Below are 110,050 nucleotides of genomic sequence, written 5' to 3'. Positions count from 1 at the left end.
CGCGGCATCACCCAGGGTCAGGCGGATGAATTTGTCGATCTGCTCGAAATACGGCGCGGCACCGGTGGGGCCGGTGAGGATCAGCGGGAAACGCAGATGCGCGTTTTCCTCGCGCAGCAGGATCCCCAGCAGGTACAGGATTTCCTCGGCGGTGCCGACGCCCCCCGGGAACACGATGATGCCGTGGCCCATGCGGACAAACGCCTCCAGGCGCTTTTCGATGTCCGGCATGATCACCAAGTGGTTCACGATCGGGTTGGGCGACTCTGCCGCGATGATCCCCGGCTCGGTGATCCCGATGTAACGGCTGCGCCGCCGCCGCTGCTTGGCGTGGGCAATGGTGGCCCCCTTCATCGGCCCCTTCATGGCGCCCGGGCCGCAGCCGGTGCAGATGTCCAGCCCACGCAGGCCCAGCTCGTAGCCGACCTGCTTGGTGTACTTGTATTCCTCCTGCCCGATCGAATGTCCGCCCCAGCAGACCACCAGGTTGGGGTCGCCCGGGTGCAGCACGCGCGCATTGCGCAGCAGGCGGAACACGGCATCGGTGATGTCGGCGGACGCCTCCAGGTCGCAATTGCCGTTGAGGTCGATGGCGGTGAACGCCAGGTCGCGTACCACGGCGAACAACAGCTCGGCAACGCCCAAGATGATCTGCCCGTCCACGAACGCCATGGCCGGCGCGTTGGTCAGTTCGATGCGCACGCCGCGGTCCTGCTGCCGCACCTGGATGTCGAAATCGGGGTACAGCTCCTGCGCGGCGCGCGGGTCGTCGGACGCGCTGCCCGAGGTCAGCACGGCCAGCGCGCAGCGACGCAACAGATCGTGCAGACCGCCGGAGGACGCATCGCGCAGGCGCGCGACCTCCTCGCGCGAGAGCACGTCCAGTGCGCCGCGCGGATAGATGTGGGTGGAAACGGTGGGAAGCGTGGAAGACGAGGCCGACTGCGGCATGGGATTCGATGTGCTCATAGGCCCTGCACTTTAGCGCAGTCCCATGGCAGTCGCGCACTGCCGCGCTCTGAAAAAAACGGCCGGGTTGCCCCGGCCGTTTTCTGAAACCAACTTCCAATCCAGTGGATCAGAACTTGTACTTGACCGTCAGCAGCGCCTGCCAGCGGGAGATCACGCGGGCCGGGTTGCTGTAGGTGTCGTACACGCCGAAGTTCTGCCAGGCCGGGCTGGTCGGCGTACCGATGTCGTAGACGTACTGGCAGTTGGTCGGGCAGGTGCCCACCACGTCGGACACGTAGGCAAGACGACGGGTGCCGAAGAATCCAAGGCCGTTCTGCTGCCCCCAGTCCTTGTTGAGCAGGTTCAGGAAGTTGTAGATGTCCAGACGGACCACGAACTTGTCGCTCTTGAAGAAGCCGGGCAGTTCCTGCTGGAAGCCGAGGTCAAGCTGGTTGACCCAGGGCTGGTGGGAGGCGTTGCGCTCGGCGATCTGGCCACGACGCGAGCTCAGGTACGGATCGCTGTCGATGAGCGCCTGGAAGGCATCGATCTGCGCCTGGGGGGTGCCGGCCTTGTAGATCACCTTGGAGTCATTGACCAGCGGGATGTAGGCCAGGTCGACATTGCTGATGCTGTCGCCATTCACATCCGTACCGAACACCCAGCTGTACGGCAGGCCGCTATGGCCGTTGTAGTACAGCGAAATCGTGGTCTTGTTGTCACCGAAGAAGGCGTGATCCCAGCTCAGCGAAGCCTTCACCGACAGCGGCACCTCGAAGCGCGAGGTGGACTCCACCGAATCGTTCGGGTTCACCCGCGCCACGTAGTTGTAGTTGGAATACGCCTGCGAGGCGGTGCCCGGGTTGACCTCGGTGCTGCGGGTCTGGGTCACGCTGAAGTTTCCGCGGAACCCGTTGGCCATGACCTTGGAGAAGCTCACCGTCAGCGAGTCGGAATGGCCCTTGTTGGTATTGGTCAGCAGCGTCGAACGGGTGTTGATTTCGGCAAACGCGCCGTTGTTGGTCCCTGTGCCGATGGAGGTGGTGCTGGCGTTCGGATAGGTCTGCCAGTAGGAATCACGCCCATCCGGCAGCACACCCTTGGGCGTGCCCACGTTCGGGATCTTGTAATCGATCGCGTTCTTGGCCTGCAGATGCTGGTATTCCACGCTGGTGGTGATGCCCCACAGCCACGGCAGCTCGGCGTCCCAACCCAGGCTGAACTTCCAGGCGGTGGGCAGCTTGAAGTTGGGATCGACCACGTCGATCTGGCACACCGCATTGGTCGCGCACACGCCGGCCGCCACCGCCGTCGGACCCGGCTGGTTGTAGGGATCCGGGCTGAACGGATCGGCGCTCGGGTTGGTGGAGCTGTACTGCTTGGCGGACACCACCCCGTTGTTGGTGTAGGGGTTGGTCATCCAGACATACGGCGGCACGGTCTGGAACAGGCCGGCACCACCGCGCAGCTGCATCCGGTTTTCGGTCGGGAAGGTGTAGTTGAAGGCGACGCGCGGCTCGATCACCTTGTTCTTGGAGCCCAGCGTGGTGTTGCTCGGATAGCCGAAGCGGCTCTCCCACACCAGCGCACCCGGGGTGGCCCCCGGCGCGGTGTTGGTCGCGCTCTCCAGCGCCACCGGCGGCGCGCGGTCCGCCTTCGGGATGTTGACGCGCACGCCATACACCACCGACAGATTGTCGGTCACCTGCCAGGTGTCCTGCAGGAACGGGCTGATCTGGGTGTACTTCCAGGTCCCCGCGCTGTCCGCCAGGGTCACCCCGGTGGGCAGGTAGTTCTTGGCGAACGAGTAGTAATTGCCGGCCAGGATCTCATCCACCACCGTGCCGTTGTTGTTCTTGTCATAGAAGCTGTAGGAGCCATGCAGCAGCTGGCCGAATACGTTGGCCACCTTGTTGCTGAGGAAGTCCACGCCGCCCTTGATCACGTGGTCGCCGGCATAGTAGGTGCCGGAGAGGGTGCCGCTGATGCGCTTGCTGTCAATCGAGTTCTCGTGGCGGAAACGGTCTTCGCCACCGATCACGCGCGGCGCCGAGCCGCTGTTGGCGCTGGAGTTGGTGGCATTGCCGCACTGGCTGGCGGTTGCCGTGAAGCAGGCATACACCTCGGGCTGATCGATGGCAGCGCCATTGTTGGCCTGGTAGTGCTGGTAGCCCAGCTTGAGTTCGGTGCTGAAATTCTCGGTCCAGTCGCTGAACAGCTGCACCGAGTAGTTGTCTGTCTTGTTGGCCACCGTGTACCAGTTGCTGGGCAGGATGGCGGTGTAATCGCGCACATACGAGCCGTACGGGGTGGGCCGCGTCTCGTCGGTGCGCTGGAAGGTGAAGCTGGCGCGGTGGTTGTCGTTGATGTTCCAGTCCAGCTTGGCCAGGGTGCGCTTGTTGTCCAGCGCTGCTGCAATGGCATCGCCATAGCGGCCGACCTTCAGGCCAATCGCATCGAAGGCCGCGGCGACGTCATCGACCTGCTGCTGGGTGAGCTTGTTGCTGGTCACGGCATCGGTGCCGACGCCGGCCAGGCCACTGATCTTCTGTTCCTCGTACGAGGTAAAGAAGAACAGCCGATCCTTGATGATCGGGCCACCGAAGGTGAAGCCGGTGGTCTCGTTCTTGTCGAAGCCCTTGTAGGCCGGGCCGCCCAGACGGCCGACCATGCTGCTGGCATCGGTCAACGCGTAGTACAGCGAGCCATGGAAATTGTTGGTGCCGGACTTGGTCACCGCATTGATGCTGGCGCCAACCGCGTCGTTGGTCACATCGAAGCCGGTGATCTTGATGTCATAGGCGGCGATGGTGTCCGGCGAGATCGGCGAACCGGTAAAGCCCAGGCCATTGGCATTCAGGCCGAACGGGTCGTTCACCGACAGGCCGTCCACGCTGATGCTGTTGTAGCGGTTGTTCTGGCCGCTGGCGGAGATCGAACCGTCGTTCTGGTCGGCCACCGTCACTCGCGGGTCGAGGCGGGCGATATCGTCCAGCGAGCGGTTACCGCTTACCGCGGTTTCCAGCTGGCGCCCGCTGATCGAGGTACCCATGCCGCGATTGTTGGGGTCAAACAGGTAGCCGCCCGCATCGCCCACCACGACCACCTTGTCAAGATCGGTCGACACCGGCGCCAGCGAGGCGTTGACGGTGGTCACCTGGTTCAATTCCAGATAGACGCCGTCTTCGGTCTTGGTGCCTTCACCCGGCTTGCTGATGACGATCTTGTAAGGGCCACCCACACGCAGGCCGCGCGCGTTGTAGCGACCGCTGGCATCGGTGGTGGCGCGGCTGACCGTGCCGGATTCGACGTGGATGATGGTGACCTCGGCGCCGGCGACAGGCTGGCCGCCGGTCGTGACCACCTGTCCGCCCAGGCCGGCGGAGGTGCTCTGCGCGAAAACAGGAGCCGCGGCCAGCGCGACCATCAGGCCCAGCGACAGCTTCGACAGCCGGGCGCGGTTGGAATGCTTCATGGGTATGACCTCTCGGGATGGAAAACTTGATGACGGGCGATAGCGGCAGCGGCCGACACGCCCGTCTAGCGACGGTTGCCGGCGGTTTCGTGGGGCTCCCTCGCGCGTACCCCTGCGCGCTGGATCACCAGATTTTAACATAGTGCCCGCTCCGGATGACCGGTTCGTGACACCCCCGTGACCGGCCTCAGGCGGCCGCGCGCAGGTAAGAGGCGATGCCGTCCAGGAACATCTGTACCGACAGGGCCACGATCACCATGCCCATCAGGCGCTCCAGGGCGGTCAGGGCCCGGGTGCCCAGCAGTTTCTTCAGCCAGGTGGCACAGAACAGGATGATGGCGGTGGCCCCCCAGGCCAGCGTCAGGGCCAGCATCCAGTCGCCCATGCGGTCCGGCTCCTGGCTGCCCAGCAGCATCACCGCCGCCATGCCGGAGGGGCCGGCGATCATCGGGATGGCCAACGGGACGATGAAGGGCTCCCCGCCCGGCACGTCCCCCATCACCCCGTCGGCGGTCGGGAAGATCATCCGCAGGCCGATCAGGAACAGCACGATGCCGCCGGCGATCGACACCGATTCCTGGCGCAGGTGCATCAGCTCCAGGGCGTACTGGCCACCCCACAGGAACAGCATCAGCACCGCCAGGGCGATCAGCAGCTCGCGCAGCAGCACCTTGCGCTGGCGCTCCGCCGGCACCCCTTTGAACAGACTGAGCAGCACCGGGATGTTGCCCAGCGGGTCTAGGATGAAGAACAGCAGCAGGGCGGCGGCGGCGATGGTCATGCGGGCATTCTCACATGCGCAGGTGGCGGCACGGGGACGGCGGCGGCGTGCCGTCGCCCCATGCCATCAGGTGGCCGGTGACGCCTGGAAGACCTGGCCGCGCCACGGCGCGCCGGCGGGCGAGAGCAGGGTCACGCAGGCGTCCGCATAGTCGGTCGGCGGGCGCGCCACCAGATCAGCATTGGCTTGGTAGGCCCTGGCGCGCAGGCCGGTCCGCATCGGGCCCGGCTGCAGGCCGCTGATGCGCGGCCCGTGTGCGCCGATCTCCGCCTGCAGCATGCGCACCAGGGCGGCCTGCCCGGCCTGGGCGACGCCGTACCCACCCCAGAACGCGCTGCCGGTGCGGACCGGGTCATCCAGCACGAAGACGGCGGCGCCGGAATCGGCCTTCGCCAGCAGCGGCAGGCAGGCCTGGGTCAGCCACCAGCGCGCGGTCAGGTCGACGTGGATGGCGCGGGCGAAGTCGGCGGGATCGGTGTGCTGGAGCGGGGTCAGGCCACGGAACTCGGCGGCGCAGTGCAGCAACCCGTCCAGCCTGCCGAACTCGGGCTCCAGCGCTTGCGCCAGCTGGTCGAAATCATCCGGTGCGGCCCCTTCCAGATCCAGCGGATACAGAACCGGCTCCGGGCCCACCGCCTTGACCGCATCGTAGACGCGGTTGAGCGGCGCAACCTTGCGTCCCAGCAGAACGGTCGTGGCCCCGGCACGGGCACAGGCCACGGCTGCAGCCGCGCCCAGCCCGCCGGCCGCACCCGCGATCAGGACCACGCGGTCCCGCAGGGTACCGTCCGTGCTCATGCCTTGCGGGCGTCCGCAACCAGACGGGCCAGCTCGCCGGATTCGGCCAGCTCCACGGTGATATCGCAACCACCGATCAGCTCGCCATTGATGAACAGCTGCGGGAAGGTCGGCCAGTCCGAAAAGCGCGGCAGGTTGGCGCGGATTTCCGGTTCCTCCAGCACGTTGACCGTGTGCAGGTCGGTCGCGCCCGCCGCTTTCAGCGCCTGCACGGCGCGGCTGGAGAACCCGCACATCGGGAACTGCGGCGTGCCCTTCATGAACAGCACGACGGGATGGCCTTCGATCTCGGCCCGGATACGCTCTTCCACGGACGCCATGACGACACTCCTGCAACAGTATGGCCCGCCCGCTTCACGATGCGGCAACGGGCTTGGCGGATACAATCGCCTAGTGTAAATCGTCCGCGCGGCTTCGGCCGCCCCCACCCATCCACCAGGAGTCCGCCGTGGCTATCGAACTGCCCGCCCTGCCCTACGACCGCACTGCCCTCGAGCCGCACATCTCGGCCGAAACCATCGACTTCCACTACGGCAAGCACCATCAGGCCTATGTGACCAACCTCAATAACCTGATCGCCGGCACCGAATTCGCCGACATGCCGCTGGAGGAGATCATCCGCAAGTCGCAGGGCGGCATGTTCAACAACGCCGCGCAGGTCTGGAACCACACGTTCTACTGGAACTGCCTGAAGCCGGCCGGCGGCGGCGAGCCCACCGGCAAGCTGGCCGAGGCGATCAACGCGGCATTCGGCAGCTTCGAGGCGTTCAAGGAGGCCTTCACCAAGACCGCCATCGGCACCTTCGGCTCCGGCTGGGCCTGGCTGGTGCAGCGCCCGGACGGTGCGCTGGCGCTGGCGAGCACGCCCAACGCGGCCACCCCGCTGACCGGCGAGGACACTCCGCTGCTGACCTGCGACGTGTGGGAGCATGCCTACTACATCGACTACCGCAACGCCCGTCCGAAGTATGTCGAGGCGTTCTGGAACCTGGTCAACTGGGACTTCGTATCCGCCCAGATGAAGTAAGCCCGCGGCCCTGTGGCACGCGACGACGAAACGGCCGGGGCAACCCGGCCGTTTCCATGTCAGACCCCTCAAGGAAGGTCGGAACAACGCCATTCTGGCGCTGTCAGCCCACGCCGGGCCCGGCATATGTCCGGGCTCGGCCCACACGCATCGATGGCTTGCGCGATCGATGGATGGCCGGCCCTCCATCGCCGACGGGAATCTCTGAAGTTGTTCGGAGATTCCCTAAACCCCGACTACCGGGCCGCCGCCGCGGCAGCGCGTCAGTCCCGCGGCGGATTCGCGCCTAACGCACGCATGCGCAACACCAGACCGATGCTGTAGCAGAGGGCGTAGGCCACCAGGGTGGCGGCGACGGCCAGCGTCAGCGCGCTGGGCTGCTGCTGGGCGCCCTGCACGCCCCCGCCCTGCGTGAAGCGCCATGCCAGGCGCCCCACCAGCAGCACTGTCAGGATGCCGCCCACCCACGGATTGGGGACGTAAGTCCGCACGCCCCCGCGCCATTCGGCATGGGTGTGCCGCAGCCCGAACCCGGCCAGCACCAGGCCCACGCCCAGCCCGGCCAGCATCGGCAGCGCGGCCTGGGGAACGAACACCGCCGCCGCCGCAAGCAGCAGCGCCACCAGGGCCAGCAGCACGATGCGCGCCACGGTGCGTTTCGGCTTCCACGCCTGTGGGCCGAAGTTGCGGCGGACACGGCGGTAGACCACCCACGCCAGCAACGCAGGCATGGCGTAGGGCATCACCTGCTGGGGCTGGAGGAGCATCGAACGGTCACCGCATGGGACAGGCCAGATCGCATCGTGCCACGGCCGGCCGGCTGACGCGCGGCCCGTCAGGCCAGCCGCTCGATCACCGGCGCCACCTGCGCCTGCCGGTCCAGCGCCTCGCCAACGCGCCGCAGCGCGGCCGCCAGCTCGGCCGGCGCGTCGGCGCGCAGGGTGGCGTGGCCGACCTTGCGGCCGTCGCGCGGCTGCTTGCCGTAATCGTGCCAATGGCCGCCAGCCTCGCGCAGGACCGGGCCGGCGTCTGGCATGGCGCCGATCCAGTTGAGCATGCAGGCATGGCCCACGCTGCGGGTGTCCCCCAAGGGCATGCCCAGCACCGCCCGCAGATGGTTCTGGAACTGGCTGGTCTCGCTGCCCTCGATGGTCCAGTGCCCGGAGTTGTGGACGCGCGGCGCCATCTCGTTGGCCAGCAGCTCGCCGTCGCGGCAAAACAGCTCCAGCGCGAACACGCCGACGTAGTCCAGGGCCTCGGCCAGCTTGCGCGCATGGGCCAGCGCGGTGTCGCGCAGCGCATCGTCCACCGGCGCGGGCGCCAGGCTGGCCGACAGCACGCCGTCCACATGCCAGTTCTCGGTCAGCGGCCACGCCCGGAATTCGCCGTCGCGGCCACGCACGGCCACCACGGAAAGCTCGCGCTGGAACGCGACGAAGCCTTCCAGGATCAGGCCCACCCGCTCAGCCTGCGACCCCAGCGCATTCCAGGCCGCCTCGATGTCGGCAGGCGTTTTGATGCGGAACTGGCCTTTGCCGTCATAGCCCAGCCGGCGCGTCTTCAGGATGCAGGGGGTGCCGATGGTGGCCACCGCCTCGCGCAGCTGGGCCAGGGTGTCGATGGCGGCAAACGGCGGCACCGGGATGCCGAGGTCGCAGAACAGGGTTTTTTCGGCCAACCGGTCCTGCGCCGTGGCCAGCGCGCGCGGGCCGGGGAACACCGGCAGGCGGCCGCTCAGCCACTCCGCGGACTCGGCGGGCACGTTCTCGAAGTCGAAGGTCGCCACGTCGATCCGCGAGGCGAACTCGGCCAGCGCCGCCGGATCGGTGTAATCGCCCACCACCATCGGTGCGAACTGCCCTGCACAGGCATCGGCCACGGTGTCGAGGACGAGAAAGCGCAGGCCCAGCGGAGCGCCCGCCAGGGCCATCATGCGGGCCAGCTGCCCGCCGCCGAGGATGCCGACAGTGGGCATCGGAGCCGCCGCGCTCACGCGCGCGGGTCGTCGTTGTTCACGACGTCCTCGGTCTGCTTGGCGCGGAACGCGGCCAGCGCCTCGCCGATGGCGGGGTGGTCGGCGGCCAGCATTGCCGCGGCGAACAGCGCGGCATTGGCGGCGCCGGCGTTGCCGATGGCGAACGTGGCCACCGGGATGCCGGCCGGCATCTGCACGATGGACAGCAGCGAATCCAGGCCGTTCAGCGCCCTGCTCTGCACCGGTACGCCCAGCACCGGCACCGCGGTCTTGGCGGCCAGCATGCCCGGCAGGTGGGCGGCACCGCCGGCACCGGCGATGATGGCGCGCAGGCCGCGCCCGGCGGCGGTGTCGGCATACGAGAACAACACGTCGGGCGTGCGGTGCGCGGAGACCACGCGCACCTCGTGGGGCACGCCGAGTGCCTCCAGCCGCGCGGCGGCGTGCTGCATCGTCTCCCAGTCGGAGCGCGAACCCATGACGATGCCGACCAGCGGCGCGACGTTGTTGGCAGCGGACATGCACGATCCCCGATCGCTCAAAGACGTATTCTAACGGCCCCCGCCATACGTTGCCTCTGCCGATGGATCGCAAGCTGCTCGACATCCTGGTCTGCCCTGCCACCCGCCAGCCGCTCATGCTGCTGGAGCCGGCCGGGCTGGACGCCCTCAACCGCGCCATCGCCAGCGGCGGCGTCACCCGCGGCGACGGCAGCCCGCAGGCGGAGCCGCTGCGCGCCGCGCTGGTCACCCGCGACCGCAAGACCGCTTACCGGATCGACGACGGCATCCCGGTGCTGCTGGTCGAGGAGGCGCTGGCCACCGCGCAGGCGCCCGACTTCCCGGCCGCATGAGCGCGCCGCGCTTCGCGCCGCCACCGGCGGAGGTGGTCGCGGCCAACGTCGCCGCCGCGCTGGCCGAGGACATCGGGCCCGGCGATGCCACTGCTGCCCTGCTGGACGACGCGCCCGACAGCGCCTACCTGCTGTGCAAGGAAGACTGCGTGGTGGCCGGCCGGCCGTGGTTCGACGCCTGCCACCGCGCGCTGGATCCCGGCGTGCGCATCGACTGGCGCTGCGAGGAAGGCGACCGCATCGCCAAGGGCACCGTCATCGCCACGCTGGCAGGGCGCAACCGCGCGCTGGTCAGCGCCGAGCGCGCCTCGCTGAATTTCCTGCAGACCCTCAGCGGCACCGCCACCACCACCGCGCGCTATGTGGAGGCCGTGCGCGGCACCGGCGCAGCCATCCTGGACACCCGCAAGACCCTGCCCGGCCTGCGCGTGGCGCAGAAATACGCGGTGCGGGTGGGCGGGGGCATCAACCACCGGCTGGCGCTGTTCGACGCTGTGATGCTGAAAGAGAACCACGTGCGCGCCTTCGGCTCGGTGGCAGCCGCCATCGCGCGCGCACGCGCGCTGCACCCGGAGCTGCCCCTGATCGTGGAGGTCGAGACGCTGGACGAACTGCGCGAGGCGCTGGCCACCGGCTGCACCCGCGTGCTGATCGACGATTTCGACGCCGCCACCCGGCGGGACGCCGTGCGGATCGCCAAGGGCGCGCCCTACTTCGGCCGCATCCCGCTGGAAGTGTCCGGTAGCGTCGACATGACCACCCTGCGCGGCATCGCGGAGGACGGCGTGGACTGCATTTCGATCGGCGCGCTGACCAAGCATGTCCACGCCATCGATTTCTCGCTGAAGCTGGGGCCGCCGCCGGCGGCCTGACCGGTCAGCGCAACAGCCAGGCCGCCAGCCCGGCCAGGGCCATCCCCGCAAGCAGCCACGCCCAGGCACGTCCACGCCCGGAGCCGTTGCTGGAAGCGGGCGCCAGTCGCGGAAGCGCTTCGCCGGGCACCAGCAGCTGGAACCGCTGCGTGTCGAAGCGGAGTTCATCGCCATGCACGGCTTGCGCACGGGTAATCCGACGGCCGTTGATCCAGGTGCCGTTGGCGGAGCCCAGGTCCTCCACCAGCACTTCATCACCCGCCGGCGTCAGCCGCGCATGCTGGCGCGACACGCCGTCCACCGGAATGCGCAGCCCGGCATCGTCGGCGCGGCCCACGCTCAGGCTGGCGTGCAACGGCAGGGTGCGGCCGAACAGATGCCCGGACAGGCCGCGTAGCACGAACTTCGGCAGGACGGGGCGCACCATCGTGGCGCCCAACGCGGACTCATCGCGCGGAGCCGTGCCGGCTGCCCCGCCATCGCCTGCCGACACCGGCAGCAGCCGGATGCGCGTGCCGCCGATGGCGATGGTGTCTTCCGCGCGCAGGGCGATCAGCCCGTCAACCGGGCGCTCGTTCACCGCCACGCGCAGGCCCGGCGGGACGCGCAGCTGCACGCCCTGCGGCCCGACCTGCAACTCGCAATGCAGCGGCGCCACCTCACCGGATGCGGGCAGCACCACGTCCGCTTCACTGGCGGAGCCGATGCGATGCACGCCCTGCCCCAGCAACAGTTGCGGCCGGTCGCCTGCGGGAAACACCAGTTTCATCATCACGATGGAGCATCTCCTGTGCGGACGGCGCTGCGCCTGCTTGCGAACGGGACCGGTCGCCGCCACAGTGCGCGCATGCCTACCCTGCTCATTTTAATGATCGTCGGCGCCGCCGGCTTTTTCTTCTTCACCGCAGCGCGTGCAGCGGCGGAACGTGCCGCGGAGATCGGCCGGGATGCCTGCCACGCCGCGGGTGTGCAGTGGCTGGATCAATCCGTGCACGCCAGTGGCCTGCGCCTGCGCCGCAAGGACAACGGCTGGCTGGGCCTGGAGCGCAGCTTCCGGTTCGAATATTCCGAGGACGGCGTGGACCGCCACGTGGGTCGCATCGTCCTGCTGGACGGCAAGCTGGTCAGCTTCAGCGGCCCCACCCGCGCCGCGCAGGCCGTGGTCCGGAACTTCCCGCAGACCTGATGGACCGCACAACGGGCAACAGGCCGATTGCGGACCTTACTTGACGATGCGCAGGTGCGGGCCGCGCTTGGGCGGATCGGGCACATCATCGGGTGGCGAGGACTCGCCGCCTTCTTGATCCATGGCATCGACCGAAGCCGGCGCATCCTGTGCCCCGGCCTCCGGTGACAGGTCGGGCGGCAGCGCCATGCCCTGCCCCGTTTCACGGGCGTAGACGGCGATGATCGCCGCCATCGGCACCACCACCGCCTGGCTCACGCCACCGAAACGCGCCGAGAACCGCAGCGCATCATCGTCCATCTGCAAGCGCGCCACCGCCCGCTCGGCGATGTTCAGGACGACCTGGCCGTCCTTCACCACGTGTGGCGGAACCCGCACGCCGGGGACGCGCGCGTCCACCAGCACATGCGGGGTCATGCCGTTGTCGACCACCCATTCGTACAGCGCGCGCAGGATGTAGGGGCGCTGGCTGGTCATCGGCGGGAAGGTCGGCGCTCCCATCTCAGAGCACGATCTCGCGCAGGTTTTTTTCCTGGTCGGTCAGGCTGCGCAGGAACCCGGGGTTGCGGAAGATCCGATTGCCGTATTCCTCGATCACCTTGCCGTCCTTGGGCAGCGGTACGTCAAGGGCATCCAGGCGCCAGATGATCGGGGCCATGGCGCAGTCGGCCAGGCTCATCTCGCCATTGAGGAAGAACTTGTAGGCTTTGAACAGCGGCACGGCCTGCGCCAGCAGTTCCTTCAGGCGCTTGCGGCCGGCCTCCGCCTGCTGCTTGTTGCCCAGCTGGATCGCCTGCACCTGCGGCACCCAGTCGTGCTCGATCCGCAGCATGGCCAGGCGCAGGCGTGCGCGGGCCAGCGGCTCCACCGGCATCAGCGGCGGATGCGGGTAGCGCTCGTCCAGGTATTCGCTGACCACGCTGGCGGCATACAGCACCAGGTCGCGCTCGACCAGGGTGGGCACCGAATGGTAGGGGTTCAGGTCGATCAGATCCTCGGGAGGATGCTGGGGATCGACCGGGATCAGATCGTAAGCGATACCTTTCGCGGCCAGCACCAGGCGGACGCGGTGGCAGAGCACATCATCGACAGCGGAAAACAGGGTCAAGGCATTACGCATGCGCGGACTCACAGCCATCATCAGGACCACTCCCGCGCCCGGGTGATACCAGGCGCACCTGCGCCGCCCGCAGGATGCGGGCAGCCGTCAAGCTTCGTTCCCCGTGGCGGGCGTCCCTGCCATCAGCAGCCGCCCTTTCAGTGAACGTCTCTCCAGTATTCGTGCTTCAGCAGCCAGGCGATGAAGGCGAAGAACACCAGGAACAGGATCACCCACACGCCGACGTTCTGCCGCTTCAGCGCGGCGGGCTCACCCGCGTATTCGAGGAACGCGGTGATATCGCGCACCGTGCGGTCGAACTGCTGCGGGGTCTGGCTGCCCGGCTGGCTGATGGTGAAGCCCTCGACCGGCATCTCGCCCGCCGCGGTCTTCTTGCCGTACACCGGCTGCTGCACGCCTTGCAGTTCCCACAGCGGGTTCGGCATGGAGGCGTTGGCGAACAGGGTGTTGTTCCAGCCCACCGGCCGGCTCTCGTCCACGTAGAAGGACTTGAGGTAGGTGTAGATCCAGTCGCTGCCGCGGACGCGGGCGACCAGGCTCAGATCCGGCGGCGCCTTGCCGAACGCGGCCACGCCCATCGCCGGGGTCATCGAGGAGATGATGTGGTCGCCGATCTTGCCGCCGGTGAAGTTGAGGTTCTGCATCACCTGGTCTTCGGTCAGGCCCAGGTCCTCGCCGATGCGTGCGTAACGCACGTACTTGAGCGAGTGGCAACCGCTGCAGTAGTTCATGAACAGGGCCGCGCCGCGCTGCAGCGATGCCTTGTCATTGAGGTCGGTGCCCGACTGCTGCAGGTTGCCGCCCTCGTTCGCCAGGGCCACGGTGCTCAGCAGGAGGCCGGCGGCGAAGAGAGCCGCGCGGGTCAGGAAGTTCTTAGTCATGCATCGTCACCCGTTCCGGCACCGGCTTGGTCTTGTCCAGCTTGGACCAGACCGGCATGGTGATGAAGAAAGCGAAGTAGAGGAAGGTCAGCACGCGGCCGATGATGGCCTCGACCGGATCCGTGCCCGGGCCGGCGCCGATCTTGGCCAGCCACAGGAAGCAGACCGCGAACATCAGCAGCATCGCCCAGCTCAGCCAGCCGCGGTAGCGGTACGACTTGACCGGCGACTTGTCGAGCCACGGCACCAGGAACAGGCACACGATGGCGCCGAACATCACCAGCACGCCCCACAGCTTGATGCCGAAGAACGAAGGCACGACGCGCAGCATCGCGTAGTACGGAGTGAAGTACCACACCGGCTTGATGTGCGACGGCGTCACCAGCGGGTTCGCCTCGGTGAAGTTGTCGTGCTCCAGGAACCAGCCGCCGAAGGTCGGCGCGAAGAAGATGACAAACGCGGCGAGGATCAGGAAGCAGCTGACGTAGAACAGGTCCTTGACCGTGTAGTACGGGTGGAACGGGATGCCGTCCGCCGGCGCCTTCTCGGACCAGCGGTTGCCCTTCGGGCCCTTCTTGATCTCCACGCCGTCCGGGTTGTTCGAGCCCACTTCGTGCAGCGCGAAGATGTGCAGGACGACCAGCAGCAACAGGACCAGCGGCAGGGCGATCACGTGCAGCGCGAAGAAGCGGTTCAGCGTTGCATCGCCCGGGTTGTAGTCACCCATGATCCATTCGGTCAGGCCCCCACCGATGACCGGGATGGCACCGAACAGCGAGATGATCACCTTGGCGCCCCAGTAGGACATCTGGCCCCACGGAAGCACGTAGCCCATGAAGGCCTCCGCCATCAGGACCAGGTAGATCACCATGCCCAGCAGCCAGACCAGCTCGCGTGGCTTGCGGTAGCTGCCGTACATCAGCCCGCGGAACATGTGCAGGTAGATGACGATGAAGAACAGCGAGGCGCCGGTGCTGTGCATGTAGCGGATCAGCCAGCCCCACTCCACGTCGCGCATGATGTACTCGACGGAGCCGAACGCCTCGGCGGCGCTGGGCTTGAACTGCATCGTCAGGAAGATGCCGGTCAGGATCTGGTTGACCAGCACCACGATCGACAGCACCCCGAAGATGTACCAGATGTTGAAGTTCTTGGGCGCGTAGTACTCGCTCATGTGCTTGCGGTACGCGGGCATCATGCCCGGCGCGCGCTCGTTGACCCAGCCCATCACGCCGTTGGCGGCGTCGCTGGCGGCCTGGAGGATCTTGTTCGCCATGGCTTACGCGGCTCCCTTGGGATCGACGCCGATCACGACGGTGGTGTCGTTTTCGAAGTGGTACGGGGGCACCGGCAGGTTGGCCGGCGCCGGCTGCGCCTTGAACACGCGACCGGCGAGGTCGTAGCGCGACTTGTGGCAGGGGCAGAAGTAGCCGCCCTTCCAGTCCGGGTCGAACGGCTGCGGCTTGACCTCGGCATGCAGCTCCGGCGCGCAGCCAAGATGCGTGCAGACGCCAACCAGAACCAGGATTTCCGGCTTGATGGAGCGCCACTCGTTCCTGGCATAGGCAGGCTGCTGGTCCAGGTTGTCCGACTTCGGGTCGGCCACCAGCGCATCCATCTGCGGCAGGACGTCCAGCATCGCCTTGGAGCGCTTGGCGATGTAGATCGGCTGGCCGCGCCAGTTCAGCACCAGTTGCTGACCGTCTTCCAGCGCACTGATGTCCTGGGACACGGGGGCCCCCGCAAAACGCGCCCGCGCGCTGGGGCTCCAGGATTTGATGAACGGCACCGCCGCAAACCCGGCACCCACCGCCCCCACCACCGCGGTCGTCGCGGTGAGGAACCGGCGCCGGCCGGCGTTGACCTCTTCGTTGGCCATCCCGCACTCCAAAAAAAGTTGCACGAAAACACGGCAACGGCTGGTCCGCGACGCGCTGGCGAGCGCTGGCCGGCCGCAAAAGACAGGGAAGTGTAACGGAACGCTTAACGGGCCGACAATCCGCCCCGCAACGATGCCGCCACCGGGTTGAGTGCGCTGCGGTAGCGCTCGACCAGCACGCCCACGCGTTGCACGTAACGCTGGGTCTCGCTGTAGGGCGGCACCCCGCCATACTTATCCACAGCCCCTTCGCCAGCGTTGTAGCCCGCCGCGGCCAGGGTCAGGTTGCCGTTGAAGCGCTTGAGCAGCCACGCAAGATACTGGACGCCGCCCCGGATGTTCTGCGTCGCGTCGAAGGCGTTGGTCACGCCGAAGCGGCTGGCAGTGGCAGGCATGAGCTGCATCAACCCCTGCGCCCCCACGCGCGACAGGGCGTTGGGATTGAACGCGGACTCGGCGTGGATGATGGCCCGGACGATGGCCTCGTCCACCCCGTGCTCGCGGGCGGCGGCACGGATCTCGTCCTGGTAGGCGGCCATGTTCAGCCGCAGCGTGCGGAAATCGAGCCCGGGCAGCGCGCTGCAGGCGTAGCACTTCTCGATGTAGCTGTAGTGGATCGTGCGCACCTGGGCGGCCGGCAACCCGGCGGGGCGGATGCTGGTGTAGTTGCGCACACCATTTTTATCGACATACGCATACACTTGCCCCCGTACCACCCGCGGCGCCGTGCCGGGCGCGGCGGCAGGCGTCAAGGCCGCGGCCCGGACCGCATCCACCGGCGGTGCAGCAACGGGCTTTGCAGCAAGAGGTGGAGGCGGGCTCGGCGACGGTCTGGTGGCCGCAGAGGCCACGGCACGCTGGGCCCGGTACGTCCCGACGCGCTTGCACTGGGCACTGGGCAGACGCTTGCTGGCGTAGATGACCTCTCCCTCCGGGCCCGCGCACTTGTAGACCCCGCCCGCGAACACGGGCGCAGACATCGCGCTCAGCAGCAGCAGGACCCAGGCTCCCCTCATGGCCGGGAAGTCTCCCGCCATCCCGCGGCAATGGCAAGTGGTTGATTTTCCAATGCCCTGCTTGGCTGCGTTAGAATCGCGCGCCCCTTGCACCGGCCCGGCCTACCACCGCGCCCCGGAACCGACCATGACCGACTTGCATCCCCTGCCCACCGCGCCCGCCACTCGCCCCACACGCCCGGGCGCGAAAAAGCTCTTCATCCAGACCCACGGCTGCCAGATGAACGAGTACGACTCGGCCCGCATGGCCGACGTGCTGCACGCCGAGGAAGGCATGGAGCTGACCACGAATGCCGACGAAGCCGACGTGATCCTGATCAATACCTGCTCGATCCGCGAAAAAGCGCAGGAAAAAGTGTTCAGCCAACTGGGCCGCTGGAAGGGCCTGAAGCAGGGCGAGCGGCCGGTCATCATCGGCGTGGGTGGCTGCGTGGCCTCACAGGAAGGCGCCGCGATCCTGGAGCGGGCGCCCTACGTGGACCTGGTGTTCGGCCCGCAGACCCTGCACCGGCTGCCGGAGCTGATCCGCGCCCGCCGCGAGCAGAACGCCCCGCAGGTGGACATCAGCTTCCCGGAAATCGAAAAGTTCGACCGCCTGCCCGAACCGCGCGCCGAAGGCCCCACCGCCTTCGTCTCCATCATGGAAGGCTGCTCCAAGTACTGTTCCTACTGCGTGGTGCCCTACACCCGCGGCGAGGAGATCAGCCGCCCGTTCGAGTCGGTGCTGACCGAAGTGGCCGAGCTGGCCGCCCAGGGCGTGCGCGAGGTCAACCTGCTGGGCCAGAACGTCAATGCCTACCGCGGCCCGCTGGGCGACGACGGCGCCACCGCCGACCTGGCACTGCTGATCCGCGCCATCGCCGAGATCGACGGCATCGGCCGGATCCGCTTCACCACCTCGCACCCGCTGGAGTTCAGCGATTCGCTGGTGGAGGCCTACCGCGACGTACCGAAGCTGGCCAACTACCTGCACCTGCCGGTGCAGGCGGGCAGCGACCGCATCCTGGCGGCGATGAAGCGCGGCTACACAGCGCTGGAGTTCAAGCAGAAGATCCGCAAATTGCGCGCGGTACGGCCGGATATTTCGGTGTCCACCGATTTCATCGTCGGCTTCCCCGGCGAGACCGCGGCAGATTTCGAGAAGACCATGAAGCTGATCGAAGACGTCGGCTTCGACCAGAGCTTCTCGTTCATCTATTCCCGCCGCCCAGGCACCCCGGCTGCCGACCTGGAAGACACCACCTCCAGCGAGGAAAAACACGCCCGCCTGGAGCGTCTGCAGGCCGCGATCAATGCCAATGCCCGGCGCATCAGCGAGGCCATGGTCGGCAGCGTGCAGACCGTGCTGGTGGAAGGGCCGTCGAAGAAAAACCCGGACGAGCTCACCGGCAAGACCGAGAACATGCGCTCGGTGAACTTCCCGGCGCCGAAGCGGCTGATCGGCCAGTTCGTGGATGTCCGCATCACCGCCGCCCTCAGCAACTCCCTGCGCGGCGAAGTGGTGGTGGCGGGCAGCATCGACTGACAGATACGCGATCTTGCAACACCGCGGCCTTCAGGGGCTGCCCGCCCGCTCCACCACCAGGATCCGGGCCTCGCCCAGCGGATGGGCGACGTGTTCGGTGCCGGCCGAGGCGAAGAACACGTCCCCGGCCTCCAGCACCGCGCGGTGTTCGACGCCGGCCTCGCGGTAGCGCATCTCCACCCGGCCATCCAGCACGGCGAACACTTCGTCGCCGTCGTTGACGTGCCAGCGGTAGGGCTGATCCGTCCAGTGCAGGCGCGTGGTGATGCCGCCCATGTCGGCAATGTCCAGCGCGCCCCAAGCACGCTCCGCCGTGAAGTCGCGCGCCCGGAGGATCTTCATGCGCAGGCGCCCTGGGTCATCGTGCCGGCGCCTCAAAGACGGGCTTGCCGTCGACGTAGGTCGCGCGGACGGTGAGCGTGCGCAGGGCCGCCTCCGGCACCGCCAAAGGATCTTCGGCCAGCACCACGAAATCGGCGCGCTTGCCGGGCGCAAGGCTGCCCACCTCATTCTCGGCAAAGCCGGCATAGGCCGCCTCGAGGGTGAAGCCGCGCAGGGCCTCGTACGCGGTCAGTTTCTCGTCCGGATACCAGCCACCGACCGGCAGGCCGCGCGCATCGCTGCGGGTGACCGCCGCATACAGCCCCAGGCGCGGGTCCACCGATTCCACCGGGAAATCCGAGCCCAGCGCCAGGTGGGTGCCGGCATCGCGCAGTTGGCGCCACGCGTAGGCGCCGACGATGCGGCGCGCGCCCACGCGCTGCTCTGCCCACGGCATGTCGCTGGTGGCGTGGGTGGGCTGCATGGACGCGATGACGTGCATCGCGGCAAGCCGCGGCAGGTCCTCGGGCGCGAGGATCTGCGCGTGTTCGATGCGCCAGCGGTGGTCGCCGGCCACGTCGGCGCCCAGCGCCTTGGCGTAGGTGTCCAGCGCGATGCGGTTGCCGCGATCGCCAATGGCGTGGGTGGCCACCTGCACGCCGCAGCGGTGGGCCTTGTCGGCGGCCACCGCCAGTTCCTCCGGCGACATCACCAGCAGGCCGCGGTTGCCGTGGTCGTCGCTGTAGTCCGACAGCAGGGCGGCACCGCGACTGCCAAGCGCGCCGTCGGCGTACAGCTTCACCGCGCGCATCTGCAGGCGACCGGAAGGGTGGCGATACAGGCCGTGGGCGCACAGCGACTCCAGCGCGGCGCTGTTGCCGTCGGCCATCGCGTAGATGCGCAGCGGCACCTGCCCGCGATCGGCCAGGCGCTGGTAGCGCTGCAGCTCTTCCAGCGGAATGCCGGCGTCATGCACGCCCGTCAGGCCGTGCGCGACGGCTTCGCGCATGCCCAGCACCAGCGCCTGTTCGGCCGTCGCCTCGTCCATCGGCGGGCGTGCGGATTCCACCAGCGCCATCGCGTTGTCCACGAAGATGCCGGTGGGCTTGCCGGCGGCGTCGCGCCGGATGCTGCCGCCGTCCGGCTGCCAGCTACCGGACAGGTCGCGCGCCACCGCGCGCATCGCCGCACTGTTGGCCCAGCCGGCGTGGCCATCGATCCGCGAGAGCCAGACCGGGCGATCGGGGAACGCCGCATCCAGGTCCGCGGCGGTCGGGAACGCCTGCTCCGGCCAGTCGTTCTGGTCCCAGCCGCGGCCGATCAGCCACTCGCCCGGCTTCAGGGTGCGGGCTTTGTCGCGCAGGCGGGCAAGGATCTCGGCCTTGCTGGTGGTGCCGACCAGATCCGCGGTGAGCATGCCCCAGCCCAGGCCGGACATGTGGCCGTGCGCGTCGATCAGGCCCGGCACCACGGTGGCGTTGCCCACGTCCAGCCGCGTCGCGCCCGGATGGTTTGCCAGCAGCGTGCGGGCATCGCCCAGCGCCAGCACCTTGCCCTCGGCATCGAACGCCATGGCCTCCACCTGCGGGCGCACCGCATCCATGGTGTGGATGCGGTGCGCGGTGAGCACGGTGACGTCGGCGGCGAAAGCCGGGGCCGCAGCCAGGGCCAGCAGCACGGCAGGAGCAAGGGTGCGCATCATGATGGGAGTCCCCGGGAAACGATCGCGCAACAATGCGGCAAGCCCGCGGCGCGGGGCAAGCCGCGGTGCCGCAACGTGGCGGCCAGGCGCCGGCCGCGCTACCCTGCGCGGCCTATGCCACATCGTGAATTCACCCTCGAGCCGGACGACATCGAACGACTGGCCAACATGACCGGGCCGTTCGATGCCCACCTGCGCCTGGTCGAATTGCGCCTGGGCGTGCAGATCGCCAACCGCGGCGGCATGTTCCGCGTGGACGCCGACGATGCCGACGCCGCCGGGCGCGCGGAGGCGTTCCTGCGTCGCCTGTACGATGATGCCGCAGGCGAAGCGCTGGACGAGCACGCCGTGCACCTGCGCCTGGGCGCGTTCGGGGGCGATGCGCCTGCAAAGGGCGACGCCGCAACCGGGCAGGACGTGGCGGTTCGGGTCAAGCGCGGCACCCTGCGTGGGCGCGGCCCCAACCAGCGCAAGTACCTGCAGGCGATCGCCAGCCACGACATCAACTTCGGGGTTGGCCCGGCCGGCACCGGCAAGACCTACCTTGCCGTGGCCATGGCGGTGGACGCGCTGAACCAGTCGCGCGTGCAGCGCGTGGTGCTGGTGCGCCCGGCGGTGGAGGCCGGCGAGAAGCTGGGCTTTTTGCCCGGCGATTTGACCCAGAAGGTCGACCCCTACCTGCGCCCCCTGTACGACGCGCTCTACGAGATGCTGGGCGTGGAAAAGGTGGCCCGCCTGCTGGAACGCAACGTCATCGAGATCGCGCCGCTGGCCTACATGCGCGGCCGCACGCTGAACGATGCGTTCGTGATCCTGGACGAGGCGCAGAACACCAGTATCGAGCAGATGAAGATGTTCCTGACCCGGCTGGGCTTCGGCAGTACCGCCGTGATCACCGGCGACATGACCCAGATCGACCTGCCGAAACACCAGAAGTCCGGCCTGAAGGACGCGGTGGAAGTGCTGCGCGGGGTCGAGGGCGTGAGCTTCACGTTCTTCGAGTCACGCGACGTGGTCCGGCACCCATTGGTGGCGCGCATCGTGAACGCGTACGAGGCCCGCGATGCGGCCGCCGGACAGGCGTAGGATACGCGCATGACCCGGGGCCCCGTCCGTCTTGATGTCGCCGTCGGCTATGCCCTGCCGCGCGCCGGCGTGCCCGCGGCCGCCAGCTTCCGCAAGTGGGTGGCGGCGGCGCTGGAAGGCCGCATCCGCGAGGCCGATCTTGCCATCCGCCTGGTGGATGAGAAGGAAGGCCGCGCGCTGAACCACCATTACCGCGGCAAGGACTACGCCACCAACGTGCTCAGCTTTCCGGCGGAGCTGCCGGAAGGCCTGCCAGAGGGCGTGAAACTGCCACTGCTGGGCGACCTGGTGCTGTGCGCGCCAGTGATCGCGCGCGAAGCGAAGCAGCAAGGCAAGCCGCTGAACGCGCACTATGCCCACCTGACCGTGCACGGCTGCCTGCATCTGCTGGGCTGGGACCACGAGGACCCGCGCGAGGCGGAGGCGATGGAGCAGTTGGAGCGGGAGATCCTGGCCGGGCTGGGCCTGCCGGACCCCTATCTGGACGCCTGACGCCCGCGCGATCGCACCAATTCGCTAGACTCTGCAGCATTGCCAGCCACGAGGCCCCCACGCCCCATGTCCGAGGACGACAGTCGGCACTCCACCGACACCGATGACAAATCCGCCGAAAAGCCCCACCGATCCTGGCTGGATCGCATCAGCGCGGCGCTTTCAGGCGAACCCACCAGCCGCGAAGACCTGATCGAGCTGCTGCGCGACGTGCAGGCCGACGGCCTGATCGGCCCCGACACCCTGAGGATGATGGAAGGGGCGGTGAACATCGCCGACATGACCGTGGGCGAAGTGATGGTGTCGCGCGCGCAGATGGTGGCGCTGCCCGCCGACGGCAAGTTCCTGGACCTGATGAAGCAGGTGGTGGAGTCCGGCCATTCCCGCTTCCCGGTGCACGGCGAGGACAAGGATGAAATCCTGGGCATCCTGCTGGCCAAGGACCTGCTGCGCGGCGTGGTGGCCGACAATGGCCCCGCCAGCATCCGCGAGCTGCTGCGCCCGGCGGTGCTGATCCCGGAATCGAAGAACCTCAACGTGCTGCTGCGCGAGTTCCGGCAGTCGCGCAACCACATGGCCATCGTCATCGACGAATACGGCGGCGTCGCCGGGCTGATCACCATCGAGGACGTGCTGGAGCAGATCGTCGGCGAGATCGACGACGAACACGACGATGCCGCCGACGAGGGCGTGCTGATCGCGGCACAGGCCGATGGCCAGTTCGTGGTCGATGCGCTCACCCCCATCGCCGACTTCAACGAGCGCTTCGGCGCGGATTTCGACGACGACGAATACGACACCATCGGCGGCCTGGTGACGGCCGCCATCGGCCACCTGCCGGAGGCCGGCGAGGAGCTGACGCTGGGCCGCTTCACCTTCCGCGTGGCCCGCGCCGATGCGCGTCGCCTGCACGCGCTGCACGTGGGCGTGCATGGCGAGGACTGACGCGGTGCGTCTGTTGGTCGCGCTGCTGGCACTGTTGGCCGGTTTCGCCCGCGCGACGCCGACGCCGGCGACCGCAGCCACCGGCGACCCGGCGCCACGCATCGGGGTGGTCACCATGGGTCCCGGCGATATCTTCTGGGAGCGCTTCGGCCACGACGCCATTGTGGTCGAGGATCCGGCCACCGGCACCCGCACCCACTACAACTTCGGCTTCTTCGACCTGGACGAGCCCGGCTTCGTGGGCCGCTTCGTCAAGGGCGAGATGCGCTACCGGCTGGTGGCGCTGCCGATGGAGGAGGACCTGGCCTACTACCGCGAGGTCGGCCGGGGCGCGACGTTGCAATGGCTGGCCCTGGACCCCGCGCAGGCACGCCGGCTGGCCGCGGATCTGGCCGAGAACGCCAAACCGGAAAACGCGCGCTATCGCTACGACTACTACACCGACAACTGCGCCACCCGTGTACGCGACGCGCTGGACCGCGTGCTGGATGGCCGCCTGCGCAAGCAGCTGGAGGGCCGCTCCAGCGGCGACACCTTCCGCAGTGAATCCCTGCGGCTGGCCTCTCCCGCACCGTGGATGTGGCTGGCGTTCGACATCGGGCTGGGCCCCTACGGCGACCGCCCCCTGACGCGCTGGGAGCAGGGGTTCCTGCCGCGCCGCCTGTCCGACGACCTGCGCAAGGTGACGCGCGCGGACGGCCAGCCGCTGGTCGCCGCCGAGCAGGTGCTGCTGCCGCAACGGCAGGCAGCCGAGCCCGTCGAACATGCACAGGCGCTGTGGCCGTGGCTGCTGGCGGGCGTCGTGCTGGCCGGCCTGGTGGCCTTCGCCGCGCCCCGTTACCCGCGCACCCTGGCGGGACTGGCCGGCGGGTTCTGGCTGCTGTGCGGCCTCCTCGGCACCGTGCTGCTGCTGGCCTGGGCCTTTACCGAGCACCGGGCGCTGTGGGCAAACCGCAACCTGCTGCTGTTCAACCCGCTGTGCCTGCTGCTGCTACCCGGTGCCTGGTCGCTGCTGCGCGGACGCGCACCGTCCCCGCGCTTCCGCGCCCTGCTGGCTGTGGTGGCCGTGCTCGCCGCGCTGGCCTGCCTGCCGCTGTGGCTGCAGGCGCTGCCGCAGCGCAACGGCCACTGGATCGCACTGCTGCTGCCGCTGCATTTCGCCCTGTCCCGCTGGTGGCCGCGCCCGTCGCGCGCTTGATGCGCCCGCCAAGGGCGGGCAGGATGCGGCCATGAACGTTCCCGCCGTCCAACCCGCGTGCGTGGTGAATTGCGCGGCCTACGACCAAGCCGGCCACCGCCGCGACATCACCCTCGACGATATCAGCGATGTGCTGGCGGACCCCGCCGGCGGGTTCGTCTGGGTCGGCCTGTACGAGCCGGAGGAGCGCCTGCTCGATACGCTGCAGGACGAGTTCGGCCTGCATGACCTGGCGGTGGAGGACGCCCACCACGCGCACCAGCGGCCGAAGCTGGAGCCTTACGGCAACAGCCTGTTCATCGCCGCGCACACCGCGCAGCAGGTGGATGGACACGTGCGCTTCGGTGAGACGCACGTCTTCATCGGACCGCGCTACCTCATGACCGTGCGCCACGGCGCCTCGCTCAGCTTCGCCTCGGTGCGCCAGCGGCTGGAGCGGGATCCGGAGGCGCTGGCCCGCGGGCCCAGCGTGGCACTGCATGCGGTGCTGGATTTCATCGTGGACAACTACCAGCCGATCGTCTCGGATTTCGAGCGCGAACTGGACGCGCTGGAGCAGGACGTCTTCGCCGAGAGCTACAAGCGCGGCACCATCCAGCGCCTGTATGCGCTGCGCAAGGAACTGACCCAGATGCGGCTGGCGGTGGCGCCGATGCAGGACATCCTGTCGCAGCTGATCCGCAGCCCCACGTTCGCCATCCCGGATGAGGTGAAGCCCTACTTCCGCGACGTGCTGGACCACGCCGCGCGCGTGGGCGACAGCATCGACACCCTGCGCGAGATGGTGGCCGCGGCGATGAACGTCAACCTGTCGCTGGTCACCGTGGCGCAGGGCGAGATCGTCAAGAAACTCGCCGGCTGGGCCGGCCTGCTGGCCGCACCCACCCTGATCGCCAGCTGGTACGGCATGAACTTCGAGCACATGCCCGAACTGCACGGACGTTGGAGCTACCCCATCCTCGTCGGCGTGGTCGCGCTGGTCTGCGTGGGCCTGTACCGCTACCTGCGCCGGATCCGCTGGCTGTAGGCCATCTCCCGCCTGCTCAGGCCCCGGCCAGCGCGCGCAGCATCAATCCGGTGAGATAGGCGCAGTAAGTCCCCAGCGCATAGCCCAGCACGGACAGCAACACACCGACCGGCGCCAGCGCCGGATGGAAGGCGGTAGCGACCACCGGCGCGGACGCGGCTCCGCCGATGTTCGCCTGCGACCCGACGGCCATGAAGAACAGCGGCGCCCGGATCACGCGCGCCACCAACAGCATCACCGCGGCATGCACCGAGATCCAGATCAGCCCGAGCAGCAGCAGCAGCAGCGGCCGGTCGGCCAGCTGGGCCAGATCCATCTGCATGCCGATGGTGGCGATGAGGATGTAGAGCAGGACCGAGCCCACTTTCGACGCCCCCGCACCTTCAAGCCGGCGCGCGCGGGTGAAGCTGAGGGCCACGCCGAAGGTGGTGGCATAGATCACCAGCCAGAAGAAGCGCGAGTCCAGGCTGTAGTCGCGCAGTCGCCACTCCGCCGGCATGGCGCGCACCCACGCCACGGTGGGATCTGCCAGGAAATGGGACAGGCCCACCGCACCGAATGCCAGCGCGAAGATCATCATCAGGTCGGTGGTGGACGCGACGCGGGCATGCTCGGCCTGGTAAGTGGCCATACGCACCTGCAGCTCCTCGATGGCGCGCGTGTCCGCCCGCAGCCAGCGATCGAAGGCCGGCGCGCGCGCCGCCATGAACAGCAGCACCGCCATCCAGACGTAGGCCACGATCACGTCCGCCGCGGCGAACTGGCCAAACAGCGTGGCATCGACGCCGAAGACTTCCTTCATCGCGGCCTGGTTGGCGCCACCGCCGATCCAGCTGCCCGCGATCGTGGTCATCCCGCGCCAGGTCTCCCCCGCTACCGTCTCCGGATGGATGACCCGCATGGCCTCGAACGCCACCAGCGCGCCCAGCATGACGCCGGCAGTGCCGGCCAGGAACATCACCAGCGCCTTCGGGCCCAGTCGCAGCACCGCGCCCACGTCCATCGAGATGCAGAAGAGCACCAGCGATGCCGGCAGCAGGTAGTCGCGCGCCATCGGATACAGGCCCGAGTGCGCGCCGTCGATGAGCCCCACGCTGTTGGCCAGGGCGGGCAGCAGGTAGCACGGCAGGATGGCCGGCACGAGGGCGTAGAGCTTCGCCCACGGCCCCCGTTCCCGCGATGAACTCCAGAAGACGAATCCCAGGATGGCCGCCAGCAGGCCCAGGACGGCGGCATCGCTGCCGATCAGGGCACTGCCCGCACTTGCCTCCACGTCACTGCCCGATGTGCTGCTTCAGCCAGGCGTTCACCGTCTCGTGCCAGAGCACGCTGTTCTGCGGCTTCAGCACCCAGTGGTTCTCGTCCGGGAAGTACAGGAACTTGGACTCCACGCCCTTGCGCTGGTTGGCCGTGAACAGCGCGATGCCCTGCTCCACCGGGATGCGGAAATCCTGCTGGCCGTGGATCACCAGCATCGGCACCTTGAAGTTGGCGACATGGTTGGCCGGGTTGAACTTCTGGTAGCCCGCCGGGTTGTCGTACGGCGTGCCGCCGTTCTCCCACTCGCTGAACCACAGTTCCTCGGTGGCATAACCCATGGCGTTGTTCTCGAACACGCCATCGTGGCTGACCAGGCACTTCCAGGGTTCATTCCAGTTGCCTGCGATCCAGTTGACCATGAAACCGCCATAGCTGGCGCCCAGCGCGCAAGCCTTGTTGCCATCCAGGAACGGATACTTCTGCTGCGCCGCAGCCCAGCCCTTCTGCAGGTCCTCCAGCGGGCGATCGCCCCAGTGGCCACTGATCGAATCGGTGAACTTCTGGCCGTAGCCGGTGCTGCCATGGAAGTCGATCATCACTACCGCGTAACCTTGGCCCGCGTAGGTCTGCGGGTTCCAGCGGTAGCTCCAGCCGTTGCCAAAGCTGCCCTGCGGGCCGCCGTGGATCAGGAAGGCGACCGGGTACTTCTTCCCGGGCTCGAAGTTCCACGGCTTCACCACATAGCCGTGCACGGTCTCGCCGTTCCAGCCGATGAAGTTGAACTGCTCGTACGCGCCCCAGGCCACGTCCGGCAGCATCTCCGCCGCCGACGGCGTGATCGCGCGTACCGGTGCCTTGCCGTCGGCGCTGGTGGTGGCGATGACATCGCCGGTCTTCAGCGTGTTGCGGGCGAACGCCAGGGTCGGGCCGGCCAGGTCGAAGGCCGACACGCTACCGTCCTTCACCACGGTTTCCACCTCGCCATTGGCCAGCGAGACGCGGAACAGCGGATGCTGGCCCAGCTCCTGGGCGGTGGTGTAGATCCACTTGCCATCGGCGGACAAGGCGATGCCGTCGGCGGAGGCGTCCCAGCGCGGCGCGATTTCCTTCGCCTTGCCGGAGGCCACGTCCATCGCCATCAGCGCAAAGCGGTCGGCCTCGAAGCCCGGGCGCGCCATCGCGCGGTAATAGAGGGTCTTGCCGTCGGCGCTGAATACCGGGCCGGCGTCCCAGGCCTTGTTGGCCGCGGTGACATTCCGTGCGCCGCTGCCGTCGGCATTGACCAGCCAGATGTCGAAGTTGGTGCTCCAGGGCTCGCTGCGGTCGGATTGGCGCACGCTCATGGCCACGGTCCTGCCGTCGGGCGACCAGGCGAAATCGGACAGGTCGCCGAACGGCTTGGACGGGATGTCGCCGTGGACGTCACCGCTCAGCAGCGTCGCCGAGGTCAGCATGCCCTCGCCCAGCGGCGCCGCGAACACGCGGTTCAGGCGACCGTCGGCCCAGGTATCCCAGTGGCGGATGAACAGGCGATCGAACAGCACGCCGGTGCTCTTGCGGGCCGTCTCGTCGTCGAGCTTCTTCCTGGTGCAGGCCAGATCGGCCTTGCAGTCCGGAAACACGGCCAGCGCCAGCGCCACCTGCTTGCCGTCGGGCGACAGCTTGTAGCCGTCCACATCGATGGGGAAATCGGTCAGGCGCTTGGCCTCGCCACCCGCGGCCGGCATCGCATAAAGCTGCATGGAGCCCGATTGGGCGCTGAGGAAGTAGAGCGTCTTGCCATCCGGCGAGAACGCCGGCGAGTTCACGCTCCAGCCTTCCGGGGATACCTGCTTCGGCGGCACCATGTCGCGGGTGAAGAGGTTGCGCATCCACAGGGTGGTCTTGGACTTGTTGCTGTCCTTGTCCACCGTGCGCTTGGCGAACACCAGCACGCGCCCGTCCGGCGACAGCGTCGGCGCGGAGTAGCGGTCCATGTAGGCCATGTCCTGCACGGTGAAACCGCGCTGCGCGGCGCTGGCGGCGCTGGCGGCGGCCGGCAGGGACAGGGCGAGGGCAAGCGGGAGGATGGCGTGGCGAAGGGTCATGGCAGTGGCTCCATGGAGCAGGAAGTGAAGACGCCCGCGCAGGCGCAGGCGTCGTGATGACTCAGGCGTTCGGATTGGCCTTGGCGCCGGTGCGGTACAGCAGCCAGCCGACCACCGCCAGCACGGCGAGGCCGACCCACTTGCCCTGCTGCAGGGCTTCCGGCACCGCGATCACGTCGGCGCGGCCCGAGGCCACGATCGGGATCGCGATCAGGATGCCCATCAGCGCCTCGCCGGTGATCAGGCCCGCGGCGAACAGCGTGCCGGGGCGATGCAGGCGGTCGCGCGCCGCCTCGTCGTGGGTGCCCACCATGCCGTGGCGCTTTTCCACCAGGTAGGCCAGCAGGCCACCTAGGAAGATCGGCACCATCAGTTCTAGCGGCAGGTAGATGCCAATGGCCGCCGCCAGCACCGGCACGCGGAAGCTGCTGCCCTTGGCCTTCAGCACTTCGTCGAGGGCGATGATGGCCGCGCCGACCCCGGCGCCGATGCCAATCACCGTCCACGGCAGCTCGCCGCCGAACATGCCCTTGGCAACCGAAGCCATCAGCGTGGCCTGCGGCGCGGACAGTGCGTTCGGATGCTCCGGCGTGGGCGCGCCGATGCCATAGGCCTGCGCCAGCAGGTTCAGCACCGGCGCCATGATCAGCGCACAGGAGAACGCGCCGATGCCCAGCATCAGCTGCTGCTTCCACGGCGTGGCGCCGACGATGTAGCCGGCCTTGAGGTCCTGCAGGTTGTCACCGCCGACCGCCGCGGCGCAGCACACCACCGCGCCGATCATGATCGCGGCCACCGCACCCAGCGGCGCGCCGGACGCGCCCACCGCCATCTTCCCGCCCTCGCCCAGCAGCACCAGCAGCACGGCCGAGGCGAACAGGATGGTGGCAATCGTGATCCCGGACACCGGGTTGTTGGAGGAGCCCACGAGGCCGGCCAGGTAGGCCGACACCGACACGAACAGGAACCCGGCGACGATCATGATGATCGCCATCGGGATGCTGACGTGCCACATGCCGACGATGGCCTGGTACAGCAGCAGCAGCGGCACCACGAACACCACCAGCGCCACCAGCATCCACTTCATGGGCAGGTCGCGCTCGGTCTCCGCGACCGCTTCGCCGCTGCCCTTGCGCGCCGCGGCCACGCCGCTCCGGACGCCGGACAGCAGAGACTTGCGCAGCGAGAACAGCGTCCACACGCCACCGATCAGCATCGCACCGACGCCGAGGTAGCGGATCTTGGCCGACCAGATGGCACCGGCGATCTCTTCGGCACCCGCACCGGCGATGCTGGCGGCCAGCGTCGGGTCGGTATCGAGGAAGAACATGTGGTACAGCGGGATGGCAATGTGCCAGGACAGGATCGAGCCGGACACGACGACAATGCCGATGTTGAGACCGACGATGTAGCCCACACCCAGCAGCGCCGGCGACAGGTTGGTGCCGATGTAGCCCAGGTACTTGCCGAAAAAGCCGGCGCCCGCGGCGGTGTCGGGGATCAGCTTCATGCCGCTGGCCGCGGCCGCCTTGATCAGGCCGCCCAGCGAGGCCGACACCGCCAGAATCTTCAGGCCCGGGCCGGGGTTCTCGCCCGCCTTCAGCACTTCCGCGGCCGCCTTGCCTTCGGGGAACGGCAGCGGCTCCTCGACGATCATCGAGCGGCGTAGCGGCACCGAGAACAGCACGCCCAGCAGGCCGCCCAAGCCGGCGATGGCCAGCACCCACGAATATTTGAAGTCCTGCCAGTAGCCCAGGATGACCAGCGCCGGGATGGTGAAGATCACACCGGCGGCGATCGACGAACCCGCCGAGGCGCCGGTCTGGACGATGTTGTTCTCCAGGATGGTGCCGCCGCCCAGCAGGCGCAGCACGCCCATCGAGACGACGGCGGCCGGGATCGCGGTGGCGATGGTCAACCCGGCGAACAGGCCGAGGTAGGCATTGGCTGCGGAAAGGATCACCGCCAGCAACACCGCCAGCACCACGGCGCGGAACGTGAGCTGCGGCACAGGCTGAACAGGATTCGACATCGGACGCCCTCGGCAAAGAATGCAAGTGCCGAAACGTAGCCGCTGCGGGAGGGCAAGTCCAGTGCAGTGCGGCGCAGCATATCGCCGGGCGAAGCAGGCAAGCAGCAAAGCCGCCGCAGTGAAGCAACCCTGAATCCGTGGCGCAGGGCGCGCGTCATGCGCTGCTACACTCGGGTGCTTTGATGCTGCTGAAGAAGAGTTGCCGCATGCACAAAACGCGCCCGCTTGTTCTCGCCCTGTCCACCGCCCTCCTTGCCGGTCTCGCCTCGCCCGTGAGCCTTGCCGCGAAGAAGCGGGTGGCGCCGAACGCGGCAGCCGTGTCGCCGGCCTGCACGGATCTCTATGCAGAGGCCAACAAAGGCTGGCTGGCGGCGAACCCGATGCCTGCATCCGGCGCGATCTCCGCGCTGGGCCAGCTCAGCGCGCGTGCGCAGCAGCAGCAGCGCGACCTGCTGGATGCCGCGATGCGCGACCCCAGGAACAAAGTGCAGAAACTGCTCGGCGACTTCTGGGCCAGCGGCCTGGACGAGGCCGCGGTGGAGCGGGACGGCGCCGCGCCGGTGGCGCCGCTGCTGAAGCGCATCGACGCCATCCGCAAGCCCAAGGACATCGCCCCGGCGATTGCCGCACTGCATCAGGTGGGCATTCCCGTGGCGTTCCAGTTCGGCGCCGATCTGGACCTGCGCGACCTCGACCGCCACCTCGGCTACTTCAGCCAGGGTGGGCTGGGCCTGCCCGATCCGGCCTACTACACCCGCACCGATGCCGACACCAAGGCGCTGGTCGCACGTTATGCCGACTACATCCGCCGCATTCTCGCCCTGACCGGCGTGCCGAAGCAGGACATCGAGACCCAGACCGCGCAGGTGCTGGATCTGGAAACCCGCATCGCGCGCCTGGCCAGGCCGCTGCCGGAATTGCGCGATCCCCGCAACAATTTCGCCCCGGTGGCCACCGCCGGCCTGGGCAAGCAGTACCGCAACCTGCAGCTGGACGCTTTCCTGAAGGCCCAAGGGGTCGACGACGACACTGTCTCGCTGGCCAATCCGGCGATGTTCGCCCAGTTGGACGCCATGGTTGCCAGCCTCAAGCCCGCGCAATGGCAGTCCTATCTGCGCTGGCGCGTGGGCGATGCGATGGCGCCGTACCTGTCCGCGCCGTGGCGCGAGGCGGCGTTTACGTTCCGCGGCAAGGTACTGCTGGGGCAGGACGCGCCGCCGCCGCGCTGGCAGCAGGTACTGGATGCGATCAACCTGGCTGCCGGCCCGATGCTGGGGCGCGAATACACCGCCGCGCACCTGGCCCCGCCCATTCGCAGCCAGGCCGAGCAGATCGCCGACCAGGTCCGCCTGGCCCTGCGCCAGGCTGTCGAGCGCGGCAACCTGCTGCAGGGCGAGGCCAAGGCGGAAGCGCTGGCGAAACTGGACAGACTGCGGATCGAGGTCGGCGCACCCAAGCGCGACCTCGACGACAGCGTGCAGCCGATGGGCCGCGGCAGCTTCGGCAGCAACATGCTGATCGCCGCCACCTGGCGGCATCGCCAGGAAATGAAGCGGATCGGCAAAGGCAACGCCGATCGCCGCTGGGACCTGCTGCCGCAACAACCGGCGTTGGCCTACGATCTGGCCCACAACCGCCTGATCGTCACCGCGGCGATGCTGCAGGCTCCCGTGCTGGACGCAGCGATGCCCGAGGACGCCCGCTACGGCGCCTTCGGTGCACTGGTCGGCCACGAGCTGAGCCACGCCATCGACGGCCGCGGCCGTTACGTGGACGCCAAGGGCGATGTGCGTGACTGGTGGAGCGGCAGCGAGGTCGCCGCCTGGGACGCCCTGGGCGGAAAGGTGGCCCGCCTGTATGGCGCACTGCCCTATCCCGGCGTGGCCGGCGTCAAGGTGGACGGGGTGCTGACCCGCGACGAGAACCTGGCTGATCTGGCCGGCATGGAACTGGCCCATGCCGCCCTGCGCGCGGCGCATCCGGACGGCGGCGCGCAGGCCGACAAGGCGTTCTTCACCGGCTGGGCGCAGCTGTGGGCGCAGCAGGTGACCACCGAGGAAGCGAAGATCCGCGCGCAGCAGGACGTGCGCGCGCCCGGCCCGTGGCGCGCCAACGTCCCGGCCATGCAAGAGGCAGCGTTTGGCGCGGCCTACGGCTGCAAGATCGGCACGCCCATGCAGCCCAAGGCGGACGCGCGCGTCATCGTGTTCCAGTAAGTCGTCGCGAAGACGACTGTCTTGTCGCTGCCGGGGCTCAGCGGACGATGCGGATGTTCGGCCCGCGCCGCCCGCCGCCGCCCAGCGGCCCCTGGCCGCGCCAGTGACGGATCAGCAACCAGCCGAACAGCATCCCGCCCAAGTGCGCGAAATGCGCCACGCCCGGCTGCAGGCCGGTGATGCCGAGGCCCAGTTCGAACAGGCCGTAGACGATGACCAGCGTGCGTGCCTTCATGGGGATCGGCGGGAACAGCAGCATCACGCGCTGGTTCGGGAACAGCATGCCGTACGCCAGCAGCAGCCCGAACACGCCGCCGGAAGCGCCGATGGTGGGGTATGGATCGGCGCCCTGCGACAGGGCATAGGAGCCGACCAGCAGTTGGCACAGGGCGGCGCCGACCACGCTGACGAGGTAGTAGGTCATGAAGCGGCGCTCGCCCCAGGTGTATTCCAGCGGCGCGCCGAACATCGCCAGCGCCAGCATGTTGAAGGCCAGGTGCAGGAAGCCGCCGTGCAGAAAGCTGTAGGTCACCAGCTGCCACGGCATGAACGCCGGCGCGAGGGCGCCGACCGGATCGTAAGCCACGTCGCCCCAGGGCCACAGCATCAGCGCGACCAGCCGGTCGTCGCCCAGCAACAGCTGCAGCAGGAAACCGATGCCGTTGGCGATCAGCAGGGTCTTGGTGACGCGGGGGAGATTGAACGGCATCCGTGCGACGTCCTGGTTACGTTGCAGCGCATCATAGCGCGACATCCCGGTTCAGCATGGGCCCCACAGCGCGGCATCCAGCGTCCCTTCATCCGCCGGCAGCCGGACCCGGCCGTTGTGCAACACGACGCCTTCGTCCTGCAGCCGGCGTGCCTGCTCGCTGAAACCCTTGGAGCCCGCCGGGAACGCGATGCGGCCGTCCGAGCGCAGGATGCGGTGCCAAGGTAGCGCAGGGTCATCGTTCCTGCCCAGAACGCGGGCCACCAGCCGCGCCCGCCCCGGCAGCCCGGCACGCCGGGCGATGGCGCCATAACTGGCCACCTGTCCCGCCGGCACGGCGCGGACGGCGGCCAGGATGCGGCATTCGGCAGTACTCGGGCAGTCGGCGGCAGGCATGTTCGGGGTAGCATAGCCGCATCGCCTTCACCCACGGCCGGGATTGCCATGGACAACTTCGAACAGATCCGCAGCCATCTGGTGGCCTCCGGCTACCGGCTGACTCTGCAGGAGCCTTATGTGGCCTGCGTCGAACTCTCGCTGGCGCAGGGCAAGCGCCACCAGGCCATCTTCCTGGCCGAACTGCAGGACGACGACGGGCGCAACTTCCTTCGCGTCAGCACTGCGGTCGCCCCGACTACCGGCATGGACGCGCGCCGCGCCCTGGCCTTCAACTGGGCCAACCGGGTGGGCTACCTGGCCATTGGCGAACTGGACGGCGTGCCATACCTGCAACTCTGCGAGAACCGCCCCTACGACTGCCTGACTCCGGCCGAAATCGACCGGCTGGTGCTGGAAATCGGCGGCACCGGCGACGAGATGGAGCGGCGGATGTCAGCGGGCGGCGACCTGTTCTGACCCGTTGCGCCAACCCCATGAAAAACGCCGGCCACTGGCCGGCGTTTTTGTTTGTCAGATGCGCATGGCGCCTCAGGACCAGCCCAGCGCCTCCAGCAGGCGCAGCAGGCCGTAGGCGATGCCGCCGGCCGCCGGGAGGGTGAGGATCCACGCCCAGACGATGCGCTCGATCACACCCATCTTCAGCGCGCGCGGGTTCTTGGCGAACCCCACGCCCATGATGGCGGTGGAGATGCTGTGGGTGGTGGACACCGGCATGCCGAAGTGGGCCGCCACGGTCAGGATGGTGGCCGAGCTGGTCTCCGCGGCGAAGCCGTTGATCGGGTGCAGCTTCACCATCTTGTGACCCAGCGTCTTGATGATGCGCCAGCCCCCCATTGCCGTGCCCGCCGCCATCACCAGCGCGCAGGTCACCACGATCCAGCCGGCGATGCCCTGCGCATCCCCACTGCCGGGATGCAGGAACGACAGCCAGGCCGGCAGGTCGTTGAGCGTGCCGCTGGCCTCGGCGCCGAACAGGGTCAGGGCGATGATGCCCATCGTCTTCTGCGCGTCGTTCTGGCCGTGGGCATAGCCCATGTACGCCGCAGAGAGGACCTGCGCCTTGCCGAAGAACTTGTTGATGAAATGCGGCCGCGCCAAGCGCCCCGGCAGACCACCGATGCGCGCCAACCCGGCGATGATCGCCCACAGCAAGACCATCACCAGCACGCCCAGCAGGAACCCCGCAAGCGGCGAGCTGACCATCGGCAGGATGACCTTCCACAGCAAGCCCTTGTTCTTGGTCCAGTCCCCCACTGTCTCCGACCACACCAGCACGTGGAAGTCGTTGTGTGCAGCGGCCAGCGCGGCGCCACACAGGCCGCCGATGAGCGCGTGCGAGGACGAGGACGGCAGGCCCTTCCACCAGGTGATCAGGTTCCAGACGATGCCACCCAGCAGCGCGCACAGGATGACCTGCGAGGTCACCTGGATCACGTCGGTGTCGATCAGCCCGGAGGCGATGGTCTTGGCCACCGCGGTGCCCATCAGCGCACCCACCAGGTTCATTGCTGCGGCCAGCAGCACCGCCTGCCAGGGCAGCAGCGCCTTGGTGGCCACCACCGTGGCGATGGAATTGGCGGTGTCGTGGAAGCCGTTGATGAACTCGAAAACCAGGGCGGCCAGCACCACCACCAGGACAAGCGTCAGCATGACCTTGCCCCGTCAACTGTTCTTGAGGACGATCTGGTAGGCAACCACGCCAGCCTCGCGGCAGCGGTCGATCGCCTTCTCCAGGATCTCGAAGAATTCCTTCAGCAGGAACATCTGCAGGCTGTCCAGCCTGCCGGAGTAGATCTCGCGGTACAGCTCCAGCATCAGGCGGTCGGCCTCGTTCTCGATCGAGCGCAGCTTCTCGTTGAGCGCCCTCATGCGGTCCAGGTTCATCCGCTCCAGCTCGCCAACCATCTGCACCACCACCGCGGCGGCCTGCTCCAGCATGGCGGCACGCGGGGCGAAGTCGATGTGGGCCAGGTGCTCGGTGGCCAGCGCATAGCGGTCCGCGAACTTCTCGATCTGCTTGGGGATCTTGTGCAGGGCCGAGCCCAGCGCCTCGATGTCCTCGCGCTCGATCGGGGTGATATAGCTGTCCACCAGCGCCTGGCTGATCTTCTCGGCGGCGGTGCGCTCGCGCAGGCGGGCCAGCTTGAAGGCGTCCAGCGCCGGCTGGCGGTCGGCCTCGCGCATCATGGCGTGCAGCGCTTTGGCGCTGTCGTGGGCGGCGGCGGCGGCATCGTCCAGCAGCGCGTAGAACTGCGCGCCGGACCCGAAGATGGTTTGGAGGGAGAACATGGGCGTTCCGGAGGTAGATGAAAATCAGGTTGCGAAAATACTTCCCAATTATGACGCTTAGGTGACAAACCCTGTACCCGCCCGTCGCACGCCCTCCCGCCGGGGCAGCGGAGCGGCCCTGCTATGATGCGCTCGCGCCTCCGGCGCAGCCCATGGACGACCATCCCCCGCCGCCGCCATGCCCCTGCCCCGCCGCGCGTCCTGCCGCGGCGGCGCGCTGTGCCGCGTCCCGCCCCCCTCTTCTTCCGACTGCACCCGGTGATCTCCCGTGCTGGAATTGCTGCTGATCGTCTTCGCCCTGATCCTGCTCAACGGCTTCTTCGCTCTGTCGGAGATGGCGGTGGTCACCTCGCGCAAGGCGCGGCTGAAGCAGCAGGCGGACAGCAGCCGCGGTGCCCGCAAGGCCCTGGAACTGGCCGAACACCCCGAGCAGTTCCTGTCCACCGTGCAGGTGGGCCTGACCCTGATCACCATTCTCACCGGCATGCTGGGCGGCGATGCGATCGGCGGCCTGATCGGCGCCTGGCTGGCCGCCCATGCGCCGGCACTGGGGGACTACGCCAGTCCGCTGGGCAAAGTGCTGGCGGTCGGCCTGATCACCTACCTCAGCATCGTGCTGGGTGAACTGCTGCCCAAGCGGTTGGCGCTGCTGGCGCCCGAGCGTGTCGCCGCCGCAGCGGCGCTCCCCATGCACTGGCTGTCGCGGCTGGCCAGCCCGGTGGTACTGCTGCTCAGCGCCACCGTGCGCGGCTTGCTGAAGCTGCTGGGGGCAGGTGGTGGCGGTGGCTCGCAGATCACCGAAGAGGAAATCCAGCTGCTGGTCAGCGAAGGCCACGAGCAAGGCGTGTTCGACCTCGATGAACGCAACATGCTGAACCGGGTGATGCGCCTGGGCGACCGCACCGCCGACAGCCTGATGACCCCGCGCACCAGGATCGCCTGGCTGGATGCCTCCGCCCCGCTGTCGGAGAATCTGGCGACGATGCAGGACAGCGCGTTCTCGCGCTACCCGGTCTACCGCGGCGACGACAGCGACGTGGCCGGTATCCTCGAGGTCAAGACCCTGCTGGACGAACTGGGCCGGCCGCAGCCGGATCTGTTTCGCGACCTGCGCCCGGCACTGTTCGTGTCCGAATCCACCCACGCCATGAAACTGCTGGAGATCCTGCGCGAGGAACAGCAGTCGATGGCGCTGGTGGTGGACGAGTATGGCGACATCCAGGGCCTGGTGACGGTCAGCGACATCGTGGACGCGGTGATCGGCCGCCTGCAGTCCGGTGGCGAGGGGACCGGCGAAGAGGCGCTGGTGGTGGAGCGCGAGGACGGCTCGCTGCTGGTCGATGGCGGCCTGCACGTGGAGGAACTGCGCGAGTTGACCGGCGAACGCCTGGCCGACGCCGAGGAACTGGAATACCGCACCGCCGCTGGCCTCGTCATCGCCCACTTCGGACGCATCCCGCACGTGGGTGAGTACGTCCGGATCGGTCCCTGGAGGATCGAGGTCGTCGACCTCGACGGCCCCCGCATCGACAAGCTGCTGCTGCAACGCGACCCGCCGGGCAGCCGGATCGACGGCGACGATTGACCGGGTTGAGCCCGGATCTCAACCCAGCAGGCGCACGAATTCCTGCCCGCCCATCGGGTGGCCCAGCCAGTAGCCCTGCACCAGATCGCAGTCGCGCTCGCGCAGCAGGTCGAACTGGCCCGCGCGCTCCACGCCCTCCGCCACCACGGTGACGCCCATCGAGTGCGCCATCGCGACGATGGCGCTGGTCAGCGCCAGGTCGTCCGGGTCGCGCAGCAGATCGGTGATGAAGCTGCGGTCGATCTTCAACCCGTCCACCTGCACGCGCCGCAGGTGGCTGAGGCTGGAGTAGCCAGTGCCGAAATCGTCCAGCCACACCTTCACGCCCATCTGGCGCAAGCGGCCCAGCAGCACGCCGGCATTGGCTTCGTCGCTGATCACCGCCGTCTCGGTCAGTTCCAGATGCAGGCGCTCCGGCGCCAGGCCGCTCTGCTGCAGGGCATCGGCCACCTGCTTGAGGAGGTCGCCGCTGCGCAGCTGGCGCGCGGACACGTTCACCGAGACGAAGGGCGGCTCGCCCGCGCCCGGCGGCACTGGCCAATTGGCGGCCTCGTGGCAGGCATTGCGCAGCGCCAGCAGGCCGATCGCCTCGATCAGGCCACTCTGCTCGGCGACGTCGATGAACACCGACGGCGCCACCGCACCATCGTCGGGGTGGTTCCAGCGCAGCAGCGATTCGGCGCCGACCAGCACGCGGTCGCGGGTGCGGTAGATCGGCTGGTAGACGAGGGTCAGCTCGCCGCGCTCCCATGCCCCGCGCAGGTCATGCTCCATGCGCACGCGCCGCTCGATGGCCTGGTCCATGGTGCGGCTGTAGAAGCGGTAGCAGTTCTTACCCGCCATCTTGGCCTGGTACATGGCGATGTCGCCGTTCTTCATCAGCAGCGAGGCGCTGCCGGCATCGTCCGGGAAGATCGCCACGCCCACCGACGTGCCCAGCAGCACCTGCCGGCCGTGCAGCAGCATCGGCTCGCTCAGTGCCATCACCAGCGCCTCGGCCAACTGGATGGCCTTGCCGCGCACATCGACATTGGGCCCGGGCCCCGAAGGCTGCAGCAGGATGACGAACTCATCCCCGCCGAAACGCGCCACCAGCGTATCCGCGTCGCCGATGTCCTGCACCGCGCGCTCGATGCGCGCGGCCACCTGCAGCAGCACCTCGTCGCCCGCCTCGTGGCCCAGGGTGTCGTTGACCCGTTTGAAGTCGTCCAGGTCGGCGAACAGCAGGGCCAGCTGGCTGCCGGTGCCCTGGTGTTCGCGCAGCCGCTGCTCCAGCGACTCGCGGAATGCCAGCCGATTGGCCAGCCCGGTCAGGGCATCGCTGTAGGCGACACGGCGGATGTCGCGGTCGTGGCGGGACACGCTCTCGCGCATGCGGCCGAACGTGCGGATCAAATCGCCCAGCTCGTCCTTGCGCCGACTGTCCGGCACGGGTGAGTCGAAGTCACCGGCCTCGATCTGGCGGGCGGCGTCGCCCAGCATGCGGATCGGGTTGACCAGCATCCGCTGCAGCAGCGCGGCTCCCACCAGCGCGACCACGCCAAAGCCGCAGCACAGCAGCAGCAGCCAGTCCAGGCTGCGCCGGTTGACCGCCTCGAACCCGGAACGCAGGCCATCCAGCGCGCGCTCCTCGGCACGCCTGACAGCCGTCATGGAATAACCGATGCGCACACCGCCCAGCCGATCGTCGCCAATGGTGATGGGGTACGACACGTCCAGCAGCGCGTCGGTCTGCCGGGTATGCGGCCCGTTGGCCGCGATGATCTCGGCAGCAAGGGGGTCGTCCATCGGCTGGCCGTAGGCGGCGATGTCGCCCGAGCCATCGTGCAGGATGCGTCCCTGGGAATCGTAGACCAACACGTAGTCCACGTCGGGCGCGCGCAACGCGCTGCGGGTCAGATCCCCGACCGCATCCAGATCGAAGAAATACAGCGGATTGGCCAGCGCGTCGGCCAGTTGCCGGACCTGCGCCTCGCCGGCTGCGCGCATCTGCTCGGACAGCAGGCCGTGGGTGCTCTGGCGGGCGATATCGATGATCTCGCGCTGGCTGCCCTGCTGGCGCTGCCAGAGCAGCACCATCATCAGCACCACGATCCCCAGCACCACCAGGATCCCGACCTGGAACCGCAGCTGCAGGTTGAGCCCGGAACGCTTCATTCGACCTCCGACCGCAAGCGCTGCATGCCAGTGGCAAGCTGATCCAGCGCGCGGCGGTCGTCATCGGTGATGGGCACGAATCGCGTGGTATCCGCGAAGCGGCGCAGCGCCTCGCCCGCATCCGGATCCTGCGCGGCCTCCAGCAATACCTGCTTCAGGCGCGCTTCCACGCGGGGATCCATGCCGCTGCGCGCCAGCATCAGGGCGCGCGGAACATCCCAGGAGCGGCCGATTACGCGGAAGTCCTGCGCGAAGGCAGGTGGCATCCGTGCCGGATTGTCCCAGTCCAGGTTGCTGAGCACGCCGGCGTCCACCAGGCGCTTGTGCACCCAGGTGGTGATGTTCAGTTCGGTGCGCGCGAACACGTAGCCGACGCGGCCCGGTGCAGGCTTGTCCATCGGCGAGAGCAGCAATTCCAGCGATTGACCCTCGTCCAGCAACTGCACGGCCGGCAGGTAGTAGGCGCTGGTGGAGTACGGTCTCTGGAACGCCACGCTGCGGCCGGACAAGTCCTTCAGGGACTGGACGGGGCTGTCGCGGCGGACGAAAAACACGCTGTGGTAGCGGGTGGCACCATCACGCTCGGTGACCAGGAACGAATGCGCCACGCCGCGCCTCTCGAGCAGCGCGGCATTGCCTGCGGTTTCGTTGATCCAGTCCACCCGGCCACGGCGCAGGTAGCTGCTCATCTGCTGCAGGTCTTTGGCCATCAGGATGCGGCCGCTGCGGATGCCGACCGAGGCCATCCGCGGGATGACATAGTCCAGCAGCGGCTTGAGCTGGTCGTAATGCGCCTTGGGGTCATCGCTGACCCGGCCCAGCACCAGCACGCTGGCGTCATCGGCGGGTGGCGCTTCCTGCGCAGGGGCAGGCGCCCCCCACGGCAGCAGGCCGAGCAGGCAGATCAGCGCTGGCAGTAAATGGCGCATGGACGCGAACACAGCCCCCTTGTCTTCGTCCTGCGAGGCTAACCGATTTTCGCGTTGCCGGACGCCTCGCCGGCCAGCCGGGCCATCCGTTGGGCATCGGCCAGCACCCCGCGCAGCAGGCGCACCTCGGCGCTGTCCAGGTTTGCGCGCAGGTACAGCCGGCGCAGCTTGCGCATCGCGGACTCGGGGGCGCGGCCCTTGTGGAAATCGATCTGCTCCAGCGTCTCGGCCAGCTGGCCAAACAACCCTTCCAGTTCCGCGTGCGACGCGGCGCCTTCGCCCGGCGGCGGGGTCCATGCGGCCCCTACCGCACCGGCCTCCTCGCCCAGCAGCGCGCAACGCAGCTCATAGCTGACCACCTGCACCGCCGCCGCGAGATTCAGGGAACTGAATCCCGGGTCCGAGGGGATATGTACCGTCGCATGGCACAGCTGCAGCTCCTCGTTGTCCAGCCCGGTCCGCTCGCGGCCGAACACCAGGGCGACCGGCCCACTGGCGGTGGCCGCCACCGCCCGGCGCGCGGCCTCGCGCGGATGCAGCTGCTCCAGCTGGATGCGCCGGCTGCGGGCGGTCGCGCCCAGCACCCAGCGGCAGTCGGCCACGGCCTCGGCCAGGGTGGCGAAGACAGGCGCCGCCTCCACCAGGTCGTCGGCGCCGGCGGCCATGGCATGGGTATCGCGGTCGGGTGCTTTCTCGGGCGCCACCAGCACCAGTTGGCGCAGGCCCATGGTCTTCATGGCCCGCGCCGCGGAGCCGATATTGCCGGGATGCTGGGTGCCAACCAGCACGATGCGCAGCCGGTCGGCCGCATTGGGGGGCGATGCATTCATGTGCGAATGGTAAACTTTGCAGACCGGCCCCGGCGCCGGCCCCGCTCTTTTCCGCCGTCGTCCCCTGTTTCCTCACGTCATCGAGGCGCGTTCGCCATGCAAAAACCCGTCGTCAACGTCATGGTCAAGGCAGCCCGCGCGGCCGGAGGCGTGCTCCTTCGCAACATGAACCGCCTCGACGCGATCAACGTGGTCGAGAAGGACCGGCTGGACTACGCCAGTGAAGTGGACGAGCAGGCCGAACAGGCGGTGGTGAAGGAACTGCGCCGCGCCTTTCCGGACGCGGCGTTCCTGGGCGAGGAAGGCGGCGCGCAGGGCCGCAAGGGCGGCGCGCTGTTCGTCATTGATCCGCTGGACGGCACCAGCAACTATCTGCACGGCTTCCCGCACTGGTGCGTGTCGATCGCCATGGTCGAACAGGGCGAAGTGCAGCACGGCGTGATCTTCGACCCGCTGCGCAATGAGCTGTTCACCGCCAGCCGCGGCAGCGGCGCGGTGCTCAACGACAAGCGTATCCGCGTGTCGGGTCGCAAGGATCTCAACGGCGCCATGCTGGCCACCGGCTTCCCGCCGCGCGAGCGCGAACGCGCACCGGCCCAGCTGGAATGCGTGCGCGAGCTGCTGCGCAGTGCCGAGGACATCCGCCGCACCGGCTCTGCCGCGCTCGATTTGGCCTATGTGGCCTGCGGCCGCAGCGACGGCTACTTCGAGGCCGGCCTGAAGCCGTGGGACATCGCCGCCGGCATCCTGCTGGTGCGCGAAGCCGGTGGCCGCGTCTGCGACTTCCGCGGCGCGCAGACCGGCCCGCTGGACGCACGCGGCATCCACGGCCGCCAGCTGGTGGCCGGCAACCAGAAGCTCAGCGCGGAGCTGCAGAAGATCATCGTGCAGTCTGGCTACGCCGCCGCGTTTGCCTGAGCCCGCCAACCCCGCCCCAGAACAGAACGGCCGCGCAGTGATGCGCGGCCGTTTTCTGTCTGGAGGGAACGCCGGCCGGTAGCAGCCGGCCGCCTGTCACGGCCGGCGAGCAAGCTCGGCGTGATCCTTCGCCTTGGGCAACAGGTCCTGCTTGTTGACTTTCTGCATCAACAACAGCGGGCAGCCGATGAAGATCGACGACAGGGTGCCGAAGACAACACCGATGATCTGGGATTCGGCCAGGCCGCGCAGCGACTCGCCGCCGAACACATACAGCGCCAGCATGCTCAGGAACGCCACGAACGAGGTGATCACGGTGCGCGACAGGGTCTGGTTGATCGACTTGTTCAGAACCTCCACCGGCTCGGCGCGCATGCTGCGGAAGTTTTCGCGCACGCGATCGAACACCACGATGGTGTCGTTGATGGAAAAACCCATGACCGCCAGGATGCCCGCCAGCACGTTCAGATCGAATTCGTGCCCGGAGATGGCAAACCAACCACATACCAGCACCACGTCGTGGAGGGTGGTAAGGATCGCAGCCACCGCGAATTTGAATTCGAACCGGACCGAGACGTAGACCATCAGGCCGATGACCATGAAGATCACGGCATACAGGCCGTTGATGGCCAGGTCGCGCCCCACCTGCGGGCCGACGAAATCGCTCTTGGTGATCGTGACCGGATTGTCCGCGCTGTCCACCGCCCTGAGCACATCGTTTGCACTGCCGTGCCCGGCCTGCATGCGCACCAGCAGATCATTGCGCGAACCGATGCGCTGCACTTGCGCGCCCGCGATGCCCGCTTTTTCGATCTTCGCGCGGACCTGGTCCACCTCGACCGGCTTGCTGAAATGCAACTCGGTGACCGTGCCACCCGTGAAATCCAGCGCGTAGTTGAAGGTGCGCGAGGGATCAAAGTGCCCACCCGGGAACGAATTGACCACCATCACGCCCACCGAGAACAGCGCCAGCAGCGCGGCGATCGTGAGGGACAGCCAGCCGTACCGCATGAAGCGGATGTTGGCGTCATAGGGGAATAGGTTGAACGGTTTCATCCTGCAATCCTGTCGGTAGCCTGGCGTTCGGTGCCGGCGTGCTTCAGATGGAAATCGACTTCGGCTTGCGGCGGAAGCCATAGACCAGCGCGGCCAGGCCATGCGAGACCGATACCGCGGTATACATCGAGGTGGTGATGCCGATGATCAGGGTCACGGCAAACCCCTTGAGCGGGCCGGTACCGAAGGCAAACAGCGCCACGCCGGCAAGGATGGTGGTCAGGTTGGCGTCGAGGATGGTGTCGAACGCACGCGCATAGCCTTCCGCAATCGCCTTCTGCGGTGGCAATCCCAATCGCAACTCCTCGCGGATGCGCTCGTTGATCAGCACGTTGGCGTCCACCGACATGCCGACCGTCAGCGCGATGCCGGCCAGGCCGGGCAAGGTGATGGTGGCGCCGATGATCGACATGATCGCCACCACCAGCAGCAGGTTCAGCCCCAGCGCAAGGCAGCTGATCACGCCGAACACGCGGTAGTAGATCACGAAGAAGACAAGGGTGAAGGCAAACGAGAACCCGACCGCCATCAGGCCGCTGCGGATATTCTCGGCGCCCAGGCTGGGGCCGATGATGCGCTCCTCGACGAAGTCCATCGGCGCTGCCAGTGCACCGGCGCGCAGCAACAGGGCCAGGTCGGCCGCCTCCTTCATGCTTTCAAGGCCCGTGGTCTGGAACTCACGCCCCAGGGTGCCCTGGATGGTGGCTACCGAGATCACCTGCTCGCGGACGCGGGTGGTGCGCACCTCACGGCCATCGACCATGCGCACTTCGGGGATGCGCTCGATGTAGACCACCGCCATCGGCTTGCCGACGTGGGCGCTGGAATAGTCGAACATGCGCTGTCCGCCGGCGGCGTTCAGGCGTACGCGTACCGCGGGCGTTCCCGACTGCGAGTCGAAGAATGCCGATGCGGTCTGCAGCTGCTCGCCAGAGGCGATCACGCGCTTGTTCAGCAGGATCGGGATTGGCTTGCCGTCCGGCCCGACCTCCTTGCGGTAGTAGATCCGGGCTTCCGCCGGAACATTGCCGGAGTCGCGCGCCTCGATCGCGTTGCCCTCCACCACGCCGCGGTATTCGAGGGTGGCAGTGGCGCCGAGGATACGCTTGGCCTGAGCGGTATCCTGCACGCCCGGCAGCTGCACCGCCACGCGATCCGTGCCCTGGCGCTGGATGATCGGCTCGGCGACGCCCAGTTCGTTGATGCGGTTGGCGAGGGTGCCGATGTTCTGCGCCACCGCATCGGTGATCGCCTTGTCCAGCTCCGCCTGCGGGATCTGGACGATGATGCTGTCGCCCGAGACAGAAACCCGGTACGCCGGCATGCTGGCGCTGATCAGGCGCTCCGCTTCACCCGGGTCCTGGCCGCTGGCCAACTTGGCAACCACCGTGTTGTTCCCGGCCGGCTCGACCGAGATGTAGCGCACATGCTTGTCACGCAGCAGTCCGCGGATGTCCTCGGCGGTGGAATCGAACAGCTTGTCCAGCGCTGCCTTGCGGTCGATCTGCATCAGGAAGTGGACGCCGCCCTGCAGGTCGAGGCCCAGCAGCATGGGCTTGGCGCCAATCGCCGACAGCCAGGCCGGCACGTTCGACGCCAGATTCAGTGCCACCACGTAATCGCTGCCCACGATCTCGCGCAGGGCCTCGGCCGCACGCGATTGGTCATCGGGGGATGCCATGCGAACCAGCAGATTGCCGTCCTTCTGCATCTCGATCTTCTTCGGCTGCAGATGGGCGGCCTGGAGGGCCGCCTCGACCCGGCCCCGGAACGCAGCGTCGATGGTCGCGCCCCGGTTGGGGGTGATCTGCACCGAAGGGTCCTGCGGATACAGGTTCGGGATCGCGTACAGCGTGCTGACAATCAGCACCAGCACTGCAATGGCGTATTTCAGGCGGCTGTAGACAAGCATCGTAAAACCCTAGTTGGCGGCGGCCGCCAAACCCTCGGACATCGGTTGAAAACGAAGCGGATCAGGCGGACTTCAGCGTGCCCTTGGGCAGGACGCTGGCGATGGCACCCTTCTGCACGCGCAGCTGCACGCCGCTGGCGACTTCCACGGTGATGAAGGCGTCGCTCAGGCCCACCACGGTGCCGGCGATGCCGCCGCTGGTGATGACCTCATCGCCCTTGGCCAGCTTGTCCAGCATCGCCTTGTGCTCCTTCTGCCGCTTCATCTGCGGGCGGATCATCAGGAAATACATGATCGCGATCAGGAGGACCGGGAACAGCAGGGTGGACATCATGCTGGGGGCGGCGGGCGCGCCGGCGGCCTGGGCATGCGCGACGGGGATCAGGAAATCGAGCGGGTTCATGGGGAATCCGTATCCGTGAAAACAAAAGGGCTGGCCGAGGCCAGCCGCGGATTATGCCACGGGTTGCCCCTGCCCCCCCGCCGGGTCAGCCGGCAGGGAGCGGCCGTGGGTCAGCCGCGGCGTGCGGCGTAGAAGGACTGGCGGAAGTCGGCGAACGTTCCCGCCGCGATCGCGTCGCGCATCTGCGCCATCAGCCGCTGGTAGTAGCGCAGGTTGTGCAGCGTACCCAGCACCGGGCCCAGCATCTCGTTGCAGCGGTCCAGGTGGCGCAGGTAGCTGCGGCTGAAGCCGCCGGCGCAGGCCACGCAGTCGCAGCCCTCCTCGATCGGGCGCAGGTCGTGCTCGTACTGGCTGTTGCGCACGCGCACCACGCCGGTGGAGGTGAAGAAATGGCCGTTGCGGGCGTTGCGGGTGGGCATCACGCAATCGAACATGTCGATGCCGCGCGCCACTGCCTCCACCAGATCCTCCGGGCGACCCACACCCATCAGGTAGCGCGGGCGATCCTGCGGCAGCTGCGGACAGGTATGGTCCAGCATGGCGTTGCGCTCGTCCTCGCTTTCGCCTACCGCCAGCCCGCCCACGGCGTAGCCGTCGAAACCGATCTGCTGCAGCCCCTCGGCCGACACCGTGCGCAGGTCGTGGTGCACGCCGCCCTGGACGATGCCGAACAGCGCCGCGTCGTTGCCTTCGTGCGCCCTCTTGGAGCGTTCGGCCCAGCGCAGCGACAACTCCATCGACTTCTCGACCACCCGGCGGTGCACCGGCTGGCCGTGCTTGTCGTTCACCGGCGGGCACTCGTCGAAGATCATCACGATGTCGCTGCCCAGCACCTTCTGGATGTGCATGGACTCCTCGGGGCCGAGGAAGACCTTGCGGCCGTCGGTGGGCGCGGCGAAGGTCACGCCGTCTTCGGTGATCTTGCGGCGGTGCGCCAGCGAGAACACCTGGAAGCCGCCGGAGTCGGTCAGGATCGGCCCATCCCAGCGGGCGAAGCCGTGCAGACCGCCGTGCGCCTCGATCACCTCCAACCCCGGCCGCAGGAACAGGTGGAACGTATTGCCAAGGATGATCTGGGCACCCAGGTCGCGCACCTGCTGCGGCAGCACGCCCTTCACCGAGCCGTAGGTACCCACCGGCATGAACGCCGGGGTTTCGATGACCCCGCGCGGGAAGGTGATGCGGCCGCGGCGGGCCGCGCCGTCGGTCTTCAACAGCTTGAAATCCATGCGACTCATGCGCCGGCCTCCTGCGGCCACAGCAGCATGGCGTCGCCGTAGCTGAAGAAGCGGTAGCGCTGGCGCACCGCGTGTTCGTAGGCCGCGAAGATGCGCGCCTTGCCCGCGAAGGCGGAGACCAGCATCAGCAGCGTGCTTTCGGGCAGGTGGAAGTTGGTCATCAGCGCGTCGATGCTGCGCAGGCGGTAGCCCGGATAGATGAAAATGCGGGTGTCGCCGGAGAACGGGCGCAGCTGGCCGTCCACCAGCGCGCTCTCCAGCGCGCGCACCACGGTGGTGCCCACCGCGATCACCCGGCCGCCGGCCGCGCGCGTGCGCCGCACCTGCTCCACCAGACCCTCGCCCACATTGATCCACTCGCTGTGCATACGGTGGGACTGGACATCCTCCACCCGCACCGGCTGGAAGGTGCCCGCACCCACGTGCAGGGTGATGTGCCCGATCCCGATCCCGCGTGCCTGCAGCGCCTCCAGCAGCGGCGCGTCGAAATGCAGGCCGGCGGTGGGCGCCGCCACCGCGCCGGCCTCGCGGGCGAATACGGTCTGGTAGCGCTCGGCGTCGGCCCGGTCCGGACGACGCGCGATGTATGGCGGCAACGGCAATTGGCCGGCCTCCTGCAGCCAGTCCTCCAGCGCGCCGTCCACGTGGAAACGCAGTTGCCAGAAGCCGTCATCCAAGCGGGCCAGCACCTCGGCCTCGCCGCCGGCATCCAGTGCAATACGGCTGCCGACCTGCGGCGGCTTGCTCACGCCCAGCTGCGCGCGCGCCTCGGCACCGGGCAGCAGCCGCTCGATCAGGATCTCGACGCGCCCGCCCGTGGCCTTCTGCCCGAACAGCCGCGCCGGGATCACCCGGGTATCGTTGAACACCAGCAGGTCGCCGGCGCGCAGCAGCGACGGCAGGTCGCGCACATGGCGGTCCTCCAGCGCGGCGGCGCCCGGCGGCACGTGCAGCAGGCGGCTGGCGGAACGCTCGGCCAACGGCGCCTGTGCGATCAGCTCGGGCGGCAGATCGTAGTGGAAATCGGAGGTCTTCAACGGCATGCAGGGGCGGCTTGGGACCGCGCATTGTAGGGCGGCCCCGCCGGCGCCGCCCGCGCCTCAGCGCTCGAACTTGGTGGACAGGATGATCGAGGTGTTGGTGCGCTCCACCCCGTCGATGGCGCCGATGCGGTCGGTCAGCACGTCCATCTCGCCCACCGTGGCGGTGACCGCCAGCGCGATCAGGTCATTGTCGCCGCTGATCGAATACAGCACGCGGACCTCGTGCATGGCCTGCAGAGCCTTCACCACCGCGGTCATCTGCTTGGGCCGCAGGGTGATCAGGATGTGGGCGCGGATGCGGTTGCGCTCCAGCTCGTCGTCGATGCGCACGGTGTAGCCGCGGATCACCCCCTGCTGCTCCAGCCGGGCGATCCGGTTCTGCACGGTGGTGCGCGACAATCCCAGGCGGCGGGCGATGTCGGCGGTGGCGGCGCGGGCGTCCTCGCGGAGCAGGGACAGCAGCTGTTCGTCTGCAGCGGAAATTCGCATATCGCCGGATGGTAACGTCGATTTGCCCAAAATGCCCGTCGATCGAGTCGGATCCACCCTACCGAATGACGCCAATCCCGGGATAATGTCGGTTTGGCCGGCCGCCGCCGCGGCCAAGGCATCCGACGGGAGACCCTCCATGCGCCTGATCGACACCCTCGCACCGCTGCGCGCCCACGGTGGCATGCGCACCACTGGTTTGGACGACGCCACCCTGCTCGACTTCGCCGCGCGCGACCCGCAACTGGCCGAAGCCGTGGTCGCTGCTGCCGCCGAATACGAGCGCGTGCGCGTCGAGTTCCCCGAGCTGCTGGCGCTGGACGAGGACGCGCAGGCACGCCAGGTGCAGGCCGGCTTCGTCAATTTCTATGCCGCTGACGCCACCAACCCCTACGTGGCGCTGGCCGCCCGCGGCCCGTGGATCGTCACCCTGAAGGGTGCGGTGCTGTACGACACCGGCGGCTACGGCATGCTGGGCCTGGGCCACACCCCGGCAGCAGTGATCGAGGCGATGGCCAAGCCGCAGGTGATGGCCAACATCATGACCCCCAGCATTTCGCAGCTGCGCTTCGCGCGGGCGATGCGCCAGGAGATCGGCCAGACCCGCGGCGGCTGCCCCTACACCGCTTTCATGTGCCTGAACTCCGGCTCGGAATCGGTCTCGCTGGCGTCCCGCATCGTCGATGCCAACGCCAAGACCCAGACCGACCCGGGTGCGCGCCACGCCGGCAAGAAGATCAAGCGCCTGGTGGTGAAGGGCGCCTTCCACGGTCGTACCGAACGCCCGGCGCTGTATTCCGATTCCAGCCGCAAGACCTACATCCAGCACCTGGCCAGCTTCCGCGGCGAGGACTCGGTGATCACCGTGGCCCCGTATGACCAGGACGCACTGCGCAAGGTCTTCGCCGATGCCGACGCCAACGGCTGGTTCATCGAGGCGATGTTCCTGGAGCCGGTGATGGGCGAAGGCGACCCGGGTCGCAGCGTGCGGGTGGACTTCTACGTGCTGGCCCGCGAGCTGACCCGCGCCCACGGCAGCCTGCTGCTGGTGGATTCGATCCAGGCCGGCCTGCGCGCCACCGGCTACCTGTCGATCGTGGACTACCCCGGCTTCGAGGCCACCGAGGCGCCGGATCTGGAGACCTATTCCAAGGCCCTCAACGCCGGCCAGTACCCGCTGTCGGTACTGGCGGTCAGCGCCACCGCGGCCGACATCTACAAGCGCGGCCTGTACGGCAACACCATGACCGCCAACCCGCGCGCACTCGATGTCGCCTGCGCAGTGCTCAGCCAGATCACCCCGGCCCTGCGCGAGAACATCCGCGAACGCGGCCGCCAGGCAATCGCCCTGCTGGAAGCCCTGAAAGCCGAACTGAACGGCCCGATCACCAAGGTGCAGGGCACCGGCCTGCTGTTCTCCTGCGAACTCACCAAGGAGTTCAAGGGTTACGGCGCCGGCTCCACCGAGGAGTGGATGCGCGAGCACGGTATCGGCGTGATCCACGGCGGCGAGAACTCGCTGCGCTTCACGCCGCACTTCGCCATGACCGAGGACGAACTGAAGCTGGTGGTCGGCATGGTCAAGCGCGCGATTCTGGAAGGTCCGCGCGTGGCGCAGGCCGCTGCGGCCTGAGCCTGACATCACGCTCTGCCACACTGCCGGGGCGGCCAGATGGCCGCCCCGTCTGTTTTTACGCGGGCCATCCCGCTACGCTGGCGGCATGAAAACCGTCGTCGTCGATCATCCACTGGTCCGCCACAAGCTCGGCAAGCTGCGCGACATCCAGACCGATCCGGTGCATTTCCGCCAGATCGCCGGTGAAGTGGCCAGCCTGCTGGCCTACGAGGCCACCCGCGACCTGCCCACCGAGCCGATCACGGTGCAGACTTGGGCGGGACCACTGGCGGTCGAACACGTGCGTGGCGAGGCCCTCACCCTGGTGCCGATCCTGCGCGCAGGCCTGGGCTTCCTGCCCGGCGTGCAGGCGCTGCTACCGGCTGCACCGGTGAGCGTGATCGGCTTGCGCCGCAACGAAACCACGCATCGGCCCGAGGGCTACTACCAGCGCCTGGCGGACCGCATGGACGAGCGCATCGCCCTGCTGATCGACCCGATGCTGGCCACCGGCGGCAGCGCCATCGCGGCCATTGCCATGCTCAAGCAAGCCGGTTGCCGGCGCATCAAATGCCTGTTCCTGGTCGCCGCACCGGAAGGGCTGGCGGCCCTGGAGGCGGCGCATCCGGATATCGAGGTGTTCGTGGCCGCCATCGACGAACGGCTCGACGAGAACGCCTACATCCGCCCCGGCCTGGGCGATGCCGGTGACCGACTGTTCGGGACGCCGGTGGACTGAAAGATCAGGGCAAGGCCAGCCACACCCCGGCCAGCGCCATCAGCAGCAGCACCAGCCAGGTCAGGGCCGTCCCCCAGAAGCGCCCGAACGAATACCCGCCGGTACGCGACAACCCCACCGCGTGCATCACCCGCGCCACCAGCAGGGTGCCGCCCAGCGCCCAGACGGCCAGCGGCGCCAGGCCGTTCATCTCCAGCAGGGCGAGCAGCAACAACGCCATTGGCACGTGCTCGACGAAGTTGGCATGCACCCGGATCTTGCGGGCCAGTTCCTTGTCACCCCCATCGCCCAACCCGATCTTGTGGGCGTGGCGATGACGCGAAATCGGCGCCAACAGCGCCAGCAGCAAGACCGTGTGCAGGGCGGCAAACAGCAGAGCGATCCTGGGCATCGGAAATCCTCAGGCGGCCAACAGGCGGGCGTGCAGGTCGGCGTGCTCGTGCGCGGTGGCAAAGCGCCCCTTGTCGTCGCGCACCACCTGCGCCAGCGCGCAGCCGGGGTCGTGGGTGAAGAACAGGTGGACGTTGCGCGCCAGCTTGTCGTCCAGAAACGCGCGCTTTTCCTCGATCAAGAGCTCGGGATAGCGGTCGTAGCCCATGGTGATGGGCACGTGCACCCACGGCCGGCCGGGGATCAAGTCGGCGCAGAACACCACACCGCCGTGCGGCTGGCCATCCACCGTCTCCGGCCCGGTGATCTCCGCCAGCAGCAGCCCCGGCGTGTGGCCGTCGCTGTGGTGGAAGCGGACGCTGCCACCCAGCGCGCGCGAATGATCGCCCTCCACCAGTTCCAGCCGGCCGCTGGCCTGCAGCAGCGCCGGAAGTTCCGGGATGAAGCTGGCGCGATCACGCGGATGCGGGTGCAGCGCGCGCTGCCAGTGCTGCGCACCCACCACGAACGTCGCATTGGGAAACAGCAGTTCCGGCGCACGCCCTTCCGCCCATGGCGCCAGCAGGCCGCCCGCGTGGTCGAAGTGCAAGTGACTGAGCACCACCACGTCGATGTCTTCGTGGCTGAAGCCCGCCTGTGCCAGCGAGTCCAGCAAGACGTGGCGGTCTTCCACCACGCCGTAGCGTTCGCGCAGCGCCGGCGGGAAGAACGCGCCGATGCCGGTCTCGAACAGCACGGTCTTGCCGTTCAGCGGGCTGGCCAGCAGGGCGCGACAGGCCAGATCGATGCGGTTGTGGGCATCGACCTGCACCCAGCGCTCCCACAGCGCGCGCGGGGCATTGCCGAACATGGCACCGCCATCGAGTTTTTGGGAGTTGCCAAGGATCGACCAGAGCTTCATCGCACCCACTCCTGCCCGCAGGCCTTCAATGCGACACCAGGACAGCCGCCTTGCCGACTTCGTTGCGGGGATCGCTGCCGCCACGCAGCGCATCACTGCGGCGATCCCACTCCACCGTCTGCAGGTTGCCCCAGACGTGGCTGGAACCGCGCCCGCCTTCGGCTTCGGCAGGCGGCAGCTCCAGGGCATGGCCCATCGCGCGCAGCTTCGCCGCGGCCTCGGCGGAAATCGCCCTCGGCTCGGCATCGATCACGTCCGGCAGCCATTGGTGGTGATAGCGCGGCAGCGCCGCGACCTGCTGCGCATCCAGCCCGGCGTCGTAGCCCAGGATGCCCAGCAGCACCATGGTGATGATGCGGCTGCCACCCGGGGTACCAAGCGCTACCACCTTGTCCGGCGATTCCATGAAGGTGGGCGTCATCGAGCTGAGCATGCGCTTGCCCGGCTTGGGCGCATTGGCCTCGTAGCCCATCACGCCGAAGGCATTGGGGGTACCAGGCTTGAGCGCGAAGTCATCCATCTCGTCGTTGAGCAGCACGCCGGTGCCTGGCGGAATCAGCCCGGAGCCGTACAGCAGGTTGACGGTCTGGGTGGCAGCCACGCGGTTGCCTTCGGCATCGATGATCGAGAAATGCGTGGTCTCCTCGTCTTCCAGCGGGGTCGGCTGGCCGGAGAGAAGATCGCTGGGTGTGGCGCGGCCGGGGTCGATGCCGGCGCGCAGCCCGGCGGCATACTCCGGCGACAGCAGCAGCCGCTGCGGGATTCCCACGAAATCCGGGTCGCCCAGGTAGAACGTGCGGTCACGGAACGCGCGCCGCATCGACTCCACCACCATGTGCACGCGCTCGGCCTCGGGCATCGCCTTGAGGTCGTAGGGCTCCAGGATCTGCAGCATCTGCGCCAGCGCGATGCCGCCCGAGGACGGCGGCGGCGCGGTGGTGATGGTCCAGTCGTGGTAGCGGAAGCGGATCGGCTCGCGCTCCTTGACCTGATAGGCAGCCAGTTCCGCCAGCGTCCACTGCCCGCCGGCGGCATTCACGCCCGCCACCAGGCGCTTGGCGGTGGTGCCGCGGTAGAAGCCGTCAAAGCCCTGCGCGGCAAGGCGCTCGAGCGTGGCGGCCAGATCCGGCTGGCGGAACAGGTCGCCCTCGGCGATCGGCTTGCCATTCGGGGAGAACACCGCGCGGGTGCCGGGGTAGCGGTCCATCACCTTGCGCTTCACCGCGTAGCCGCGCGCCATGCGGGGATAGACCGGGAAGCCGTCGCGAGCGATGCGGATGGCCGGCGCCAGCGACTGCGCCAGCGGCAGCTGGCCGTAGGTTTCCGCCACGTGCACCAGCATTGCCGGCAGGCCGGGGATGCCGGCCGACCACGGGCCGTTCTGCGCGCGGTCGGGATCGAGGTTGCCGTTCTTGTCGAGGAAGCGCTCGGGTGTCGCCGCCGCTGGCGCGGTTTCGCGCCCATCGATGAACACATCGCGCCCGCTGCGGGCGTCATGCAGCAGCCACATGCCGCCCCCGCCCAGGCCGGAGCTGATCGGCTCCACCACCGACAACACGGCCGATACCGCCACTGCGGCGTCGAAGGCGTTGCCGCCCTTACCGAGAATCTCGATGCCGGCATCGGTGGCCAGCGCATGCGCGGAGGCCACCGCAGCGCCTGGCGGATGCGCTGGCGTAGCAGGTGCCTGCGCGGCAGGCGCGGCCAGCGCCGAGAGCAGCAACAGGCAAGCGAGGATCAAGGGCGCGATTCGCTTCATTCCGTTACTCCTTGCTGGCGCAGACCGGCCAACTTGGCCAGCAGCTGCACCTCCGTCTCAGGATGGGCGGGGTCGGGGTCGATGCACTCCACCGGGCAGACCGCCACGCACTGGGGTTCATCGAAATGGCCCACGCACTCGGTGCACAGGGCGGGATCGATCACGTAGATCTCGGGCCCCATCGAGATCGCCTTGTTCGGGCAGACCGGTTCGCAGACGTCGCAGTTGACGCAGAGCTCGTTGATCTTCAGCGACATGGGAGTTCATCGGCCCGGATATCGGCCCGCATGCCGGCCCTGCAGGACCGGCATGCGCGACGTCCTGCTTACTTCGCCTCTTCGAAAATGTATTCGACGCCAGCCGGTTCGACCGCCGCCTTGACGCGCTCGCCCAGGATCGGGGTGCCGATGAAGACCACCTTGACGCCCTTCATGGTGCCAGGGCCCACCTGCTTGAACGCGGTCTCGATCATCTCGACCTCTTTTTCCGGCTCAGGCGAAGCAAACACCAGCATGTTGCCCTCGGTGATGCCGCGGCCCAGATCCTGCTCCAGCTTTTCCAGCTGGCGCTCGTACTTGCCACCGAAGTCCTCGGTATCGGCCTTCGGCAGGAAATACACGAACGGGCTGTTGGTGATGCCGCCCATATGCGGGACCAGCTTGTACTGCAGGTAGGGGATCCAGTCCTTCTGCTCGCCACCGGCCGGCAGCGGGACGGCGGCCACCGCCTCGGTCTTGGGGGCTTCTTCCTTCTTGCAGGCAGTAAACGGCAGCGCGAGGCAGGCGACAACGACAAAGCGGGACAACATGTTCATGGGCATTTCCCCTGGCTTGGCAGTGGCGGTGAAAACAACGTCAGGATGCGGCGAATGGATTCATTTCGATCCACCCCGCCATTGCGCTTCGAGCGCCGCCGCCACCGCGGCGGGCACGAAGCCGGACACATCGCCGCCAAGGCGCGAAATCTCGCGCACCAGCGACGATGAAATGAAGCCGTATTGCTCGGCCGGGGTCAGGAACAGCGTCTCGACCTCCGGGATCAGGTGGCGGTTCATGCTGGCCATCTGGAATTCGTATTCGAAATCGGACACCGCCCGCAGGCCGCGCAGCAGGACGCCAGCGCCGATATCGCGGACGAAGTGGGCCAGCAGCGAATCGAATCCGCGGACTTCCACGTTGGCGTGGTGGGCCAGCGCCTGCCGGGCCAAGTCCACGCGCAATTCCAGCGGCAGGGCCGGGCCCTTGGTCGGGCTGGCGGCAACACCGACCACAAGGGTCTGGAACAGCGGCGCCGCCCGGTTCACCAGGTCCAGATGGCCGTTGGTGATGGGATCGAAGGTGCCGGGATAGACCGCCGTGCGTGCTGCCACGCTCATGTCGTCGTCGAACCGCCGCTGTCCAGTGAGGCTGCCAGTGTACCCCGCCGGTACAGGGCATAGCGCACGTCGCGGGTACCGCCCTCGCGATGCAATACCCAATCCGACGGCAGGGCCGGCGCATGGCCGGCCGGGCTTTCGAGATAGAGCCAGGCGTCCGCGGCCAGCCGAGCCGGCAGCGCCGCCAGCACCGCGGGCCACAGCCCGGCAGCAAAGGGGGGATCGACGAAGGCGATGTCCCACGGGGCACCGGCGTCCTCGCGCAGGAACGCCAGCGCATCGCCCTGGCGCACGGCCACCCGGCCGTCGGGGTCCAGCCGCGCCGCCGTGGCCGCCAGCGTCTGCGCCAGCCGGGCATCGGCCTCCACCAGCTGCACCCGCGCGGCCCCGCGCGACGCCGCCTCCAGCCCGAGGGCGCCGGTACCGGCGAACAGATCCAGCACGCGCGCCCCCGGCAGGACCGGCTGCAGCCAGTTGAACAGGGTCTCCCGCACGCGGTCGGAGGTGGGCCGCAGGCCCGGCGCGTCGGGCACCGGCAGGCGCGTGCCGCGCCAGCGGCCGGCGATGATGCGGACGCTGCCGGGCCGCATCGCAGCGGCGTTTCCACGACGGGCGTTCATGGGGGCGACGGGAGGGCGGGTGCTACCATGCCCGCCATTCTCCGCTATTCCCCCGGCCACATGGTCAGCTGGTTCCGCCGTAAGAAACCCGACGCGCAAACGCCCACGCCGGATGCGGCCCCGCCCCACGTTGCGGATCGCGACCCGGCCCAATCGCCTTGGGTGGCAGCCGCAGAATCCGCCCCGGCGCCGGCCACCGCCGTACCCAACCCACCGGCGCCGCCCGAGCCCGCCCCACCCGGCAAGCCCGGCTGGCGCGAACGCCTGCGCGGCAGCGCGCTGGCCCGCACCTTCAGCGGCCTGTTCTCGCGCAACCCCAAGCTGGACGATGCGCTGCTGGACGACATCGAAACCGCCCTGCTCACCGCCGATGTCGGCGTGACGGCCAGCACCGCGCTGGTGGAATCGCTGCGCAAGCGCATGAAGGCACGCGAGTTCGCCGACGCCAATGCGCTGCTGCAGGCACTGCGCGCCGACCTGATCGCCCTGCTGGTGCCGGTGGCGAAGCCGCTGCAGATCGACGCGACCAAAAAGCCCTTCGTGCTGCTGACCATCGGCGTCAATGGCGTCGGCAAGACCACCACCATCGGCAAGTTGGCGCGCCGCTACAAGGACGAGGGCCGCAGCCTGATGCTGGCCGCCGGCGACACCTTCCGCGCCGCAGCGGTGGCCCAGCTGCAGGCCTGGGGCGAGCGCAACGGCGTTGCCGTGGTGGCGCAGGGCCAGAATGCGGACGCCGCATCGGTGGCCTTCGACGCCCTGCAGGCAGCGAAATCGCGCGGCATCGACGTGCTGATCGCCGATACCGCCGGCCGCCTGCACACCCAGGGCGGCCTGATGGACGAACTGGCCAAGGTTGCCCGCGTCCTGAAGAAGCAGGATGCCGAGGCGCCGCACGAAGTCCTGATGGTGATCGACGGCACCACCGGCCAGAACGCCATCAACCAGGTGCGCAAGTTCAACGAGAAGATCCCGGTGACCGGCCTGGTGGTCACCAAGCTGGACGGCACCGCCAAGGGTGGCGTGGTGTTCGCGCTGGCCCGCGAATTCGGCATCCCGATCCGCTATGCCGGCATCGGCGAACGACCGGAGGACCTGCGGGTGTTCGATGCCGAGGCCTTCGTCGATGCGCTGCTGCCCGCCGAGCTGGGCCAGGCCTGACACGCCCGCGCGGTCATCCATGGACCAGCCGACGCCGTGACGACCGCCCCGGCCCCCAACCCGCCGGCAGCGCGTCGGCACCGCTGGCTGCAACGGGCCGCCCTGCTCCTCGCGCTGGCCCTCGGCCTGGCACTGCTGGCCGGCTGGCTGCTGCAGCCGCAGCGCGCGGGCCGGCTGCTGCTGGCGCTGGCCGGGAACGCGCTGGCGCTGGATGTAAGCGCAGGCAGCATCGATTACCGCCTGCGCGGCACCCCGCAACTCGTACTGGACGACGTAACGGCCCAGCGCCCCGGGGATGCCGTGGCACTGCTCCGCGCGAAGCGGGTCTTCATCGCCCTGCCGTGGCGCACCCTGCGCACGCGCGGCGCCGACCTGACCGTCCGGCGCATCGAACTGGACCAGCCGGTGCTGGACCTGCCGGCGCTGCAGCGCTGGCTGGCCAGCCGTCCACCCAGCGCTACGCCACGCCTGCCCACCCTGACCGACGGCCTGCACGTCACCAGCGGACGGATCGACAACGACGACTGGCGGATTGCTGACGTCGGCATCGACGTCCCCGCCCTGCATCCGGACAAACCGCTGCGGCTGGCGATGCAAGGCCGCTACCTCGCCCGCGGAATGACCCTGCCGGCAGATCTCTCGCTGGTGCTGGACACGCCCAAGCGCCTGCTGGACCGGCAACCCGCGGGCCTGCGCGCCCAAGGCACGCTGGTGCCGGCAGGCGATGACTGGCGGATGCCGGTGCGCGTCGTCCTCACCGGCCCCCTGCGCCTGGGCCGCGACTCGGTGCTGCTGCAGCCTGCCACGCTGGGCCTGGCCGGGCGCTACCGGTCCGGGCCTGCTGCCACCGCGTTCCGGCTGGGCCTGCACGGCCCGCTGGCCTTCAACAACGCCACCTGGCGGATGGTCCCGGCGACCGTGGTTCTGGCCGGTGATGCCAACGTTCCCACCGCGCATGCACGCGGCAGCCTATCGATCGGCTCGACGCTCAACCTGCGTCTTCACGGCGCCCTGGCAGACTGGCCCGCCGGCTGGCCCGCGTTGCCGGCGCCGCTGTCGGCTTCCACCGCACCCCTGCCCTTCATGCTGGACTACCGCGGCGCGATCGCGCTGACCGACACCGCATCGCTGACGCTGCGCCGCAACGCCACCGCGCTGGCCGCTCGTTTCCGGCTGCCGGAAGTACTGGCGTGGCTGGACGCAGGCAGCCAGGGCTCGCCGCTGCCGCCGCTGGCCGGCACGCTGTCCACGCCGCGGGTGACGCTCGATGGCGTGACGCTGGACGGCGTCGAGCTCGACCTGGACGACGCGCCGTGACGGATGCTTCCGACATCGCCCCGCGCCTGCTCGCCTGGTTCGACCGCCACGGCCGCCACGACCTGCCCTGGCAACACCCGCGCACGCCGTACCGGGTCTGGCTGAGCGAAATCATGCTGCAGCAGACGCAGGTATCCGTGGTCGTCGGCTACTTCAACCGCTTCATCGATGTGCTGCCGGACCTGCCCGCCCTGGCCAGCGCACCGCAGGACCAGGTACTGGCGCTGTGGTCGGGCCTGGGCTACTACGCCCGCGCCCGCAATCTGCACGCAGCGGCGAAGCTGTGCGTGGCGCGGCACGGCGGCAACCTGCCGCGCGACCTGGACGCACTCGTGGCACTGCCCGGCATTGGCCGCAGCACCGCCGGCGCGATCCTGTCGCAAGCCTGGAACGACCGCGCGCCGATCCTGGACGGCAACGTCAAGCGCGTGCTGTGCCGGGTCTTCGGCATCGACGGCTGGCCGGGCCTGCCGGCCGTCGAAAAGCAGCTGTGGTCGATCGCCGAGCGCCTGCTGCCCTCCGCGCGGCTCGCCGACTGGACGCAGGCGCAGATGGATTTTGGCGCCACCCTGTGCAAGCGCGCCAACCCGGCTTGCGCGATCTGCCCGCTACAGGATGTTTGCGTCGCGCGCCGCGAGGGCCGCATTGCCGAACTGCCGGCCGCCAAGCCAGGCAAGCCGCTGCCGCAGCGGGAAACCCGGATGCTGCTCATCGAGGACAGCGACGGCCGCGTGCTGCTGCAGCGGCGCCCCCCCACCGGCGTGTGGGCTGCGCTGTGGTCATTGCCGCAACACGATGACCTGGCGGATGCGCAGGCATGGTTCGAGCAGCACCTCGACGGCGACTTCATGGACGCCCGCCCCCTGCCCCCGCTGGAGCACGGCTTCTCCCACTACCGGCTGCGTATCCATCCCCGCCGGATCATCGTCAGCGGCCTGCGCGCAGCCATCGGTGATAATGCCGACCTGCGCTGGGCAACCCGCCCGGACCTTGACGCCATCGGCCTGCCCGCGCCGGTGCGCAAACTGCTTCAGGAGCGAACCACATGACCCGCAAGGTGCACTGCGTGGTGGACGGCATCGACACCGACGGCCTGGACTTCCCGCCGTGGCCCGGGGCCGCCGGCAAGCGCGTGTTCGAGCAGGTGGGCAAGCCCGCCTGGCAACGCTGGCTGGCGCACCAGACCATGCTGATCAACGAGAACCGGCTCTCGCCCTTGAACCCGGAGCACCGCGCCTTCCTTGAACAGCAGATGCTGAAGTTCCTGTTCGAGGGCGATACGGCGCGCCCGCCGGGTTACGTGCCGGAGGGCTGAGCCACCGCGCCTTCCCGACGCGCGCGCTCCGCGTCCCGCAGCGCCTTCACGTCCAGCGGGCGGATCTCCTGGATCATGCAGCTCAGCTGCGATCCCGACACCACCACCTTGTCCAGGCGCGAGAGCGTCATGCCGTTGAACGAGGACAGCCCAAGGAAGGGCGAACCTCTGTTCCATGCCAAACACGGCCCGGAGAGCGTGAGCAGCCAGCTTTCGTTGGGCCGCATCATCAGGACCACGTGCTGGTCGTCGATACGGTCCCATCCCATCGGCTCCAGGTAGCGGATCTGGTTCACCGGCGCGCCGGCATGGGCTTCGTACAACGCGAGGCGGTCGGCGTCACTGGGACGGGTGCTGGCGCAGCCGGCCACCAGGCTTAGCGTTGCCAGCAGGGGAAGCAGCAGTGTCTTCATGGCAGATCTCCTTTGCGGGCATCATGCGCACCCGATGATCCACCCGTCCACCCGAACGCCGGCTTAGCCGCACCCCACCCCGGCCAACGCTGCAGACGAAGGAACCACTTGCCGAGCCCCGCCGCAGCCCGTATCATGCGCGGCTCGCGATGCCCATGGCCGGGTAGCTCAGTTGGTAGAGCAGGGGATTGAAAATCCCCGTGTCGGGGGTTCGATTCCCTCCCCGGCCACCACCATTCAACGCCCAACCTATCTCGGTTGGGCGTTTTCATTTCTGCTTCCCGCATGACACGCGGGCTTCCCGCGACGCCCCGACTTTCCGGAGCGCCATCGTCATGCTGCCTGTAGCGCCTGGATCATCGGGCAACGCACCTCTTCCCTTGCGGCACAGCAGCGTTGCACCAGTTCTTCCAGGACTGTCTCGATGCGCTGGAGATCAGCGAGCTTGGCGCGCACGTCCGTGAGCTTGCGCTCGGCCTGTTCGCGGGCCTCGGTGCAATGCGCCCCATCCTCGAGCTTCAGCAAGTCCGCGACCTCGTCGAGACTGAACCCCAGCCGCTGCGCGGACTTGATGAAGCGCACGCGCGCCAGATCCGCGTCGCCATAGCGGCGGATGCCGCCCAGCGGGCGGGTGGGTTCCTGCATCAGACCCTTGCGCTGGTAGAAGCGGATCGTTTCGATGTTGACCCCGGCGGCCTTGGCCAGGGCACCGATGGTCAGGGTGCCTGCCATTTCGTTCATGGCGCTTGAATCCGTACTCAAGTACGGAAGTAAGCTTGCACCATGAAACCCGATTCCCCAACTGGCTCTCGAACGGATAGTGGGCGTGGCGCGCTGGTGACGGGCGGTCTGGCCGCCATCCTGGCCTCGGCCTGTTGCCTTGGGCCACTGGTGCTGATCACGCTGGGCGTTTCCGGTGCGTGGATCAGCAACCTGACCCTGCTTGAGCCGTATCGGCCCGTCTTCATCGGTGTGGCGCTGGTGGCGCTGTTCTTCGCCTACCGGCGCATCTGGCGGCCCGCTGCTGCATGCGAGCCCGGGCAGGTCTGCGCGTTGCCACAGGCCAGGCGCCGCTACAAGGCTTTGTTCTGGCTGGTGGTGGCGCTGGTCATCGCTGCGCTGGGATTCCCACTGGTTGCGCCGTGGTTCTACTGAAAGGAGTTGCCATGAAGAAACTGGTTGTGATGGCCGCATTGGCCATCCTCGCATCTCCCGTCCGGGCGGCCACGCAAACCGTCACGCTGTCCGTGCCGGGCATGACCTGCGCCGCCTGCCCGATCACGGTCAAGAAGGCGCTCTCCAAGGTCTCCGGCGTTAGCACGGTCGACGTGAATCTGGATCGACGCGAGGCCCGGGTGACCTTTGACGATGTGAAGGCCAATGTCGAGGCCCTCACACGCGCCACCCGGGATGCTGGCTATCCGTCCAGCGTGGCGGGAGCCGCCAAGTGACGACGGTGATCCTGGAATCGACGCTGACCTGTCCCGAGTGCAGCCACACCAAGACGGAGACGATGCCGACGGACGCCTGCCAGTGGTTCTACAAGTGCGAACAGTGCCACGCGGTACTCAAGCCCAAGCCGGGTGACTGCTGCGTGTATTGCTCGTACGGCTCGGTTCCGTGCCCGCCGATTCAGCAGCGGGGCAAGGGCGGATGCTGCAACGGCTGATCCTGCCCGCCGGGGAGGAAGTGAGGGCTGCGCGCCCCACCGCAAGGCAAGGGCTTCGGGCGATGTCCGCGCTATAGTCCACCATCCACGTCACGCCGCGACGCAACAGCACTCCCCCATGGCCGGCAGCAATTCATTCCAATGCGTTGCGCGCGCCTGGGCCGCGCACGAGCGCGAGCTGCTGGCCTTCCTGCGGGGCCACACCGGCCAGCGTGACACCGCCGAGGACCTGCTGCAGGAGGTCTTCCTGAAAGCCATGCGCCAGGGCGAGGGCTTTTGCACACTGGACAATCCGCGGGCGTGGCTGTTCCAGGTGGCCCGCCATGCCCTGATCGATGCTGCCCGCCTGGCCAAACCCCAGGTCGAACTGCCCGACGATCTGGTCGCCCCCGCTGACGAGGAACGCCCGCCCGTGGATGCGCTGGACGCCTGCATCCAGCGCCAGTTGCCGACGCTGGCGGACGAGGACCGTGACATCCTGCAGGCCTGTGACCTGCACGGCCAGACCGTGCGTGCCTACGCCGAGGCCCGCGGCCTGACCCTTCCCGCCGCCAAGTCGCGCCTGTTGCGTGCACGCCAACGGCTGCGCGAGCGCCTGGTGCAGGCCTGTCAGGTCCGCTTCGATGCGCAAGGACGGGTGTGCTGCCATCAGGCCGACGGAGGGTGCGGCTGAATCCTTTTGCCGGGTCATTCGTCATCGTGGGTAGACCGACTCAACGCCATCACAGGCTGCCCCATGAACACCACCACCCGGATTGCCTCCCCCGTCAGACAGTGGCCACAGCGTCACCCCGCCCTGTTCCTCGCTGTGGCGGCAGTGCTCTGGTGGGCCCTGTACCAGACGCTGATCCCGGCCTCGGAAGCCCTGGTGGCGGCGTTGCCGGTCGATCGCAACAGCCATCTCGGCAGCGCCCTGCAATTTTTCTTCTACGACACCCCGAAGGTCCTGCTGCTGCTGACCGGCGTGGTGTTCGTGATGGGCATGATCAACAGCTATTTCACGCCTGAGCGCACCCGTGCCCTGTTGGCCGGGCGCAGCGAAGGCGTGGCCAACGTGCTGGCGGCTCTGCTCGGGATCGTGACGCCGTTCTGCTCGTGCTCGGCGGTGCCGCTGTTCATCGGCTTCGTGCAGGCCGGGGTGCCGCTGGGGGTGACGTTCTCGTTCCTGATCGCGGCGCCAATGGTCAACGAGGTGGCACTGGCGCTGCTGTTTGGGCTGTTCGGCTGGAAGATCGCGGCGCTGTACCTGGGCCTGGGGCTGACGGTGGCGATCGTGGCGGGCTGGGTGATCGGCCGGCTGAAGATGGAAGCCTATCTGGAAGACTGGGTGCGGGAGATCCCGAAAATGTCGGCCACCTTCCAGGATGGCGGACTGACCCTGGGTGACCGCATCCAGGCCGGTTTTGCCAGCGTGCGCGAGATCGTGGGCAAGGTCTGGCCTTACATCCTGGCCGGTATCGCCATCGGCGCCGGCATCCACGGCTGGGTGCCCGAAAACTTCATGGCGTCCATCATGGGCAAGCAGGCGTGGTGGTCGGTGCCACTGGCGGTGCTGATCGGTGTGCCGATGTACACCAACGCCGCCGGCGTCATCCCGATCGTGCAGGCCCTGCTGGCCAAGGGCGCGGCGCTGGGCACGGTGCTGGCGTTCATGATGAGCGTGATCGCGCTGTCCTTCCCCGAGATGGTGATCCTGCGCAAGGTGCTCAAGATGCGCCTGATCGCCACCTTCGTGGCGGTGGTGGCCAGCGGCATTCTGGTTGTGGGTTATGTGTTCAACTGGGTTCTATGAGGAAATGGAAATGAAAGACATCAAGGTCCTGGGCACCGGCTGTGCCAATTGCAGAACCACGATTGCGCTGATCGAAGAGGTGGCGCGGGAGAAAGGTGTGCCGGTGGCTCTGCAGAAAGTGGAAGACATCAAGGACATCATGAGCTACGGCATCATGAGCACGCCCGGCGTGGTCATCGACGGCAAAGTGGTGCATGCAGGCGGCATCCCCGCACGCGACAAGATCGGCCAATGGCTGGAGGCGTGAGATGGATGCCGCACAAACAGATCGCAAGCCGCTGGCCGATGCCCGTGCGTACTGCCCGACGCTGACCCTGCGCAAGGTGACCGAGGAAGGCGCCTGGCTGGTGGATGTGCGGGAGCCGGAAGAAACCGCCGCGCTGGCATTCGATGTGCCCAATCTGGTCCAGATGCCGCTGAGCGAGTTCGAGCGGCGTTACGCCGAGCTGCCGCGTGACCGCGAGCTGATTCTGGCCTGTTCGGCAGGCGCGCGCAGCCTGAAGGCGACCTATTTCCTGATGTATCACGGCTATACGCAGGTCGCCAACATGGAGGGTGGTCTCGACAAGTGGGTGCGCAAGGGGTTTCCGGTTCGCGGTGACGGCAGGGCCGCCGACGCCACGTGCAACTGCGCTCCTGCGGGTGCCGCTGCCAGTGGCTGCTGCACTCCCGCGCCCGCCTCAGGCGGCTGTTGCTGATCCTCGACCCGGCGGCGGGAGCGTCAACAACCAGGCCGGCATTGCAGGGGTATATGCCAATGCCGCGGCCGGATGCCGCAAGATGGCAAGGTTCACCCACCCCGCGCACGCCATCGAATATGCAACCCATCCATCCTCCCGGCGCGCCCCCCCATGCGGGCCGCCGCCGCGCGCCCATGCCGTGCGCCAGACACTGCTGGCGCAGATTTCCCGGCCGTAGTTGCGCGCGCCATGGCTGAGGACAACCACCGGCTGCATGGCTGGGACAGCGATCAGGTCGCACTGTTCCGCCCCCGGCTGGAGCCCGCCGATGTGCGCAGCTTGCTGGCCCGCTTCGGGGCACTGCATGGTCCGCTGCACCTGCTCTGGCACAGCCCGCGGCCATTCTCAGCGGTGGCCCGGGTGGCCACGCCGGCGGGCGATGTCTTCGTCAAGCGCCAGCATGCCCGCGTGCGCAGCCAGGCCGCATTGCGCGAGGAGCATGCCCTGCTTGCCCATCTGCGCGGCCACGGCCTGCCAGTGACGCAGGTATTGGCGGATGACGCCGGCGAAACCGCGATTGCCATGGGTGACTGGGTCTACGAGGTGCACGCGCCTGCCGCCGGCGTGGATGTCTACCGCGATACGCCATCCTGGACGCCACTGCTCCGGCTGGGGCATGCCCGCCAGGCCGGCCGCATGCTTGCGCATCTGCATGCGGCGACAACCGATTTCACCGCGGAGGCGCGAACCGCTACCCGGCTGGTGGCGCGCGACGACGCCCTGCGCGCACCCGACCTGCACGCCGCGATCGCCTCCCAACTGGCGTGGCGCCCCGGCCTGGCCGCTTTCCTTGCCGGCCGCGACTGGCAACGGGAGCTGGCCCCCATCGCCGACCGCCATCACGCGCTGCAACCCCGGCTGGCCACGCTGCCGCGGCGATGGACGCACGGCGACTGGCACGCCTCCAACCTGTGCTGGACCGACGACAGCGATGATGCCGCCGTGGCCGCGGTGCTGGATTTCGGGCTGTGCGCACCCACCTTCGCGCTGTACGACCTGGCCACCGCCATCGAACGCAATGCCATCGCCTGGTTGCAGTTGGAGCGCGGCATGCGGGCGGTGTTCCCCGACACCGCGCGCGCACTGGTGGACGGCTATGCCGAGGTGCTGCCGCTGTCGGCGGCGGATCACGCGCTGCTGGCCGACCTGCTGCCGCTGGTGCATATCGACTTCGCGCTGTCCGAGATCGACCACTACCAGGACGCGTTCGGCGCGTGCGCGCAGGCCGACCGGGTCTGGCACGACGTGCTGCTGGGGCATGCCGCCTGGTTCGGAACCGCGCCAGGACAGGCGCTGCTGGCTGCGATCCGCACGCGCGAATGAACCCGACTGGCACACGGTCGGCGCTTCATGGTTCAATGAAAACAGAAGCGGGGGTGCCCGGCATTGGCCGGGCTGAGAGAGTCCCTTGGAACCTGATCCGGTTCGTACCGGCGTAGGGAGCTTGATTGGAACGGCCGTGCCCGCGTGGGCGGCCGTTCGCCGTCGCTTCGTCCTTCCTCCCGAGACGACGACGATGACTTTCTCCCGCACCCCCCTCCTGCTTGCCCTGCTGCCACTGCTGGCCACCGCTGCACACGCCGACGAGACCGATGGCCAACCGAAGATCACCCGCCTGGCGCCGGTGCGCGCGGTCAGGGGTGGCGACGGCGCGCCGCGCGACGCGGGTATCGACGGCTGGGGCACTACGCCGCTGCGCGATACACCGGCGGCGGTCCGGGTGATCGGCCACCAGCAGCTGGACGACCACCAGGTGCGCACACTCAGCGAGCTGGCGCGCGAGGACGCCTCGCTCGGCGACAACTACGCGCCGGTGGGCTATTACCAGAACATCGCCATCCGCGGCTTCGCGCTGGATGCCGGCACCGGTTACCGCGGCAACAACCTCGCCATGACCGGCGAGCAGACCATCGCGCTGGAGGACAAGCAGCAGGTCGAGGTGCTGAAGGGTCTGGCCGGACTCACCGCGGGCGTGATGGAACCCGGCGGCGTGGTGAACTTCGTCAGCAAGCGTCCCGCCGAAGTGCGCGACCTGGTGTTGGGCACCGACTCGCACGGCTCGCGCTACGTGGCCGTGGACGTCGGCGGCTGGCTGAGCCCGACGTTCGGCCTGCGGGCGAACGTGGCCAGGGAGGACATGCACTCCCACGTCCGCCACGCCGACGGCCGGCGCAACTTCTACGCGCTGGCAGCGGACTGGAAGATCGCCCCGGGGACCACCGTGGAGCTTGACAGCAACTACCAGACCAGCGCGCAGCGCTCGGTTTCCGGCTACCAGCTGCTGGGCGGCGTGGCGCTGCCGCAGAACCCGGACCCCACCCTGATGCTGGGCTACCAGCCCTGGCAGCAACCGGTCGCGATCCGCAGCACCAACACCAGCGCGCGCCTGCACCATGCGCTGGGCGAGGACTGGACCCTGCGCGTGGCCGCCGGCCGCAGCCGCAGCGTGATCGACGACAACGTTGCCTTCGCCTACGGCTGCTGGTACGTGGCTGCCTGCTGGAGCGGCAGCCCGCCCTGGTACTTCGCGCCCGACGGCAGCTACGACATCTACGACTACCGCAGCCCGGACGACACCCGGGTGGGCGACAACGCCCGCGCCAGCCTCGAAGGCCGCTTCCAGACTGGCGCCGTTGCGCACACCCTTACCGTGGGCACCAGCGCCTTCCACCGCAGCATCGACCGCCACGGCAGCGTCAACGAGTACGTCGGCACGTGGAACATCGCCGATGGCGAACCGCCGGTGTTCGCGCCCTCGCCCAAGCAGCCGGGCCCGAAGGTACGTCGCCTCGACAGCTGGCAGCGCAGCGGCTTCGCGATGGATCGCCTGTCGCTGGGCGATCGCTGGCAGCTGGTGCTGGGGGCGCAGTTCGTGCGCCTGCACGAGCGCGCGCGTAACAAGGCCGGCGCGATCGAGCGCGAAACCCGCCTGTCCACGACACTGCCGCAGGTCGCGCTGCTCTGGCAGCCGCGGGACGCCGTGAGCGTGTACGCAAGTGCCAGCAAGGGACTGTCGCTGGGCAGGGAAGCCCCCTACTGGACCAGCAACGACGGCGCGATGCTGGCACCGCGCATCACCCGCCAGCTGGAAACCGGCGTGAAGTGGCGCTGGAACGACCGGCTGGACCTGGATGCCAGCCTGTTCCGCATCCGCCAGCCCTACCAGTACGCGCAGCCCGATGCCTCCGCCGCCGGCTTCACCTTCGTCGAGCGCGGCCGGGAAGTGCACGACGGCCTGGAACTTTCGGCCAATGGCCGCCTGACCGACGCGCTGGGCCTCAATGCCAGCGTCGCGATGATCCGCGCCCGGGCGGACGGCACCGGCACCGCGGCGTTCGACGGCAGGCAGGTGGTCAACGTGCCGCGGCTGCGCGCCAGCCTGCACCTGGACTACACGCTGCCGGTGCTGCCGCGGCTCGCCCTGCAGGCGGGCTGGCGCCATGCCGCCGCCAATCCGGCCACGCCGGACGGCACGGTGGAGGCCCCGGCCTACGATGTGTTCGATGCCGGCCTGCGTTACACCGGGCAGCTGCGCGAGCGCGCATTCGCGGTGCAGCTGGGGATCGACAACCTGTCCAACCGCCGCTACTGGCGCGACACCGGCAGCTCGCTGGGCGACAACTACCTGTTCCCGGGCACCCCGCGGCTGGCGCGCCTGACGGTGCGAGTCAGCCTGTGATCACCCTCCACGAAACCGCCGCCGCAATTCTCAGCGCCGCCGCCGTGTGGCTGACCACGCGGCGCAGCCCGTGGTGCTTTCCGGTCGGGCTGCTGTCGGTATCGATCTACATCTGGGTCTATGCCGGTGCGCGGCTGTATTCCGAAGTGCTGCTGCAGTGCTTCTGGGTGGTGATGCTGTTGGCGGGGTGGTGGCGCTGGCTGCGCCACCTCGACGACACAGGCCACGTACGGGTGGCACCGCTGAGGCGCCGGGATGCCGGCCTGCACCTGCTCATCGGTGTCACCGGCGGGCTGGCGCTGGGATTCGCCATGCACCGCTACACCAATGCCGCGCTGCCTTGGCTGGACGCCATGCTGACATCCCTCAGCCTGGTGGGACAGCTCTGGCAGAACCGTCGGCACGTGGCGGCCTGGTGGATGTGGATCGCGGTGGACGTGGTCTACGTCGGCATGTTCGCCAGCAAGCACCTGTTCGTCACCTCCGTGCTTTACATCGGCTTCGTGGCATTGGCCGTGAAGGGGCTGCGGGACTGGACCCGCGCGGCGGCGGCCGCGCCTGCCGCGGACTGAGGCCTGCCTAGCCGCCTGCCGCGGCGGCATCCCAGGGCGTGGCCGCCTCCAGCCACGCCCACAGCTCGGCCACGGTGCAGGATGCCAACGCTGCCTGTGCCTCCGCGCGTCCCGGTGCCGGGGACGGGCATTGCCGGAGTTCACCTCCGCCCATCGGACTGAACACCAGCCAGTGCTGGCCGTACGACCCCTCCAGCAGCGCTGCCTGCCACGCCTGGCCACTGGCGTCCTCGAATGTGCGCATACGGGTCGGCCTCCGCGGGGATACCCCGAGTCTAGCGGCATCGGCGAATGCGGCAGGCAAGAAAAAACCCCGCCGGAGCGGGGTTTTTTGATTGGTGCCCAAAGGGGGACTCGAACCCCCACGACTTGCGTCGCTACCACCTCAAGGTAGTGCGTCTACCAATTCCGCCATCTGGGCAATGCGTTGTGTTGCGGGATTCTAGGCCCTGTCGGCGTCCGCGTCACTGCCCCTGCGCGGGAGCAGGTGCCGGCTGCTGGGCCGGCTGCGCGGCGGGCGCGGGCTGCGCCGGCGCGGTGGGGATCTGCGCGGCGGGCTGGGCGGGCGCCGGCTGCTGCGCCATCACGCCCAGATCGGCCTTGGCCGGGCCTTGGCGATTGGCCTGCTTGCTGGCGTACATCGCCATGCCCATGCTGATGGTGAAGAACGCCACGGCAAGCCACTTGGTGGTCTTGGTCAGGAAGTTGGACGCACCACGTGCACCGAACACGGTGGCCGAGGCGCCGCCGCCGAAGCCGGAGCCGGCCTGGGCGCCGGAACCCTGCTGCAGCAGGACGAACACGACGATGGCCACGGCCACCAGCACGTACACGATATTGACGAGTTGCAGCAGCATCTTGCGCGTTCTCTAGGTGATTCAGGCCGCCGCGCGGGCGATGGCCAGGAAGTCCGCGGCCGCCAGGGAGGCGCCGCCGATCAGCCCGCCGTCCACGTCGGCCTGCGAGAACAGGCTGGCGGCGTTGTCGGGCTTCACGCTGCCGCCGTACAGCAGGGGCAACGAATCGGCAATATTAGCATCCAGCGCGGCCACTTGGCTACGGATGAAGGCGTGCACGGCCTGCGCCTGCTCCGGGCTAGCGGTGCGGCCGGTGCCGATCGCCCAGACCGGCTCGTAGGCCACCACGGCGGCGGCGAACGACGCCACGCCGGCGCGCTCCAGCACCGGGCGCAGCTGGTCGGCGATCACCGCCTCGGTGCGGCCCGCCTCGCGCTCCTCCAGGCGCTCGCCCACGCACAGCACCGGCACCAGTCCGGCCGCCTGCGCCGCGACGAACTTCTCCGCCACCAGCGCACTGCTCTCGCCGTGGTACTGGCGGCGCTCGGAATGGCCCACCAGCACGTAGCGCGCACCGACGTCGGCCAGCATCGACGCCGCCACCTCGCCGGTATAGGCACCCTTGTCATGGGCACTGACGTCCTGCGCACCCAACCCGATCCCGGCCTGCGCGCACGGGCCCGCCAGGCCTTCCAGATAAGGAAAGGGGGGCAGCACCACCAGCTCGACCGCTGCCGGCAGGCCGGCGGCGATCTCGGCCACCAAGGCGGCGGCGAAAGCACGATTGCCGTGCAGTTTCCAGTTCCCGGCGACGATCTTGCGACGCATGCGGCACCCTGTGCGCGAAAAGCCCAGTTTACCAACTGCGCCCGGAGCCGCCGTATCATCCGCCGATGAAGCCGATGCCCCCTGCCCCGCGCGTCCTGCCCTACCGCAAGCCCACCGAGGGTCGCGACTACTGGCTGTTCGACGACGTGCTGCCCAACGCCGCGGATGTCCGCGCGCGCTGCCTTGGCAAGCAGGACTGGGCGCTGGGCTTCCCGCATACCGGCGAAAGCTGGCCTGGACGCCGGGCCATCCCTGCGCTGGAACCGGACGAGCTGGCACACGTGGAAGACATCGTGCGCAAGGCGACCGGCGCCAAGCGTCTGTGGGTGCAAAGCACCCCCCAGGGCAAGACGCTGAACCACAACTGCGTGCAGGTAGTCGGCGCGCAGGAAGCGGGCGCGCGGCCGCACACCGATTCGCGCTCGCTGTGCCGCTATGCCGCCGTGCTTTATCTCACCCCGGATGCCCCGCAGGAGTGCGGCACCAGCTTCTACCGCCAGCGCCTGCCCAGCGGGCAGTTGGGCGGCAACACGGTGACCAAGCCGCATGACAATCTGGTCGATGCGCCGGGCACCCGCTTCGTGCCGCCCGGCTCGTTCGTGGAAGACGTGCGCGTGCCCAACCGCTTCAACCGGCTGCTGGTGTACAGCGCCGCCATGATCCACAGCGCCACCGCCTACTGCGGCAATATGCTGGCGGACGAACGGATGGCGGCCGTGTTCTTCTGGATGGCCTGAGCCCGGCGCGAAGCCCAAGTGGGACGCCGGCGAAACAAAGGCCGCCTTGCGGCGGCCTTCTCCCTGCCTACTTCAGCTTGATCTCGCGCAGGCGCTCTTCCAGGTAGCCTTGGGCGGTGATCGGCTCGGGGTAGCGGCTGGGATTGTCCGGGGTGATGCAGGACGGCAGCACGTCGATCAGGAAGTCCGGGTTCGGGTGCAGGAAGAACGGCGTGGAATAGCGCGGCTGGCGCGCCTTTTCGCCCGGCGGGTTCACCACGCGATGGGTGGTGGACGGGTACACGTGGTTGGTCAGGCGCTGCAGCATGTCACCGATGTTGACCACGATGGTGTCGGCATCGGCGGTAAACGGCACCCACTCGCCCTTGCGCGACAGCACTTCCAGGCCTTCCGCGCTGGCACCCACCAGCAGGGTGATCAGGTTGATGTCCTCGTGCGCGCCGGCACGCACATTGGGGATGTCATCGGCGGTGATCGGCGGGTAATGGATCGGGCGCAGGATGGAGTTGCCGTTGTCGGTCTTGTCCGCGAAGTAATCGGCAGGCAGGCCGATGTGCAGGGCCAGCGCGGACAGCACCTGCGAGCCCAGCGCATCCAGTGCCTGGTACAGGCCATAGCCCACCTCGCGGAACCCCGGCACTTCCGCCGGCCACAGGTTTTCCGGCATGTCGGCGGCGTACTTCGAATCGCGGCGGATCTCGCGTCCGATGTGCCAGAACTCCTTGAGGTCGGAATATTGGGCGCCCTTGGCGGTCTCCACCCCGAACGGGGTGTAGCCGCGCGCGCCGCCACCGCCCGCCACGTGGTACTGGCGCTTGGTCTCCTCCGGCAACGCGAAGAACGCCTGGAAGGTGGCGTAGGCGCGATCAATCTGCGCCTGCGGGATGCCGTGGTTGCGGATGCCGGCGAACCCCCATTCGCGGTAGGTCGCGCCCAGCTCGTCGACGAAAGCCTGGCGGTCTTCCGGGCTGGCGGGGTGGGTGAAGCGGCGGATGTCGAGGGTGGGGATGCGGGGCGAGGCGGTCTGCATGGACATGGGGTTGGCGTCCTGGAAATCGGCGGCAGTGTGCACCTGCCGCACAAGGAAGATGTTGATCCGGATCAGGCGGCCGCGGCGCGGACAGCGTCGGCCAGGGTGGCCAAGGTGGTGTCGACCAGCGCGGCATCATCGGCCTCCACCGTCACCCGCACCACCGGCTCGGTACCCGAGGGACGCAGGAAGGCGCGACCGCGCCCTTCGACAGCACGCTGCGCTTCGGCCAACGCGGCCTGCACGCTGGGCGCCTCGGCCGGCTTGCGGCCGGCGGCGAAACGCACATTGACCGTTTTCTGCGGCACCTTGCGCAGCCCCTCCAGAGCCTGCGCAAGGCCGATCCCGCGGCGCTGCAGCACCTCCAGCACCTGCAGCGCGCTGATGATGCCATCGCCGGTGCTGGCGCGGTCCAGGCAGAGGATATGCCCGCTGGCCTCGCCGCCCAGCACGCCATCGCTGGCCAGCAATTGCTGGTGCACATAGCGATCACCGACCTTGGCGCGCACAAAGGGGATGCCGCGCGCGGCCAGCGCCTGCTCGAAGCCGTAGTTGGTCATCAGGGTGCCGACCACCGGGCCGCGCAGGCGGCCACTGTCCTGCCAGTCGCAGGCCAGCACGTACAGCAGGTCGTCGCCGTCGCAGATGCGGCCGTCGGCATCGACGAACAGCACGCGGTCGCCGTCGCCGTCGAAGGCGATACCCAGCGCGGCGCCGGTGGCGCGCACGCGCGCGGCCAGCGCCTCGGGGTGGGTGGAGCCCACGCCCTCGTTGATGTTGACGCCGTTCGGCTCCACGCCGATGGCGTCCACGCGCGCATCCAGCTCGCGCAAGACCAGCGGCGCCAGCTGGTAGGTCGCGCCATTGGCGCAATCGACCACGATGTGCAGGCCGCCCAGCTGGAACCCTTTCGGCACCGACCCCTTGCAGGCCTCGACATACCGGCCAACCGCATCGCGGGTGCGGACGGCCTTGCCCAGCCGTTCCGACGGGACAGTGGAGAACGGGGCATCCAGCGCGGCCTCAATGGCCAGCTCGGTGGCATCGTCGAGTTTTTCGCCCTGGGCTGAGAAGAACTTGATGCCGTTGTCGTGATGGGGATTGTGCGAAGCGGAAATGACGATGCCGCCATCGGCGCGCAGCGAGCGGGTGAGGTAGGCCACCGCCGGGGTTGGCATCGGCCCCATCAGCTGCACGTCCACGCCGGCGGCCACCAGCCCGGCTTCCAGCGCCGCTTCGAACATGTAGTTGGAGATCCGGGTGTCCTTGCCGATCACCACCATCGGCTTGCGCCATTCCTGGCGGTCACGCGCGGCGGCCGCAAGGGCATGGCCATAGGCATTGCCCAGGCGCAGCACGAAGTCGGCGGAGATCGGGCCTTCGCCGACCCGCCCCCGGATGCCGTCGGTGCCGAAATACCTGCGTGCGCTCACGCGGCTGCCTCGTCCACAGGCGCCGGACGCCGCATCAGCAGCGCCAGCAGGTGGGCCAGGCGCTCGCGCATCTCGCGGCGGTCAACGATCTGGTCCACGGTGCCGTGCTGGAGCAGGAACTCGCTGCGCTGGAAGCCTTCCGGCAGTTTTTCGCGCACGGTCTGTTCGATCACGCGCTGGCCGGCAAAGCCGATCAGCGCGCCGGGCTCGGCCAGGTTGAGATCGCCCAGCATGGCGAAGCTGGCGGACACGCCGCCCGTGGTCGGGTGCGTGAGCACCGAGATGTACGGCAGGCCGGCCGCGCGCAGGCGGCCCAGCGCGGCCGAGGTCTTGGCCATCTGCATCAGCGAGAACAGGCTTTCCTGCATGCGCGCGCCGCCGCTGGCGGTGAAGCACACAAACGGGCAGCCCAGCTCCAGCGCGCGCTCGGCGGCCAGGGCGAAGCGTTCGCCCACCACCGAGCCCATCGAGCCGCCCATGAAGGCGAAATCGAACGCCGCCGCTACCAGCGGCTGCCCCAGCAGCTTGCCCTCCAGCGCCACCAGCGCGTCGCGCTCGCCGGTCGATTTCTGCGCGGCCTTGATGCGCTCGGAGTACTTCTTCTGATCCTTGAATTTCAGCACGTCTGTCGGGCCAAGCGCGGCGCCGATCTCGCGCCCCTCGCCACCGTCCAGCAACGCGGCCAGCCGCGCGCGGGCACGGATCGGCATGTGGAAGGCGCACTTGGGGCAGACCTCCAGGTTCTCTTCGAGCTCCGGCCGGTACAGCACCGTGCCGCAGCGCTCGCACTTCTCCCACAGTCCCTCAGGCACGCTGCGCTTGCGCTCGCTGCCCGCCTCGGTGCGGATGCCGGTCCCCGGCATGATTTTCTTGAGCCAGCTCATTGGTTTTGATCACCGCAGATTGCGTCGCGCGGACAACTGCCCGCTCCCACCCCGGCCGCGCCGGGCTGGCGCCAGTCTACTCCTCAGGCCAACGCCGCCCCGCCATCCAACGCCTCGCGCAACGGGCAAAGGAACCCGCTGGCGCGCGATGCCGCCTCGTCGGCATCGCCGCTGCCGTCCAGGGCGGACACCAGCGCGCTGCCGACCACCACGCCATCGGCATGGGCGGCCATCGCCGCCGCACTGGCGGCGTCGCGGATGCCGAAGCCGGCGAACACCGGGATCTTCGCCATCGCGCGCACGTCGGCCAGATGCCGGGCCGCGTCGCCCACGTCAAGCTGGGATGCACCGGTCACGCCGGCATAGGTCACGTAATACAGGTAGCCATCGGCCTGCTCGCACAGGCGCTGCAGACGGGCCTGCGGCGTGGTCGGCGAGGCCAGCGAGATCAGCGCCAGCCCGTGCTGGGCGAACGCCAACCGATAGACCTCCGCCTCCTCGGGCGGCAGGTCCACCAGCAGCATGCCGTCCACCCCGGCGCTGGCGGCCTCGGCGGCAAACGCCGCCGCACCGCGGATCTCGACCGGGTTCAGGTACCCCATCAGCACGACGGGTGTGTCCGCATCCTTCGCACGGAAGTCGCGCACGCAGTTCAGCACGTAGCCCAGCCCCGCCCCGCGGGCCAGCGCACGCTCGGAGCTGCGCTGGATCACCGGGCCGTCGGCCATCGGGTCGGAAAACGGCACGCCCAGCTCGATCACGTCCGCGCCGGCTTGCGCCAGCGCATGCATGACCGGCACCGTGGCCGCCAGCGACGGATCGCCGGCGGTCACGAACGGGACCAGCCCCTTGCGCCCGGCCGACCGCAATGCGTCCAGCCGCTGCTGCAGACGCGTCATTCGTTGGCCGCAGCCGGCGCGTCCTTGAGGCGGCCGACCTTCACGCCGGCGGCCTTGTACTCCTCGGCCAGCTCGGAGTCGCCCACGTCGATGCCACGCTCCTCGCCCATGCCGTCCAGGTGCTCGTTCAGCATGCGGCGGTACATGGTGGTCATGTAGTCGAGGAACGGCAGGCGCTCCTCGGCGGCAGCGATCGGCTTGACGTTGGTCAGGAACACGTGGGCATTGAAGCGCGCCGCCGCAAACAGCGCCGCCAGGCTGATGTTCTTCTCGCCGTACTTCTGCGACTGCTTGTTGGTCAGTTCAAGGTACTCGTTGACGCAGTCAAAGAACTGCGGCGGGAACGGGGTGCCGCCCTGGGCGTTCTGCTGTTCGGCCGCGGGCTGGGCCTGCTGCTCCTGCTGAGCGATATCGTCGGCCATGGCCGGACTCCTACATGGTTTGGGTGAAGTGGAACCGGGCATTCTCGCCGAAACCGGGCCGCAGGCCAAATGGCCACTTCCGGCGCGGTCCGGCGGGGCGCGATGGTCAGAGGGACAGGCCCTCGCGGGCGGCGATGGTGTGCACGTCCTTGTCGCCGCGGCCGGACAGGTTGCACAGCACCAGCGCGTCCTTGGGCAGCTCGCGGGCCAGCTTGATCGCCTGCGCCACCGCGTGGCTGGACTCCAGCGCCGGCAGGATGCCCTCGGTACGGGTGAGGCGGTGGAACGCCGCCATCGCCTCCTCGTCGGTCACGCCCACGTACTCGGCGCGGCCGGTGTCCTTCAGGAAGGCGTGCTCGGGGCCGACGCCCGGGTAGTCCAGGCCGGCGGAGATCGAGTGGGTCTCGATGATCTGGCCGTCGTCATCGCAGATCACGTAGGTGCGGTTGCCGTGCAGCACGCCCACCCGGCCCGCCGCCAGCGACGCCGCGTGGCGGCCGGTCTCGATACCATCCCCCGCCGCCTCGGCGCCGACGATGCGCACCGACGGGTCGTTCAGGAAGGCGTGGAACATGCCAATCGCATTACTGCCACCGCCCACGCAGGCGGTGATGGCATCCGGCAGACGGCCGTACTCGGCCAACATCTGCGCCCGCGCCTCGCGGCCGACCACGGCGTTGAAGTCGCGCACCATGCGCGGGTACGGGTCCGGGCCTGCCACGGTGCCGATGATGTAGAACGTATCGCGCACGTTGGTTACCCAGTCGCGCATCGCTTCGTTCAGCGCGTCCTTCAACGTCGCCGAACCGCTGGTGACCGGCACCACCGTCGCGCCCAGCAGCTTCATCCGGTACACGTTGATCTTCTGGCGCTCGATGTCGGTGGCGCCCATGTAGACCACGCACTCCAGGCCCAGCCGCGTGGCCACGGTGGCGCTGGCGACGCCGTGCTGGCCGGCGCCGGTCTCCGCGATGATGCGGGTCTTGCCCATCCTTGAGGCCAGCAGCGCCTGGCCGATGGTGTTGTTGATCTTGTGCGCGCCGGTGTGGTTCAGGTCTTCGCGCTTGAGCAGGATCTGGGCGCCACCCACCTCGCGACTGAGGCGCTCGGCATGGTAGATCGGGCTGGGCCGGCCAACGTAATGCTTGAGGTCTTTCTCGAACGCGGCGATGAAGGCCGGGTCGACGCGCGCGGCGTCGTAGGCCGCGGCCAGCTCCTGCAGGGGGCCGATCAGGGTCTCGGCGACGAAGCGCCCGCCGTGGCGGCCGAAGTGGCCGTTGGCGTCGGGGAAGGCATGGAAATCGGGGGCCGCGACGGCGGCCTGGGGGCTGGGAACGTTCACGCGGAAGTCTCCGGAGTCGGAACGCGCGGGCCACGGGGCCACGGCGCAGGTCGAAACGAGGGGGAGTGGCGCCCGGGGGCGCACAGGCACGACGCGTTGCGCGGCGTTATCGGACCGCCGCCGCAGGCACGCGGCGCCAGCGCCGCAGGGAGCGGCCGAAGGGGGCGCGGGAGCGATTCGACGTCTTCATGGCGTGCGCATAGCCTACCCGATCCGGGCCGGAGAATCTCCATCGAGGTCGGCGGCGCGCACGGCCTCGACGAAACGCCGCATGCGCGCGCCATCCTTGATGCCGGGGGCCAGCTCGATGCCGCCGGCCACGTCCACGCCCCACGGGCGCACGGCGCGGATCGCGTCGGCCACGTTGTCGGGGTCCAGCCCGCCGGCCAGCAGCCACGGCCGGTCCAGATCGGCCGGAACCGAAGCGGCGTCGAGCCGCTGCCCGCTGCCACCCGGCTGCCCCGGCGCGTGGCCGTCCAGCACGAAACCGGCGGCATGCGGCCAGCGCGCGCGCAGGGTTGCGCCGCCCACGGCCGCGCCGCCCAGCCCCACCCCCTTGAAGTACGGCAGTCCGAAGCGGCGGCAGAACGCGTCGTCCTCGCTGCCGTGGAACTGCAGCAACGTCGGCCGCACCTGCGCGATGGCGGCGCGGACCTCGGCGGCGTCGTTGTCCATGAACAGCGCCACCAGGTCCACCATCGGCGCCAGCGCCGCGCGCATCGCCGGGGCCATCGCCGGGTCCACCCGGCGCCGGCTGCGCGTCGCAAAGATCACCCCCACCGCGTCCACGCCCAGCTCGCAGGCCAGGCGCACGTCGCCCGGCCGGGTCAGGCCGCAGAACTTGATGCGGGTGCGGAACGGCACGCCGCAGGCTGTATCACTCATCGCAGCACACCTCTTCCGGCAAGCCCCAGTGCCGCGGGTATTTCGGGCCGAGGAACAGCAGGCCCGCCGACGGCGCGGTGGGCCCGGCAACGGTGCGGTCGCGACCTTCCAGCAACTCGGCGATCCACGCCACCGGGCGCTCGCCCCGCCCCACCATCAGCAGCGAGCCCACGATGTTGCGCACCATGTGATGGAGGAACGCGTTGGCCTGCACCTCCACCACCACCTCGTCGCCGACGCGGGTAACGGTAATGTTCTGCAGGTTGCGACGGGCATGGGTGGCCTGGCATTGCGCGCTGCGGAACGCGGAGAAGTCGCGCTCGCCGGGCAGCGCCTGCGCGGCGGCGTGCATGGCGTCGGCATCCAGCGGCATGCGCTCCCAGCCCAGGTACTGGCGCTCCAACCCCGGCCGCGAACTACGGTTGAGGATGCGGTAGCGGTAGCGGCGTGCCCGCGCCGAGAAGCGCGCGTTGAAGTCGTCCGCCACCGGCACGCACCAGCGCACCGCCACCGTAGGCGGCAGGTTGGCGGTGGTGCCGAGGATCCAGCCGCGCGCGTCGCGCGTGGCGTCGGTGTCGAAATGCACCACCTGGCAGCGCGCGTGCACGCCGGCGTCGGTGCGGCCGGAACAGACGGTGTCGATGGGCGCGGCAGCCACCTTCGACAGCGCGATCTCCAGCGCGGTCTGCAGGCTGCCGTCGTCGGCCAGCGCGCCGGCCGCGCTCAGGCGCTGCCAGCCGGAGAACCCGCCGCCGTCGTATTCCAGCCCCAGCGCCAGCCGCATCGCGTGCCCGGGCGCCCTCAGCCCACCAGCTTGCCGAGCATGCGCGCGGCTTCGTCGCTGACCGCCTGGTCGTCATCGTCCAGCAGTTCCAACAACAGCTGCTGCGCGGAGTTCTCGTCGCCGACGTCCAGGAAGGCGCGCGCCAGCTTGAACCGCTGCTCCGCGCTGGCCTGCACCGGGACATCGGCCGGCGCCGGCAGGTCATCGACATCGCCGCCTGCCACGGCGGGTTCGGTCGATTCGATTACGGGCACCGTGGCCTCAGTGACGGCCGGCGCAGGCTCGGCAGCCGGCACCTCGGTGCGGTGCCAGGCCGGCACGGCGCGCTCATCCCCTGCCACAGTGGGCGCCGGCGTGGCCGCTGCATCGGTGGTCGGCATCCCGGCGTCGGCATCCACAGGAGCATCCGCTGCCGCGGCATCATGGTCGACGTGGGGCACTTCGTCCGCGATCGTGGCAGACGCCACTGGCGCGGCCATGCTGGCGGCCAGCGCCTCGCTGTCGAACAGGCTGCGGCGCACCGGCGGGGCCGGACGGCGGCGGCCGGCCAGCAGCCAGGCCCCCAGCGCCAGCACCACCACACCCAGGCCGCCCCAGATCCAGGGCATCGACGACCCGCCCGCCTGCGGCGCCGGTGCGGCCTGCGTGGCCGCCTTGGCAGCGGCCGGAGCCGGCACAGCGGCCTGCGCGCCGCGGTTGGCTTCGGCCAGCCGCGCCTGCGCGGCGGCCAGCTCGCTGTCCTTCAGCGAGATCAGCTTCTGCTGCTCGTCCTTCAGCTTCTCCAGCGCCGCCAGACGCTCCTTCAGCTCGCTGATCTCGGCCGACTTCGCCGCGATGTCCTCGTCGCGCTGACGCAGTTCCTGTTGCAGCATGCTGCCCTCGCCACCGGCGCTGGTGCCGGACTTGTTGCCTGTTGCCTTGCCGGGCCCCGACGGCGGCACGATCTGGAGGCGTGCCTCCTGGCGTGGCGCTGCGGTGGCCGGGGACGCAGTGGGTTTGGCCGCCGCGCTGGCAGCGGCCGGCGCGGTGGCGGGTTTGCTGGCGGCCGGCTTGGCCGGAGCGGCCGCGCGGGCCACCGCGGGCGCGGCGTCCGGCTGGCGCACGGCGCGGCGCGACTGCCGCCACTGGCGCATCTGCTGGCGCACGACCTGCGCGGCTTCCTCGGGCGCAATACGGGCCACGTCTTCGCGGCTGGGCACGCGCAGCACCGCGCCGCTGCGCAGACGGTTCACGTCGTCGCCAAGGAAGGCATCGGGATTGGCCTGCAGCAGCGCCAGCATGGTCTGGTCAAGGCTGAATTCGCGCCGCAGGCCCAGCCCGCTGGCGATCTTCGACAGCGATTCGCCGCGCTTCACCGGGCCGTATTCGGCGGGATCCGCCGAGGCGGCCGGCGCGGGCGCGGGCACGTAGGCCGGGCGCGTTGCCGGCAGCGGCGCGATGGCGATCGAGGGGGCCGCAGGCTCTGCCGGGGCAGGCGCAGGGGCCATCGCGGGCGGCACGACCGGCTTGTCCGGAAGCGGGACGGCGGCCGGAGCGGTGTCCCCCGGCATCGGCGACGGGCGCTGGACCACGGCGGGCGCCGGGGTCTGCGGGGCCTGCACGTCCGGCGGCAAGACGGCGCCGGCGGTGTTGGGCGCGTCGACCAGCGCGGAGTACTCGCGCACCAGCCGGCCGGCACCCCAGTCCACTTCGATCAGGAAGTTCAGCTCGGCCTGCTCGACCGGGCGCAGCGTGGTCACCCGGATCACCGGGCGGCCCTTGCTGTCGCTGCCCAGGCTGAACTGCAGGTCAGAGGCGATGCCGGTGGGCGGCGCCAGGCCAACCCGGCGGAAAGTGTCCGGCGAAGCCAGGCGGGCGCGCAGCGCGGCCAGTTCGCCCGGCGTCGTGGAGACGATGGGGATTTCCGCCAGCAGCGGCTGGTTGCGCTTGCTCTTGACCTGGATCTGGCCCAAGCCCAGCGCCCACGCATTCCCCGCCGCCAGCAGCAGCGCCGCTGCCACCGCCGTTCGCAATGTCCTGATCACGTGTGCTCCATCCCCCGCCTTGGCGCCGTGACTCTAGCCGTGCGCAGCCTTCGGGGGCAACCCTTCGGCCACCAGCAGCTCCGCGATCTGCACCGCGTTGAGCGCCGCGCCCTTGCGGATGTTGTCCGCCACCACCCACAGGTTGAGGCCGCGTGGGTGCGACAGGTCCTCGCGGATGCGGCCCACGAACACCGGGTCCTTGCCCGAGGCGTGGGTCACCGGCGTGGGATAGCCGCCGGCCTTGCGCTCGTCCACCACCTCCACGCCGGGGGCATCCTCCAGCAGCGCGCGCGCCTCGTCGGGAGTGATCTTCTTTTTCGTCTCGATGTTGACCGCTTCGGAATGGCCGAAGAACACCGGCACGCGCACCGCGGTGGGGTTCACCTGGATGGACGCATCGCCCAGGATCTTCTGCGTCTCCCACACCAGCTTCATCTCTTCCTTGGTGTAGCCGTTGGGCTGGAACTCGTCGATGTGCGGGATCAGGTTGAATGCGATCTGCACCGGGAACTTCGCCGGCGCCGGGTCCTGGAAGCTGAGCAGCGCCGCGGTCTGGCGCCCCAGCTCCTCCATCGCGCTGCGGCCACCACCGGAGACGGACTGGTAGGTGGCCACGTTGATGCGCTCGATGCCGTACACCTTGTGGATCGGCGCCAGCACCGGCATCAGCTGCATGGTGGAACAGTTGGGGTTGGCGATGATGCCGCGCGGGCGGTGGCGCGCCGCGTCCGGATTCACTTCGCTGACCACCAGCGGCACGTCGTCGTCGTAGCGGAAGGTGGAGGAGTTGTCGATCACCACCGCGCCGGCAGCCGCGAATTTGGGCGCGTATTCCTTCGAGATCGCGCCGCCCGCGGAGAACAGCGCGATGTCGATGGCTGACGGGTCGAACGTGGCCAGGTTCTGCACCACCAGTTCGTCGTCGCCGAACGCGACCTTGGTGCCGGCCGAACGCTCGCTGGCCAGCGCCACCACGTCGCTGGCCGGGAACTCGCGCTCCGCCAGGATCGACAGCATCACCTCGCCCACCGCGCCGGTCGCGCCGACCACGGCCACCTTGTACTGCTTGCTCATGTCTTGTGTCTCTGTGTGCGTGCAGGCGGGCGGGCGGCGCCGTCGGGCGACGATGCGCGGACACGGCCGCGCCTGCGGGAAAGGGGAACGATACGACAGGGATGCGGCGCGACGCTGCCCACGGGGCTGCTGGCGGCGCGCCGCTAGCGTTTCGGGGCCGCGGCCGGCACGCGCGGCGACACCGCGCCCACGTCGCCGCACTGGGCACGGTGGCGCAGCGCCTGGTCCATCAGCACCAGCGCAAGCATCGCCTCGCAGATCGGCGGCGCGCGCAGGCCCACGCAGGGGTCGTGGCGGCCGGTGGTGACGATGTCCACCACGTTACCGTCCACGTCCAGGCCCTGCACCGGCAGGCGCAGGCTGGAGGTGGGCTTGAACGCCACCGACACGGCAATCTGCTGGCCGGTGGAAATCCCGCCCAGGATGCCGCCGGCGTGGTTGGACAGGAAACCGTCCGGCGTCATCACGTCGCGGTGCTCACTGCCCTTCTGCGCCACCGCCGCGAAGCCGTCGCCGATCTCCACGCCCTTGACCGCGTTGATCGACAGCATCGCCGCCGCCAGTTCGCCATCCAGCTTGCCGTAGATCGGCTCGCCCCAGCCCGGCGGCACGCCGTCGGCCACGGCCAGCACGCGCGCGCCCACCGAATCGCCGGACTTGCGCAGCGCGTCCATGTAGGTTTCCAGCTCCGCCACCTGCGCCGCGCAAGGCCAGAAGAACGGATTGGTTTCGACATCGGCCCAGTCGTGCGAATGCGGGAGCACCTCGCCGATCTGGGTCACGCAGGCGCGCACGGTCACGCCGCGCTGCGCCAGCCACTTCTTGGCAATCACCGCCGCCGCCACGCGCATGGTGGTCTCGCGCGCGCTGCTGCGACCGCCGCCGCGCGGGTCGCGGATGCCGTACTTCTGCCAGTAGGTGTAGTCAGCGTGGCCGGGGCGGAACTGCGCGGCGATGGTGCCGTAGTCCTTGCTGCGCGCGTCGGTGTTGCGGATCAGCAGCGCGATGGGCGTGCCGGTGGTCACACCTTCGTAGACGCCCGACAGGATCTCCACCTCGTCCGCCTCGCGCCGCTGCGACACGTGGCGCGAATTGCCGGTGGCCCGCCGCTTCAGGTCGGCCGCGAAGTCCTCGGGCGCCACCGGGATGCCCGGCGGGCAGCCGTCAACGACGCAGCCGATGGCCGGCCCGTGCGATTCGCCAAACGTGGTGACGCGCAGCAGGTGGCCGAAGGTGTTCATGGGCGCGGCTTAGAACAACCCAGCCGACGCCGCGCCCGTCTCGCGAGCGGCGGCCAGCGCGGTGATGCGGGCGTTGTGCTCGATCAGGTCGGCGCACTCGGCCACGAAGATGCCCATCTGGCCCACCTTGAACTCCACCCACGCCAGCGGCAGCTCCGGCAGCAGCTGCACCAGTGCGCGCTCGGCTTCGCCGACTTCGCAGACCAGCAGGCCGTCCTCGGTCAGGTGCAGCGGGGCGTCGCGCAGGATGCGCAGGCACAGGTCCAGGCCGTCGTCGCCGGCGCGCAGGCCCAGCTCGGGCTCGTGCGCGTACTCGCGCGGCAGCGCGTCGGTTTCGTCGTTGGTGACGTACGGCGGGTTGGTGACGATCAGGTCGTAGCGCTCGCCCTGCAGGCCGCTGAACAGGTCGGACTTCAGGAAGCGCACGTTCTCCACGTGCAGGCGCTTTTCGTTCTCGCGGGCCAGCGCCAGGGCGTCGTCGCTGATGTCCACGCCGTCCACGTGCCAGTCCGGGTTGTAGTGCGCCATGGCAATCGCAATGCAGCCGGAACCGGTGCACAGGTCCAAGGCGCGGCGCACCTCGCGGTCGCCCAGCCAGGGCTGGAAGCCGGATTCGATCATCTCGGCGATTGGCGAGCGCGGCACCAGCGCACGCGGGTCGGACTTGAAGCTGAGCCCCGCAAACCACGCCTCGCCGGTGAGGTAGCAGGCCGGGATGCGCTCCTCGATGCGGCGCAGGAACAGCGCCAGCACTTCCTCCTTCTCCGCCTCGGTGACGCGTGCGTTGCCGTACACCGGCGACAGGTCGTGCGGCAGGTGCAGGGCGTGCAGGGTGAGCTGGGTCGCCTCGTCCAGCGCGTTGTCGAAGCTGTGGCCGAAGGTCAGGCCCGCCGCGTTGAACCGGCTGGCGCCGTAGCGGATCAGGTCGATGATGGTCTGCAATTCCTGGGACATGGGCGACAACACGCGGGCACGGCCGGGAAGTATAGCGGCGGCGCCCCGGTATCATGGCGGTCCACCCCTGCGCCAAACGCCCATGTCCAAGCGTCTTGTTCTTGTCGTGCTGATCGCCGCCCTGGCCGCCGGGCTGGGCCTGTGGGCCTCGCAGCTGCTGCACGGCCCAGCCGCCCCCGCAGCGCCCGCGCTGCCCACGCTGCCCGCCCCCCGCGCCGTGACCCTGCTGCCCACCCCACGCGTGCTGCCGCCGTTTTCCCTGCAGCAGGCCGACGGCACCGCGCTGACGCAAGACACCCTGAAGGGCCATTGGACGGTGGTGTTCCTGGGCTTCACCCACTGCCCGGACGTTTGCCCCACCACGCTGGCAGAACTGGCCGGCGCCCAGAAGCAGTGGGCCGCCCTGCCCGCCGCCACCCGCCCGCGCGTGCTGTTTGTCTCCGCCGACCCCGAGCGCGACACCCCGCAAATCGTGGCCCAGTACGCCCACGCCTTCCACCCCGACACCCTGGCCGCCACCGCGCCGATTCCGCAGCTGGAGGCCTTCGCCCGCTCGCTGTCGCTGGTCTTCATGAAGGTGCCCGGCCCCAGTGGCGACCCGGCCGACTACAGCATCGACCACAGCGCTGCGGCAGTGCTGCTGGACCCACAAGCCCGCATGGCCGGCGTGGTGCAACCGCCGTTTGACGTGAAGGGCATCGCCGCCGACCTGGAAACGCTGACCCAGGCCGCCCGATGAGCCCCATCACCGCCCTCACCTACGTGCTGCCGCACCGCCTGCTGTCCTGGCTGGCGCGGCGGCTGGCCTATTCCACCAACCGCGCGGTCAAGCAGTGGCTGATCGACACCGTGACCCGCAAGTTCGGCGTGGACTTAAGCGAAGCGGCGCAGCCCGACCCCACCGCCTACCCCAGCTTCAATGCCTTTTTCACCCGCGCACTCAAACCCGGCGCACGCACCCCTGACCCCGACCCGCGTGCCCTGCTGATGCCCGCCGACGGCCACATCAGCCAGTGCGGGCCGATCGTGGACGGCCGCATCTTTCAGGCCAAGGGGCAGAGCTTCACCGCTGCCGAACTGCTGGGCAGCCAGGCCGATGCCGCCCCGTTCCACGACGGCAGCTTCGCCACCGTGTACCTGTCACCACGCGACTACCACCGCGTGCACATGCCCTGCACCGGCACGCTGCGCGAAACCGTGCACGTGCCCGGCCGCCTGTTTTCGGTGGGCGTGGACGCCGTGGCCAGCGTGCCGCGCCTGTTTGCCCGCAACGAGCGCCTGGTCTGCCATTTCGATACCGACTTCGGCCCGATGGTGCAGGTGATGGTGGGCGCGCTGCTGGTCTCCGGCGTTGAAACCGTCTGGGGCGGCGTGGAAATCCCCCCCTACGGCCACACCATTACCCGCAAGGACTACCGCGGCCGCGGCATCACCCTGGAACGCTTCGCCGAAATGGCCCGCTTCAACTACGGCAGCACCGTCATCGTGCTGCTGCCCAAGGACGCGGCGACATTAGACCCGGCCCTGCATGCACAATCCCCGGTGCGACTGGGGCAGCGGCTGGCGCTGCGGGAGTGACGCCGCCGGCAGGTCAAGGTCAGTCCGTCGGAATCCAGATACGACAAGGCCCGTAGCGATGCGGGCCTTGTGCGTTGTGGGAACTCTCAGATCAGAAAGTGAGCCTGACCTCGTTGCCGAAACCCCATTACCGAATCTGGCGCTATTCACACGAGGCTACTGAATTACCCGCTTCGATTGTCAGACAAAATATCAATTGCCCGGGACAATAGCTCAGAAACGCATGGAAACTCGACAGATATTGACTTCATAACCTCTATAGCCCCATTGCGATCAGACCATCTTGAAATAAACAAATGGCGTGGATTCACGCAAGAAGGATTGTGACAGGAATGGGAGATATCAACACTGGAACTTAGATCAAAATTCTCGTCAACATAAAATAGCCATGATGCGACATGCGCAGGCTTAGTGCCCCGCCAAAGAGAACCCATTCCAAAAACCCCATACCCACGCTGATTCCTTCCAGCGTGCCATTCCCAACATTCATCCTCGCCTGATCGAATGAATTTTTTCTCAAACAGCCGCCTTTTGTACTCTATCTCACTAGATCTATAATTACCCATCACTATCCCTCGATAATGAATGACCTGGATGGACGAACAGGCTGTTGTCGCAGGCGAAGGCCACGACTTTCTCGTCCACGTACAGGGCGTATTCCCCGAACATGCGGCGGTGGGTCAGGCGGGCGCCCAGGCCGGCCTGTTCGGTGACGTAGGCGATGAAATCGGGTTCGGTGGCCATGGCGCGGGGCGTAAGGCCGGGCGGGCCGGCGGGGCTCCACGATAGCGCGGGCGTATGGAAACGCGCGATTGCCGCGTTTGCGGGATGACCAGCAAGAAGCGCCCCCCGCCTTCGCGGGGATGACGCGCAGAACGCCAGAGCGATTAACGGAAAGCGCGGCGGTCCGCGCGGGCCGGGCTCAGCCGCAGCCGTCCAGTTTCAACACCTGGCCGGGCTTGATGGCGTATTTCGGCTTCTTCAGCTTGTTGGCCTTGGCCAGGTCGAGAATCTCGCACTGCAGTTTGCGGGCGATGCTGCTGATGGTGTCGCCGCGCTGCACCTTGTAGGTGCGGGGCTTGGGCTTGGCGGGCGTGCGCGCCGGGGGGGCGGCGGGGGCCGGGGCATCGGCGGCGGCAGGGGCGCTGGCGGCGGGCATGGGGTCGCCCACGCGCACCAGTGCGGCGCGCACGTCGCTGGCCATCAGCTGCTGGGCCAGTTCCAGCCGCTTGCCGCGGGTGCAGTTGAAGCGGTACAGCCAGGCGATGCGGGTGGTGGCGTTCAGCGCGGTGCCGGCCGGCAGGGTCTGGCCGGGTTCCCAGCGCGGGTTGAGGTTGCGCAGCGCGCGCAGGTAGCCGTCGCGCGAGCCCCAGTTGCCCAGACAGATGGTGAGCTCGTACAGCGAGGTGGGCTGCGCCAGGGTGACGGTGGCGGGGCGGGCGCTGACATTGGGCCAGCGGATGCCGTACTCCTTGGGGTGCAGGAACAGCCACGCGGCGGCGATCACCATGGGCACGTAGTCCTTGGTTTCGGCCGGAAACTGGTTGTAGACGTCGATGTCCCAGAAGCTGCGCCCGCCGGTGTCGCGGAATACGCGCAGGGCGCGGCCTTCGCCGCCGTTGTAGCCGGCCAGCGACAGTTCGATGCTGTTGTTCAGCTGCGCCATGCGCTCCTGCAGGTACTGCGCGGCGGCATCGGCCGAGGCGGCCGGGTCGTAGCGGGTGTCGAAGCCGGTGCCGTCGTCGCCCAGGCCGAAGCGGCGGCCGGTGGCCGGCATGAACTGCAGCGGGCCCACCGCGCCCACGCGCGAGCCGGCGTGCACCTTGCCGTTGGACTCCTTCGCCATGATGCCGAACAGCAGCGCCTCCGGCAGGCCGTGGCGGCGGAACGCCGGCGACATCAGGTGCTGCATGTAGCGGTAGTTCTCGTAGCTGTCCATCAGCGACGGCCGCAGGTCGGTGAGCCAGCGGCGGATGCCGGCCTGCACCGCGGGGTTGAACTGCACCATCTTCACGAAGCGCTGGCCTTCTTCGCTGAGCAGCGCGGCGGCGTTGGCGGACGCGGGCACGTTGGCGTCGTCCAGGTCGCTCTCGTCGATGGGGTCGGCGCCGCCCTCGTCGGCCAGCAGGCCGTCGAAGCGCGGCGTGGCCTGCAGCAGGCGTTCGTACGTCGCCAGCATGGTCTCCACCGAGCAGCCGCGCTGCTTGCCGCAGGCGTCCACCACGTCCTTCATCTCCGCCAGCGCGGCGGCGGTGGCGCTGGCGGCGGCCTCTTCGTCCTCGGCCAGCATGGCGTCGCGGTAGCGCTTTTCGGCGGCGTCCATGCGCTGCTGCAGCGCCTCCACGCCGGCCGCGTCGCGGCGGCTCTCGGCGGGGGCGCCGCGGTCCCGCTTGGGCTGGGCCTGTGCCGCGGGGGTGGAGAACGCCGCCAAAAGCGATAGCAGGGACACGGCAACGACAGGCAACGGGCGCAGGGGCATGCAGGCAGGGGGACGGCGAAGGGGTTGGCAGGGTAGCCGCCGCGGCGCGACGGGGGCAAGCCGCGCCGCGCATTCATCCGCAGGCATTCGCATAGAATCCGGCGACACTTCACGCAATCGGCGAACCACCATGGACCAGGCTCCCCTTCCGCACCTCTTCGTCGGCAAGGCCGTCACCACCGACGCCGGCGGCGACGTGGTGCTGCTGCCGAAGTACGGCAATCGCCACGGGCTGGTGGCCGGGGCCACCGGCACCGGCAAGACGGTGACGCTGATGACCCTGGCGGAAGGCTTCAGCCGCTTGGGCGTGCCGGTGTTCCTGGCCGACGTGAAGGGCGACGTGGCGGGACTGGCAGTGGCGGGCACGCCCAGCGAGAAGCTGGCCGCGCGCGTGGCCCAGCTGGGCATGACCGACTACCGCAACGAGGCGGCGCCGGTGGTGTTCTGGGACCTGTGGGGCAAGGCCGGCCACCCGGTGCGGACCACCGTCAGCGAGATGGGCCCCACCCTGCTGGGCCGCATCCTGGAATTGAACGAGACCCAGGCCGGTGTTCTGGACATCGTGTTCAAACTGGCCGACGACCGCGGCCTGCTGTTGCTGGACCTGGAAGACCTGCGCGCACTGCTGGGCCTGATCGTCGACGAGCGCAAGGACATCAGCACCCGCTACGGGCTGGTCAGCGCGCCGTCCATCGGCGCCATCCAGCGCGCGCTGCTGCGGCTGGAGCAGGAAGGCGCCGACCAGTTCTTCGGCGAGCCGGCGCTGGAGCTGGCCGACCTGATGCGCACCACCTTTGATGGCCGCGGCGTGGTGAACATCCTGGCCGCCGACCAGCTGATCCTGAAGCCCAAGCTGTATTCCAGCTTCCTGCTGTGGCTGCTGAGCGAGCTGTTCGAGAACCTGCCGGAGGTGGGCGATCTGGACAAGCCCAAGCTGGTCTTCGTGTTCGACGAGGCGCACCTGCTGTTCGACGACGCGCCGGCCGCGCTGCGCCAGCGCATCGAGCAGGTGGTGCGGCTGATCCGCTCCAAGGGCGTGGGCGTGTACTTCTGCTCGCAGTTCCCTGACGACGTGCCCACCGAGATCCTGGGCCAGCTGGGCAACCGCTTCCAGCACGCGCTGCGCGCCTACACGCCGCGCGACCAGAAGGCGGTGAAGACCGCCGCGGAAACCTTTGTCGGCAATCCGCACCTGGACGTGGCGCAGGCCATCGGCCAGCTGGGCGTGGGCGAGGCGCTGGTGTCCACGCTGCAGGACAAAGGCGTGCCGATGCCGGTGGAAAAGACGCTGATCGCGCCGCCGCGCTGCCGCATGGGCGCGATTACAGAAGCCGAGCGACAGCAGGTGCGCGCTGGCAGCCCGGTGGGCATGAAGTACGACACCCGCATCGACCGCGAGTCCGCCGCCGAGCTGCTGGCCAGGAAGGCCGAGGCGAAGACGGAGCAGGCGCAGGCACCGGCCGCGAAGACGCCGGAGGCCGGGCCCGACGACGACGGCAACGGCTTCGGCCAGGCGGTGAAGGATGCGCTGTTCGGCACCAAGCGCCGGCAGGGCATGATCGAATCCATGGCCAAGCAGACCGCGCGCACGGTGGGCAGCCAGGTGGGCCGGCAGATCCTGCGCGGCCTGCTGGGCGGCATCTTCGGCGGCAAGCGCTGAGCCACGCATGGGCCGCTGGCGTCCCCCTGCCGAGAAAAGCACGGCGCTGATCACCCGCGCCGGCCACGACCGCCTGAAGGCGGAGCTGGACGAGCTGTGGCGCGTGCGGCGCCCCGAGGTGGTGAAGGCGCTGGCTGCCGCTGCCGCCGAGGGCGACCGCTCCGAGAACGCGGAATACACCTACCGCAAGAAGCAGCTGGGCGAGATCGACCGCCGCGTGCGCTACCTCAGCAAGCGGCTGGAACAGCTGAAGGTGGTGGACACCGCGCCGTCCGACCGCGACGCCGTGTTCTTCGGCGCCGAGGTGGAGCTGGAAGACATGGCCAGCGGCGAGCTGGTGCGCTTCCGCATTGTCGGCCCCGACGAGACCGATGCGAAGCGGGGCTGGATCAGCATCGACGCCCCACTGGCGCGCGCCATGTTGAAGAAGCGTGTAGACGACGACTTCGAGGCCCCGCTGCCGGGCGGCACGGTGCGCTATGCCATCGTGGCCGTCGCCTACCCCGACGTGTAAGCGCGGCAGGAATCCACCGGAATCGAGACGCCCAGCCTGCCGCGAACGTGGCTTCCTCGTCGCCCCGTTCGCGGGCGTGGCGGGCCAGCGCGACGCAGCGGGCGCGGACGCCATCGAGCTTGCGCTCTTCCAGTTCTTCCAGGTCCAGCAGCGCATTCTGGGCGCCGCGGGTGGCGCGGCTCAGTTCGTCCAGCTTGTGCTGGATTGCCCGGGTATCGCGGTTCTGCGCGCTCTGAACCAGGAACCCCATCAGGAAGGTGACGATGGGGTGCCGGTGTTGATGACCCGCTGTCAGGTGATGCCCCGGCCGGTCAGTCGTTGTATTCCACTTCGCCGTACAGGTCGTGCTCGTCGCTGCCCATGATCCGCACCTTGGCGAACTCGCCGGGCCGCAGGCCGGCTTCGCGGCCGTCCTGCACCTGCACCAGGCCGTCGATCTCCGGCGCGTCCGCCATCGAGCGGGCGATGGCAAGCTCGCCATCGATGGCATCCACGATGACCTGCTGCACCGTACCCACCTTGGCCGCCAGGCGCGCCTCGGAAATTGCCGCCTGCCGCTCCATGAAGCGGGCCAGGCGCTCCTGCTTCACGTCCTCCGGCACCGGGTCCGGCAGCGCGTTGGCCGCGGCGCCTTCCACGGGCGAATAGGCGAACGCGCCCACGCGGTCCAGCTGCGCTTCGTCGAGGAAGTCCAGCAGTTCCTCGAACTCGGCGTCGGTCTCGCCGGGGAAGCCGACGATGAAGGTGCTGCGCAGGGTCAGCTCCGGGCAGATCGCGCGCCAGCGCTGGATGCGTTCCAGGGTCTTGTCCACCGCGCCCGGGCGCTTCATCAGCTTGAGGATGCGCGGGCTGGCGTGCTGGAACGGGATATCGAGGTACGGCAGCAGCTTGCCATCGGCCATCAGCGGGATCACGTCGTCCACGTGCGGGTACGGGTAGACGTAGTGCAGGCGCGTCCACACGCCGAGTTCGGACAGGCCTTCGCACAGCGCCTTCATCCGCGTCTCGTACACATTGTTGCCCCACAGCCGCGACGCGTACTTCAGGTCCACGCCGTAGGCGCTAGTGTCCTGCGAGACCACCAGCAGTTCCTTGACGCCACCGCGCACCAGCTTTTCGGCCTCGCGCAGCACCTCGTCCACCGGCCGCGACACCAGGTCGCCGCGCATCGACGGGATGATGCAGAAACTGCAGCGGTGGTTGCAGCCCTCGGAAATCTTCAGGTAGGCGTAGTGCTTCGGGGTCAGCTTGACGCCGACGCCCTCGATTTCCCCGTCGCCAAGGCGACGCGGGGCCGGCAGCAGGTCGACGAAGGGGTTGTGCTTGGGCGGCGCCGCGGCGTGCACCGCGTCCATCACGCTGGCGTAGTCCTGCGGACCGCTGATCGACAGCACGCCGGGATGCGCCTGGCGGATCACGTCGGCGCGCTTGCCCAGGCAGCCGGTGACGATGACCTTGCCGTTCTCCGCCATGGCCTCGCCGATGGCGTCCAGCGACTCGGCCACCGCGCTGTCGATGAAGCCGCAGGTATTGACCACCACCACGTCGGCGTCGTCGTAGGTCTGCACCAGGTCGTAGCCTTCCACCCGCAGCTGGGTGAGGATGCGCTCGGAGTCCACCAGCGCCTTGGGGCAGCCAAGGCTGACGAAACCGACTTTGGGTTGGGCAGGCGGGGAAGGCTGTGACATGGGCGCAGGCTGGGCGACGGGGCCGCCGGGGGGCCGCGTAGTATACCGGCGGGGGCTGCCGGCCCGGCCGCGCAGGCGTACCATCCGGGCAACCGCGGAGGGAGAACCGGCCATGAGCGAATGGATATCCCTGGAAACCCCGACCGGCCGCATCCGGGCCTGGCTGGCGCAACCGCATGTGCCGCCCCACGGCGCGCTGGTGGTGGTGCAGGAAATCTTCGGCGTGAATGCCCACATCCGGCAGGTCTGCGCCACCTTCGCCGAGCACGGCTACGTGGCGATGGCGCCGGCGTTCTTCGATCATTTCGAGCACGACGTGCAGCTGCACTACGACGCCGACGGCGTGACGCATGGGCGCGACCTGGTGGAGAAACTGGGCTTTGAGCGCGCGCTGGAGGATGTGCGGGCCGCCGCCGCGCAGCTGCAGGAATACGGGAAGGTCGGCGTGGTGGGCTATTGCTGGGGCGGCACCGTGGCCTACCTGGCCAATACCCGGCTGTCGATGCCGGCGGTCAGTTATTACGGCGCGCGCACGGTGCCCTTCCTCAATGAAAAGCTGCACGCCCCCATGCTGTTCCACTTCGGCGAGCACGACGCCAGCATTTCCGCGGACGATGTGGCATTGCACCGTGAGCGCCATCCCGAGGCCGACGTGCACGTCTACCCGGCGGGGCACGGCTTCAACTGCGACCAGCGCGCGGATTTCCACCGCCCCAGCGCCGAGCTGGCGCTGGAACGCACCCTGTCCTTCCTCCGCCGGGCGCTGCGCCCGGCCTATTGAGTCGAGGCCCGCCATGCACCCGACGCCCCGCCCGTCCCGCTACGAACTGCACCCGCAGCTGGCCGACGACACCGCCCCGGTCATCGAGCTGGCGCTGTGCGAGGTGCGGCTGATGGACGATGCCAATCACCCGTGGCTGGTGCTGGTGCCGAAGGTGCCGGACGCGGTGGAGCTGATCGACCTGACCGCCGCCCAGCGCACCCTGCTGACCGCCGAGATCGATGACGCAGCGCGCGTGCTGAAGGCGCTGTTCCAGCCGGACAAGCTCAACGTTGCGGCGCTGGGCAATCTGGTGCCGCAACTGCATGTGCATGTGATCGCACGCTACCGCGACGACATCGCCTGGCCGCGCCCGGTATGGGGCGCCGCCAACGCCCGGCCGTATGCGCCGGAGGAACTGGTGGAGCGGGTGGCGGCGCTGCGCGCGGCGCTGCAGGGGCGCATGTTCCGCCAGCAGGACTGATGGCGGACGGACGGCGCCGCGACCCTCAGGTTCGCGGCAGGGTGACGCCGGTCTGGCCCTGGTACTTGCCGCCGCGGTCCTTGTAGGAGGTCTCGCAGATGTCGTCCGCATCGGCCTGGAAGAACAGCATCTGCGCCACGCCCTCGTTGGCGTAGATGCGCGCCGGCAGCGGCGTGGTGTTGCTGAACTCCAGCGTCACGTGCCCTTCCCACTCCGGCTCCAGCGGGGTCACGTTGACGATGATTCCGCAGCGCGCGTAGGTGCTCTTGCCCAGGCACACCACCAGGGTGTCGCGCGGGATGCGGAAGTATTCGACGGTGCGCGCCAGCGCGAACGAGTTGGGCGGGATGATGCACTCGTCCGCTTCGATGTCCACGAAGCTCTTCGGGTCGAAGTGCTTGGGATCGACGATGGTGGAGTTGATGTTGGTGAACACCTTGAACTCGCGCGAGCAGCGCACGTCGTAGCCGTAGCTGGAGGTGCCGTAGCTGACGATGCGGTGGCCGTCGACGGCCTTGACCTGCCCCGGCGCATACGGCTCGATCATGCCGTGCTGCTCGGCCATGCGGCGGATCCAGCGGTCGCTCTTGATGCTCATCGGGTCGGTCCAGGGACGGGACGGAAAGGATCGGCGAGTGTAAGGCAAGCGCGGCGGCGGGCCCAACCGCTTCCGGGGCGTCAGTCCAGCAGCGCGGACAGGATGCCGGTACGCACCTTGGGCCGCTGCGCCAGTTGCGCCAGCAGCGCGCGCGCGGTCTCGCGGTAGGCGCAGGCCGCGGCCGAGTCGGGCTGGGCCGCCACGATCGGCGTGCCGGCATCGCCCTGCTCGCGGATGGCGATCTCCAGCGGCAGCGCGCCCAGCTGCGGGACGCCGTACTGCTCGGCCATCCGGCGGCCACCGCCCTCGCCGAACAGGTGCTCGGCGTGGCCGCACTGGCTGCACACGTGCACGGCCATGTTCTCGACCAGGCCCAGCACCGGAATGCCCACCTTCTCGAACATCTTCAGCGCCTTGCGCGCGTCCAGCGTGGCGACGTCCTGCGGCGTGGTGACGATGACCGCGCCGGCCACCGGGATCTTCTGCGCCAGGGTCAGCTGGATGTCGCCGGTGCCCGGCGGCAGGTCCACCACCAGCACGTCGAGGTCGCCCCAGCGGGTGTCATTGAGCAGCTGCGAAAGCGCCTGCGTGGCCATCGGGCCGCGCCAGACCATCGGGGTGTCCTCGCCCACCAGCAGCCCGATCGACATCGCCTCCACGCCGTGCGCGCGCATCGGCGTGATGCTCTTGCCGTCCGGGCTGTCGGGGCGCCCGGACAGGCCCAGCATCATCGGCACGCTGGGGCCGTACACGTCGGCGTCGAGGATGCCCACCTGCAGCCCCTCGGCCGCCAACGCCAGCGCCAGGTTCACCGCGGTGGTGGACTTGCCCACCCCGCCCTTGCCCGACCCCACGACGATGATGTTGCGGACATTGGCGAGCGGTTTCAGCTCGCCCTGGACAGCGTGGGACGGCAGGCGGGGCATGGCTTCCAGTCGAAGGAGTGGCAATTCGTGAATTCTATCGGAGCGCCCATGCAGCACGTTCAGCTGCTGTTACGCTAAAGGTCTCTGCCACTAACTGCCGGATCGTTCCGACATGACCTATCGCACCCTTGCCCCGCGCCTGCTCGCCCTTGGCCTGTCCATTGCCAGCGCCTGTGCCGGCGCCCGCCAACCGATCAAGATCGAATCGATCGCCCACTTGCCGGAGATCCAGTCCGTATCGATGAGCGCGGACGGCAAGAATCTGGTGGCACTGGTCGTCGCCCCGGGCTCCAAGGGGCAGGACACCGCGCTTTCCGTATGGAACCTGGACAATATCGACGGCGGCTCCAAGATCACCCCATCGGGTGACCGCATGAAGTTCATCGCTGCCAGCGCGCTCAAGGCCGACCGCGTCCTGGTGATCGGCCGGCAGGAGTGGACCGGACAACTTGGCGGCTGTGGCGAGGGCAACGCCACGGGCGCGACAAAGACCTTCGTCACCAAGACCTACCTAACGGACACCTCGCAGAAGAAATTCGACGAAGCCTTCGCCAGCAATGCACGCCAACTGGGCCTCAGCGAAGACATACAGCGCTGCCTGGAACTGACCGCGACGGCCTCGCTGGTGAATACCCTGCCGTTGGATCCGGACAATGTGATCATCCAGCAGGTCAGCGGTATGTCGCTCAGCGGCAGCTATTACCTGTACAACCTGCGCACAGGCGAAACAAAACTCCTGTTCAAGGCCGGCGGCCGCAGCAGCCCGGGCCTGTTCAACCCGCGCACCGGCGAAGTCCTGACCCGCACCCAGCTGGAGCCGAACGGCGCAGGCGAGTACGAGCAGCGCGTGCTGATCCGCAATCCGCAGACGGGCGAGTTCGAGGTGCACGACAACCTCACCCGCAAGCTCAGCGACCGCTACACCGTGGACATCGTCGGCATGGACGAGAAGACCGGCAAGTTCTACGTGCTGACCGATCTGTTTTCCGATCTTGTACAGGCGTGGATGTACGACCCGACCACGCGCAAGTTTGAGGACGAGCCGCTGCTGGCCCATCCGCAGTTCTCGATCGGCGGCCTGATACTCGGCAGCCAGCCCAGCAATTTCAACCGCGTGCTGGGTTACGTGGTCGATGGGCCGCAGCGCGAGGTCACCTACGTGGACCCCGCCATGGCGGGCGTGCAGAGCTTGCTGCAGAAGGCTTTTCCGGGCCAGACAGTCAGCCTCAATGGCTATAACGACGACATGTCGCGGGTGCTGTTCACCACCCAGAGCAACAAGGACGCGCCGGCCTACCACGTGCTGCTGGACCGCAAGCGGGTGGTGACACTGGGCAGCCAGCGACCCGATATCAACCCGGCCGACATCGGCGAGCAGCGTTGGGTCAACTATCCCGCCCGCGACGGCATGACCATTCCGGCGATCCTCGACTTGCCCGCAGGCTGGAAGGAAGGCGATGGCCCGCTGCCGGCCATCATCCATCCGCACGGCGGCCCGTGGGCGCGCGACTACGCCGGCTGGGACGGCTCCGGCTGGGTGCCCTTCCTGACCTCCCGCGGCTATGCCGTGCTGCGTCCGCAGTATCGCGGCACCAGCGGCCTAGGGCGCAAGCTCTGGCTGGCGGGCGACGCCGAGTGGGGGCAGAAGATGCAGGACGACAACGACGATGCAGCCGCGTGGCTGGTCAAGCAGGGGATCGCCGATCCCCAGCGCATCGCCATCTTCGGATATTCCTATGGCGGCTTCGCCGCGGCAGCCGCGGTGGTGCGCCCCAACAGCCCCTATCAGTGCGCCATCGCCGGCGCACCGGTGACGGACCTCACCAAGCTTGGCTGGTCGTGGAGTGAAAACCGCCTTCAGCGCATCCTGCAGGGGCGCACCGTGAAAGGCATGGATCCGATGCAGAACACCGACAAGGCCAATATTCCGGTGCTCCTGTACGTGGGCGATCGCGATGTACGCACGCCGTCCTTCCATGCGCGCGGCTTTTACGAGGCGGTGCAAAACAAGGTCCCGGCCAAGTTCGCGCTGATTCCCGACATGCCCCACAGCATGCCGTGGTATCCCCGGCACCAGACCCAGACGTTGGGCCTGATCGAGCAGTTCCTGCAGAAGGACTGCGGCCCGGGCGGTCTCTGATAGGGCCCATCTATCGCCAGAAACCCAATCCCGGCGCGGCTTTCAGCCCTGCGCCGGGACCGGTTGCGGGCGAAGATGAACCGTGCTTATACTCGGAAAACTTAACGGAACAGAAACATTTCCTGCATCAACCCATCACACATAGGGGACTTGGCGTGAGTAAGAAGGCAAAGAACAGCTTGTTGAAGAAGTTGCCGTTGTTCGTGGCCGTGGCTGGCTGCCTGTACGGCACCGCGGCACTGGCGCAGGACGCGGCACCGCAGGAGAAGAAGGAAGAAACCAGCAAGGACGCCACCAAGACCCTAGACAAGGTCACCGTGACGGGTTCGCTGCTCAAGCGGCTCGAATACGACACCACCTCGCCGGTGCAGGTTCTGACTGCCGACGTCAGCGCCGACGTCGGCCAGATCAACACCGCCGAATTCCTGCAGAAGTCCAGCGTCGCTGCTGGCTCCACCCAAATCAGCAACCAGTTCGCAGGCTTCGTGGTGGAGGGCGGCACCGGCGTGCAGACCGTTTCGCTGCGCGGTCTTGGCGCCCAGCGCACCGCCGTGCTGCTGAACGGCCAGCGCCCTGGCCCGGCCGGTACCCGCGGCCAAGTGCTCGCGTTCGACCTGAACGTCATCCCGCAGTCGATCCTGCAGCGCGCCGAGATCGTGAAGGACGGCTCGTCCTCGATCTACGGTTCGGACGCTCTGGCAGGCGCCGTCAACCTGATCACCCGCAAGAACTTCGACGGCCTGGAATTCAGCTTCAACGGCCGCGGCACCCAGCACGGCGGCGGCGAGACCGTCTCGTTCTCGTTGGCCAACGGCTGGAACTTCAGCAACGGCAACATCGCCGCGGCGGCCGAGTACTACCTGCAGGAGCCGCTGCGCTTCCGCGACCGCAGCTTCCTGTCCTGCGCCGAGGACCTGGTATGGGATGCCAATGGCAACCGCATCGACCGCCAGGACCGCTCGGCAATCGCCAACACCGCGCTGGGCGGGTGCACGGCGGGCAACCTGTACGCCAACACCTTCATTGATGCCGTTTACGGCACGCGCTATATCCCCTCGCCCGATGGCGTGACCATTGGTCAGCTGCCGGGCTATCGCCCGCGCACCAACCAGCCTTATGGCGCCAACAACAGCGGCCAGGCCTACTACGAGGACGTGCTGAACTTCGACTTCTTTGGCGAGCAGCAGTTGATCGACCGCCAGGAGCGCTTCAGCGTATTCGCCACATCCGACTTCAACTTCGGGGGCGTGAACTGGACCACCGATTTCCTGTACAACCGCCGCGGCACCGATACCCACCGCCTGCGTCAGTTCTTCCCGATCACCGGCGGCACCACTTCACTCCTGTCCGCATACAAGTACACCGACGGCTCGAGCTTCTACAGCCCGGTTGCTTCGGGTATCGCCCAGCCGGTGATGCCGTTCGATTCCGACCAGAAGATCCGGGTCGACTACTACTACCTGCGCACCGGCCTGGACGGTCTCTTCAAGTCCACCGATACCTGGTCGTGGTCGGCCAATTTGTCGTACACCCGCTCCGATGGCGATTACAGCGTCCTGTCGATCCTGAAGTCCGCTTCCGGCGACGCCGACCCGAATTTGCGCCCGTGGACGGGCGGCCGTTCGCCGCTGGTGAATTACTTCGATCCCTGCTACCTCAGCGGTCAGTGCAAGGATGATCTGGTTGCCAAGATCGGTCGTTGGCACACCGGCAACACCATCTACGACCAGTACTTGTTCAACGCAGTCGCGACCGGCGAGCTGTTCAACCTGCCGGCCGGTGCGGTGGGTGCGGCATTCGGCGTCGAATACCGCAAGTTCAGCATCAATGACCAGCCCAGCCAGGAAGAGCGCAGCGGCGACCTCTGGGGCCAGAGCACAGCGCAGGTCACCAAGGGCACCGACAAGGTGAAGGAAATCTTCACCGAGATCGAGGTGCCGCTGCTGAAGGGCCTGCCGATGATCGAGAAACTGAGCGCGAATGTCTCGGCACGCGCGTTCGACTATGACTCCGTGAACAAGTCCGATCATGTGTGGAAGGTGGGCATGAGCTGGCAGGTCAACCCGACCGTCCGCCTGCGCGCCACCCAGGGCACCTCGTACCGCGCGCCCGGCCTGTACGAGCTCTATCTGGGCAATCTGTCCAGCTTCGTCTCCCAGACCAGCATTGATCCCTGCATCAACTGGGGCGACAGCACGAATGACCGCATCCGCAGCAACTGCGCAGCTGCGGGAGTTCCCAGCAACTACACTGGCGCACCGTCTTCGGCACAGGTGTTCCAGGGCGGTGGCGCCGGCTTCCTGAAGCCGGAAACCTCGCGCGCCTTCACCGGCGGCGTGGTGCTGACGCCATCGGTCTGGCCGATCAGCGTGGCGCTGGATTACTTCAACTACGAAGTCAGCAACCAGATCACCAATCTGACTGCCGCATCGATCGTGTCGGGTTGCTACGCTGCCGAGGTCTATCCGAACGACTTCTGCTCGCGGTTCACCCGCAACTCGCCGACCGACCCCACTGCGCCCAACAAGATCGAATCGGTCTACGCCACCTACGTCAATATCAACAAGCAGAAGGTGCGCGGCTACGACCTGTTGACCCGCTTCGAGAAAGGCTACAACTTCGGCAAGCTGGAGGTGGAAGGCCAGTTCACCTACATGATGGAGGACTTCGAGCAGTTGTTCAGCTCGTCGTCGGCCAGCGGCTACGTGGACTCCGACCGCAATGGCGCCATCGGCCGGCCGAAGCTGGTGGGCAACCTGCGTACCACCCTGAAGCGCGGCGACTGGAGCTACAACTGGTTCATGAACTATGTGAGCGAAACGAAGGCCCTGACCCTGTCCGATACGTTCACCTACTTCGGCTGGACCGGCGCCAAGCGCGATATCGTGGCCGAGGCGCGCCTGTACCACACCGTCTCGGTGCGCTACGACCAGCCCAAGTGGTCGCTGCTGTTCGGCATCAACAACCTGCTGGACAAGGATCCGCCGCAGGTATCGAGTGGCGTTGTCACCCGCTACGGCAACGTGCCGGCGTTCGCCACCCAGTACGACCTGCTGGGCCGCACGATGTTCATGCGCTACAGCCTCAAGTTCTGATCCTGGCTTGATGTTTCGTTCCAAGGGGCCCGGCATGCCGGGCCCCTGTTTTTTGTTTTTCCACAACGATGCGCATTTCTTCCTCGAGGTCCTGCTGGCGTTCACCGGACCTGGGTGAAGAACCAAAAACAAGATAATTGCCTGCAGGCATGATTTCTGCCGGATTCATGCCATCGCCCACTTGGATAGACTGCACGCAACGCCAACGGACGCCAGCCCATGCTCCCTTCGATCAATCGCAACATCCTTCTGCCGCTGCTCCTTGGCTTGTCCGGCAGCGTGATCGCACAGACCCCGTCCACCTCGGTTGCCACGGACCCCGTGATCGACGATGCCCTGGTTGCCGGCGGTTTCCTTGATGCCCATCCCGACTTGAAGTTCCGCCAGACCGGCCTGCAGGCCTACACGGACAGGGCATTCGGACAGGCGATGGCAGAGTTCAAGCGTGCTGCCTGGTACGGGGACAAACCGTCGCAGGCAGTGGTTGCCGAAATGTACTGGGGAGGCGTCGGGGTTCCGGTGGACCGGGTCCTGGGAATGGTCTGGATGGACCTTGCAGCCGAGCGTGGCTATCGCTTCTTTTCGCAAAAGCGGGACTATTACTGGAACCAGCTCGATGATCAGGAGCGCAAGGCAGCAATCCGGCTGGCCCGGAGCGTATTCGCAGATTATGGCGACGACGCGACAATGCCGCGCATCGCGGCGGTGCTGCGCAGGGAGCGCGCCAAGATGACTGGCAGCCGGGTGGGTTCGATGAGCCGTGCCGTGCAGGTGTTCATCCCCGGCCACGGCAACATCGACGGCACCCGGTTCTACGACCCGCAATTCTGGGATCCCAGGCAGTACCGAGCCTGGCAGGATGACTACTGGCAGGACCTCAAGCCGGGTACCGTTACCGTGGGTACGCCGGAAACCCTGAAGCAGCCGGAAGCCTCGCCGCGCGAACCCGGCAAGCCCGGGCCCTCTCCCTCCGGAGCCCACTGAGCGGACAACTTCGCCCGTGCAGACGCACAAGCATCGACCGTCAGCGCCAACCTGATTCGAGCGGATTTTGCAAGAGCCGCATCGACAGTCGTTCAGTGAAGCTTGTTAAGCCGATGTTAGGGTGCAGTACACCCGGCCGCCTCATGCGCCTGGTTTCCATGAAAAAAAGCAAAGGACCCCCCATGGCAGTTCATCGACGCCCCACCCCTCTCCGCCGCCCGTTGGCGCTGGCCCTGGCCGCCCTGCTGCTGCCTGCCGCCGCACTGGCGCAGGATCAGAACGCACCGGCCACCCCGGGCCAGCAGGCCGAAGGCAAGGCCAAGGATCTCGACAAGGTCGTGGTCACCGGCTCGCTGATTCCGCAGACCCAGGTGGAGACTTTTGTTCCGGTCACCATCATCTCGGCCGAGGACATCCAGGCCCGCGGCTTCAACAACGTCGCCGAGGTGCTGCAGAAGAGTTCGTTCGCCACCGGCGGCGTGCAGAACAACCAGAGCTCCGCCTCCTTCACCCAGGGCGCCGAAACGCTCAGCCTGTTCGGCCTGCCGGCCGGCTACGTGAAGTACCTGATCGACGGCCGCCCGATGGCGAACTACCCGGCGCTGTACAACGGCACCGACGTGTTCAACAACATCAGCGGCATTCCGGTCGAGCTGGTCGAGCGCATCGAGATCCTGCCGGGCGGGCAGTCGTCGCTGTACGGTTCCGACGCCATCGCCGGCGTGATCAACATCATCCTGAAGAAGAACATCGACGGGGCCGTCGTGACCGGCCGCATCGGCGGATACGACGAAGGTGGCGGCCGCAGCGGCCGCATCAGCTTCGCCGACAGCTTCCACAGCGCCGATAACCGCTGGAACACGCTGCTGGGCGTGCAGGCGGAAAAGACCGACCCGGTCTGGGGCTACCAGCGCGACCTGACCAAGCGCTTCAACACCAACGGCTATAACGGTGCGCCCCCGCTGGCCAGCCGTGACTGGCTGGTCTACAGCCCGTTCACCAGCTACAAGTTCCTGGATCCGGCCAACTGCGCCAATGTCAGCGCCGGCTTCAACGGGTCCGTCGCACTGCAGACCCGGCCGGGCTTCGGCGACGAGAAGTATTGCGGCTCGATGAACACCCCGGGCTATCGCACGCTGAAGAACGAGAAGGAAGGGATCCAGCTCTACACCCACACGACGTTCGAGCTCAACGACCTGGCGCAGGCCTATGCCGACGTTCTGCTGAACAAAGAGAAGGTCAAGTACCACACCGGCTCCAGCTACGTCTGGTGGGGCACCAGCGTCAAGTGGGGCTACTACTACGATCCGGATCTGGATGACTTCCTGAACCTTCAGCGCGCCTTCACGCCGGAGGACATGGGTGGCTGGAAAAACACCATGTCCGAGAACAAGAGCTCGTCCTACGCGGTCACCCTGGGCGTCAACGGCACCCTGTCCGAGAACTCCAACTGGGACTATGACGTCAGCGTCAGTCGCACCGAATACAAGCTGGACGAAATCGAGCTGGCCCGCCTGGCGGATCCGATCAATGATTACTTCCAGAACAAGGTGCTGGGCCCGCAGCTTGGCCTTGACCCCTACTACGGCGCCTACCCGGTGTTCCAGCCCGACTATGCGGCGTTCTACACGCTGATGTCGCCGACCGACTTCTACAGCTTCATGGGGAAGACGACCTCGCGCAGCCGCACCTACGACAACCTGCTCCGCGCGCAGTTCACCAACAGCGCCCTGTTCTCGATGAAGGGCGGCGATGCGGGTGCCGCGATCGCGATCGAGGCCGGCACCGAAGGCTGGCGGTACAACCCGGATCCGCTGCTGCTGAACGGCAAAATCTGGGGCACCACGTCGGTCAGTGGCGGCGGCGACCGCTCCCGCTATGCGCTGACCGGCGAGATCCGCCTGCCGGTGCTGGAAACGCTGACGATCGCCGCTTCGGGCCGTTACGACGGGTTCCGCGCTGCAGGCAAGGAGATCTCCAAGCCCACCTACAGCCTGGGCATCGAATACCGCCCGATGGAATCGCTGCTGATCCGCGGCAAGTACGGCACCGCATTCAAGGCGCCTACGCTGGCCGACCAGTTCCAGGGCATCAGCGGCTTCTACAGCACCACTACCGACTACTACAACTGCGCACTGCTCGGGTTTGACGTAGGCAACGTGGATCAGTGCCCGGCCCAGTACTCCAATCTGGAGTACTTCGGCCAGCAGGCGGGCAACCCCAACCTGGAGCCGATCAACGCCAAGGTATGGAGCTATGGCGTGGTGTGGGCACCGACCGCGAACTTCTCGCTGAGCGCCGACTACCACCACTGGAACATCAAGAACGAAGTGGCGCTGCAGAACGTCGACCAGCTGATGCGCGACGAGTCGGCCTGCCGTCAGGGCCAGCTGGATATCAACTCCGGCACCTGCCAGGCTGCGCTGAACCAGATCACCCGCGGCCCCACCGGCACCGTGCAGTCGATCTATGTCAGCAAGGTCAACGTCGCCCAGCGCACCTTGAATGCCGTCACCGTGGACATGAACTACCGCCAGGACATCGGCGCGTGGGGCTCGCTGCTGATGTCGGGTTCGTGGGTGCGCAACCTCAAGCACGAGTTCCAGCAGTATCCGACCGATCCGATGGTCGACCTGCTGAACGACCCGTACTGGAGCACCGACCCGAAGTACAAGGCCACCGCCTCGCTGGGCTGGAACAAGGGCGCCTGGACGACCACGGTGTACGCGAACTACCTCGGCCCGACGCCGAACTACCGTGCCACCCTGACCCCGGCGGGCTATGCCTATGCCGGTGCAGGCAAGCTCGGCTCGTACACCACGCTCAATGCCAGCGTGAACTTCAACGTCACCGAAGACCTGAAGCTGTCGCTGCTGGTCAACAACCTGGCCAACCGCATGCCTGACATGGACGTGAACTCCTATCCGGGCAGCAGCGGCGCACCGTACAACAGCAGCAACTTCGACGTGCTGGGTCGTGCGTACTACCTGGAAGCCAAGTGGAGCTTCGGCAAGGGCAAGTAATCGCCCCGGCCGTGAAACAAGAAACCCCGCCTTTCGGCGGGGTTTCTTTTTGCGCGCATGGCGCAGGGCACAGACGGAACGGCTGGGCCATCGGAAATCAATCGATGGGGATGCCGCCCGCCTCCAGCAGCTCGCGCAGGCCATCCAACGCACTGCCATAGCGCTTCCAGCGTGCCAGCGCCTGTCGGTGCATCGGCTCGCGCACCTGCACCGCACTGGCCGTCGCCACCGGCGCCGTATTTTCGGAAAACCGCAAGCAGGCCTCGTCCCAGCCCAGTCCGCAGTGGGCCAGCAGCCGTCGGGTCTGGCCTTCCTGGTCGTCCACCAGCGATTCGTACTGCACCTCGAGGATGCGCCCCGGCAGCACCTGGTGCCAGTGCCGCATGAGCGCGTCGAACAGCAGGAAGTAGCGACCTGTATCGAGCAGGTCGAACGAATAGTCGTAGTACGGGCTGGTCTGCGCGAACAATTGGCGGAAATTGCCCAGGCAGGTGTCCATGGGGTTGCGGCGCAGGCAGACGATCCGGACATTCGGCAGCGCGCGGGCAATGTAGCCGAGGTACAGGAAGTTGTGCGGCAGCTTGTCCACGAAGCGCGGCCTGGCCGCAGTACCCGGACGGGTGCTGTCCACGTACGCCTCGCCCAGTACGCGGGGATCGACCTGCATCGCGCGTCGCAACGTGTCCACATTCAGTAGTTCCGGCGTGCGGCTGCCGGAGAGTCGCTTGAGCACGACGCCGAAATTCTGGAGCTCCCCCGCGGAATGCACGTCCGGATGGCTGGAAAGAATGCGATCCACCAGCGTCGTGCCGCTGCGCGGCATGCCGACGACGAAGATCGGCGCATCGGACGCGAACCCACCCCCCATCGCTATGGGTTCCGGGAACAAGGCACGTAGCAGGTCGAACACCAAAGCATCTCGAGCAGTGGTGTAGCCACGTCCCTCGCCGCCTGCGGCCTTGCCGGCCGACAGGTGCAGAAAAGCCTGCGGGTAGTCCCCCAGATCTTCCAGCTCCTTGGCGTGGGCCAGATGCAGGTACATCCGCGCGGTGGCCTCCGTGGCCTTTTCCAGCAATGCCCGCAGGCGGGGCAAGTGGTTGCTTTCGGCCGAAGCCTTGCGCAATTGCGCCAGCGCCAGATGGGCTTTCCAGAACGCAGGGTCGATGGCCAAGCACGCCTCGTACTCACGCTCGGCGCGATCCAGCTCGCCCACGAAAGTCAGCGATGTCGCCAGGTTGAAATGTGCGATCGCACGCCCCGGCATGCGCTGGAGCGCGCGTTCGAACAACCTCACGGCCTTGGCATGCGCGTTGGCCTGGGTATAGACGACAGCCAGTGTGTCCAGCGTCGCCGGATCGTCCGGTGACATCGCAGTGGCGGCATCGGCAGCGGCAACGGACTCGCGGGTCAGCCGCGCGAGCGCCAGGGCGCGCGCGAACTGCGCGGCGTAATCGGGACGACGGGGGTTGTGGTGGACGGCAAGCTGCAGATGCCGAAGCCCCTCCGGCAAGCGTTGAAGCTGCAGACATGCCACCCCGGCAACGAAATGGACGCCTGCGTGGGGCGGGATCCTGGGCAGGAGGGACTCTGCCAGTATCGATGCGCGCTGCCAGTCACCGCGATTGAGCGCCTCCACCGCGGCCTGGTAGATCGGCCGCGGGTCGAATGCCCCGTCCTCTGCGGTTCCCTGCTGCTCGCCCACCGGCAACTCCCTGTTGACTCCCCGCCACTTGCGGGTCGGCAAGTGTACCGCCCACCCCTTGCGCGCCACCCGGCCTCGCTGCGCCGCCGCATTCCATACCGATGCGGATGGGGTATAACTCCGCCGAAGGGACGCGCGCCGCGCCCCGCAACACCCCGGGAGGGAAGGTTCCATGCGCAACATGCTCTTGACCGCCGTACTCGCCTCGCTGTCGTTTGCCGCCACCGCGCAGCACACGGCCTCGCCGGTTGGTAAGTGGAAGACTCTGGACGACGAGTCCGGCAAGCCGATGACGATCACCGAGATCTACGAGACCAAGAACGGCACGCTGGCCGCGAAGATCGTCGAAAACCTGGGCCTGCCGGCCAACTGCGACGGTTGCAGTGGCCAGTACAAGGGCAAGCCCTTCGTCGGCATCGTCACGCTGTGGAACCTGAAGGCGCAGAAGGACGGCACCTGGGGCGGCGGCAACGGCTACAAGCCTTCCGAAGACCGCAGCTTCACCGCCAAGTCGATCAAATTGGTCGATGGCGGCAAGAAGCTGGAGGTGAAGGGCTGCGTGGCCTTCTTCTGCAAGACCGCGACCTGGGTGCGGGTGGATTGATCCGCCTGCGGCCCAATATGCGCCGGACGGGGTGCCGGCGTGCATGCACCGCCATCGCCGGCCTGTTGCTGGCGATGGTGGCAGGCGCGTCCGCACAGGACGCGCCGCTGGGCCGCTGGAAGACCATCGACGATGCCACCGGCCAGCCCAAGTCGGTGGTGGAGATCTATCGCGCCCGCGACGGCAGCATCGCGGGCCGGGTGGTCGAGATCCTCGACCTGAAGGACGGCCCCAACCCGCCATGCAAGGCCTGCAAGGGCCCGCTGCACGGCAAGCCGATCCGCGGCCTGGTGATCCTGTGGGGCCTGCGGCCCGACGGGGATGGCACCTGGGCGGGCGGGCGCGTGCTGGACCCCGAAAACGGCAAGGACTACAAAGCCAAGCTGGCCCTGCTGGAGGACGGTCGCGCGCTGGGCATGTCCGGCTGCATCGCGTTCTTCTGCCGCCAGCAGATCTGGCGCCGCGAGTAACCGGCAGGCTGCCCGCCCCCGCGCGGGTGGGCCGGGCGCCGCAGCCCGCATGCGATAATCGCGGCCCCCCTCGCCATGCCACGCCCATGCCCCGTCCCGCGCTTGTCACCAACGCCCTGCCCTACGCCAACGGCCCGCTGCACCTGGGCCATCTGGTGGGCTACATCCAGGCCGATATCTGGGTGCGGGCGCGGCGCATGGCCGGTGGCGAAGTGCACTTTGTCTGCGCCGACGACACCCACGGCACCCCGATCATGCTGGCGGCCGAGAAGGCCGGCACCACGCCGGAGGCGTTCATCGCCGCGATCCAGGCCAGCCACGAGCGCGACTTTGCCGATTTCAAGGTCGACTTCGACTGGTACCACTCGACCCATTCGGACGAGAACCGGCAGCTGACCGAACGCTTCTATGCGGCACTGGACGCGCGCGGCAGCATCGAGCGACGCGCGATCGAGCAGCTGTACGATCCGGTCAAGCAGATGTTCCTGCCGGACCGCTATGTCAAAGGCACTTGCCCGAGCTGCAAATCGCCCGACCAGTACGGCGACAACTGCGAGGTCTGCGGTGCCACCTACAACCCCACCGACCTGATCGACCCGCGTTCGGTGGTCTCCGGCGCCGTCCCCGAGATGCGCGCCTCCGAGCATTTCTTCTTCAAGCTGGGCCAGTACACCGACGTGCTGCGCGACTGGCTGCAGGGCGACGTGGCGGTGCCAGGCGTCAAGGCCAAGCTGGGCGAATGGATCAACGGCGAGGGCGGCCTGCGCGACTGGGACATCTCCCGCGACGCGCCGTACTTCGGCTTCGAGATCCCCGGCCATCCGGGCAAATATTTCTACGTCTGGCTGGATGCGCCGATCGGCTATTTCTCCAGCCTGCTGGCGCTGGCCCGCAGCGGCAAGGCCGCCGGCTTCGACGAGGCCCGCATGGCGGCGCTGCTGCAGCCGGGCGACGGCGCCGAGCTGCACCACTTCATCGGCAAGGACATCGTCAACTTCCACGGCTTGTTCTGGCCGGCGGTGCTGGAAGGCAACGGCCTGCGCAAGCCCGACCGGCTGCACGTCAATGGCTACCTGACCGTGGACGGCGCCAAGATGAGCAAGTCGCGCGGCACCTTTGTCATGGCGCGCACCTATCTGGACGCCGGGCTGGACCCGGAGGCCCTGCGCTACTACTTCGCCTGCAAGACCTCCGGCGGCGTGGATGACCTGGACCTCAACCTGGCCGACTTCGTGGCGCGCGTGAACAGCGACGTGGTCGGCAAGTTCGTCAACCTGGCAAGCCGCAGCGCCAAGCTGCTGGAAACCCACTTTGGCAACACCGTTGGCGCCTCGCCATGGGACCAGGCGGAGCACGCCGGCGTCAGCGCGGGCTGGCTGGATGAGGCGCGCGGCCTGCTGGATGGCGTGCGCGCCCTGACCCGGCTCTCCGCCGACCTGTACGCACAGGACAATCCCGCGGCGGTGACCCGCAACGCGATGGCGGCGGCCGACCTGGCCAACGAATACATCGCCCGCACCGCGCCGTGGGCGCTGGCCAAGGACGCCGCGCGCCGCGACGACCTGCAGCTGGTGCTGTCCACCGCGCTGCAGGCCTTCGCCGACATCGCCGCCGCGCTGAAGCCGATCCTGCCGCGCACCGCCGCCGCCATCGAGGCCTATCTGGGCACGGAGCTGCAGGCGGACACCGGCACTGACCGCGTCATCACGCTGTGGGGCCGCACGCTCAACCCGTATGCCCCGCTGTTCACCCGCATCGACCCGAAGCACATCCAGGCCATGATCGACGCCAGCAAGGACACCCTCGCCGCCCCCGCCCCGACATCCGCCCCCGCCCCGACATCCGCCCCGGCCGCCGCGCCAGCAAAGGCCGCTCCAGCGGACGCCGCGCCCGCCGCGAAGGCCGGACCGGACACCGCGTACATCAGCATCGACGATTTCGCCAAGCTCGACCTGCGCATCGGCAAGGTGCTGGAATGCGGCTTCGTGGAGGGCAGCGACAAGCTGCTGCGCTTCCTGCTGGACGCCGGCGACCTCGGCCAGCGGCAGATCTTCTCGGGCATCCGCGCCAGCTATGCCGAACCGGAAAAGCTGGTGGGGCGCAGCGTGGTGTTCATCGCCAACCTGGCGCCGCGCAAGATGCGTTTCGGCATCAGCGAAGGCATGATCCTGTCGGCCGGCTTCGACGGCGGCGCGCTGGCCCTGCTGGACGCCGACGACGGCGCGCAGCCGGGCATGCCGGTGCGCTGACGCAACGCCCCACAGCTTGCCAGGAGCGCCGATGGACATCCGCCAGATCCAGAACGACCACGAGGTCCTGCTGGCACGCATGGCGGCGCTGCGCCACCTGGCCGACGGGGCGATGGCCAAGGATGATGCGATTGCGACCGTAGCCGGGATCGCAGCGCTGGGCGCAACCCTGCAGCTGCACCTTGCGATCGAAGACCACCTGCTCTATCCCGCCTTGACGCGCGCCAACGACGCCGAGATCGCAAGCGCAGGCCGTCACTTCCAGCAGGAAATGGGTGGGCTGTCCGACGCCTACGCGGCGTTCACCGGGCGCTGGCGCGCTGCGGATGACATCGCGGCCGCGCCCGAGCGCTTCCGGCGCGACCTGCACGCCATCCTGGACGCACTGGAGGCCCGCATCGCCCGCGAGCACGCCACCCTGCTGCCGCTGGCAGCCACCCTGTGACGCCGGCCTTCGCAGACGCTTGATGACCGATCTTGCCGAACGCCTCGACCAGCTCCTGCCGCAGACCCAGTGCGGCCAATGCGGGTTCGACGGTTGCCGCCCCTACGCCGAGGCGATGGCGCGCGGCGAAGCCGGGGTCGACCGCTGCCCGCCGAGCGGCGATGCCGGCGCGCGGGCGCTGGCGAAGGCACTGGGCGTGGCACCACGCCCCTATGACCGCACCCGTGGTGACCAAAAACCGGCCCGGCCTGCGCGCATCATCGAAGCTGATTGCATCGGCTGCACTAAATGCATCCAGGCCTGCCCGGTGGACGCCATCGTCGGCGGCCCCAAGCACATGCACACCGTGCTGCCCGGTCTGTGCACCGGCTGCGAGCTGTGCGTGCCGGCGTGCCCGGTGGACTGCATCGTGATGGTGGACGAGGCGTGACCACGACGCGGGCAGGCGGGGCGCACGACGTGCATGGGAATCACCGCCACGACGCGTGCCCTCAATCCGCCGCGCAGGCGTCGCAGATGCGCTCCACCTTGTAGCCCTTGGCGCGCAGTTGTTCCACCAGCCCATCGCTGCCCAGCAGGTGCAGCGCACCCACCACGA

The 110,050-nt window shown here is 68.2% G+C and carries 109 protein-coding genes, 2 tRNA genes, 3 pseudogenes and 1 riboswitch (2 of these 115 running past the window's edge); of the genes and pseudogenes, 47 read left to right on the top strand and 67 right to left on the bottom strand.

From position 1 onward, the window contains the following. From ppnN to grxD, 5 genes are all read right to left on the bottom strand, one after another. A protein-coding gene (gene ppnN, locus ACK4SG_RS04715; RefSeq protein WP_409600713.1) for a nucleotide 5'-monophosphate nucleosidase PpnN crosses the window boundary here: on the bottom strand, positions 1-951 show its 5' portion. The gene continues 429 nt to the left of window position 1, outside the view; the window shows 951 of its 1,380 coding nt (coding positions 1-951); its start codon is at positions 949-951; the stop codon falls past the left edge of the window. A gap of 127 nt (positions 952-1,078) precedes the next feature. Further along, the gene (locus ACK4SG_RS04710; protein ID WP_409600220.1) at positions 1,079-4,426 is read right to left on the bottom strand and encodes a carboxypeptidase regulatory-like domain-containing protein; all 3,348 of its coding nucleotides are present in this window, start codon (positions 4,424-4,426) and stop codon (positions 1,079-1,081) included. 187 nt (positions 4,427-4,613) lie between these two features. Then, a complete protein-coding gene (locus ACK4SG_RS04705; RefSeq protein WP_374555486.1) occupies positions 4,614-5,207 on the bottom strand; it encodes a YhgN family NAAT transporter in 594 nt (197 codons plus the stop codon). A gap of 66 nt (positions 5,208-5,273) precedes the next feature. Next, complete coding sequence (locus ACK4SG_RS04700) at positions 5,274-6,005, bottom strand: SDR family NAD(P)-dependent oxidoreductase (protein ID WP_409600218.1); 732 nt, start codon at positions 6,003-6,005, stop codon at positions 5,274-5,276. Beyond that, a complete protein-coding gene (gene grxD / locus ACK4SG_RS04695; RefSeq protein ID WP_409600216.1) occupies positions 6,002-6,325 on the bottom strand; it encodes a Grx4 family monothiol glutaredoxin in 324 nt (107 codons plus the stop codon). Before grxD ends, ACK4SG_RS04700 begins: the two co-directional genes overlap by 4 nt. A 128-nt stretch (positions 6,326-6,453) precedes the next feature. Here grxD and ACK4SG_RS04690 point away from each other — a divergent pair, with 128 nt between their 5' ends. Continuing rightward, positions 6,454-7,032: a superoxide dismutase gene (locus ACK4SG_RS04690; protein ID WP_409600214.1), complete on the top strand. Its 579-nt coding sequence runs from the start codon at positions 6,454-6,456 to the stop codon at positions 7,030-7,032. Positions 7,033-7,295: 263 nt separating this feature from the next. Here ACK4SG_RS04690 and ACK4SG_RS04685 read toward each other — a convergent pair whose 3' ends face one another. The 3 genes from ACK4SG_RS04685 to purE all read right to left on the bottom strand — a co-directional run bounded on the left by ACK4SG_RS04685 (position 7,296) and on the right by purE (position 9,528). Next, complete coding sequence (locus ACK4SG_RS04685) at positions 7,296-7,799, bottom strand: hypothetical protein (protein WP_409600212.1); 504 nt, start codon at positions 7,797-7,799, stop codon at positions 7,296-7,298. A 68-nt stretch (positions 7,800-7,867) separates the two neighbouring features. After that, positions 7,868-9,007, bottom strand: coding sequence for a 5-(carboxyamino)imidazole ribonucleotide synthase (locus tag ACK4SG_RS04680; RefSeq protein WP_409600210.1), 1,140 nt, complete (start codon positions 9,005-9,007; stop codon positions 7,868-7,870). A gap of 14 nt (positions 9,008-9,021) precedes the next feature. Continuing rightward, on the bottom strand, positions 9,022-9,528 hold the full coding sequence (purE, locus tag ACK4SG_RS04675) for a 5-(carboxyamino)imidazole ribonucleotide mutase (protein WP_409600208.1): 507 nt from the start codon (positions 9,526-9,528) through the stop codon (positions 9,022-9,024). A 62-nt stretch (positions 9,529-9,590) separates the two neighbouring features. On the opposite strand from purE, the gene ACK4SG_RS04670 reads away from it, so the two are divergent. After that, positions 9,591-9,860, top strand: a complete 270-nt coding sequence (locus tag ACK4SG_RS04670; RefSeq protein WP_409600206.1) for a Trm112 family protein — start codon at positions 9,591-9,593, stop codon at positions 9,858-9,860. Further along, positions 9,857-10,732, top strand: coding sequence for a carboxylating nicotinate-nucleotide diphosphorylase (gene nadC, locus ACK4SG_RS04665; RefSeq protein ID WP_409600204.1), 876 nt, complete (start codon positions 9,857-9,859; stop codon positions 10,730-10,732). The genes ACK4SG_RS04670 and nadC overlap by 4 nt, the downstream gene beginning before the upstream one ends. 4 nt (positions 10,733-10,736) lie before the next feature. Here nadC and ACK4SG_RS04660 read toward each other — a convergent pair whose 3' ends face one another. Next, entirely contained in the window at positions 10,737-11,504 is a 768-nt protein-coding gene (locus ACK4SG_RS04660) for an FHA domain-containing protein (RefSeq protein WP_409600711.1), read from the bottom strand. Positions 11,505-11,579: 75 nt separating this feature from the next. On the opposite strand from ACK4SG_RS04660, the gene ACK4SG_RS04655 reads away from it, so the two are divergent. Next, a complete protein-coding gene (locus tag ACK4SG_RS04655) occupies positions 11,580-11,918 on the top strand; it encodes a DUF3301 domain-containing protein (RefSeq protein WP_409600202.1) in 339 nt (112 codons plus the stop codon). Between the two features lie 36 nt (positions 11,919-11,954). On the opposite strand, the gene ACK4SG_RS04650 is transcribed toward ACK4SG_RS04655, so the two are convergent. The 6 genes from ACK4SG_RS04650 to ACK4SG_RS04625 all read right to left on the bottom strand — a co-directional run bounded on the left by ACK4SG_RS04650 (position 11,955) and on the right by ACK4SG_RS04625 (position 16,814). Then, positions 11,955-12,419, bottom strand: coding sequence for a ClpXP protease specificity-enhancing factor (locus ACK4SG_RS04650; RefSeq protein ID WP_409600200.1), 465 nt, complete (start codon positions 12,417-12,419; stop codon positions 11,955-11,957). A gap of 1 nt (position 12,420) precedes the next feature. After that, the gene (locus ACK4SG_RS04645; RefSeq protein WP_409600709.1) at positions 12,421-13,056 is read right to left on the bottom strand and encodes a glutathione S-transferase N-terminal domain-containing protein; all 636 of its coding nucleotides are present in this window, start codon (positions 13,054-13,056) and stop codon (positions 12,421-12,423) included. Positions 13,057-13,175: 119 nt separating this feature from the next. Continuing rightward, positions 13,176-13,919, bottom strand: a complete 744-nt coding sequence (locus ACK4SG_RS04640) for a cytochrome c1 (protein ID WP_409600198.1) — start codon at positions 13,917-13,919, stop codon at positions 13,176-13,178. Then, positions 13,912-15,195 carry a cytochrome b gene (locus ACK4SG_RS04635; protein ID WP_409600196.1) on the bottom strand — a complete coding sequence of 428 codons (1,284 nt, stop codon included), beginning with the start codon at positions 15,193-15,195 and terminating at the stop codon, positions 13,912-13,914. The genes ACK4SG_RS04640 and ACK4SG_RS04635 overlap by 8 nt, the downstream gene beginning before the upstream one ends. A 3-nt stretch (positions 15,196-15,198) precedes the next feature. After that, positions 15,199-15,798: a ubiquinol-cytochrome c reductase iron-sulfur subunit gene (petA, locus tag ACK4SG_RS04630; protein ID WP_409600194.1), complete on the bottom strand. Its 600-nt coding sequence runs from the start codon at positions 15,796-15,798 to the stop codon at positions 15,199-15,201. Positions 15,799-15,902: 104 nt separating this feature from the next. Next, complete coding sequence (locus ACK4SG_RS04625) at positions 15,903-16,814, bottom strand: lytic transglycosylase domain-containing protein (RefSeq protein ID WP_409600192.1); 912 nt, start codon at positions 16,812-16,814, stop codon at positions 15,903-15,905. A gap of 127 nt (positions 16,815-16,941) precedes the next feature. Between ACK4SG_RS04625 and miaB the strand changes: the two genes are divergently transcribed. Further along, positions 16,942-18,339 carry a tRNA (N6-isopentenyl adenosine(37)-C2)-methylthiotransferase MiaB gene (miaB, locus tag ACK4SG_RS04620; RefSeq protein ID WP_409600190.1) on the top strand — a complete coding sequence of 466 codons (1,398 nt, stop codon included), beginning with the start codon at positions 16,942-16,944 and terminating at the stop codon, positions 18,337-18,339. A gap of 30 nt (positions 18,340-18,369) precedes the next feature. On the opposite strand, the gene ACK4SG_RS04615 is transcribed toward miaB, so the two are convergent. Both ACK4SG_RS04615 and ACK4SG_RS04610 read right to left on the bottom strand, forming a co-directional pair. Further along, positions 18,370-18,681 carry a cupin domain-containing protein gene (locus ACK4SG_RS04615; protein ID WP_409600188.1) on the bottom strand — a complete coding sequence of 104 codons (312 nt, stop codon included), beginning with the start codon at positions 18,679-18,681 and terminating at the stop codon, positions 18,370-18,372. A gap of 16 nt (positions 18,682-18,697) precedes the next feature. Then, positions 18,698-20,362 (bottom strand): amidohydrolase, encoded by a 1,665-nt coding sequence (locus tag ACK4SG_RS04610; protein WP_409600186.1) that lies wholly within the window; start codon positions 20,360-20,362, stop codon positions 18,698-18,700. Between the two features lie 114 nt (positions 20,363-20,476). Here ACK4SG_RS04610 and ACK4SG_RS04605 point away from each other — a divergent pair, with 114 nt between their 5' ends. The 5 genes from ACK4SG_RS04605 (at position 20,477) to corA (ending at position 25,110) form a co-directional block, all read left to right on the top strand. Further along, positions 20,477-21,448 (top strand): PhoH family protein, encoded by a 972-nt coding sequence (locus tag ACK4SG_RS04605; RefSeq protein WP_409600184.1) that lies wholly within the window; start codon positions 20,477-20,479, stop codon positions 21,446-21,448. A gap of 9 nt (positions 21,449-21,457) precedes the next feature. Continuing rightward, on the top strand, positions 21,458-21,940 hold the full coding sequence (gene ybeY, locus ACK4SG_RS04600; protein WP_409600182.1) for an rRNA maturation RNase YbeY: 483 nt from the start codon (positions 21,458-21,460) through the stop codon (positions 21,938-21,940). Between the two features lie 66 nt (positions 21,941-22,006). Further along, on the top strand, positions 22,007-22,885 hold the full coding sequence (locus tag ACK4SG_RS04595; RefSeq protein ID WP_409600180.1) for an HlyC/CorC family transporter: 879 nt from the start codon (positions 22,007-22,009) through the stop codon (positions 22,883-22,885). Further along, a complete protein-coding gene (locus ACK4SG_RS04590) occupies positions 22,872-24,083 on the top strand; it encodes a DUF4105 domain-containing protein (RefSeq protein ID WP_409600178.1) in 1,212 nt (403 codons plus the stop codon). Before ACK4SG_RS04595 ends, ACK4SG_RS04590 begins: the two co-directional genes overlap by 14 nt. A 31-nt stretch (positions 24,084-24,114) precedes the next feature. Further along, positions 24,115-25,110 (top strand): magnesium/cobalt transporter CorA, encoded by a 996-nt coding sequence (gene corA, locus ACK4SG_RS04585; protein ID WP_409600176.1) that lies wholly within the window; start codon positions 24,115-24,117, stop codon positions 25,108-25,110. 16 nt (positions 25,111-25,126) lie between these two features. Here corA and ACK4SG_RS04580 read toward each other — a convergent pair whose 3' ends face one another. The 3 genes from ACK4SG_RS04580 to ACK4SG_RS04570 form a co-directional block, all read right to left on the bottom strand. Further along, positions 25,127-26,383 (bottom strand): DUF819 domain-containing protein, encoded by a 1,257-nt coding sequence (locus ACK4SG_RS04580; RefSeq protein WP_409600174.1) that lies wholly within the window; start codon positions 26,381-26,383, stop codon positions 25,127-25,129. 1 nt (position 26,384) lies between these two features. After that, positions 26,385-28,457 (bottom strand): prolyl oligopeptidase family serine peptidase, encoded by a 2,073-nt coding sequence (locus ACK4SG_RS04575; RefSeq protein WP_409600172.1) that lies wholly within the window; start codon positions 28,455-28,457, stop codon positions 26,385-26,387. A 61-nt stretch (positions 28,458-28,518) separates the two neighbouring features. Beyond that, positions 28,519-30,489: an OPT family oligopeptide transporter gene (locus tag ACK4SG_RS04570; protein ID WP_409600170.1), complete on the bottom strand. Its 1,971-nt coding sequence runs from the start codon at positions 30,487-30,489 to the stop codon at positions 28,519-28,521. Between the two features lie 206 nt (positions 30,490-30,695). Here ACK4SG_RS04570 and ACK4SG_RS04565 point away from each other — a divergent pair, with 206 nt between their 5' ends. Beyond that, the gene (locus tag ACK4SG_RS04565; RefSeq protein ID WP_409600168.1) at positions 30,696-32,705 is read left to right on the top strand and encodes a M13-type metalloendopeptidase; all 2,010 of its coding nucleotides are present in this window, start codon (positions 30,696-30,698) and stop codon (positions 32,703-32,705) included. 37 nt (positions 32,706-32,742) lie between these two features. On the opposite strand, the gene ACK4SG_RS04560 is transcribed toward ACK4SG_RS04565, so the two are convergent. Beyond that, the gene (locus ACK4SG_RS04560) at positions 32,743-33,459 is read right to left on the bottom strand and encodes a rhomboid family intramembrane serine protease (RefSeq protein WP_409600166.1); all 717 of its coding nucleotides are present in this window, start codon (positions 33,457-33,459) and stop codon (positions 32,743-32,745) included. A gap of 6 nt (positions 33,460-33,465) precedes the next feature. Continuing rightward, positions 33,466-33,810: an MGMT family protein gene (locus ACK4SG_RS04555; protein ID WP_409600164.1), complete on the bottom strand. Its 345-nt coding sequence runs from the start codon at positions 33,808-33,810 to the stop codon at positions 33,466-33,468. 48 nt (positions 33,811-33,858) lie between these two features. Between ACK4SG_RS04555 and ACK4SG_RS04550 the strand changes: the two genes are divergently transcribed. Continuing rightward, the gene (locus tag ACK4SG_RS04550) at positions 33,859-34,269 is read left to right on the top strand and encodes a hypothetical protein (protein WP_409600162.1); all 411 of its coding nucleotides are present in this window, start codon (positions 33,859-33,861) and stop codon (positions 34,267-34,269) included. Between the two features lie 72 nt (positions 34,270-34,341). On the opposite strand, the gene ACK4SG_RS04545 is transcribed toward ACK4SG_RS04550, so the two are convergent. Then, the gene (locus ACK4SG_RS04545; protein ID WP_409600160.1) at positions 34,342-35,463 is read right to left on the bottom strand and encodes an inorganic phosphate transporter; all 1,122 of its coding nucleotides are present in this window, start codon (positions 35,461-35,463) and stop codon (positions 34,342-34,344) included. Between the two features lie 12 nt (positions 35,464-35,475). Beyond that, positions 35,476-36,102, bottom strand: coding sequence for a DUF47 domain-containing protein (locus ACK4SG_RS04540; RefSeq protein ID WP_409600158.1), 627 nt, complete (start codon positions 36,100-36,102; stop codon positions 35,476-35,478). A gap of 268 nt (positions 36,103-36,370) precedes the next feature. Between ACK4SG_RS04540 and ACK4SG_RS04535 the strand changes: the two genes are divergently transcribed. Then, on the top strand, positions 36,371-37,687 hold the full coding sequence (locus tag ACK4SG_RS04535) for a hemolysin family protein (RefSeq protein WP_409600156.1): 1,317 nt from the start codon (positions 36,371-36,373) through the stop codon (positions 37,685-37,687). A gap of 18 nt (positions 37,688-37,705) precedes the next feature. Here ACK4SG_RS04535 and ACK4SG_RS04530 read toward each other — a convergent pair. From ACK4SG_RS04530 to ACK4SG_RS04515, 4 genes and pseudogenes are all read right to left on the bottom strand, one after another. Then, a pseudogene (locus ACK4SG_RS04530) lies at positions 37,706-38,449 on the bottom strand (putative bifunctional diguanylate cyclase/phosphodiesterase); the annotation flags it as partial. Between the two features lie 69 nt (positions 38,450-38,518). Then, positions 38,519-39,190, bottom strand: a pseudogene (locus ACK4SG_RS04525) (diguanylate cyclase domain-containing protein); the annotation flags it as partial. 650 nt (positions 39,191-39,840) lie between these two features. Beyond that, positions 39,841-40,773 carry a phosphate/phosphite/phosphonate ABC transporter substrate-binding protein gene (locus ACK4SG_RS04520; protein ID WP_409600154.1) on the bottom strand — a complete coding sequence of 311 codons (933 nt, stop codon included), beginning with the start codon at positions 40,771-40,773 and terminating at the stop codon, positions 39,841-39,843. A gap of 38 nt (positions 40,774-40,811) precedes the next feature. After that, positions 40,812-41,603 carry an RNA methyltransferase gene (locus ACK4SG_RS04515; RefSeq protein WP_409600152.1) on the bottom strand — a complete coding sequence of 264 codons (792 nt, stop codon included), beginning with the start codon at positions 41,601-41,603 and terminating at the stop codon, positions 40,812-40,814. A 96-nt stretch (positions 41,604-41,699) separates the two neighbouring features. On the opposite strand from ACK4SG_RS04515, the gene ACK4SG_RS04510 reads away from it, so the two are divergent. Then, on the top strand, positions 41,700-42,521 hold the full coding sequence (locus ACK4SG_RS04510; protein WP_409600150.1) for an inositol monophosphatase family protein: 822 nt from the start codon (positions 41,700-41,702) through the stop codon (positions 42,519-42,521). Between the two features lie 96 nt (positions 42,522-42,617). On the opposite strand, the gene secF is transcribed toward ACK4SG_RS04510, so the two are convergent. From secF to ACK4SG_RS04480, 6 genes are all read right to left on the bottom strand, one after another. Further along, positions 42,618-43,577: a protein translocase subunit SecF gene (gene secF / locus ACK4SG_RS04505; RefSeq protein WP_409600148.1), complete on the bottom strand. Its 960-nt coding sequence runs from the start codon at positions 43,575-43,577 to the stop codon at positions 42,618-42,620. 43 nt (positions 43,578-43,620) lie between these two features. Continuing rightward, the gene (secD, locus tag ACK4SG_RS04500; protein WP_409600146.1) at positions 43,621-45,489 is read right to left on the bottom strand and encodes a protein translocase subunit SecD; all 1,869 of its coding nucleotides are present in this window, start codon (positions 45,487-45,489) and stop codon (positions 43,621-43,623) included. Positions 45,490-45,550: 61 nt separating this feature from the next. Then, positions 45,551-45,892, bottom strand: a complete 342-nt coding sequence (yajC, locus tag ACK4SG_RS04495) for a preprotein translocase subunit YajC (protein WP_409600144.1) — start codon at positions 45,890-45,892, stop codon at positions 45,551-45,553. 110 nt (positions 45,893-46,002) lie between these two features. Further along, on the bottom strand, positions 46,003-47,130 hold the full coding sequence (gene tgt / locus ACK4SG_RS04490) for a tRNA guanosine(34) transglycosylase Tgt (RefSeq protein ID WP_409600142.1): 1,128 nt from the start codon (positions 47,128-47,130) through the stop codon (positions 46,003-46,005). Next, positions 47,127-48,167, bottom strand: a complete 1,041-nt coding sequence (queA, locus tag ACK4SG_RS04485; protein ID WP_409600707.1) for a tRNA preQ1(34) S-adenosylmethionine ribosyltransferase-isomerase QueA — start codon at positions 48,165-48,167, stop codon at positions 47,127-47,129. The genes tgt and queA overlap by 4 nt, the downstream gene beginning before the upstream one ends. A gap of 63 nt (positions 48,168-48,230) precedes the next feature. After that, positions 48,231-48,662: an Lrp/AsnC family transcriptional regulator gene (locus tag ACK4SG_RS04480; RefSeq protein WP_409600140.1), complete on the bottom strand. Its 432-nt coding sequence runs from the start codon at positions 48,660-48,662 to the stop codon at positions 48,231-48,233. A 139-nt stretch (positions 48,663-48,801) separates the two neighbouring features. On the opposite strand from ACK4SG_RS04480, the gene ACK4SG_RS04475 reads away from it, so the two are divergent. Continuing rightward, entirely contained in the window at positions 48,802-50,295 is a 1,494-nt protein-coding gene (locus ACK4SG_RS04475) for an aminotransferase class III-fold pyridoxal phosphate-dependent enzyme (protein ID WP_409600138.1), read from the top strand. A gap of 88 nt (positions 50,296-50,383) precedes the next feature. Further along, positions 50,384-51,016, top strand: a complete 633-nt coding sequence (upp, locus tag ACK4SG_RS04470) for a uracil phosphoribosyltransferase (RefSeq protein WP_072755202.1) — start codon at positions 50,384-50,386, stop codon at positions 51,014-51,016. A gap of 4 nt (positions 51,017-51,020) precedes the next feature. Here the strand turns inward: upp and ACK4SG_RS04465 are convergent, their stop codons facing one another. The 7 genes from ACK4SG_RS04465 to rsmD all read right to left on the bottom strand — a co-directional run bounded on the left by ACK4SG_RS04465 (position 51,021) and on the right by rsmD (position 55,980). Continuing rightward, a complete protein-coding gene (locus ACK4SG_RS04465; RefSeq protein ID WP_409600136.1) occupies positions 51,021-51,407 on the bottom strand; it encodes an MAPEG family protein in 387 nt (128 codons plus the stop codon). 9 nt (positions 51,408-51,416) lie between these two features. Further along, a complete protein-coding gene (locus ACK4SG_RS04460; RefSeq protein ID WP_409600134.1) occupies positions 51,417-52,307 on the bottom strand; it encodes an MBL fold metallo-hydrolase in 891 nt (296 codons plus the stop codon). Positions 52,308-52,332: 25 nt separating this feature from the next. Beyond that, positions 52,333-54,066: a gamma-glutamyltransferase gene (ggt, locus tag ACK4SG_RS04455; RefSeq protein ID WP_409600132.1), complete on the bottom strand. Its 1,734-nt coding sequence runs from the start codon at positions 54,064-54,066 to the stop codon at positions 52,333-52,335. After that, on the bottom strand, positions 54,063-54,323 hold the full coding sequence (locus ACK4SG_RS04450) for a YfhL family 4Fe-4S dicluster ferredoxin (protein WP_409600130.1): 261 nt from the start codon (positions 54,321-54,323) through the stop codon (positions 54,063-54,065). Before ACK4SG_RS04450 ends, ggt begins: the two co-directional genes overlap by 4 nt. Before the next feature lie 68 nt (positions 54,324-54,391). Continuing rightward, a complete protein-coding gene (locus ACK4SG_RS04445) occupies positions 54,392-54,880 on the bottom strand; it encodes a hypothetical protein (protein WP_409600128.1) in 489 nt (162 codons plus the stop codon). A gap of 60 nt (positions 54,881-54,940) precedes the next feature. Next, positions 54,941-55,441 carry a pantetheine-phosphate adenylyltransferase gene (coaD, locus tag ACK4SG_RS04440; protein WP_409600126.1) on the bottom strand — a complete coding sequence of 167 codons (501 nt, stop codon included), beginning with the start codon at positions 55,439-55,441 and terminating at the stop codon, positions 54,941-54,943. Then, positions 55,438-55,980 (bottom strand): 16S rRNA (guanine(966)-N(2))-methyltransferase RsmD, encoded by a 543-nt coding sequence (rsmD, locus tag ACK4SG_RS04435; RefSeq protein ID WP_409600705.1) that lies wholly within the window; start codon positions 55,978-55,980, stop codon positions 55,438-55,440. Before rsmD ends, coaD begins: the two co-directional genes overlap by 4 nt. On the opposite strand from rsmD, the gene ftsY reads away from it, so the two are divergent. From ftsY to ACK4SG_RS04415, 4 genes are read left to right on the top strand one after another with little or no spacing between them, the layout of a single operon-like run. After that, positions 55,876-57,222 carry a signal recognition particle-docking protein FtsY gene (ftsY, locus tag ACK4SG_RS04430; RefSeq protein WP_409600703.1) on the top strand — a complete coding sequence of 449 codons (1,347 nt, stop codon included), beginning with the start codon at positions 55,876-55,878 and terminating at the stop codon, positions 57,220-57,222. The genes rsmD and ftsY overlap by 105 nt on opposite strands. A gap of 36 nt (positions 57,223-57,258) precedes the next feature. Beyond that, complete coding sequence (locus ACK4SG_RS04425) at positions 57,259-58,539, top strand: hypothetical protein (protein WP_409600124.1); 1,281 nt, start codon at positions 57,259-57,261, stop codon at positions 58,537-58,539. Continuing rightward, the gene (gene mutY / locus ACK4SG_RS04420; protein ID WP_409600122.1) at positions 58,536-59,588 is read left to right on the top strand and encodes an A/G-specific adenine glycosylase; all 1,053 of its coding nucleotides are present in this window, start codon (positions 58,536-58,538) and stop codon (positions 59,586-59,588) included. The genes ACK4SG_RS04425 and mutY overlap by 4 nt, the downstream gene beginning before the upstream one ends. Further along, positions 59,585-59,854: an oxidative damage protection protein gene (locus ACK4SG_RS04415; protein WP_409600120.1), complete on the top strand. Its 270-nt coding sequence runs from the start codon at positions 59,585-59,587 to the stop codon at positions 59,852-59,854. Before mutY ends, ACK4SG_RS04415 begins: the two co-directional genes overlap by 4 nt. Here ACK4SG_RS04415 and ACK4SG_RS04410 read toward each other — a convergent pair. Then, positions 59,836-60,267 (bottom strand): DUF6491 family protein, encoded by a 432-nt coding sequence (locus ACK4SG_RS04410; RefSeq protein ID WP_409600118.1) that lies wholly within the window; start codon positions 60,265-60,267, stop codon positions 59,836-59,838. The genes ACK4SG_RS04415 and ACK4SG_RS04410 overlap by 19 nt on opposite strands. A gap of 157 nt (positions 60,268-60,424) precedes the next feature. On the opposite strand from ACK4SG_RS04410, the gene ACK4SG_RS04405 reads away from it, so the two are divergent. Further along, a tRNA-Phe gene (locus ACK4SG_RS04405) sits at positions 60,425-60,500 on the top strand. Positions 60,501-60,600: 100 nt separating this feature from the next. On the opposite strand, the gene merR is transcribed toward ACK4SG_RS04405, so the two are convergent. Further along, entirely contained in the window at positions 60,601-61,008 is a 408-nt protein-coding gene (gene merR, locus ACK4SG_RS04400; protein WP_409600116.1) for an Hg(II)-responsive transcriptional regulator, read from the bottom strand. A gap of 42 nt (positions 61,009-61,050) precedes the next feature. Between merR and merT the strand changes: the two genes are divergently transcribed. The 10 genes from merT (at position 61,051) to pnuC (ending at position 68,719) form a co-directional block, all read left to right on the top strand. Beyond that, positions 61,051-61,422, top strand: coding sequence for a mercuric ion transporter MerT (merT, locus tag ACK4SG_RS04395; RefSeq protein WP_409600114.1), 372 nt, complete (start codon positions 61,051-61,053; stop codon positions 61,420-61,422). An 11-nt stretch (positions 61,423-61,433) separates the two neighbouring features. After that, entirely contained in the window at positions 61,434-61,718 is a 285-nt protein-coding gene (gene merP / locus ACK4SG_RS04390) for a mercury resistance system periplasmic binding protein MerP (protein ID WP_409600112.1), read from the top strand. After that, on the top strand, positions 61,715-61,936 hold the full coding sequence (locus ACK4SG_RS04385) for a GDCCVxC domain-containing (seleno)protein (protein WP_409600110.1): 222 nt from the start codon (positions 61,715-61,717) through the stop codon (positions 61,934-61,936). The genes merP and ACK4SG_RS04385 overlap by 4 nt, the downstream gene beginning before the upstream one ends. Positions 61,937-62,054: 118 nt before the next feature. Beyond that, positions 62,055-62,609: a sigma-70 family RNA polymerase sigma factor gene (locus ACK4SG_RS04380; protein ID WP_409600108.1), complete on the top strand. Its 555-nt coding sequence runs from the start codon at positions 62,055-62,057 to the stop codon at positions 62,607-62,609. A 63-nt stretch (positions 62,610-62,672) separates the two neighbouring features. Beyond that, a complete protein-coding gene (locus ACK4SG_RS04375) occupies positions 62,673-63,728 on the top strand; it encodes a permease (RefSeq protein WP_409600106.1) in 1,056 nt (351 codons plus the stop codon). Between the two features lie 10 nt (positions 63,729-63,738). Then, a complete protein-coding gene (locus tag ACK4SG_RS04370) occupies positions 63,739-63,975 on the top strand; it encodes a thioredoxin family protein (protein ID WP_409600104.1) in 237 nt (78 codons plus the stop codon). A 1-nt stretch (position 63,976) separates the two neighbouring features. Next, positions 63,977-64,426 carry a rhodanese-like domain-containing protein gene (locus tag ACK4SG_RS04365; protein ID WP_409600102.1) on the top strand — a complete coding sequence of 150 codons (450 nt, stop codon included), beginning with the start codon at positions 63,977-63,979 and terminating at the stop codon, positions 64,424-64,426. Positions 64,427-64,657: 231 nt separating this feature from the next. After that, positions 64,658-65,791, top strand: a complete 1,134-nt coding sequence (locus ACK4SG_RS04360) for a phosphotransferase enzyme family protein (protein WP_409600100.1) — start codon at positions 64,658-64,660, stop codon at positions 65,789-65,791. A gap of 39 nt (positions 65,792-65,830) precedes the next feature. Further along, positions 65,831-65,927: riboswitch (TPP riboswitch) on the top strand. A gap of 57 nt (positions 65,928-65,984) precedes the next feature. Further along, positions 65,985-68,147 (top strand): TonB-dependent receptor, encoded by a 2,163-nt coding sequence (locus tag ACK4SG_RS04355; RefSeq protein WP_409600098.1) that lies wholly within the window; start codon positions 65,985-65,987, stop codon positions 68,145-68,147. Further along, positions 68,147-68,719: a nicotinamide riboside transporter PnuC gene (gene pnuC / locus ACK4SG_RS04350; protein ID WP_409600701.1), complete on the top strand. Its 573-nt coding sequence runs from the start codon at positions 68,147-68,149 to the stop codon at positions 68,717-68,719. Before ACK4SG_RS04355 ends, pnuC begins: the two co-directional genes overlap by 1 nt. 7 nt (positions 68,720-68,726) lie before the next feature. Here the strand turns inward: pnuC and ACK4SG_RS04345 are convergent, their stop codons facing one another. The 4 genes from ACK4SG_RS04345 to tpiA all read right to left on the bottom strand — a co-directional run bounded on the left by ACK4SG_RS04345 (position 68,727) and on the right by tpiA (position 70,344). Then, a complete protein-coding gene (locus tag ACK4SG_RS04345; protein WP_409600096.1) occupies positions 68,727-68,963 on the bottom strand; it encodes a hypothetical protein in 237 nt (78 codons plus the stop codon). 92 nt (positions 68,964-69,055) lie between these two features. Continuing rightward, positions 69,056-69,140, bottom strand: a tRNA-Leu gene (locus ACK4SG_RS04340). A 43-nt stretch (positions 69,141-69,183) separates the two neighbouring features. After that, positions 69,184-69,576 carry a preprotein translocase subunit SecG gene (gene secG, locus ACK4SG_RS04335; protein WP_409600094.1) on the bottom strand — a complete coding sequence of 131 codons (393 nt, stop codon included), beginning with the start codon at positions 69,574-69,576 and terminating at the stop codon, positions 69,184-69,186. A 21-nt stretch (positions 69,577-69,597) separates the two neighbouring features. Next, positions 69,598-70,344: a triose-phosphate isomerase gene (gene tpiA / locus ACK4SG_RS04330; protein WP_409600092.1), complete on the bottom strand. Its 747-nt coding sequence runs from the start codon at positions 70,342-70,344 to the stop codon at positions 69,598-69,600. Between the two features lie 65 nt (positions 70,345-70,409). On the opposite strand from tpiA, the gene ACK4SG_RS04325 reads away from it, so the two are divergent. After that, the gene (locus ACK4SG_RS04325; protein ID WP_409600090.1) at positions 70,410-71,081 is read left to right on the top strand and encodes a DUF6445 family protein; all 672 of its coding nucleotides are present in this window, start codon (positions 70,410-70,412) and stop codon (positions 71,079-71,081) included. 67 nt (positions 71,082-71,148) lie between these two features. Here the strand turns inward: ACK4SG_RS04325 and ACK4SG_RS04320 are convergent, their stop codons facing one another. From ACK4SG_RS04320 to prmB, 12 genes are all read right to left on the bottom strand, one after another. Then, positions 71,149-72,111, bottom strand: a complete 963-nt coding sequence (locus ACK4SG_RS04320) for an isopenicillin N synthase family dioxygenase (protein WP_409600699.1) — start codon at positions 72,109-72,111, stop codon at positions 71,149-71,151. A gap of 71 nt (positions 72,112-72,182) precedes the next feature. Further along, positions 72,183-73,544: a phosphoglucosamine mutase gene (gene glmM, locus ACK4SG_RS04315; protein ID WP_409600088.1), complete on the bottom strand. Its 1,362-nt coding sequence runs from the start codon at positions 73,542-73,544 to the stop codon at positions 72,183-72,185. Further along, positions 73,541-74,428, bottom strand: a complete 888-nt coding sequence (accD, locus tag ACK4SG_RS04310; protein ID WP_409600086.1) for an acetyl-CoA carboxylase, carboxyltransferase subunit beta — start codon at positions 74,426-74,428, stop codon at positions 73,541-73,543. The genes glmM and accD overlap by 4 nt, the downstream gene beginning before the upstream one ends. A gap of 83 nt (positions 74,429-74,511) precedes the next feature. Then, the gene (trpA, locus tag ACK4SG_RS04305; protein ID WP_409600084.1) at positions 74,512-75,327 is read right to left on the bottom strand and encodes a tryptophan synthase subunit alpha; all 816 of its coding nucleotides are present in this window, start codon (positions 75,325-75,327) and stop codon (positions 74,512-74,514) included. Further along, entirely contained in the window at positions 75,324-75,749 is a 426-nt protein-coding gene (locus tag ACK4SG_RS04300) for a DUF3144 domain-containing protein (RefSeq protein WP_409600082.1), read from the bottom strand. Before ACK4SG_RS04300 ends, trpA begins: the two co-directional genes overlap by 4 nt. Positions 75,750-75,855: 106 nt before the next feature. Continuing rightward, positions 75,856-77,091: a tryptophan synthase subunit beta gene (trpB, locus tag ACK4SG_RS04295; RefSeq protein WP_409600080.1), complete on the bottom strand. Its 1,236-nt coding sequence runs from the start codon at positions 77,089-77,091 to the stop codon at positions 75,856-75,858. A gap of 204 nt (positions 77,092-77,295) precedes the next feature. Continuing rightward, positions 77,296-77,976 carry a phosphoribosylanthranilate isomerase gene (locus ACK4SG_RS04290; protein WP_409600078.1) on the bottom strand — a complete coding sequence of 227 codons (681 nt, stop codon included), beginning with the start codon at positions 77,974-77,976 and terminating at the stop codon, positions 77,296-77,298. Then, positions 77,969-78,760, bottom strand: a complete 792-nt coding sequence (truA, locus tag ACK4SG_RS04285) for a tRNA pseudouridine(38-40) synthase TruA (protein ID WP_409600076.1) — start codon at positions 78,758-78,760, stop codon at positions 77,969-77,971. Before truA ends, ACK4SG_RS04290 begins: the two co-directional genes overlap by 8 nt. 17 nt (positions 78,761-78,777) lie before the next feature. After that, positions 78,778-80,784 (bottom strand): FimV family protein, encoded by a 2,007-nt coding sequence (locus tag ACK4SG_RS04280; protein ID WP_409600074.1) that lies wholly within the window; start codon positions 80,782-80,784, stop codon positions 78,778-78,780. 33 nt (positions 80,785-80,817) lie between these two features. Further along, positions 80,818-81,858 carry an aspartate-semialdehyde dehydrogenase gene (locus tag ACK4SG_RS04275; RefSeq protein WP_409600072.1) on the bottom strand — a complete coding sequence of 347 codons (1,041 nt, stop codon included), beginning with the start codon at positions 81,856-81,858 and terminating at the stop codon, positions 80,818-80,820. Between the two features lie 143 nt (positions 81,859-82,001). Then, entirely contained in the window at positions 82,002-83,099 is a 1,098-nt protein-coding gene (gene aroC, locus ACK4SG_RS04270) for a chorismate synthase (protein ID WP_409600070.1), read from the bottom strand. Between the two features lie 9 nt (positions 83,100-83,108). After that, positions 83,109-84,053 carry a 50S ribosomal protein L3 N(5)-glutamine methyltransferase gene (prmB, locus tag ACK4SG_RS04265; RefSeq protein WP_409600068.1) on the bottom strand — a complete coding sequence of 315 codons (945 nt, stop codon included), beginning with the start codon at positions 84,051-84,053 and terminating at the stop codon, positions 83,109-83,111. An 82-nt stretch (positions 84,054-84,135) separates the two neighbouring features. Between prmB and ACK4SG_RS04260 the strand changes: the two genes are divergently transcribed. Together ACK4SG_RS04260 and asd are read left to right on the top strand one after the other, a co-directional pair. Further along, positions 84,136-84,792, top strand: a complete 657-nt coding sequence (locus tag ACK4SG_RS04260; RefSeq protein WP_409600066.1) for an SCO family protein — start codon at positions 84,136-84,138, stop codon at positions 84,790-84,792. Continuing rightward, positions 84,789-85,631 (top strand): archaetidylserine decarboxylase, encoded by an 843-nt coding sequence (asd, locus tag ACK4SG_RS04255; protein ID WP_409600064.1) that lies wholly within the window; start codon positions 84,789-84,791, stop codon positions 85,629-85,631. The genes ACK4SG_RS04260 and asd overlap by 4 nt, the downstream gene beginning before the upstream one ends. A gap of 558 nt (positions 85,632-86,189) precedes the next feature. Here asd and ACK4SG_RS04250 read toward each other — a convergent pair. Continuing rightward, complete coding sequence (locus tag ACK4SG_RS04250; RefSeq protein WP_409600062.1) at positions 86,190-86,375, bottom strand: TfoX/Sxy family protein; 186 nt, start codon at positions 86,373-86,375, stop codon at positions 86,190-86,192. A 178-nt stretch (positions 86,376-86,553) separates the two neighbouring features. Next, positions 86,554-88,110 (bottom strand): transglycosylase SLT domain-containing protein, encoded by a 1,557-nt coding sequence (locus ACK4SG_RS04245; RefSeq protein WP_409600060.1) that lies wholly within the window; start codon positions 88,108-88,110, stop codon positions 86,554-86,556. A 130-nt stretch (positions 88,111-88,240) separates the two neighbouring features. Here ACK4SG_RS04245 and ACK4SG_RS04240 point away from each other — a divergent pair, with 130 nt between their 5' ends. Both ACK4SG_RS04240 and greB read left to right on the top strand, forming a co-directional pair. Next, positions 88,241-89,770: a helicase HerA-like domain-containing protein gene (locus ACK4SG_RS04240; RefSeq protein WP_409600058.1), complete on the top strand. Its 1,530-nt coding sequence runs from the start codon at positions 88,241-88,243 to the stop codon at positions 89,768-89,770. A gap of 7 nt (positions 89,771-89,777) precedes the next feature. Further along, positions 89,778-90,284: a transcription elongation factor GreB gene (greB, locus tag ACK4SG_RS04235; RefSeq protein ID WP_409600056.1), complete on the top strand. Its 507-nt coding sequence runs from the start codon at positions 89,778-89,780 to the stop codon at positions 90,282-90,284. Positions 90,285-90,396: 112 nt separating this feature from the next. Here greB and ACK4SG_RS04230 read toward each other — a convergent pair. Both ACK4SG_RS04230 and rimO read right to left on the bottom strand, forming a co-directional pair. Next, a pseudogene (locus ACK4SG_RS04230) lies at positions 90,397-90,534 on the bottom strand (low affinity iron permease family protein); the annotation flags it as partial. A gap of 61 nt (positions 90,535-90,595) precedes the next feature. Further along, positions 90,596-91,972 carry a 30S ribosomal protein S12 methylthiotransferase RimO gene (gene rimO / locus ACK4SG_RS04225; protein ID WP_409600054.1) on the bottom strand — a complete coding sequence of 459 codons (1,377 nt, stop codon included), beginning with the start codon at positions 91,970-91,972 and terminating at the stop codon, positions 90,596-90,598. Between the two features lie 112 nt (positions 91,973-92,084). Between rimO and ACK4SG_RS04220 the strand changes: the two genes are divergently transcribed. Together ACK4SG_RS04220 and ACK4SG_RS04215 are read left to right on the top strand one after the other, a co-directional pair. Next, on the top strand, positions 92,085-92,753 hold the full coding sequence (locus ACK4SG_RS04220) for a dienelactone hydrolase family protein (protein WP_409600052.1): 669 nt from the start codon (positions 92,085-92,087) through the stop codon (positions 92,751-92,753). Positions 92,754-92,766: 13 nt separating this feature from the next. Further along, positions 92,767-93,216 carry an HIT family protein gene (locus tag ACK4SG_RS04215; RefSeq protein ID WP_409600050.1) on the top strand — a complete coding sequence of 150 codons (450 nt, stop codon included), beginning with the start codon at positions 92,767-92,769 and terminating at the stop codon, positions 93,214-93,216. Between the two features lie 25 nt (positions 93,217-93,241). On the opposite strand, the gene dcd is transcribed toward ACK4SG_RS04215, so the two are convergent. Beyond that, positions 93,242-93,814 carry a dCTP deaminase gene (gene dcd / locus ACK4SG_RS04210; RefSeq protein ID WP_409600048.1) on the bottom strand — a complete coding sequence of 191 codons (573 nt, stop codon included), beginning with the start codon at positions 93,812-93,814 and terminating at the stop codon, positions 93,242-93,244. A gap of 80 nt (positions 93,815-93,894) precedes the next feature. Next, complete coding sequence (apbC, locus tag ACK4SG_RS04205; RefSeq protein ID WP_409600046.1) at positions 93,895-94,740, bottom strand: iron-sulfur cluster carrier protein ApbC; 846 nt, start codon at positions 94,738-94,740, stop codon at positions 93,895-93,897. Between the two features lie 112 nt (positions 94,741-94,852). On the opposite strand from apbC, the gene ACK4SG_RS04200 reads away from it, so the two are divergent. The 4 genes from ACK4SG_RS04200 to ACK4SG_RS04185 all read left to right on the top strand — a co-directional run bounded on the left by ACK4SG_RS04200 (position 94,853) and on the right by ACK4SG_RS04185 (position 103,982). Then, complete coding sequence (locus ACK4SG_RS04200; RefSeq protein WP_409600044.1) at positions 94,853-96,880, top strand: alpha/beta hydrolase family protein; 2,028 nt, start codon at positions 94,853-94,855, stop codon at positions 96,878-96,880. 155 nt (positions 96,881-97,035) lie between these two features. Continuing rightward, entirely contained in the window at positions 97,036-99,975 is a 2,940-nt protein-coding gene (locus tag ACK4SG_RS04195; RefSeq protein WP_409600042.1) for a TonB-dependent receptor plug domain-containing protein, read from the top strand. 219 nt (positions 99,976-100,194) lie between these two features. Further along, positions 100,195-100,959 (top strand): sel1 repeat family protein, encoded by a 765-nt coding sequence (locus ACK4SG_RS04190; RefSeq protein ID WP_409600040.1) that lies wholly within the window; start codon positions 100,195-100,197, stop codon positions 100,957-100,959. A 182-nt stretch (positions 100,960-101,141) separates the two neighbouring features. After that, positions 101,142-103,982 (top strand): TonB-dependent receptor plug domain-containing protein, encoded by a 2,841-nt coding sequence (locus tag ACK4SG_RS04185; protein ID WP_409600038.1) that lies wholly within the window; start codon positions 101,142-101,144, stop codon positions 103,980-103,982. A gap of 97 nt (positions 103,983-104,079) precedes the next feature. Here ACK4SG_RS04185 and ACK4SG_RS04180 read toward each other — a convergent pair whose 3' ends face one another. Continuing rightward, positions 104,080-105,726: a tetratricopeptide repeat-containing sulfotransferase family protein gene (locus ACK4SG_RS04180; RefSeq protein ID WP_409600036.1), complete on the bottom strand. Its 1,647-nt coding sequence runs from the start codon at positions 105,724-105,726 to the stop codon at positions 104,080-104,082. 130 nt (positions 105,727-105,856) lie between these two features. On the opposite strand from ACK4SG_RS04180, the gene ACK4SG_RS04175 reads away from it, so the two are divergent. The 5 genes from ACK4SG_RS04175 to rnfB all read left to right on the top strand — a co-directional run bounded on the left by ACK4SG_RS04175 (position 105,857) and on the right by rnfB (position 109,882). Beyond that, positions 105,857-106,288, top strand: coding sequence for a DUF2147 domain-containing protein (locus ACK4SG_RS04175; protein ID WP_409600034.1), 432 nt, complete (start codon positions 105,857-105,859; stop codon positions 106,286-106,288). A 74-nt stretch (positions 106,289-106,362) separates the two neighbouring features. Continuing rightward, a complete protein-coding gene (locus tag ACK4SG_RS04170; protein ID WP_409600697.1) occupies positions 106,363-106,758 on the top strand; it encodes a DUF2147 domain-containing protein in 396 nt (131 codons plus the stop codon). Positions 106,759-106,844: 86 nt separating this feature from the next. Then, a complete protein-coding gene (gene metG, locus ACK4SG_RS04165; protein WP_409600032.1) occupies positions 106,845-109,007 on the top strand; it encodes a methionine--tRNA ligase in 2,163 nt (720 codons plus the stop codon). 31 nt (positions 109,008-109,038) lie between these two features. Further along, complete coding sequence (locus ACK4SG_RS04160; RefSeq protein ID WP_409600030.1) at positions 109,039-109,452, top strand: hemerythrin domain-containing protein; 414 nt, start codon at positions 109,039-109,041, stop codon at positions 109,450-109,452. A 22-nt stretch (positions 109,453-109,474) separates the two neighbouring features. Next, positions 109,475-109,882, top strand: a complete 408-nt coding sequence (gene rnfB / locus ACK4SG_RS04155) for an Rnf electron transport complex subunit RnfB (protein ID WP_409600028.1) — start codon at positions 109,475-109,477, stop codon at positions 109,880-109,882. A 61-nt stretch (positions 109,883-109,943) separates the two neighbouring features. Here rnfB and ACK4SG_RS04150 read toward each other — a convergent pair whose 3' ends face one another. Next, positions 109,944-110,050, bottom strand: partial view of a TraB/GumN family protein gene (locus tag ACK4SG_RS04150; RefSeq protein WP_409600026.1) — the 3' end only. It continues 808 nt past the right edge of the window; only the last 107 of its 915 coding nucleotides appear in the window; its start codon lies beyond the right edge, outside the window; the stop codon is at positions 109,944-109,946.

The sequence above is a fragment of the Thermomonas sp. genome (assembly GCF_046293095.1).
Classification (GTDB): Bacteria; Pseudomonadota; Gammaproteobacteria; order Xanthomonadales; family Xanthomonadaceae; genus Thermomonas.
This window is presented reverse-complemented; position numbering and strand designations above follow the sequence as displayed.

What these genes read in the sequence shown, in the direction of transcription:
- ACK4SG_RS04710 (WP_409600220.1), bottom strand. Translation starts at nt 4,426, where the DNA reads ATGAAGCATTCCAACCGCGCCCGGCTGTCGAAGCTGTCGCTGGGCCTG.
- ACK4SG_RS04705 (WP_374555486.1), bottom strand. Translation starts at nt 5,207, where the DNA reads ATGACCATCGCCGCCGCCGCCCTGCTGCTGTTCTTCATCCTAGACCCG.
- ACK4SG_RS04700 (WP_409600218.1), bottom strand. Translation starts at nt 6,005, where the DNA reads ATGAGCACGGACGGTACCCTGCGGGACCGCGTGGTCCTGATCGCGGGT.
- grxD (WP_409600216.1), bottom strand. Translation starts at nt 6,325, where the DNA reads ATGGCGTCCGTGGAAGAGCGTATCCGGGCCGAGATCGAAGGCCATCCC.
- ACK4SG_RS04685 (WP_409600212.1), bottom strand. Translation starts at nt 7,799, where the DNA reads ATGCTCCTCCAGCCCCAGCAGGTGATGCCCTACGCCATGCCTGCGTTG.
- ACK4SG_RS04680 (WP_409600210.1), bottom strand. Translation starts at nt 9,007, where the DNA reads ATGCCCACTGTCGGCATCCTCGGCGGCGGGCAGCTGGCCCGCATGATG.
- purE (WP_409600208.1), bottom strand. Translation starts at nt 9,528, where the DNA reads ATGTCCGCTGCCAACAACGTCGCGCCGCTGGTCGGCATCGTCATGGGT.
- ACK4SG_RS04670 (WP_409600206.1), top strand. Translation starts at nt 9,591, where the DNA reads ATGGATCGCAAGCTGCTCGACATCCTGGTCTGCCCTGCCACCCGCCAG.
- nadC (WP_409600204.1), top strand. Translation starts at nt 9,857, where the DNA reads ATGAGCGCGCCGCGCTTCGCGCCGCCACCGGCGGAGGTGGTCGCGGCC.
- ACK4SG_RS04660 (WP_409600711.1), bottom strand. Translation starts at nt 11,504, where the DNA reads ATGATGAAACTGGTGTTTCCCGCAGGCGACCGGCCGCAACTGTTGCTG.
- ACK4SG_RS04655 (WP_409600202.1), top strand. Translation starts at nt 11,580, where the DNA reads ATGCCTACCCTGCTCATTTTAATGATCGTCGGCGCCGCCGGCTTTTTC.
- ACK4SG_RS04650 (WP_409600200.1), bottom strand. Translation starts at nt 12,419, where the DNA reads ATGGGAGCGCCGACCTTCCCGCCGATGACCAGCCAGCGCCCCTACATC.
- ACK4SG_RS04645 (WP_409600709.1), bottom strand. Translation starts at nt 13,056, where the DNA reads ATGGCTGTGAGTCCGCGCATGCGTAATGCCTTGACCCTGTTTTCCGCT.
- ACK4SG_RS04640 (WP_409600198.1), bottom strand. Translation starts at nt 13,919, where the DNA reads ATGACTAAGAACTTCCTGACCCGCGCGGCTCTCTTCGCCGCCGGCCTC.
- ACK4SG_RS04635 (WP_409600196.1), bottom strand. Translation starts at nt 15,195, where the DNA reads ATGGCGAACAAGATCCTCCAGGCCGCCAGCGACGCCGCCAACGGCGTG.
- petA (WP_409600194.1), bottom strand. Translation starts at nt 15,798, where the DNA reads ATGGCCAACGAAGAGGTCAACGCCGGCCGGCGCCGGTTCCTCACCGCG.
- ACK4SG_RS04625 (WP_409600192.1), bottom strand. Translation starts at nt 16,814, where the DNA reads ATGAGGGGAGCCTGGGTCCTGCTGCTGCTGAGCGCGATGTCTGCGCCC.
- miaB (WP_409600190.1), top strand. Translation starts at nt 16,942, where the DNA reads ATGACCGACTTGCATCCCCTGCCCACCGCGCCCGCCACTCGCCCCACA.
- ACK4SG_RS04615 (WP_409600188.1), bottom strand. Translation starts at nt 18,681, where the DNA reads ATGAAGATCCTCCGGGCGCGCGACTTCACGGCGGAGCGTGCTTGGGGC.
- ACK4SG_RS04610 (WP_409600186.1), bottom strand. Translation starts at nt 20,362, where the DNA reads ATGATGCGCACCCTTGCTCCTGCCGTGCTGCTGGCCCTGGCTGCGGCC.
- ACK4SG_RS04605 (WP_409600184.1), top strand. Translation starts at nt 20,477, where the DNA reads ATGCCACATCGTGAATTCACCCTCGAGCCGGACGACATCGAACGACTG.
- ybeY (WP_409600182.1), top strand. Translation starts at nt 21,458, where the DNA reads ATGACCCGGGGCCCCGTCCGTCTTGATGTCGCCGTCGGCTATGCCCTG.
- ACK4SG_RS04595 (WP_409600180.1), top strand. Translation starts at nt 22,007, where the DNA reads ATGTCCGAGGACGACAGTCGGCACTCCACCGACACCGATGACAAATCC.
- ACK4SG_RS04590 (WP_409600178.1), top strand. Translation starts at nt 22,872, where the DNA reads ATGGCGAGGACTGACGCGGTGCGTCTGTTGGTCGCGCTGCTGGCACTG.
- corA (WP_409600176.1), top strand. Translation starts at nt 24,115, where the DNA reads ATGAACGTTCCCGCCGTCCAACCCGCGTGCGTGGTGAATTGCGCGGCC.
- ACK4SG_RS04575 (WP_409600172.1), bottom strand. Translation starts at nt 28,457, where the DNA reads ATGACCCTTCGCCACGCCATCCTCCCGCTTGCCCTCGCCCTGTCCCTG.
- ACK4SG_RS04570 (WP_409600170.1), bottom strand. Translation starts at nt 30,489, where the DNA reads ATGTCGAATCCTGTTCAGCCTGTGCCGCAGCTCACGTTCCGCGCCGTG.
- ACK4SG_RS04565 (WP_409600168.1), top strand. Translation starts at nt 30,696, where the DNA reads ATGCACAAAACGCGCCCGCTTGTTCTCGCCCTGTCCACCGCCCTCCTT.
- ACK4SG_RS04560 (WP_409600166.1), bottom strand. Translation starts at nt 33,459, where the DNA reads ATGTCGCGCTATGATGCGCTGCAACGTAACCAGGACGTCGCACGGATG.
- ACK4SG_RS04555 (WP_409600164.1), bottom strand. Translation starts at nt 33,810, where the DNA reads ATGCCTGCCGCCGACTGCCCGAGTACTGCCGAATGCCGCATCCTGGCC.
- ACK4SG_RS04550 (WP_409600162.1), top strand. Translation starts at nt 33,859, where the DNA reads ATGGACAACTTCGAACAGATCCGCAGCCATCTGGTGGCCTCCGGCTAC.
- ACK4SG_RS04545 (WP_409600160.1), bottom strand. Translation starts at nt 35,463, where the DNA reads ATGCTGACGCTTGTCCTGGTGGTGGTGCTGGCCGCCCTGGTTTTCGAG.
- ACK4SG_RS04540 (WP_409600158.1), bottom strand. Translation starts at nt 36,102, where the DNA reads ATGTTCTCCCTCCAAACCATCTTCGGGTCCGGCGCGCAGTTCTACGCG.
- ACK4SG_RS04520 (WP_409600154.1), bottom strand. Translation starts at nt 40,773, where the DNA reads ATGCGCCATTTACTGCCAGCGCTGATCTGCCTGCTCGGCCTGCTGCCG.
- ACK4SG_RS04515 (WP_409600152.1), bottom strand. Translation starts at nt 41,603, where the DNA reads ATGAATGCATCGCCCCCCAATGCGGCCGACCGGCTGCGCATCGTGCTG.
- ACK4SG_RS04510 (WP_409600150.1), top strand. Translation starts at nt 41,700, where the DNA reads ATGCAAAAACCCGTCGTCAACGTCATGGTCAAGGCAGCCCGCGCGGCC.
- secF (WP_409600148.1), bottom strand. Translation starts at nt 43,577, where the DNA reads ATGAAACCGTTCAACCTATTCCCCTATGACGCCAACATCCGCTTCATG.
- secD (WP_409600146.1), bottom strand. Translation starts at nt 45,489, where the DNA reads ATGCTTGTCTACAGCCGCCTGAAATACGCCATTGCAGTGCTGGTGCTG.
- yajC (WP_409600144.1), bottom strand. Translation starts at nt 45,892, where the DNA reads ATGAACCCGCTCGATTTCCTGATCCCCGTCGCGCATGCCCAGGCCGCC.
- tgt (WP_409600142.1), bottom strand. Translation starts at nt 47,130, where the DNA reads ATGAGTCGCATGGATTTCAAGCTGTTGAAGACCGACGGCGCGGCCCGC.
- ACK4SG_RS04480 (WP_409600140.1), bottom strand. Translation starts at nt 48,662, where the DNA reads ATGCGAATTTCCGCTGCAGACGAACAGCTGCTGTCCCTGCTCCGCGAG.
- ACK4SG_RS04475 (WP_409600138.1), top strand. Translation starts at nt 48,802, where the DNA reads ATGCGCCTGATCGACACCCTCGCACCGCTGCGCGCCCACGGTGGCATG.
- upp (WP_072755202.1), top strand. Translation starts at nt 50,384, where the DNA reads ATGAAAACCGTCGTCGTCGATCATCCACTGGTCCGCCACAAGCTCGGC.
- ACK4SG_RS04465 (WP_409600136.1), bottom strand. Translation starts at nt 51,407, where the DNA reads ATGCCCAGGATCGCTCTGCTGTTTGCCGCCCTGCACACGGTCTTGCTG.
- ACK4SG_RS04460 (WP_409600134.1), bottom strand. Translation starts at nt 52,307, where the DNA reads ATGAAGCTCTGGTCGATCCTTGGCAACTCCCAAAAACTCGATGGCGGT.
- ggt (WP_409600132.1), bottom strand. Translation starts at nt 54,066, where the DNA reads ATGAAGCGAATCGCGCCCTTGATCCTCGCTTGCCTGTTGCTGCTCTCG.
- ACK4SG_RS04450 (WP_409600130.1), bottom strand. Translation starts at nt 54,323, where the DNA reads ATGTCGCTGAAGATCAACGAGCTCTGCGTCAACTGCGACGTCTGCGAA.
- ACK4SG_RS04445 (WP_409600128.1), bottom strand. Translation starts at nt 54,880, where the DNA reads ATGAACATGTTGTCCCGCTTTGTCGTTGTCGCCTGCCTCGCGCTGCCG.
- coaD (WP_409600126.1), bottom strand. Translation starts at nt 55,441, where the DNA reads ATGAGCGTGGCAGCACGCACGGCGGTCTATCCCGGCACCTTCGATCCC.
- ACK4SG_RS04415 (WP_409600120.1), top strand. Translation starts at nt 59,585, where the DNA reads ATGACCCGCAAGGTGCACTGCGTGGTGGACGGCATCGACACCGACGGC.
- ACK4SG_RS04410 (WP_409600118.1), bottom strand. Translation starts at nt 60,267, where the DNA reads ATGAAGACACTGCTGCTTCCCCTGCTGGCAACGCTAAGCCTGGTGGCC.
- merR (WP_409600116.1), bottom strand. Translation starts at nt 61,008, where the DNA reads ATGAACGAAATGGCAGGCACCCTGACCATCGGTGCCCTGGCCAAGGCC.
- merT (WP_409600114.1), top strand. Translation starts at nt 61,051, where the DNA reads ATGAAACCCGATTCCCCAACTGGCTCTCGAACGGATAGTGGGCGTGGC.
- merP (WP_409600112.1), top strand. Translation starts at nt 61,434, where the DNA reads ATGAAGAAACTGGTTGTGATGGCCGCATTGGCCATCCTCGCATCTCCC.
- ACK4SG_RS04380 (WP_409600108.1), top strand. Translation starts at nt 62,055, where the DNA reads ATGGCCGGCAGCAATTCATTCCAATGCGTTGCGCGCGCCTGGGCCGCG.
- ACK4SG_RS04375 (WP_409600106.1), top strand. Translation starts at nt 62,673, where the DNA reads ATGAACACCACCACCCGGATTGCCTCCCCCGTCAGACAGTGGCCACAG.
- ACK4SG_RS04370 (WP_409600104.1), top strand. Translation starts at nt 63,739, where the DNA reads ATGAAAGACATCAAGGTCCTGGGCACCGGCTGTGCCAATTGCAGAACC.
- ACK4SG_RS04365 (WP_409600102.1), top strand. Translation starts at nt 63,977, where the DNA reads ATGGATGCCGCACAAACAGATCGCAAGCCGCTGGCCGATGCCCGTGCG.
- ACK4SG_RS04360 (WP_409600100.1), top strand. Translation starts at nt 64,658, where the DNA reads ATGGCTGAGGACAACCACCGGCTGCATGGCTGGGACAGCGATCAGGTC.
- ACK4SG_RS04355 (WP_409600098.1), top strand. Translation starts at nt 65,985, where the DNA reads ATGACTTTCTCCCGCACCCCCCTCCTGCTTGCCCTGCTGCCACTGCTG.
- ACK4SG_RS04345 (WP_409600096.1), bottom strand. Translation starts at nt 68,963, where the DNA reads ATGCGCACATTCGAGGACGCCAGTGGCCAGGCGTGGCAGGCAGCGCTG.
- secG (WP_409600094.1), bottom strand. Translation starts at nt 69,576, where the DNA reads ATGCTGCTGCAACTCGTCAATATCGTGTACGTGCTGGTGGCCGTGGCC.
- tpiA (WP_409600092.1), bottom strand. Translation starts at nt 70,344, where the DNA reads ATGCGTCGCAAGATCGTCGCCGGGAACTGGAAACTGCACGGCAATCGT.
- ACK4SG_RS04325 (WP_409600090.1), top strand. Translation starts at nt 70,410, where the DNA reads ATGAAGCCGATGCCCCCTGCCCCGCGCGTCCTGCCCTACCGCAAGCCC.
- ACK4SG_RS04320 (WP_409600699.1), bottom strand. Translation starts at nt 72,111, where the DNA reads ATGCAGACCGCCTCGCCCCGCATCCCCACCCTCGACATCCGCCGCTTC.
- accD (WP_409600086.1), bottom strand. Translation starts at nt 74,428, where the DNA reads ATGAGCTGGCTCAAGAAAATCATGCCGGGGACCGGCATCCGCACCGAG.
- trpA (WP_409600084.1), bottom strand. Translation starts at nt 75,327, where the DNA reads ATGACGCGTCTGCAGCAGCGGCTGGACGCATTGCGGTCGGCCGGGCGC.
- ACK4SG_RS04300 (WP_409600082.1), bottom strand. Translation starts at nt 75,749, where the DNA reads ATGGCCGACGATATCGCTCAGCAGGAGCAGCAGGCCCAGCCCGCGGCC.
- ACK4SG_RS04290 (WP_409600078.1), bottom strand. Translation starts at nt 77,976, where the DNA reads ATGAGTGATACAGCCTGCGGCGTGCCGTTCCGCACCCGCATCAAGTTC.
- truA (WP_409600076.1), bottom strand. Translation starts at nt 78,760, where the DNA reads ATGCGGCTGGCGCTGGGGCTGGAATACGACGGCGGCGGGTTCTCCGGC.
- ACK4SG_RS04275 (WP_409600072.1), bottom strand. Translation starts at nt 81,858, where the DNA reads ATGAGCAAGCAGTACAAGGTGGCCGTGGTCGGCGCGACCGGCGCGGTG.
- aroC (WP_409600070.1), bottom strand. Translation starts at nt 83,099, where the DNA reads ATGAACACCTTCGGCCACCTGCTGCGCGTCACCACGTTTGGCGAATCG.
- prmB (WP_409600068.1), bottom strand. Translation starts at nt 84,053, where the DNA reads ATGTCCCAGGAATTGCAGACCATCATCGACCTGATCCGCTACGGCGCC.
- ACK4SG_RS04260 (WP_409600066.1), top strand. Translation starts at nt 84,136, where the DNA reads ATGTCCAAGCGTCTTGTTCTTGTCGTGCTGATCGCCGCCCTGGCCGCC.
- asd (WP_409600064.1), top strand. Translation starts at nt 84,789, where the DNA reads ATGAGCCCCATCACCGCCCTCACCTACGTGCTGCCGCACCGCCTGCTG.
- ACK4SG_RS04250 (WP_409600062.1), bottom strand. Translation starts at nt 86,375, where the DNA reads ATGGCCACCGAACCCGATTTCATCGCCTACGTCACCGAACAGGCCGGC.
- ACK4SG_RS04245 (WP_409600060.1), bottom strand. Translation starts at nt 88,110, where the DNA reads ATGCCCCTGCGCCCGTTGCCTGTCGTTGCCGTGTCCCTGCTATCGCTT.
- ACK4SG_RS04240 (WP_409600058.1), top strand. Translation starts at nt 88,241, where the DNA reads ATGGACCAGGCTCCCCTTCCGCACCTCTTCGTCGGCAAGGCCGTCACC.
- greB (WP_409600056.1), top strand. Translation starts at nt 89,778, where the DNA reads ATGGGCCGCTGGCGTCCCCCTGCCGAGAAAAGCACGGCGCTGATCACC.
- rimO (WP_409600054.1), bottom strand. Translation starts at nt 91,972, where the DNA reads ATGTCACAGCCTTCCCCGCCTGCCCAACCCAAAGTCGGTTTCGTCAGC.
- ACK4SG_RS04220 (WP_409600052.1), top strand. Translation starts at nt 92,085, where the DNA reads ATGAGCGAATGGATATCCCTGGAAACCCCGACCGGCCGCATCCGGGCC.
- ACK4SG_RS04215 (WP_409600050.1), top strand. Translation starts at nt 92,767, where the DNA reads ATGCACCCGACGCCCCGCCCGTCCCGCTACGAACTGCACCCGCAGCTG.
- dcd (WP_409600048.1), bottom strand. Translation starts at nt 93,814, where the DNA reads ATGAGCATCAAGAGCGACCGCTGGATCCGCCGCATGGCCGAGCAGCAC.
- apbC (WP_409600046.1), bottom strand. Translation starts at nt 94,740, where the DNA reads ATGCCCCGCCTGCCGTCCCACGCTGTCCAGGGCGAGCTGAAACCGCTC.
- ACK4SG_RS04200 (WP_409600044.1), top strand. Translation starts at nt 94,853, where the DNA reads ATGACCTATCGCACCCTTGCCCCGCGCCTGCTCGCCCTTGGCCTGTCC.
- ACK4SG_RS04190 (WP_409600040.1), top strand. Translation starts at nt 100,195, where the DNA reads ATGCTCCCTTCGATCAATCGCAACATCCTTCTGCCGCTGCTCCTTGGC.
- ACK4SG_RS04185 (WP_409600038.1), top strand. Translation starts at nt 101,142, where the DNA reads ATGGCAGTTCATCGACGCCCCACCCCTCTCCGCCGCCCGTTGGCGCTG.
- ACK4SG_RS04175 (WP_409600034.1), top strand. Translation starts at nt 105,857, where the DNA reads ATGCGCAACATGCTCTTGACCGCCGTACTCGCCTCGCTGTCGTTTGCC.
- ACK4SG_RS04170 (WP_409600697.1), top strand. Translation starts at nt 106,363, where the DNA reads ATGGTGGCAGGCGCGTCCGCACAGGACGCGCCGCTGGGCCGCTGGAAG.
- metG (WP_409600032.1), top strand. Translation starts at nt 106,845, where the DNA reads ATGCCCCGTCCCGCGCTTGTCACCAACGCCCTGCCCTACGCCAACGGC.
- ACK4SG_RS04160 (WP_409600030.1), top strand. Translation starts at nt 109,039, where the DNA reads ATGGACATCCGCCAGATCCAGAACGACCACGAGGTCCTGCTGGCACGC.
- rnfB (WP_409600028.1), top strand. Translation starts at nt 109,475, where the DNA reads ATGACCGATCTTGCCGAACGCCTCGACCAGCTCCTGCCGCAGACCCAG.